This is a genomic window from Mycobacterium sp. 1164966.3, assembly GCF_001665395.1.
Lineage (GTDB): Bacteria > Actinomycetota > Actinomycetes > Mycobacteriales > Mycobacteriaceae > Mycobacterium.
Genome location: NZ_LZSG01000044.1, coordinates 113,608 through 227,447, shown reverse-complemented (window position 1 = coordinate 227,447; position 113,840 = coordinate 113,608). Strand labels below are relative to the sequence as shown.

General features: G+C 63.4%; 107 protein-coding genes, 1 tRNA gene and 3 pseudogenes (2 of these 111 only partly in view). 57 read left to right on the top strand and 54 right to left on the bottom strand.

Features of this window, described 5'->3' with window-relative positions; all coding sequences use genetic code 11:
• Nucleotides 1–398, bottom strand: the 5' portion of a protein-coding gene (locus A9W99_RS16845; protein WP_253869937.1) for a MaoC family dehydratase N-terminal domain-containing protein. Its footprint begins 880 nt before the window's first position; 398 of the gene's 1,278 nt are visible here — the first part of the coding sequence; its start codon is at nt 396–398; its stop codon lies beyond the left edge, outside the window.
• Nucleotides 399–606: 208 nt separating this feature from the next.
• Between A9W99_RS16845 and A9W99_RS16840 the strand changes: the two genes are divergently transcribed.
• From A9W99_RS16840 to A9W99_RS16795, 10 genes are all read left to right on the top strand, one after another.
• On the top strand, nt 607–1,605 hold the full coding sequence (locus A9W99_RS16840; RefSeq protein WP_067380270.1) for an acyl-CoA dehydrogenase family protein: 999 nt from the start codon (nt 607–609) through the stop codon (nt 1,603–1,605).
• The gene (locus A9W99_RS16835; protein WP_067380267.1) at nt 1,589–2,761 is read left to right on the top strand and encodes an acyl-CoA dehydrogenase family protein; all 1,173 of its coding nucleotides are present in this window, start codon (nt 1,589–1,591) and stop codon (nt 2,759–2,761) included. Before A9W99_RS16840 ends, A9W99_RS16835 begins: the two co-directional genes overlap by 17 nt.
• Nucleotides 2,762–2,811: 50 nt before the next feature.
• Nucleotides 2,812–3,666, top strand: a complete 855-nt coding sequence (locus A9W99_RS16830) for an enoyl-CoA hydratase/isomerase family protein (protein ID WP_156623140.1) — start codon at nt 2,812–2,814, stop codon at nt 3,664–3,666.
• Between the two features lie 65 nt (nt 3,667–3,731).
• On the top strand, nt 3,732–4,100 hold the full coding sequence (locus A9W99_RS16825) for a nuclear transport factor 2 family protein (RefSeq protein ID WP_156623139.1): 369 nt from the start codon (nt 3,732–3,734) through the stop codon (nt 4,098–4,100).
• A 102-nt stretch (nt 4,101–4,202) separates the two neighbouring features.
• The gene (locus tag A9W99_RS16820) at nt 4,203–5,780 is read left to right on the top strand and encodes an AMP-binding protein (protein ID WP_172828892.1); all 1,578 of its coding nucleotides are present in this window, start codon (nt 4,203–4,205) and stop codon (nt 5,778–5,780) included.
• Nucleotides 5,780–7,120, top strand: a complete 1,341-nt coding sequence (locus A9W99_RS16815) for a cytochrome P450 (protein ID WP_067380254.1) — start codon at nt 5,780–5,782, stop codon at nt 7,118–7,120. The genes A9W99_RS16820 and A9W99_RS16815 overlap by 1 nt, the downstream gene beginning before the upstream one ends.
• Nucleotides 7,117–8,967, top strand: a complete 1,851-nt coding sequence (locus A9W99_RS16810) for an NAD(P)/FAD-dependent oxidoreductase (protein WP_067380251.1) — start codon at nt 7,117–7,119, stop codon at nt 8,965–8,967. Before A9W99_RS16815 ends, A9W99_RS16810 begins: the two co-directional genes overlap by 4 nt.
• 111 nt (nt 8,968–9,078) lie before the next feature.
• Nucleotides 9,079–10,191 carry an ABC transporter substrate-binding protein gene (locus A9W99_RS16805; protein WP_067380249.1) on the top strand — a complete coding sequence of 371 codons (1,113 nt, stop codon included), beginning with the start codon at nt 9,079–9,081 and terminating at the stop codon, nt 10,189–10,191.
• Nucleotides 10,192–10,328: 137 nt separating this feature from the next.
• On the top strand, nt 10,329–11,777 hold the full coding sequence (locus A9W99_RS16800) for an aldehyde dehydrogenase family protein (RefSeq protein WP_067380878.1): 1,449 nt from the start codon (nt 10,329–10,331) through the stop codon (nt 11,775–11,777).
• A 46-nt stretch (nt 11,778–11,823) separates the two neighbouring features.
• Complete coding sequence (locus tag A9W99_RS16795; protein WP_067380246.1) at nt 11,824–13,086, top strand: cytochrome P450; 1,263 nt, start codon at nt 11,824–11,826, stop codon at nt 13,084–13,086.
• Nucleotides 13,087–13,193: 107 nt separating this feature from the next.
• Here the strand turns inward: A9W99_RS16795 and A9W99_RS16790 are convergent, their stop codons facing one another.
• The 5 genes from A9W99_RS16790 to A9W99_RS16770 form a co-directional block, all read right to left on the bottom strand.
• The gene (locus tag A9W99_RS16790) at nt 13,194–14,405 is read right to left on the bottom strand and encodes a cytochrome P450 (RefSeq protein ID WP_067380243.1); all 1,212 of its coding nucleotides are present in this window, start codon (nt 14,403–14,405) and stop codon (nt 13,194–13,196) included.
• A 36-nt stretch (nt 14,406–14,441) separates the two neighbouring features.
• Nucleotides 14,442–15,323 (bottom strand): SDR family oxidoreductase, encoded by an 882-nt coding sequence (locus A9W99_RS16785; protein WP_067380240.1) that lies wholly within the window; start codon nt 15,321–15,323, stop codon nt 14,442–14,444.
• Complete coding sequence (locus tag A9W99_RS16780; protein ID WP_067380237.1) at nt 15,316–16,452, bottom strand: spirocyclase AveC family protein; 1,137 nt, start codon at nt 16,450–16,452, stop codon at nt 15,316–15,318. Before A9W99_RS16780 ends, A9W99_RS16785 begins: the two co-directional genes overlap by 8 nt.
• A 125-nt stretch (nt 16,453–16,577) precedes the next feature.
• Nucleotides 16,578–17,384 (bottom strand): CbbQ/NirQ/NorQ/GpvN family protein, encoded by an 807-nt coding sequence (locus A9W99_RS16775; RefSeq protein WP_067380234.1) that lies wholly within the window; start codon nt 17,382–17,384, stop codon nt 16,578–16,580.
• On the bottom strand, nt 17,385–18,347 hold the full coding sequence (locus A9W99_RS16770) for an oxygenase MpaB family protein (RefSeq protein WP_067380231.1): 963 nt from the start codon (nt 18,345–18,347) through the stop codon (nt 17,385–17,387).
• Between the two features lie 112 nt (nt 18,348–18,459).
• On the opposite strand from A9W99_RS16770, the gene A9W99_RS16765 reads away from it, so the two are divergent.
• Both A9W99_RS16765 and A9W99_RS16760 read left to right on the top strand, forming a co-directional pair.
• On the top strand, nt 18,460–19,110 hold the full coding sequence (locus tag A9W99_RS16765) for a TetR/AcrR family transcriptional regulator (RefSeq protein ID WP_067380875.1): 651 nt from the start codon (nt 18,460–18,462) through the stop codon (nt 19,108–19,110).
• 61 nt (nt 19,111–19,171) lie between these two features.
• Nucleotides 19,172–19,591, top strand: a complete 420-nt coding sequence (locus A9W99_RS16760) for a limonene-1,2-epoxide hydrolase family protein (RefSeq protein ID WP_082930045.1) — start codon at nt 19,172–19,174, stop codon at nt 19,589–19,591.
• 228 nt (nt 19,592–19,819) lie between these two features.
• On the opposite strand, the gene A9W99_RS27820 is transcribed toward A9W99_RS16760, so the two are convergent.
• The 7 genes from A9W99_RS27820 to A9W99_RS16730 form a co-directional block, all read right to left on the bottom strand.
• Nucleotides 19,820–19,975, bottom strand: a complete 156-nt coding sequence (locus tag A9W99_RS27820) for a hypothetical protein (protein WP_156623137.1) — start codon at nt 19,973–19,975, stop codon at nt 19,820–19,822.
• A 635-nt stretch (nt 19,976–20,610) separates the two neighbouring features.
• On the bottom strand, nt 20,611–20,997 hold the full coding sequence (locus tag A9W99_RS16755) for a nitroreductase family deazaflavin-dependent oxidoreductase (RefSeq protein WP_067380227.1): 387 nt from the start codon (nt 20,995–20,997) through the stop codon (nt 20,611–20,613).
• Nucleotides 20,998–21,064: 67 nt separating this feature from the next.
• Nucleotides 21,065–22,147: an NAD(P)-dependent oxidoreductase gene (locus tag A9W99_RS16750; RefSeq protein ID WP_067380869.1), complete on the bottom strand. Its 1,083-nt coding sequence runs from the start codon at nt 22,145–22,147 to the stop codon at nt 21,065–21,067.
• Nucleotide 22,148: 1 nt separating this feature from the next.
• Nucleotides 22,149–23,264: an NDMA-dependent alcohol dehydrogenase gene (locus A9W99_RS16745; protein WP_067380225.1), complete on the bottom strand. Its 1,116-nt coding sequence runs from the start codon at nt 23,262–23,264 to the stop codon at nt 22,149–22,151.
• Nucleotides 23,261–23,461: a ferredoxin gene (locus A9W99_RS16740; RefSeq protein ID WP_067380222.1), complete on the bottom strand. Its 201-nt coding sequence runs from the start codon at nt 23,459–23,461 to the stop codon at nt 23,261–23,263. The genes A9W99_RS16745 and A9W99_RS16740 overlap by 4 nt, the downstream gene beginning before the upstream one ends.
• Before the next feature lie 3 nt (nt 23,462–23,464).
• Complete coding sequence (locus A9W99_RS16735) at nt 23,465–25,813, bottom strand: CaiB/BaiF CoA-transferase family protein (RefSeq protein WP_067380218.1); 2,349 nt, start codon at nt 25,811–25,813, stop codon at nt 23,465–23,467.
• Nucleotides 25,814–26,029: 216 nt separating this feature from the next.
• On the bottom strand, nt 26,030–26,719 hold the full coding sequence (locus A9W99_RS16730; RefSeq protein ID WP_067380215.1) for a TetR/AcrR family transcriptional regulator: 690 nt from the start codon (nt 26,717–26,719) through the stop codon (nt 26,030–26,032).
• 318 nt (nt 26,720–27,037) lie between these two features.
• Here A9W99_RS16730 and A9W99_RS16725 point away from each other — a divergent pair, with 318 nt between their 5' ends.
• From A9W99_RS16725 to A9W99_RS27810, 7 genes and pseudogenes are all read left to right on the top strand, one after another.
• Nucleotides 27,038–28,258 carry a cytochrome P450 gene (locus A9W99_RS16725; RefSeq protein WP_172828891.1) on the top strand — a complete coding sequence of 407 codons (1,221 nt, stop codon included), beginning with the start codon at nt 27,038–27,040 and terminating at the stop codon, nt 28,256–28,258.
• A 69-nt stretch (nt 28,259–28,327) separates the two neighbouring features.
• Nucleotides 28,328–29,533 (top strand): amidohydrolase family protein, encoded by a 1,206-nt coding sequence (locus A9W99_RS16720; protein ID WP_082930065.1) that lies wholly within the window; start codon nt 28,328–28,330, stop codon nt 29,531–29,533.
• A gap of 22 nt (nt 29,534–29,555) precedes the next feature.
• Nucleotides 29,556–31,079, top strand: a complete 1,524-nt coding sequence (locus tag A9W99_RS16715; protein ID WP_067380212.1) for an aldehyde dehydrogenase family protein — start codon at nt 29,556–29,558, stop codon at nt 31,077–31,079.
• Nucleotides 31,080–31,146: 67 nt separating this feature from the next.
• Nucleotides 31,147–32,319 (top strand): CaiB/BaiF CoA-transferase family protein, encoded by a 1,173-nt coding sequence (locus A9W99_RS16710; protein WP_067380210.1) that lies wholly within the window; start codon nt 31,147–31,149, stop codon nt 32,317–32,319.
• A 1,663-nt stretch (nt 32,320–33,982) separates the two neighbouring features.
• On the top strand, nt 33,983–34,483 hold the full coding sequence (locus A9W99_RS16700) for a universal stress protein (protein ID WP_067380205.1): 501 nt from the start codon (nt 33,983–33,985) through the stop codon (nt 34,481–34,483).
• Nucleotides 34,484–34,781: 298 nt separating this feature from the next.
• Nucleotides 34,782–35,177 (top strand): hypothetical protein, encoded by a 396-nt coding sequence (locus A9W99_RS27815; protein ID WP_067380202.1) that lies wholly within the window; start codon nt 34,782–34,784, stop codon nt 35,175–35,177.
• A 281-nt stretch (nt 35,178–35,458) separates the two neighbouring features.
• Nucleotides 35,459–36,313 (top strand): annotated as a pseudogene (locus tag A9W99_RS27810) (adenylate/guanylate cyclase domain-containing protein); the annotation flags it as partial.
• Nucleotides 36,314–36,534: 221 nt separating this feature from the next.
• On the opposite strand, the pseudogene A9W99_RS27305 reads toward A9W99_RS27810, so the two are convergent.
• Nucleotides 36,535–36,971: pseudogene (locus tag A9W99_RS27305) on the bottom strand (nitroreductase family deazaflavin-dependent oxidoreductase).
• Between the two features lie 498 nt (nt 36,972–37,469).
• Here A9W99_RS27305 and A9W99_RS16685 point away from each other — a divergent pair.
• Nucleotides 37,470–38,240 carry an RsiV family protein gene (locus A9W99_RS16685; RefSeq protein WP_067380199.1) on the top strand — a complete coding sequence of 257 codons (771 nt, stop codon included), beginning with the start codon at nt 37,470–37,472 and terminating at the stop codon, nt 38,238–38,240.
• Nucleotides 38,241–38,301: 61 nt separating this feature from the next.
• Here the strand turns inward: A9W99_RS16685 and A9W99_RS16680 are convergent, their stop codons facing one another.
• On the bottom strand, nt 38,302–40,626 hold the full coding sequence (locus A9W99_RS16680) for a bifunctional diguanylate cyclase/phosphodiesterase (RefSeq protein WP_156623136.1): 2,325 nt from the start codon (nt 40,624–40,626) through the stop codon (nt 38,302–38,304).
• A 414-nt stretch (nt 40,627–41,040) separates the two neighbouring features.
• Here A9W99_RS16680 and A9W99_RS16675 point away from each other — a divergent pair, with 414 nt between their 5' ends.
• The gene (locus A9W99_RS16675; protein WP_067380193.1) at nt 41,041–41,877 is read left to right on the top strand and encodes a DUF2993 domain-containing protein; all 837 of its coding nucleotides are present in this window, start codon (nt 41,041–41,043) and stop codon (nt 41,875–41,877) included.
• 35 nt (nt 41,878–41,912) lie between these two features.
• Here the strand turns inward: A9W99_RS16675 and A9W99_RS16670 are convergent, their stop codons facing one another.
• Together A9W99_RS16670 and A9W99_RS16665 are read right to left on the bottom strand one after the other, a co-directional pair.
• Nucleotides 41,913–43,067, bottom strand: coding sequence for an acyl-CoA dehydrogenase family protein (locus A9W99_RS16670; RefSeq protein ID WP_067380190.1), 1,155 nt, complete (start codon nt 43,065–43,067; stop codon nt 41,913–41,915).
• The gene (locus tag A9W99_RS16665) at nt 43,064–44,509 is read right to left on the bottom strand and encodes a carotenoid oxygenase family protein (protein WP_067380860.1); all 1,446 of its coding nucleotides are present in this window, start codon (nt 44,507–44,509) and stop codon (nt 43,064–43,066) included. Before A9W99_RS16665 ends, A9W99_RS16670 begins: the two co-directional genes overlap by 4 nt.
• A gap of 71 nt (nt 44,510–44,580) precedes the next feature.
• Between A9W99_RS16665 and A9W99_RS16660 the strand changes: the two genes are divergently transcribed.
• Entirely contained in the window at nt 44,581–45,318 is a 738-nt protein-coding gene (locus A9W99_RS16660; protein WP_067380187.1) for a FadR/GntR family transcriptional regulator, read from the top strand.
• Between the two features lie 4 nt (nt 45,319–45,322).
• Here A9W99_RS16660 and A9W99_RS16655 read toward each other — a convergent pair whose 3' ends face one another.
• Nucleotides 45,323–45,595, bottom strand: a complete 273-nt coding sequence (locus A9W99_RS16655) for a DUF4235 domain-containing protein (protein WP_067380183.1) — start codon at nt 45,593–45,595, stop codon at nt 45,323–45,325.
• A gap of 403 nt (nt 45,596–45,998) precedes the next feature.
• Between A9W99_RS16655 and A9W99_RS16650 the strand changes: the two genes are divergently transcribed.
• The gene (locus A9W99_RS16650; protein WP_067380180.1) at nt 45,999–46,250 is read left to right on the top strand and encodes a hypothetical protein; all 252 of its coding nucleotides are present in this window, start codon (nt 45,999–46,001) and stop codon (nt 46,248–46,250) included.
• Nucleotides 46,251–46,291: 41 nt separating this feature from the next.
• Here the strand turns inward: A9W99_RS16650 and A9W99_RS16645 are convergent, their stop codons facing one another.
• The gene (locus tag A9W99_RS16645; protein WP_067380177.1) at nt 46,292–48,100 is read right to left on the bottom strand and encodes a serine/threonine-protein kinase; all 1,809 of its coding nucleotides are present in this window, start codon (nt 48,098–48,100) and stop codon (nt 46,292–46,294) included.
• A 387-nt stretch (nt 48,101–48,487) separates the two neighbouring features.
• On the opposite strand from A9W99_RS16645, the pseudogene A9W99_RS16635 reads away from it, so the two are divergent.
• The 4 genes and pseudogenes from A9W99_RS16635 to A9W99_RS16620 all read left to right on the top strand — a co-directional run bounded on the left by A9W99_RS16635 (nt 48,488) and on the right by A9W99_RS16620 (nt 53,680).
• Nucleotides 48,488–49,428: pseudogene (locus A9W99_RS16635) on the top strand (DUF5996 family protein).
• 112 nt (nt 49,429–49,540) lie between these two features.
• The gene (locus A9W99_RS16630) at nt 49,541–51,040 is read left to right on the top strand and encodes an MFS transporter (protein WP_082930043.1); all 1,500 of its coding nucleotides are present in this window, start codon (nt 49,541–49,543) and stop codon (nt 51,038–51,040) included.
• 93 nt (nt 51,041–51,133) lie between these two features.
• Nucleotides 51,134–51,469 carry a hypothetical protein gene (locus A9W99_RS16625; protein WP_067380168.1) on the top strand — a complete coding sequence of 112 codons (336 nt, stop codon included), beginning with the start codon at nt 51,134–51,136 and terminating at the stop codon, nt 51,467–51,469.
• Nucleotides 51,470–51,628: 159 nt separating this feature from the next.
• Nucleotides 51,629–53,680 carry a M13 family metallopeptidase gene (locus tag A9W99_RS16620; protein WP_067380165.1) on the top strand — a complete coding sequence of 684 codons (2,052 nt, stop codon included), beginning with the start codon at nt 51,629–51,631 and terminating at the stop codon, nt 53,678–53,680.
• Here the strand turns inward: A9W99_RS16620 and A9W99_RS16615 are convergent.
• The gene (locus tag A9W99_RS16615) at nt 53,649–54,548 is read right to left on the bottom strand and encodes a phytanoyl-CoA dioxygenase family protein (RefSeq protein ID WP_067380161.1); all 900 of its coding nucleotides are present in this window, start codon (nt 54,546–54,548) and stop codon (nt 53,649–53,651) included. The two genes, A9W99_RS16620 and A9W99_RS16615, sit on opposite strands and share 32 nt — an antisense overlap.
• A 243-nt stretch (nt 54,549–54,791) precedes the next feature.
• Between A9W99_RS16615 and A9W99_RS16610 the strand changes: the two genes are divergently transcribed.
• The gene (locus tag A9W99_RS16610) at nt 54,792–56,324 is read left to right on the top strand and encodes a serine hydrolase (RefSeq protein WP_067380158.1); all 1,533 of its coding nucleotides are present in this window, start codon (nt 54,792–54,794) and stop codon (nt 56,322–56,324) included.
• 3 nt (nt 56,325–56,327) lie between these two features.
• Here the strand turns inward: A9W99_RS16610 and A9W99_RS16605 are convergent, their stop codons facing one another.
• The 5 genes from A9W99_RS16605 to A9W99_RS16585 form a co-directional block, all read right to left on the bottom strand.
• Nucleotides 56,328–57,077, bottom strand: coding sequence for a M15 family metallopeptidase (locus A9W99_RS16605; RefSeq protein WP_082930064.1), 750 nt, complete (start codon nt 57,075–57,077; stop codon nt 56,328–56,330).
• Between the two features lie 145 nt (nt 57,078–57,222).
• Complete coding sequence (locus A9W99_RS16600; protein WP_067380155.1) at nt 57,223–58,110, bottom strand: VOC family protein; 888 nt, start codon at nt 58,108–58,110, stop codon at nt 57,223–57,225.
• Nucleotides 58,111–58,114: 4 nt separating this feature from the next.
• The gene (locus tag A9W99_RS16595) at nt 58,115–58,876 is read right to left on the bottom strand and encodes an enoyl-CoA hydratase/isomerase family protein (RefSeq protein WP_067380152.1); all 762 of its coding nucleotides are present in this window, start codon (nt 58,874–58,876) and stop codon (nt 58,115–58,117) included.
• Nucleotides 58,873–59,637 carry an alpha/beta fold hydrolase gene (locus A9W99_RS16590; RefSeq protein ID WP_067380149.1) on the bottom strand — a complete coding sequence of 255 codons (765 nt, stop codon included), beginning with the start codon at nt 59,635–59,637 and terminating at the stop codon, nt 58,873–58,875. The genes A9W99_RS16595 and A9W99_RS16590 overlap by 4 nt, the downstream gene beginning before the upstream one ends.
• The gene (locus A9W99_RS16585; RefSeq protein WP_067380146.1) at nt 59,634–60,701 is read right to left on the bottom strand and encodes a DUF2855 family protein; all 1,068 of its coding nucleotides are present in this window, start codon (nt 60,699–60,701) and stop codon (nt 59,634–59,636) included. The genes A9W99_RS16590 and A9W99_RS16585 overlap by 4 nt, the downstream gene beginning before the upstream one ends.
• A 79-nt stretch (nt 60,702–60,780) precedes the next feature.
• Here A9W99_RS16585 and A9W99_RS16580 point away from each other — a divergent pair, with 79 nt between their 5' ends.
• The 5 genes from A9W99_RS16580 (at nt 60,781) to A9W99_RS16560 (ending at nt 66,531) form a co-directional block, all read left to right on the top strand.
• Nucleotides 60,781–61,227, top strand: a complete 447-nt coding sequence (locus A9W99_RS16580) for an SRPBCC family protein (RefSeq protein ID WP_067380143.1) — start codon at nt 60,781–60,783, stop codon at nt 61,225–61,227.
• The gene (locus A9W99_RS16575; RefSeq protein ID WP_067380140.1) at nt 61,211–61,753 is read left to right on the top strand and encodes a TetR/AcrR family transcriptional regulator; all 543 of its coding nucleotides are present in this window, start codon (nt 61,211–61,213) and stop codon (nt 61,751–61,753) included. Before A9W99_RS16580 ends, A9W99_RS16575 begins: the two co-directional genes overlap by 17 nt.
• Nucleotides 61,754–61,820: 67 nt before the next feature.
• Nucleotides 61,821–62,702: a TIGR03854 family LLM class F420-dependent oxidoreductase gene (locus tag A9W99_RS16570; protein ID WP_067380136.1), complete on the top strand. Its 882-nt coding sequence runs from the start codon at nt 61,821–61,823 to the stop codon at nt 62,700–62,702.
• Between the two features lie 88 nt (nt 62,703–62,790).
• Nucleotides 62,791–64,968, top strand: a complete 2,178-nt coding sequence (locus tag A9W99_RS16565; protein WP_067380133.1) for a hypothetical protein — start codon at nt 62,791–62,793, stop codon at nt 64,966–64,968.
• A 105-nt stretch (nt 64,969–65,073) separates the two neighbouring features.
• Nucleotides 65,074–66,531 carry a phospholipase D-like domain-containing protein gene (locus A9W99_RS16560; RefSeq protein WP_067380130.1) on the top strand — a complete coding sequence of 486 codons (1,458 nt, stop codon included), beginning with the start codon at nt 65,074–65,076 and terminating at the stop codon, nt 66,529–66,531.
• Nucleotides 66,532–66,559: 28 nt separating this feature from the next.
• Here the strand turns inward: A9W99_RS16560 and A9W99_RS16555 are convergent, their stop codons facing one another.
• Entirely contained in the window at nt 66,560–67,195 is a 636-nt protein-coding gene (locus A9W99_RS16555) for a TetR/AcrR family transcriptional regulator (protein WP_067380127.1), read from the bottom strand.
• Nucleotides 67,196–67,267: 72 nt separating this feature from the next.
• Between A9W99_RS16555 and A9W99_RS16550 the strand changes: the two genes are divergently transcribed.
• The 3 genes from A9W99_RS16550 to A9W99_RS16540 all read left to right on the top strand — a co-directional run bounded on the left by A9W99_RS16550 (nt 67,268) and on the right by A9W99_RS16540 (nt 69,392).
• On the top strand, nt 67,268–68,488 hold the full coding sequence (locus A9W99_RS16550) for an oxygenase MpaB family protein (protein WP_067380124.1): 1,221 nt from the start codon (nt 67,268–67,270) through the stop codon (nt 68,486–68,488).
• Nucleotides 68,485–68,793, top strand: a complete 309-nt coding sequence (locus tag A9W99_RS16545; protein ID WP_067380121.1) for a hypothetical protein — start codon at nt 68,485–68,487, stop codon at nt 68,791–68,793. The genes A9W99_RS16550 and A9W99_RS16545 overlap by 4 nt, the downstream gene beginning before the upstream one ends.
• Nucleotides 68,794–68,939: 146 nt before the next feature.
• On the top strand, nt 68,940–69,392 hold the full coding sequence (locus A9W99_RS16540) for a universal stress protein (RefSeq protein WP_067380118.1): 453 nt from the start codon (nt 68,940–68,942) through the stop codon (nt 69,390–69,392).
• A gap of 34 nt (nt 69,393–69,426) precedes the next feature.
• Here A9W99_RS16540 and A9W99_RS16535 read toward each other — a convergent pair whose 3' ends face one another.
• Nucleotides 69,427–69,882, bottom strand: coding sequence for a helix-turn-helix domain-containing protein (locus tag A9W99_RS16535; RefSeq protein WP_067380115.1), 456 nt, complete (start codon nt 69,880–69,882; stop codon nt 69,427–69,429).
• 78 nt (nt 69,883–69,960) lie between these two features.
• Between A9W99_RS16535 and A9W99_RS16530 the strand changes: the two genes are divergently transcribed.
• From A9W99_RS16530 to A9W99_RS16520, 3 genes are read left to right on the top strand one after another with little or no spacing between them, the layout of a single operon-like run.
• Entirely contained in the window at nt 69,961–71,091 is a 1,131-nt protein-coding gene (locus A9W99_RS16530) for an acyl-CoA dehydrogenase family protein (RefSeq protein WP_067380113.1), read from the top strand.
• Entirely contained in the window at nt 71,088–72,056 is a 969-nt protein-coding gene (locus A9W99_RS16525; protein ID WP_067380110.1) for an LLM class F420-dependent oxidoreductase, read from the top strand. Before A9W99_RS16530 ends, A9W99_RS16525 begins: the two co-directional genes overlap by 4 nt.
• Nucleotide 72,057: 1 nt before the next feature.
• Nucleotides 72,058–73,071 carry an NADP-dependent oxidoreductase gene (locus A9W99_RS16520; protein ID WP_067380108.1) on the top strand — a complete coding sequence of 338 codons (1,014 nt, stop codon included), beginning with the start codon at nt 72,058–72,060 and terminating at the stop codon, nt 73,069–73,071.
• 338 nt (nt 73,072–73,409) lie between these two features.
• On the opposite strand, the gene A9W99_RS16515 is transcribed toward A9W99_RS16520, so the two are convergent.
• Complete coding sequence (locus tag A9W99_RS16515; RefSeq protein ID WP_067380105.1) at nt 73,410–74,582, bottom strand: aromatic ring-hydroxylating dioxygenase subunit alpha; 1,173 nt, start codon at nt 74,580–74,582, stop codon at nt 73,410–73,412.
• An 81-nt stretch (nt 74,583–74,663) separates the two neighbouring features.
• On the opposite strand from A9W99_RS16515, the gene A9W99_RS16510 reads away from it, so the two are divergent.
• From A9W99_RS16510 to A9W99_RS16500, 3 genes are all read left to right on the top strand, one after another.
• Nucleotides 74,664–75,272, top strand: a complete 609-nt coding sequence (locus A9W99_RS16510) for a TetR/AcrR family transcriptional regulator (RefSeq protein WP_067380102.1) — start codon at nt 74,664–74,666, stop codon at nt 75,270–75,272.
• A gap of 66 nt (nt 75,273–75,338) precedes the next feature.
• The gene (locus tag A9W99_RS16505) at nt 75,339–76,028 is read left to right on the top strand and encodes a GAF and ANTAR domain-containing protein (RefSeq protein ID WP_067380099.1); all 690 of its coding nucleotides are present in this window, start codon (nt 75,339–75,341) and stop codon (nt 76,026–76,028) included.
• 27 nt (nt 76,029–76,055) lie between these two features.
• Nucleotides 76,056–77,045 (top strand): tocopherol cyclase family protein, encoded by a 990-nt coding sequence (locus tag A9W99_RS16500; protein WP_067380096.1) that lies wholly within the window; start codon nt 76,056–76,058, stop codon nt 77,043–77,045.
• Nucleotides 77,046–77,047: 2 nt separating this feature from the next.
• On the opposite strand, the gene A9W99_RS16495 is transcribed toward A9W99_RS16500, so the two are convergent.
• On the bottom strand, nt 77,048–77,494 hold the full coding sequence (locus tag A9W99_RS16495; RefSeq protein ID WP_082930062.1) for a GAF domain-containing protein: 447 nt from the start codon (nt 77,492–77,494) through the stop codon (nt 77,048–77,050).
• Nucleotides 77,495–77,668: 174 nt separating this feature from the next.
• On the opposite strand from A9W99_RS16495, the gene A9W99_RS16490 reads away from it, so the two are divergent.
• Together A9W99_RS16490 and A9W99_RS16485 are read left to right on the top strand one after the other, a co-directional pair.
• A complete protein-coding gene (locus A9W99_RS16490) occupies nt 77,669–78,523 on the top strand; it encodes a lytic transglycosylase domain-containing protein (protein ID WP_067380093.1) in 855 nt (284 codons plus the stop codon).
• Between the two features lie 47 nt (nt 78,524–78,570).
• Nucleotides 78,571–79,482, top strand: a complete 912-nt coding sequence (locus A9W99_RS16485) for a DUF808 domain-containing protein (RefSeq protein ID WP_067380090.1) — start codon at nt 78,571–78,573, stop codon at nt 79,480–79,482.
• A 6-nt stretch (nt 79,483–79,488) separates the two neighbouring features.
• Here the strand turns inward: A9W99_RS16485 and cmaA2 are convergent, their stop codons facing one another.
• From cmaA2 to A9W99_RS16450, 7 genes are all read right to left on the bottom strand, one after another.
• A complete protein-coding gene (gene cmaA2, locus A9W99_RS16480) occupies nt 79,489–80,394 on the bottom strand; it encodes a cyclopropane mycolic acid synthase CmaA2 (protein ID WP_067380086.1) in 906 nt (301 codons plus the stop codon).
• A gap of 459 nt (nt 80,395–80,853) precedes the next feature.
• Nucleotides 80,854–81,657, bottom strand: a complete 804-nt coding sequence (locus A9W99_RS16475) for an SDR family NAD(P)-dependent oxidoreductase (RefSeq protein WP_067380083.1) — start codon at nt 81,655–81,657, stop codon at nt 80,854–80,856.
• A 15-nt stretch (nt 81,658–81,672) separates the two neighbouring features.
• Complete coding sequence (locus A9W99_RS16470; RefSeq protein ID WP_067380080.1) at nt 81,673–82,323, bottom strand: TetR/AcrR family transcriptional regulator; 651 nt, start codon at nt 82,321–82,323, stop codon at nt 81,673–81,675.
• A complete protein-coding gene (locus A9W99_RS16465; RefSeq protein WP_067380077.1) occupies nt 82,320–83,465 on the bottom strand; it encodes a sulfotransferase in 1,146 nt (381 codons plus the stop codon). Before A9W99_RS16465 ends, A9W99_RS16470 begins: the two co-directional genes overlap by 4 nt.
• Entirely contained in the window at nt 83,462–84,667 is a 1,206-nt protein-coding gene (locus tag A9W99_RS16460) for a hypothetical protein (RefSeq protein ID WP_067380074.1), read from the bottom strand. The genes A9W99_RS16465 and A9W99_RS16460 overlap by 4 nt, the downstream gene beginning before the upstream one ends.
• Nucleotides 84,668–84,781: 114 nt before the next feature.
• Nucleotides 84,782–85,441: a DUF732 domain-containing protein gene (locus A9W99_RS16455; protein ID WP_172828890.1), complete on the bottom strand. Its 660-nt coding sequence runs from the start codon at nt 85,439–85,441 to the stop codon at nt 84,782–84,784.
• A 45-nt stretch (nt 85,442–85,486) separates the two neighbouring features.
• The gene (locus A9W99_RS16450) at nt 85,487–87,181 is read right to left on the bottom strand and encodes a patatin-like phospholipase family protein (protein WP_067380071.1); all 1,695 of its coding nucleotides are present in this window, start codon (nt 87,179–87,181) and stop codon (nt 85,487–85,489) included.
• Nucleotides 87,182–87,218: 37 nt separating this feature from the next.
• On the opposite strand from A9W99_RS16450, the gene A9W99_RS16445 reads away from it, so the two are divergent.
• Both A9W99_RS16445 and A9W99_RS16440 read left to right on the top strand, forming a co-directional pair.
• Entirely contained in the window at nt 87,219–87,485 is a 267-nt protein-coding gene (locus tag A9W99_RS16445; RefSeq protein ID WP_067380068.1) for a hypothetical protein, read from the top strand.
• A gap of 21 nt (nt 87,486–87,506) precedes the next feature.
• On the top strand, nt 87,507–87,908 hold the full coding sequence (locus tag A9W99_RS16440) for a DUF4267 domain-containing protein (protein ID WP_067380065.1): 402 nt from the start codon (nt 87,507–87,509) through the stop codon (nt 87,906–87,908).
• Here the strand turns inward: A9W99_RS16440 and A9W99_RS16435 are convergent.
• The gene (locus A9W99_RS16435; protein WP_067380063.1) at nt 87,881–89,362 is read right to left on the bottom strand and encodes an NAD(P)/FAD-dependent oxidoreductase; all 1,482 of its coding nucleotides are present in this window, start codon (nt 89,360–89,362) and stop codon (nt 87,881–87,883) included. The genes A9W99_RS16440 and A9W99_RS16435 overlap by 28 nt on opposite strands.
• A gap of 54 nt (nt 89,363–89,416) precedes the next feature.
• On the bottom strand, nt 89,417–89,992 hold the full coding sequence (locus tag A9W99_RS16430; RefSeq protein ID WP_067380061.1) for a TetR/AcrR family transcriptional regulator: 576 nt from the start codon (nt 89,990–89,992) through the stop codon (nt 89,417–89,419).
• A gap of 91 nt (nt 89,993–90,083) precedes the next feature.
• Between A9W99_RS16430 and A9W99_RS16425 the strand changes: the two genes are divergently transcribed.
• Both A9W99_RS16425 and A9W99_RS16420 read left to right on the top strand, forming a co-directional pair.
• Nucleotides 90,084–90,929, top strand: coding sequence for an oxidoreductase (locus A9W99_RS16425; protein ID WP_067380059.1), 846 nt, complete (start codon nt 90,084–90,086; stop codon nt 90,927–90,929).
• 78 nt (nt 90,930–91,007) lie between these two features.
• Complete coding sequence (locus tag A9W99_RS16420; RefSeq protein WP_067380056.1) at nt 91,008–91,838, top strand: LLM class F420-dependent oxidoreductase; 831 nt, start codon at nt 91,008–91,010, stop codon at nt 91,836–91,838.
• Between the two features lie 5 nt (nt 91,839–91,843).
• Here the strand turns inward: A9W99_RS16420 and A9W99_RS16415 are convergent, their stop codons facing one another.
• The 4 genes from A9W99_RS16415 to A9W99_RS16405 form a co-directional block, all read right to left on the bottom strand.
• Nucleotides 91,844–93,289, bottom strand: a complete 1,446-nt coding sequence (locus A9W99_RS16415) for a YdiU family protein (protein ID WP_371514968.1) — start codon at nt 93,287–93,289, stop codon at nt 91,844–91,846.
• Between the two features lie 49 nt (nt 93,290–93,338).
• Nucleotides 93,339–93,488 (bottom strand): hypothetical protein, encoded by a 150-nt coding sequence (locus A9W99_RS26630; RefSeq protein ID WP_156623135.1) that lies wholly within the window; start codon nt 93,486–93,488, stop codon nt 93,339–93,341.
• A gap of 8 nt (nt 93,489–93,496) precedes the next feature.
• Entirely contained in the window at nt 93,497–94,063 is a 567-nt protein-coding gene (locus tag A9W99_RS16410) for a hemerythrin domain-containing protein (RefSeq protein WP_067380050.1), read from the bottom strand.
• A gap of 223 nt (nt 94,064–94,286) precedes the next feature.
• Nucleotides 94,287–94,562: a WGxxGxxG family protein gene (locus A9W99_RS16405; RefSeq protein ID WP_067380047.1), complete on the bottom strand. Its 276-nt coding sequence runs from the start codon at nt 94,560–94,562 to the stop codon at nt 94,287–94,289.
• A gap of 245 nt (nt 94,563–94,807) precedes the next feature.
• Here A9W99_RS16405 and A9W99_RS16400 point away from each other — a divergent pair, with 245 nt between their 5' ends.
• Both A9W99_RS16400 and A9W99_RS16395 read left to right on the top strand, forming a co-directional pair.
• Nucleotides 94,808–95,725 carry a CoA ester lyase gene (locus tag A9W99_RS16400; protein ID WP_067380044.1) on the top strand — a complete coding sequence of 306 codons (918 nt, stop codon included), beginning with the start codon at nt 94,808–94,810 and terminating at the stop codon, nt 95,723–95,725.
• Between the two features lie 13 nt (nt 95,726–95,738).
• Nucleotides 95,739–96,461 (top strand): DsbA family protein, encoded by a 723-nt coding sequence (locus A9W99_RS16395; RefSeq protein ID WP_067380041.1) that lies wholly within the window; start codon nt 95,739–95,741, stop codon nt 96,459–96,461.
• A gap of 79 nt (nt 96,462–96,540) precedes the next feature.
• On the opposite strand, the gene A9W99_RS26625 is transcribed toward A9W99_RS16395, so the two are convergent.
• On the bottom strand, nt 96,541–96,960 hold the full coding sequence (locus tag A9W99_RS26625) for a hypothetical protein (protein ID WP_156623134.1): 420 nt from the start codon (nt 96,958–96,960) through the stop codon (nt 96,541–96,543).
• Between the two features lie 173 nt (nt 96,961–97,133).
• Here A9W99_RS26625 and A9W99_RS16390 point away from each other — a divergent pair, with 173 nt between their 5' ends.
• Nucleotides 97,134–97,490, top strand: a complete 357-nt coding sequence (locus A9W99_RS16390) for a DUF488 domain-containing protein (protein ID WP_067380851.1) — start codon at nt 97,134–97,136, stop codon at nt 97,488–97,490.
• 13 nt (nt 97,491–97,503) lie between these two features.
• On the opposite strand, the gene A9W99_RS16385 is transcribed toward A9W99_RS16390, so the two are convergent.
• The 3 genes from A9W99_RS16385 to crcB (A9W99_RS16375) are packed head-to-tail and all read right to left on the bottom strand — an operon-like array spanning nt 97,504 to nt 99,358.
• Nucleotides 97,504–98,601, bottom strand: a complete 1,098-nt coding sequence (locus A9W99_RS16385; RefSeq protein WP_082930061.1) for a DUF190 domain-containing protein — start codon at nt 98,599–98,601, stop codon at nt 97,504–97,506.
• The gene (crcB, locus tag A9W99_RS16380; protein WP_067380035.1) at nt 98,598–98,963 is read right to left on the bottom strand and encodes a fluoride efflux transporter CrcB; all 366 of its coding nucleotides are present in this window, start codon (nt 98,961–98,963) and stop codon (nt 98,598–98,600) included. Before crcB (A9W99_RS16380) ends, A9W99_RS16385 begins: the two co-directional genes overlap by 4 nt.
• The gene (gene crcB, locus A9W99_RS16375; protein WP_067380847.1) at nt 98,960–99,358 is read right to left on the bottom strand and encodes a fluoride efflux transporter CrcB; all 399 of its coding nucleotides are present in this window, start codon (nt 99,356–99,358) and stop codon (nt 98,960–98,962) included. Before crcB (A9W99_RS16375) ends, crcB (A9W99_RS16380) begins: the two co-directional genes overlap by 4 nt.
• Before the next feature lie 82 nt (nt 99,359–99,440).
• Here crcB (A9W99_RS16375) and pgm point away from each other — a divergent pair, with 82 nt between their 5' ends.
• Entirely contained in the window at nt 99,441–101,072 is a 1,632-nt protein-coding gene (gene pgm, locus A9W99_RS16370) for a phosphoglucomutase (alpha-D-glucose-1,6-bisphosphate-dependent) (protein WP_067380844.1), read from the top strand.
• Between the two features lie 156 nt (nt 101,073–101,228).
• Nucleotides 101,229–101,301, top strand: a tRNA-Ala gene (locus A9W99_RS16365).
• Nucleotides 101,302–101,339: 38 nt separating this feature from the next.
• On the opposite strand, the gene A9W99_RS16360 is transcribed toward A9W99_RS16365, so the two are convergent.
• From A9W99_RS16360 to A9W99_RS16340, 4 genes are all read right to left on the bottom strand, one after another.
• Complete coding sequence (locus A9W99_RS16360; protein WP_067380032.1) at nt 101,340–103,988, bottom strand: NB-ARC domain-containing protein; 2,649 nt, start codon at nt 103,986–103,988, stop codon at nt 101,340–101,342.
• Between the two features lie 74 nt (nt 103,989–104,062).
• Nucleotides 104,063–105,052, bottom strand: a complete 990-nt coding sequence (locus A9W99_RS16355) for a glycoside hydrolase family 6 protein (protein WP_067380029.1) — start codon at nt 105,050–105,052, stop codon at nt 104,063–104,065.
• 288 nt (nt 105,053–105,340) lie between these two features.
• A complete protein-coding gene (locus tag A9W99_RS16345; RefSeq protein WP_067380024.1) occupies nt 105,341–106,357 on the bottom strand; it encodes an ABC transporter substrate-binding protein in 1,017 nt (338 codons plus the stop codon).
• Nucleotides 106,358–106,381: 24 nt separating this feature from the next.
• Entirely contained in the window at nt 106,382–107,224 is an 843-nt protein-coding gene (locus tag A9W99_RS16340; protein ID WP_067380022.1) for a mycofactocin-coupled SDR family oxidoreductase, read from the bottom strand.
• Between the two features lie 231 nt (nt 107,225–107,455).
• Between A9W99_RS16340 and A9W99_RS16335 the strand changes: the two genes are divergently transcribed.
• A complete protein-coding gene (locus tag A9W99_RS16335) occupies nt 107,456–107,800 on the top strand; it encodes a hypothetical protein (protein ID WP_067380020.1) in 345 nt (114 codons plus the stop codon).
• 21 nt (nt 107,801–107,821) lie between these two features.
• Here the strand turns inward: A9W99_RS16335 and A9W99_RS16330 are convergent, their stop codons facing one another.
• From A9W99_RS16330 to A9W99_RS16320, 3 genes are read right to left on the bottom strand one after another with little or no spacing between them, the layout of a single operon-like run.
• Nucleotides 107,822–108,142: a DUF4235 domain-containing protein gene (locus A9W99_RS16330; RefSeq protein ID WP_067380018.1), complete on the bottom strand. Its 321-nt coding sequence runs from the start codon at nt 108,140–108,142 to the stop codon at nt 107,822–107,824.
• Nucleotides 108,139–108,444: a DUF3618 domain-containing protein gene (locus tag A9W99_RS16325; RefSeq protein WP_067380015.1), complete on the bottom strand. Its 306-nt coding sequence runs from the start codon at nt 108,442–108,444 to the stop codon at nt 108,139–108,141. The genes A9W99_RS16330 and A9W99_RS16325 overlap by 4 nt, the downstream gene beginning before the upstream one ends.
• Nucleotides 108,431–108,841 (bottom strand): phage holin family protein, encoded by a 411-nt coding sequence (locus A9W99_RS16320; protein ID WP_082930038.1) that lies wholly within the window; start codon nt 108,839–108,841, stop codon nt 108,431–108,433. The genes A9W99_RS16325 and A9W99_RS16320 overlap by 14 nt, the downstream gene beginning before the upstream one ends.
• 231 nt (nt 108,842–109,072) lie before the next feature.
• Between A9W99_RS16320 and A9W99_RS16315 the strand changes: the two genes are divergently transcribed.
• Both A9W99_RS16315 and A9W99_RS16310 read left to right on the top strand, forming a co-directional pair.
• Nucleotides 109,073–110,134 (top strand): YihY/virulence factor BrkB family protein, encoded by a 1,062-nt coding sequence (locus A9W99_RS16315; protein ID WP_067380010.1) that lies wholly within the window; start codon nt 109,073–109,075, stop codon nt 110,132–110,134.
• 87 nt (nt 110,135–110,221) lie between these two features.
• Nucleotides 110,222–112,042, top strand: a complete 1,821-nt coding sequence (locus A9W99_RS16310) for an NAD(P)/FAD-dependent oxidoreductase (RefSeq protein ID WP_067380841.1) — start codon at nt 110,222–110,224, stop codon at nt 112,040–112,042.
• A gap of 32 nt (nt 112,043–112,074) precedes the next feature.
• Here the strand turns inward: A9W99_RS16310 and A9W99_RS16305 are convergent, their stop codons facing one another.
• Nucleotides 112,075–113,433, bottom strand: a complete 1,359-nt coding sequence (locus A9W99_RS16305) for a wax ester/triacylglycerol synthase family O-acyltransferase (RefSeq protein ID WP_067380008.1) — start codon at nt 113,431–113,433, stop codon at nt 112,075–112,077.
• Between the two features lie 319 nt (nt 113,434–113,752).
• On the opposite strand from A9W99_RS16305, the gene A9W99_RS16300 reads away from it, so the two are divergent.
• Nucleotides 113,753–113,840 carry the start of a DUF2232 domain-containing protein gene (locus A9W99_RS16300; RefSeq protein WP_082930037.1) on the top strand. 2,708 nt of this gene lie beyond the right edge of the window, so the window shows 88 of its 2,796 coding nt (coding positions 1–88); it begins with the start codon at nt 113,753–113,755; its stop codon lies off the right edge, out of view.

Genomic DNA, 113,840 nt, shown 5'->3' with positions numbered 1-113,840 from the left:
AACCACCATTCCTCACCCCCAAAGATCAGGTGGCTGTTCGGAATGTGCCCCACGCACGCGGGTGCTGCGCCGTGCCCGTAGTCAAGGGCAACCGCGATGGACTGCGGCGCGATGATGCCCCCGAACTTGGACGCCCGCGCGAATTGCTCATCCCAATGGATCGGATTCGGATAGTCCATCGCCATCACCCAGCGACGAATGTCGGAGGAACTACAGGGATCCCACAGCTGGCCGCCGCCGACGGGTTTGCCGACCCGGTGGTCGACATCGGATAGATCGAGCTCGACTTTCGGCGAAGTGGGATCTGTTGTGGTCGACTTCTTGACCATTGTGTGCTCCTGCTCAGCGATGGACGTTGACGACGCCGCGGCCCCACGCTTGCCGTCCTCGTCGCGCATAGGTGCCGCGTGGTGGCCCGAAGCGACGCATGGGGCTGCTCGACGGCCTCTTGGGTGGTGATTCCCTTCTTCCCGGCGTCATCGCCAAGATCCGATAACTTCCGATGTTCTATCCTGCACATCTTGATTGTCAAGATCCGTCAACCTAGACTTGCGCGGTACGAGAATTAGATTCTCGCCAGACATTCTCGGACAAGATAGGACCCAGTTGCTTCTTGAGCTCGATGATGACCAGCGCCTTTGGCGCGAGACGGTCCGGGGGGCGCTGACCAAACGGTGCCCACCGTCGCTGGTCCGGGCGATCGCTGAGGCCGGCGCCGACGGCGGCGACCTATGGCAGTGGTACATCGACCAAGGCTGGACGGAGCTCACCAGCGCTGAAAGCTTGGTTGAGCTCACACTCCTGCTCGAAGAACTCGGGCGCGCGAGTGATCCAACGCCTTTCTTGGCCACAACGACCCAGTTCGCACCTTTGGTCGGCGACCGCGGCGCGCTGGATGGCGCTGGCGCCGCGGTGTACAGCGGTGTCACGGCATGCAGGGATCGCGCCGGCTGGGTTCTCGAAGGTACAGCTCGTTACGTCCTGGACGCAGACCGTGCCGACCAACTCGCCGTGGTTACTCCCGCCGGTGTGTTCGTTGTCGAGGCGAAAGCCGTGATATCTCGTCGCGTCTCAGCTATCGATCCCGTGCTGCACCTCGCGGACCTACGCTTTAAGGAAGTCCATGTCGGCGATGAGAACCGGATCGCATCAGACACCGAGCGGGCATGGCACATTGCGCTGACCGGAATGGCGATCACAATTGTTGGCGCGTGTCAACGCATAGTCGACATGGTTCTGGAACACCTTAAGCAGCGCTACCAGTTCGGGGTACCGATCGGGTCGTTTCAAGCGCTCCAACATAAGGCCGCGGACATGCATGTGGCGATCGAGCGGGCGCGAGCATTGTCATACCTCTCGGCACTCACCATCGCCGCTTCTGATCCGCGTCGCCGCCTGTTCGCCGCGATGGCGAAAGCTGCAGCGGGGGAAGCGCAATCGCTTGTCGTTCAGCACGGATTGCAGTGCTTTGGCGCCATGGGGTTCACATGGGAAAACGACCTGCAATTCGCCATCAAACGCGCGAAGGCGGGGGAACTGATGCTCGGCGACGCCACAGAGCATCGCGCGCTCATCGCCAGGGAGTATCGTGCGGCTGACTTTTGATCAAGATGTCGAATCGTTCCGGGCAGAGTTCGCCGCATTTCTCGACGACAACCTGCCCACCGAAGCCGAAACATTCGAACGGCCGCGGTCGGTCTCGCATATGCCAACCTGGGCCAGGAACTGGCAGCGCCTGCTGTTTGACAACGGCTGGCTACTCCCCGCACAGCCCCCCGAGTTCGGCGGTCGTAACGCGAGTGTGCTTCAGCAATTCGTCCACTTAGATGAACTGTGCCGACGACGCATCTATCACAGCTTCAACCCACAGGGCGTCAATATTGTTGCTGCATCGTTGATTACGTTCGGAACCCGCGAGCAGCAACAGCGCTGGGCGATTCCGGTCCTTCGCGCCGAAATGACCGCTTCGCTCGGAATGAGTGAGCCCAGCGCGGGTTCCGACCTCGCGTCCCTGCGAACGCGCGCCGTCCGAGACGGTGACGAATTCGTGGTCAACGGCCAGAAAGTATGGACGTCTGGCGCCCACGATGCCGATTTCCTGCTGACCTTCGTTCGCACAGATCCGGATGCCCCCAAGCACAAGGGCATTTCGGCGCTGATAATTCCGACGAGTACCGAAGGCGTGGTGTGTCGCCCCTTCGCAGATATCGCCAGTCAGGACAACCTCGACTTCAATGAGGTGTTTTTCACCGATGTTCGAGTTCCCGCGGAGAACCTCCTGGGAGGGTTGAACCAGGGATGGGCAGTGGCCAATGGGTCACTCGGACATGAGCGCACGATGATGTGGGTGATGCTTGCCGACCGGATCGACAACCTCATGGCCGACTGTCGTCCCCGCACAGAAGTTGAGCGTGATCGGTTCGCGTCCACAGTCATCGACTACCACGCGCTTCGGTCGATTGGATCGGCGGCATTGGCTCGTGCCGCCCGCGGAGAGATCGACACCGCCTCCGTATCAGTGCTTAAGCTTCTTGGCTCTGAAGCCGAAATGCGCGCTGCCGAACTGACACTGAGCACAGCCGGCATCGACGGGCTGCGCCATCCATTAACCGAGCGATACCAACCTATGAACCCCGACGAGTATTTCGCCAGCAGATTCGAGCGGTACACCCGCGGGATCGCGGCCACCATCGCCGGAGGTACATCAGAGATTCAGCGGAACATCATCGCGCAAAAAGTACTCGGCCTTCCACGTGGCTGACTTCGACAGGTCATCAATTGCATGGCCACAGACCGTTAGGAGAACACGTATTGCCTGAAGGGCATTGGGCCGCAATGACCTGCGTCAAGGTGGAACGGCGCGCGCGCATCGTGACGGTTCGGTTGAATCGGCCCGAGAAGATGAACGCGATCAATAGCACCATGGAGAACGAGTTCTACTCAGTTCTCGCGGACTGTGATCGCATGGCCGACGTCAGATGTGTCGTGCTCACTGCTGAGGGCGCAAACTTCTCATCCGGTCACGATGTTCAACAAGTGGCTGCCGAGACTATAGGCGATCAGGAGCCGGCGACGATCCAAGGCAAGTACTGGGTCCACACGGGAGACCTTCTTCCGCCCTGGCGCTTCTCCAAGGGGTTGGTCGTCGCAACGAAAGGTTATGTAGGACCCCACGCCAATACCTTTCTCCTGGCCGCTGACGTCGTGATCGCAGCCGATAACTCGCGGTTCAGTTGGGAGGAATCTCGAGTCGGGGTTGGGGCGCCCTACGGCCCTTACGCGTTGATGCCCTTTCATTTTCCCATCCGAGTAATGAAGCAGCTGTGGATGACCGGCGGCTGGATGGATGCGCAAACGGCCCGACAACTGTTCTACGTCAATCGGGTCGTCCCGTTGGGCCAGGAAGAACAGACAGCACTGTGCTTTGCCGAGCAGATCGCACGTATGGAAATGGGTGACCTGGTCGCGAATAAGCGCGGAACGCATCGCCTCTACGAAGCGGCGGGGCTTTCCGCGATGGTCGACGTAGGTCGAGACCCATACGTTCCCAGCGCTGAGGCCGCAGTGGCCAAGGAGCATCACCTACGGCTGATCCATGAAAAGGGGGTTAGGGCCGCCGTGCGCGAGCGCGATACCGGTTGGGACGACGAGGTCAGCAAAGTGTGAGCTCCGCTGCACCCGAACATGTTCCGATTTTGGGGTGCCAAAAGAAGGACCGAAACGAGGAAGAGATGCCAGATGCCGAAGCGATAAATGCGGCGATTAACGCGCACTGCCAGACTCTCAGCGATCACGACAAAGCTGGCTGGCTCGGCCTGTGGGATGACAACGCCATCCTGGAAGATCCTGTGGGAGTGGATACGTTTCGCGGCATTGAGGCCATAGGAACGACCTTCTGGAAGATGGTCGAGGATCTCAGTCCCATGAAGCTATGGCTTGAGCGCGAAGTGATTGTGTGCGGGAATGAGGCCATTGCCATTCTGCACGGCGTAGTGACTCGCAAAGGTGCGATGCAGCATGTCGGCCCCCTCGTGGATCACTTCACGTTCAACCAAGAAGGCAAGATCACGATGATGCGGGCCTTCTGGAAATACGCGTGAAACGATCGGGCAGGTACGCGACGGAATTCATTGCAGGAGTGCGCAATGCCTTGGGATTCTGACTCGCGTTCTCGAGAGACGCTGCCCGCCATCGTGAATCGCATGGCCGAAGCAGATCCCGATAAGGAGTTCCTGCATACGGTGGACGGCGCATCGGCAACCTGGGAGCAGCTCAAAGAGGCGATGATCCTCTGGGCGGCACGCTTCCTCGCGCTGGACGTGAAGACAGGTGACGTTGTCGTCACTCTCCTCGACGCGGGCGTCGAATCGTTGGTCGTATGGCTTGGCCTCTCGAGCGTCGGCGCTATAGATGCCGCAACGAATCCGGAGTTTCGGGGCCGCATGCTCGCATATGCGATCAATAACTGCCGGCCCGAATTCCTCGTAGTTGCTGCGCAGTACCTGCCGTTCGTCGACGCCGTTGCCGCTGAACTGACAACGGTCAAGCGATTGCTCGTAATCGACAATGGCGGATACCACCACGAGCCAGGAGCGAAACTGCCGGTCGTCACGCCGGAGGCGCTCAATTGCGAGGTCAACGCGGCTCGATCACAAATGAGAGAGCCCGAGCCGCACGACATTGCCTGCATCACCTACACGTCAGGTACGACGGGTCCCTCCAAGGCGGTCAAGTTGCCATGGGCGCAGTTGCACTCGATCAACCTGGGCACGTTCCCCTTCGAGGACCTCGACTCGTCAGACATCCTCTACTGCACCACATCCCATGCTCACTTCGGGTCGAAGTCGATCCCGTACCACGCGGCCATGGTCGGCGCGCGTGTTGTCATGAGGCCGCGATTTGCGCTCACCAAGTTCTGGCAGGACGTGTCCGAGTTCGGAATCACGACTGGCATGCTTGTCGGATCGATGGCGGACCTGTTATTGGGGGTTCCCGAAAGCCCAACGGACACTACGTCCCTCAAGAATCTCTTCATGGCTCCGCTCGGCGCTTGCTATAGGCAATTCAGCGAGAGATTCGATACCCGCATTTGCACCGTCTACAACAGTACGGAGGGCGGTGTCGCGATTTGTTCCGGGTGGAACCCGACGAACGAGCGCACCGTGGGTCGCCTGCGGGACGGGTATCCCGGGTTCGAGGTTCGCCTGGTGGATGAGCATGACTACGAGGTTCCAGACGGCACACCTGGGGAATGCATCGTGCGTGCCGGCGTGCCGTGGGTGATGAACGCGGGATACCTGAACAACGATGGCGCCACGGCGGTCGCGTGGCGCAACGGCTGGTTCCATACCGGAGATGTGCTCGTCCGCACCGCAGACGGTGATTACATGTTCGTCGACCGACTCAAGGACGTGATCCGGCGTCGGGGTGAGAATATCTCCTCTTTCGAGGTCGAAGCTGACGTGCTGCGCAATGCGGACATCGTCGAGTGTGCCGCCGTGTCAGTGCCGGCCGACACCGCCGAAGACGAGATCCTACTGTTCGCTGTGAAGCGCTCCGAATCGTCCATCGACCCCGAGGAGTTGTGCGGGGACCTTGAGTCCCGCATGGCGCGGTTCATGGTGCCGCGCTATATCGAGTTCGTCGACGACCTACCAAAGACCCAGGCGACTTTACGCATCATCAAGGCCGACTTGCGGAAGCGAGGAATAGGTCCCCGCACGTGGGACAGGCTGACCCAGGGATACCGCGGTCAAGCGACCGCGCTGTCCAACCAGTGATGTCGAAGGACAGGATTGTGACGACACGAGGCACCAATGCGACCGCCGGATGTCCGGCTGGCCAAGAGCGACTGGAATCCCTTGCGGGCGTGTCCTTTATTGACCCGGCTATCCAGGAAAAGCCTTTCCCCTATTACCGGGCCCTTCGTGACGGGGACCCGGTGCACTACGAAACTGACCTGGGGATGTATTTGGTCTCGCGACACGAGGACCTGATGGCGGTGCTTCGAGATCCGGTCGTCTTCTCTCAGGAGCTGGGCTATTACCGGCAGATGGCCCATGGCCACCTTGATGAGATGAAGGAGGTCCTCGCGCGCGAGGGCGGCGGCTTCTTCCCGGACGTTGCGAACATCGACCCACCGCGCCACACCCGCGTGCGCCGTCTGCTGTCGCAGGCGTTCGGCAGGCGACGCATGAAAGCTCTTGAACCGCAATTCGAGCGGCTCGTCGACGAGCTGATCGACGGTTTCATCGAGCGCGGTGGGGCGGACGGTTTGCACGACCTGGCCTTGCCGATGGCGATTGCCTTCAGCATGCAACAACTACAGGTTGACGATCTCGACATGGCCACGATCAAGCGCTGGGGCAGCGCCTATCTATCGCAATTCAGTCTCACCAACACGCGTGAGGACATGATCCGGGCCGCTCACGAGCTCTGTGAGATGCAGAACTATCTGATTGCGGTCGTCGGAAAACGAATGGCGGCACCCGAAGACGACATGCTCTCAGACATCATCAGAGCCGACACACCAGACGAAGATCCGCTGACCTTCGAAGAATTGGTGGCAACCGCGCGGATGCTGCTCATCAACACCCATGACTCGATGTCGACGGCATTCACCAACATCCTCTTCAAAGTCGCGACGGACAGCGCGATCGCTGAGCAGTTCTACAGTGCTGCCGACGACGATTCACAGATGGGACGTTTCATCGAGGAACTGCTGCGGCTCGAGACACCGGTACGCGCACTGTCGCGTGTGACAACCAAGCCGGTGACCCTGGGCGACACGCCTCTTCCAGAAGGAGCACATCTGCTCATCCTGTTCGCCTCGGCAAACGACGACGAAGCGGTCTTCGAGTGCCCGCGCCAGTTTGAGGCGAGTCGAGTCAACATCCGCAAGAGTTTGACGTTCGGGGCCGGCGCGCATTTGTGTTTGGGCATCTCACTGGCTCGCATGCAACTGCTGGTCGCGGCGAGGCAAACAGCGAGACGGATGAAGAACATCAGCCTGGCGATACCGATGGAAGACATCCGGTACCTACCGAACGCGGCTTTGCTTGCAATGGAACGTCTTCCGCTACTGTTCGCGCCGCACACCACCAAAGGGCTGAGCCGATGAATTGCGATCCCACCGACGTGCCTGCCGCACATGAGGTAGACATCCCGTCCTTGAAGACCAAGTACCGCGAGGAGCGCGATCGCCGACTCCGCCTCGACGGCCAGGAGCAGTACGCACCCGCATTCCAAGATGCTGCGGCACTTGACTACAGCGACCCGCACATGCCTGAGGTGTCGCGCCGGGCGGTCAGCGATGACGTGGATGTCGTCGTACTCGGTGGTGGTTGGGCCGGGGTACTTGCCGGTTATCACTTGCGCAAGGCCGGGATCACCGATTTCCGAATCATCGAGCAGGCAGGTGATTTCGGGGGAGTCTGGTATTGGAACAGATACCCTGGCCTGTCATGTGACAACGACGCATTCTGTTATCTTCCGCTGCTCGAGGAGATGCAGTTCTTCCCCTCCAAAAAGTTCGCCGACGGTCTGCAGATTCGCGAGTATTGCCAAGGCGTTGCAAGGAAGTTCGGACTGTACGAAGGTGCGTTGTTTCACACCTGCGTCAACGCGTTGCGATGGGACGAATCGATCAAACGCTGGCGTATCAGCACGGATCGCGGTGACGATCTACGAGCTCGTTTCGTCATCATGGCGATGGGCCCGATCAACACACCGAAGGTGCCCCATGTGCCGGGACTCGAGGACTTCCAGGGCAAGATCTTCCATACGGCCCGTTGGGATTACGAATACACCGGCGGGGACCAGCGCGAACCGGTCCTCGACAGGCTGAACGACAAACGTGTGGCAGTCGTCGGTACCGGCGTTTCCGCCATTCAAGTAATTCCTTACCTCGCCAGACACGCCAAGCAGTTATACGTGCTGCAACGCACACCCTCGACCGTCGATGAACGCCATAACACTCCGACGGACCAATCCTGGGTTGCGACACTAAAGCCGGGCTGGCAGCGCGAACGCCAGATCAACTTCCACCACGCCGCGATCGACGGGTTGACACCGGGTGAACAGGACCGCATCTGCGACATCTGGACAGAGATCAACAGGAACCTCACGGCTGAATTCAACGAAACGGGCTGGCCGCGTTCGCCCGAGGAATTCCTGGCAAAGCGCGAGGACATGGACTTTCGCGTCATGGAACGCTTGCGAGCACGCGTCGACGCTGTGGTCAAGGACAAAGAGACCGCGGCGATCCTCAAACCCTGGTATCGGCACATGTGCAAGCGGCCCGCGTCGAGCGACGAGTTCTATCCGACGTTCAACAGGCCGAACGTGCGACTCCTCGACGTTTCTCCCACCAGAGGCGTGGAGCGCATAACGGCCCGGGGGTTCATGCACGAATCCGCCGAACACGAGGTTGACTGTCTGATATTCGCAAGCGGGTTCGAAGTGACCAGCGACCTCCAACGACGTTGGGGGATAAATAAAATATCGGGCCGGGGTGGTCAATCCCTGTACGACCATTGGGCGCATGAGTTCCGGACGCTTCACGGTGTGATGACCCACGGATTCCCAAATCAGTTCTATGTGGGCTTCTTTCAAGGTGGATTCAACGCCTCAACCACTGAGACCTTCAACTACCAGGGCCGTCATATCGCATGGATCATCAGCCAAGCGATCAGCCGCGGCGCTCAGGCGGTGGAGCCCAGCCTGGCGGCTCAAGATGCGTACGTCAACCACGTCCGCGAAGTCGCTGTCGACACCTCCGCGTTCTTCCGGGAATGCACGCCGGGATATTTCAACAACGACGGTCAGGAAGTCGCGGACGAACAAGGAGAGCTGCGGCCACGGATCTATACCGGTGAGACCTACGGCCTCGGGTACTACGCATGGGAGAAGCTTTTAGCGGACTGGCGTTCGAACGACGATCTGTCGGGTCTGGTAGTCGAACCGTGATTCAACAAGTGATGCCGCCGAGGCCCGAAATTGTCAGCGAGGTGATGACCTCGCCCGAAGCTCTGTGAGTCACCGATCCCGCACTTATGTCATCACGTCTGTGGAGGCGAAATGTCCTACGAAAGTACAGCTGAACCCGTAAAGATTGGCTATATCATGGATTTCATCCTTCCGGATGTGTATCCGGAGGATATGCGAAAGGATCTCACCGACCCCTTCGACTTGGTGTTCAACGAGGCGCGCGAACAGGGTGTGATCGACCGCCCGCTCGAGATCATCTACCGCGAGGTCGAGGGGCTTCCCAAAGGCTCAGTGAAGGCTGTGATCGATGCCTACGGGGAGTTAGTCGACGAGGGATGCCTTGCCGTGTTCGGGCCGCACATCAGCGATAACTGTGTACCAACCAGGGAGGCTATCGAAGAGCGTTTCCGGGTTCCTGCACTAAGTGTCACCGGTAGCGACGACTGGTTGGGGGAATGGACTTTCGCGTTTCCGCAGGGCTCCCTCACCGATGAGCCCATCTTCTGGGCCGACCTTCTCGAAAAGGACGGGCATCGTGAGGTCGGAGTCTTTGTGGAGCAGTCGGTGTCTGGTCACGACTACTGCAAGAACTTCCAGGACGAATGCCGGCGGAGGGGTATACGCATTGTCGCCGAGGTGCCTTTGGCGATGACCGCGCAAGATGTCACCAGAGCCGTGGAAATTATGTGCGAGGCGAAACCCAGCGCGCTGGTGCACTGCGGATTCGGCTTCGGCATCGTCTTCATCAACGCCGCCCTCGAGACGCTGAAGTGGGATCCGCCGCGGTTCACCAGCACCGCCTTCCAGAATGCCTGGATGAATCCGGTCATGTGGAACGCGTTCATGAATTGGACGGGGATCGATCAATACGACGAACAGAACCGCGTTGGGCAACGGTTCCTGGATAAGTACGAAGCCGCCTACGGAAGGCGCCCGCAGTATTGCGTTCCTGTCGTAAACCACGACGTCGCATCGACTTTGGTACGCGCCATCGCTGCGGCCCGCCCCTTGAGTCCAAGAGGTCTTAAGGAGGCACTGGAGCGGGTGAAGATGATGCCCGCGGCGTCCGGTGCCCCTGGTACCAGGGTGTCTTTCGGGAAGTGGACTCGTCGGGGATGGATGGGAGCGGGCTATCTCGTTGCGCGGCAACTTGACTCAGACGGGATTAATTCGCATCTCGTCGCTCGGTTCGGTGAGGAGTAAGGATGAGGGCCTGGTCCGCCGGTGGGTCACCACGGCACGATGCGTCGGCGGACCGTTGATGCTGCGGCGTCCGCGGTTCGGCGACCTAACTACATATGAGAGCGAGAGAAATGCCTGACATCCGTTTCGAACAAAAGATGATGATCGACGGCAAGCTCGTCGACGGCGAGGCCGGCACATTCAGTAATATCAACCCTGCGACGGAAGAGGTAATCGGGAAGGTCGCCGACGCGTCGAAGGCAGACATGCATCGCGCAATCGACGCCGCGCGCCGCGCGTTCGATGAAACCGACTGGGCGACAAACAAAGACCTGCGCAAGCGGTGCCTGCTTCAGCTGCACGAAGCCCTAGAGGAAGAGAAGGAAGAGCTGCGGGAGGAGTTGATCCTCGAAGCGGGAAGTCCGCGCGCGATCACTTTCGGCCCGCAGCTCGACGCCCCGCTGGAAGACGCTCTGAAGTTCCCGATCAGGTTGATCGACGAATACTGTTGGGAGACAGATCTCGGTGACGCGCTCGTGTCGGTGACCGGACAGAACACCTCTCGCAAAGTCTGCCGCGAACCGGCGGGCGTGGTCGGCGCAATCGTGCCCTGGAACTTTCCCTTCGAGGTCACCATCCACAAGCTCGGCCAAGCGCTCGGTGCCGGCAACACGATGGTGTTGAAGCCGGCGCCGAATACGCCCTACAACGCGACCCGCATTGGTCGGCTGATCGCTGAACAGACGGACATACCGCCGGGCGTCGTCAATGTCGTCACTGCGTCAGATCACTTCGTCGGCGAAGAGCTCACGCTTTCGCCGAAAGTTGACCTGATCTCGTTCACCGGGTCAACCGTCGTCGGCAAGCGAATCATGGAGAAGGGTGCAGCCACCATGAAGCGGCTCTTCCTGGAGCTCAGCGGCAAGTCGGCGACCATCGTGCTCGAGGACGCCGACCTGGGGATGGCGTGTGCGATCGGCATCGCGCCGTGCATGCACGCCGGACAGGGGTGCGCGAACCCGACGCGGTTGTTGCTTCCGCGATCCAAGTACGACGAGGGCGTCGCGATCCTCAAGGCGATGTACGACGCGGTGATGCCGGGGGACCCACAAGACCCAGCAACCTTGTGCGGCCCTGTGATTTCGGATAAACAACGACAACGCGTGTTCGGCTACATCCAGAAAGGCATTGACGAGGGTGCCACCTGCCTCGTCGGTGGCCCCGATGCGCCGACCGGTTTCGACAAAGGATATTTCGTCAGGCCAACGCTTTTCACCGATGTCGACAACTCGATGACGATTGCCCAGGAGGAGATTTTTGGGCCTGTCCTCGCGGTGATCCCGTTCGAAGACGAAGAGGACGCAATCCGCATCGCCAATGACAGCGTGTACGGGCTGGCCGGCAACGTGATGTCCGGTTCGGTGGAGCACTCGATCGCCGTGGCGCGCAGAATCCGGGCGGGGTTCATGGGAATCAATGGCACTGCGGCTTATGGCGCGGACTCACCGTTCGGCGGATACAAGGCTTCCGGTGTGGGCCGCCAGAACGGTGTGTGCGGCTTCGATCAGTACACCGAGGTTAAGACGATGGGCTACCCCGCCGGGTAAGGAGTGCAAAGTGCAATCGTGCAATGAATTGCGTGAGGAGTGATTCGTGACCGACTTCGAAACTGTGGACTTTTTCACCGACGAATCCCTTGTGCCCGATCCATATCCATACTTTGACTACTTGCGGTCGAAGTGCCCCGTGGCGACCGCAACGCCATTCGGCGTCCTCGCTGTCACCGGCTACGAGGAGGCGCTCGAGGTCTACAAGAACCCGGCCTTCTCGTCCTGTGTCTCGTTGGCGGGGCCCCTTTCCGGTTTGCCCTTTGGCCCGGGCGCTGATGATGTCTCCGAGCTGATCGAGCAACACCGTGATCGGCTGCCCATGGCAGAACACATCGCTACCCAAGACCCGCCCGAGCATACGCGCACCCGCGGACTTCTCAGCAAGCTCCTCACGCCAAAGAGGTTGCGCGAGAATGAAGATTTCATGTGGCGGCTGGCGGATCAGCAGCTCGACACGTTCATCGACCGCGGCGAGTGTGAGTTCCTGGATGATTACGCCAAACCGTTTGCGCTGTTGGTGATCGCCGATCTCCTCGGCGTCCCCGCCGACGACCACGATGAGTTCCGGGCAACGTTCGACAGATCACTCGCCGGGGCCATGGGCGACGAGTCAGTCAAGTCCATTAATCCGCTGGAATTCCTCGCCCAAAAATTTCATGCGTACATCGAGGAACGTCGGCGCGCTCCCCGCGAGGATGTGCTCACCGAGCTGGCGCAGGCTAAGTATACCGACGGATCGACGCCGGAGATCGTCGACGTGATGAACCTGTCGACCTTTCTGTTCGCCGCGGGAACGGAGACGACCACAAAACTGGTTAGCACTGCGGTTCGCATCATCGCCGAGAATCCGGACTTGGAGAGCAAGCTGCGTGAGGACCGCGGCCTCATCCCAGGGTTTCTGGAAGAGACGCTGCGACTGGAAAGTCCTGTTAAGGCCCACTTTCGGATGGCCAAGACATCGATCCACATTGGGGATGTACCGGTCCCGGCCGGTACGATCGTGATGCTGCTTCCAGGGGCCTGCAACCGCGATGCTCGCAAGTTTGACGAGCCTGACGCTTTTCACCCCGACCGTCGCAATGTGCGCGAGCACCTGGCATTCATCCGGGGCATCCATTCGTGCCCGGGGGCGCCGCTGGCCCGCGCCGAGGCGCGGATCTCGTTGAACCGCATCTTGGACCGGATGACCGACCTGCGCATCTCCGAAGCGCACCACGGCCAGGCCAGCGCGCGGTCCTACGCGTATGAGCCAACGTTCATCCTGCGCGGACTGCGCGAGCTGCATATTCAATTCAAGCCTGCATGAAGCAAGCCGGGGGTCGGTGCTTTAACGAGGTTGGTTGGGTACGTCGGGGAACAGCTGCTGCGTTGATCGCCGGTCGCTGATCGAGTTTTCGGGACAAACTGGCCAACCTACTTGCTGGGAACGTCGAAGAGAACAGGCAGAGAAGTAGGCGATCGGAATACTTGCCCGCGGATATGGGGATCATCGGCATCAGGGTCGAGACGGAGGTTGTCGAGGCGATCGAGCAACAGGTTCACCGCGACCCGCATTTCCATGCGAGCCAAGTGCATTCCCAGGCAGACGTGTGCGCCGTAGCCCCATGAGATCGGCGTCCGCGGCTGGCGGAAGATGTCGAAACGATCGGGATTGTCATATCGGGTTTCGTCGCGGTTGGCGGCGCCGAGCATCGGCATCACTGAGCAGCCAGCCGGGATCTGCACGCCACCCAGTTCCGTGTCGCGTGTGGTGACCCGGGTGATTGATAGGAGTGGAGCTTCCCAGCGCACTGCCTCTTCGATTGCTTGTGGCAGAAGCGATCTATCAGCACGCACCGCGTCGAGTTGATCGGGGTTCGACAGCAAGCCAAATAGCAGATTGCCCAGGGACCGGTACGTGGTCTCGACTCCGGCCGGCATCAATAAATGTAAGAAGCAGTAGATCTCGTCGTCGGACAGTCTCTCGCCGTCGATCTCGGCTTCGGCGAGCCCACTGGTCAAATCGTCGCGAGGGTGTTCTCGGCGATCGGCGAGAATCGGCACGAGGTACTGGCCGAGTTCCTCGGTCGCCTCCGCGGCGCGCTGAGGATTGATACCGAAGGCCAGCTGCGATATCGACCATCGTTGAAACTGCGCATAGTCTTTTTCGGGCAGCCCCAACAGTCCGGCGATGATCTGGGCCGGGTAGGGAAACGTGAACTCGTTCACCAAATCTGCGCTGCCGTTGCTGGCGAAGTTGTCGATTAGAGTGGTACCCACCCGCGCCACCAGGTCTGACTCCCAGCGCCCCAGCGCCTTTGGTGCGAAGGCTTTCGAAACCAGAGCCCGGTACCTGCCGTGTTCGGGTTCGTCCATCCCGACCATTACGTGTTTGCCGATACCGAAGAAATCCTTGATGTGGGCCGATGAGTAGGTCTCGTTGTCGCGCAACATCTCGTGAATATCCTCGTGGCGATACACCATGAAGACCGGTTTGCCCTCCTCGCCGGGCATCACGGAGAAGTCCAACCGCTGCACCGGTTCGGATTTCCGGATGCGCGACAGCTCGGTGTATGGATCGCGCACATCCCCAGCGACCGCGTCGTCGAAGGATCCGAAATCGTCCAGGTCGTCGAACAACTGCATCGTGCAGACTCCTTAATCTTGCTGACAGTCAGCGGGCTAAGCGACTGAATCGTTTCGTAGAGAACCGAAACGTGGGATTCCCATCGCGACTCGTGTGACTTGCTGAACGAGCCGATTCGGGAGGAACCGATTGCTGATCAGCAGCATGTGTGCGTCGGGGCCGACAGCGTGACGGGTGAGGGGCGCGGTGTCGTCGAGGGCTTTGGCCAAGCCACGGGCGAACCGCTCTGGCGTTCCTGCGATTCGGATAGCAAGTCGGCCTCGTCGGTCGATGTTGGTATTGATTGGGCCATAAGGTCCGTCCAAGCCGCGGTAGTCCTGCACTCCCGCATCGGTGAGAATGTCGGTATCGAATGTCCCCGCCACGAGTATGGTTACGCCGAGACCGAATGGCGCGACCTCGCCGGCCATGGCTTCCGCCCACCGCTCAGATGCACCTTTGACGGCGGAATACGCGGCGATCGTTGGCATTCCGCGCACGCCGCCCTCGCTGGAAATCACCACGATCCGACCGCGACCGGCAGCGCGCATAGACGGCAGCAGGGCCTTGGTGAGTGCTACCGGCCCGAACAGGTTGGTGTTGAAGAGATCTTGCCAGACGTCAACGTCCGTCTCTTCGACACAGCCGGCTGCCATGATTCCCGCGTTGTGTACAACGGCGTGCGGCGCGCCCACCGCAGTTTCGATGCCCTTTGCGGCCGCATCGATCGATGCCCTATCGGTGAGGTCGAGTTGAACGCCGATCAGCCGAGGGTCGTGCGGCGGTGCACCAGTTGCCTCACGGAGCCTCTCAAGGCCGACGTCCGGGCTCCGCATTGCCCCAACCACGCGCCATCCGAGCTTGTATAGGTGAGCGGCGGACGCAAGCCCGAGTCCGCGTGAAGCCCCTGTGATAACGACCGTGCGGGGCTCACCCATTGTTGTGCTCCGCGCAGCGATCACTCTTGGACCCGAGCGTGACGGTCGGACGTCCGTCGGGCTGCAACATCATGTATGTCGACCAAATGCCAGAAGAATAGGGCCCCTTCTGGCCGTTCTCTTCGTAGAAGCCCTGTGGGTCATACACTTTCGCGTCCGGGAACGGCCAGGGGCACGCGACGGACGTCGTGGCGCGAGACCACTTCATCAGAGCGAACGCTCCTCCGTAGAACAAGTAGAAGACGTTCACAATGACCAGCATCACCATGAATGAACCGAGAACCGGCCGGTTGGGGAAGATGCGGGCGCGCTGGGCCAACTTCTCGGACACCGTGCGACCGGTGTCATCTCGGTAGACCAAGATCCCCGCGGGAATCATCACCAGGGTGACCAAGGAGGATTCCCACAGCAGCGGGAATTGATGCGGTGTACCGGTGAAGATCGAGCCGAACGGCATCACCTGCGAGTAGCTATACAGACCTGTGCGGATCGCTGCGACTTCGAGAAACATGTCGACGATAAACCCGACCACGAAGATCAAGATGCCAAGACTGATCAGCGGATGGCGCCAGACGAATGAGTCGACCGGCCGTCGAGCCTGAATCTTGCGGAGAACCCAGGCCGCCGGGAAGTACGGGCCGAATTGGAACAGTACGTAGCCGAAGACAATGAACGGCTCGACAGTGGGAGAGAGCGATACCAAAGGCCACGACTCCGGCCAGTGCCAAAGTCGCGGGTCGTAAACCGCGTACGGCGCCCAGTTCATAATCGGGTCCTGCCAGACGATGAACGTGGTCACAATGGCCATGAGTATGTATGGGTGTGGGCCATAACGACGCCAACCCCATACGCAGACCGCGACGACGATGAGCATCACGATGAGGGTGCCAACCTGTTCAACGGCGAGCCAGTGGTGAAAGCCGAGCAGGGGCCTGACGGGACGAGGTATACCCGTCACTTCCGGATTCCCGACCCGCGCGTCGGGATAGTCACGGGCATTCCATGCCACAGCCGCGACGGTGAGGACACCGAGGATCCAGAAGACCCAGCTCCAAATGTTGCGTTTTGTAGAGCCTGTCGGAACTGTCGTCGACCCCTTGGACGATGCGGTTGTCTGCTCGGTGGTCACTATCGATCCTCACAATCTCTTGTTTCACTTGCATGTGTGTGATCACGCATAGCCTGCTCTGTCGTCACCGACCGATCCTCACAAATATTTGTTCCGCGAAAACGATTGCAATTGCGTTGTGGGGTCTAGTCACTCAGATACACGTCGATCATCTCCTCCAAGTTGCTGGTGACCGTCGAGTCATCGCTGAGCGGGGCGGCGATAGCTGCACGCGCGGCGATGCGCGGATCAAGGCCCTCGGCAATCAGGCGGCCGGCCGCGATGAGCACACGCGTCGATGCCACTTCGCGTAGCCCTGCCGTCTCCAGTCGACGAATGGCCTGGGCGAGCCGGACCAGCTCGCCAGCCCGCTCCGGCCCGACCCCCGACTCGCACGCAACGATCTTCTCTTCGACATCAACTGGCGGAAAATCAAATTCGATGGCAACCATCCGCTGGCGAGTTGAATCTTTGAGATCTTTCAGCACACTCTGGTAGCCGGGGTTGTACGACACCACCAAGCAGAACCCAGGCGCTGCGTCGAGCGTGACGCCAAGCCGCTCGACCGGCAACTGGCGCCGGTAATCTCCCAGCGGATGCAGTATGACGGTTGTGTCCTGGCGTGCCTCGACGACCTCATCTAGGTAGCAGATCGCACCGTCACGCACCGCACGCGTGAGCGGTCCATCAACCCATTCAGTCTCGCCGCCGCGCAGCAGGAAGCGGCCAACAAGGTCCGCGGTAGTCAGATCGTCGTGGCACGCGACGGTGATAAGCGGTCGGTCGAGATCGTGGGCCATTGCCTCGACGAATCGGGTCTTTCCACACCCAGTCGGGCCCTTCAAAAGAATCGATAAACCTTGGCGATAAGCAGCTTTAAACACCTGTTCTTCGTCACGTACAGGGACGTAGTACGGACGGGTGTCGACTTTCACACCATCAGTCAGCGTCATTTACCCCGCCAAATGTCCGCATGTTTCGGTGGCGCCCGGCGCGAACGATGTCAGGCCGATTCCCTTGTAGTGATTGACAACTCGCGCGTAGGCGCAGTTGGGCCGCGCCAGCGGCGTGTTGGTAAGGCCGCGGGGCAACCAGCGGTAGGCGATCTGCAGGAGCCTGGTCAGGACCGCAAATTCCAGCTCGTGGCGGCGCGTCCATCGCATCGGAAGTATCGCCCGCGCAAGGGGATGCATGATGCCGAACCCCAGGACTGCGGCAACATGACTTCCGAGTGGTCCTAGCAGCCTCCACAGCGGTTCGGTGAGAACAGACATTTGCTGGGGTCGCCGCGGGCGCCGCAGGGCATTCACGACGATGTCGAGAGCCTGTGTGCGCTTGAGCTTCTCGGCCGCCATCTCCTCGTAATACGCGGATAGCTGGTCATAGCGATCTGCCAGTTGTCGTGCACGACCCGGCATCTGTAGATCTTCGGTTAGCGCCCGGTAGCGGTCCCAGATTGCCTGGTTGTCATCGGCGCTGAGCTTTTCCCCGGTCATCGCCATGAAGGCCCCGCGGTACATGAAGAAGATGCTGATCAGATTCCAATTCCACGGCTCGGGACCCATCGCGCTGTAGCGAAGTCCGTCAGGCCCGACGCCCTTGATGTCGCGGTGCAGGCGCACGAGACGTTGCATCTCTTCGCGACGATCGACATTGTTAGCGACAAACGTGAGTTGAAAGGATGCGGCTGTGCGACGCCCGCGCGCAAACGGGTCTTCTCGAATCCGCGCTGTATGTACTAGGGAAGCCGACACGGCGGGCAGCATCATTTCGTCGAAGAGGGCTGAGGCGAACAGCACAAGGAAGCGCGATCCCATCGCGCGCTCGAACCGATCAGCCACCGAGCCGACGTATTGGTCACCGGAGTCGCCGACCAGGAAAGGTTTGACCTCGTCGCCAATCGGACCGACCGACATCCGCACCTCCTCCGCCCTAGTTCTGGTGCATGTCGGCCCCAGAAGTTATTGTGGTGCCACACTGCACCAAAAACGTGGTTAGGTCAAGAGAAGATGAGGCACAATGCGGTCGATGGCTAGTGCGACTCGTAGCTACGGCGGCATCACGGCCGAGGAGCGCCGCGCTACTCGGCGCGGCGCCCTGGTCGAGGCTGCGCTCGATCTGTTTGCCGAAGGTGGCGTCCGAGCAGTCTCGAAACGTGCGGTGTGTGCACGCGCGCGCCTCAATGATCGCTATTTCTATGAGCATTTCACTGACTCAGATGCGTTGCTAGAAGCTATCGTGCGGGATCTCACCGCGTTGGGATTGGAGGCCGTGGGTGCCGCTACACGTGAGGCCCCAGCCGACATTCGGGGGCAAATTCGCGTCACTGCGGACGCGGCTCTCGAATTTCTGACGGCCGACCCCCGGCTCGCAACATTGCTGATCGGGTCCAACACCTCCGACGCCCTACAGCGCGCCCGCTTAGAAAGCACCCGCGCGATCGCCGCCGCGATGTCCGCAGGCACCAGGGAACTTCTCGGCCGCAACGCCGCCAGCCAGCTCAACACCGATCTTGCTGCTTTTGCAGTCGTGAGCGGTGCAATTGAGGTGACCACTGCATGGCTACGCGGTGAGTTCGACACAAGCCGCGAACACGTCGCTGACCTCGTCGCCGGCTTGCTGTTGGCCACGGCTGACATCTCCACAGCGCTCCCCGAATCCGTCAGCCAGCCCGGATAGCCGCGTGATGTGAAGAAAAAGATCGTATTGGTGTGTAGTCCGTTCGAGTTGGAGGTTCCCCGTGTCTAATCCCGTTGATGTGGTCCGCGAGTTCTGCGCCCTGATGGAACGTCGCGATCCCGACGCCCTGCGCCCGCTGCTGGCCGACAACGCCGTTTATCAAAACGTCGGCATGCCAGCCTTCGACGGAGTCGATGCCATCGTGGAAAATTTGGGCGCGCAGTTCTCGATGTTCCCGGACGCTTATGCCTTTGAAATCGTCAACATCGCCAATAACGGTTCAGTCGTTCTGACCGAACGCCTCGACTACATCCAGACCCCCGATGGAGCCAAGCCAGCCATTCCGGTGATGGGAACTTTCGTGGTCGGAGATGACGGCAAGATCGCCCGGTGGACCGACTACTTCGATCTCAACCTCACAATCAAACTCCTTCAAGGCGAAGACATCAGCGCGCTGGTTCCATCCGCGTCTGCGACATGACCGATGAGCGAAGGTGTTTCGCAAAGTCCGGACGCGCGCCCCGCACCAAGTTGTAGAAGTCACGATCCCGACAGGTTCTCGGCTGCTCAACTCAGGGGCAGCCAACCGTGATCCCCTGGCCTTCGACGAACCCAACACGTTCCGTGCCGATCGCGACTCGCGAACGCACGTCGCCTTCGGCTACGGCCCCTACTTACGTCTGGGCGCCCCCCTGGCTTGAATGGAAACTCACGCCGTGCTCCGCGAACTCGTCAACCGCGTCTCCAGCATTTCCACCACCGCATCCACCACATGGTCCACCAACAGCAGCCTGCGCGGCCAGACCCACGTACCTGTAACCCTGCACCAGGCGAACGTGTAATGGATCGTCCATCGCAGTCGCATGCCAAGCTCCTGGGACTAGCTTTCGGCGTGCTGGGTCCTGCACACCTACTTTGCCCGCGCGCGTTTGAAGGGATCACCCGTCTCGCCTTCGACGGCAAAATTCGTCGCCACACAATTATTAACGGAACCATCGAATCAGCCCTGGGCCTAGCCATCCTCAAACCGCGTACCCGTCAAGCCGCCTACGCGGCGACCGCTGTGTATGGGACCTACTTCATCGTCAACGTGCTGCACCGACAGCACGCTCGCACAACCTAGTGGTTTGAACCAGGCACGCCGACGATCGAGGTTGTACGGGAAATCGCCTGCGCTACAGCGGCTAGTTCAGCGCGCGAGATCGCCGAGTAGTCAACCCGCTGCCCGCTGCCAAGGCTTGCCTGGCTCGGCCACTCCTCAGCCTCGGGCCCTCGCTGGCGAAGGCCTTCTACGAACTGATTGAGAGCGTCGCGCTGGTAAAGTCGAGCGTCGTCGGAATCCACTGATCCCGAATGGGCCGCGTCGCGCCAGTGCACGTCGGCTTATGGGGCGGATGTGACAACGGGCGTAAGACAGTGGTGAGGTACGGGTGTCGCGCCGATGCGCACTCCGCGCACATCCATTTCGGTCATCGGTTATCCACCGAGTATGGACCGGAATCAGGCGGTTTTCGTCAACACCAATGCTGCTTCGTTGTAGGGAAACAGACGATAGAACAGTCGGGGTGCCGGCGTGACAAGGGGAGCGGCCTCAGCCTTACTGACGATGCGCGGGCTGCCCAACGCGAGGGCGTTGCCCCGCTTGTGCAGCACGGTCGGACCGCCGGCCAATACGTTCTTGAGCCAGTCCGTTTGCGGCCCATAGCCAATGAGAATGACGAAGCCGTCCTGGGTCTTGAATACCAAGAGGGGCGTTCGATAGTGCCTGCCTGACTTCCGGCCGACGTGCTCAAGCGTCCCTAGACACGGAAGCCACGGAGTAAGTGAGCGAGCCACAGGATTAGTGACACGGCGATTGAACTGTGCGACAGCACGAGGCACCCGCATGAAAATCCTTTCTCACCACATGCAGTTCTGATCCGTCCGGGTGACTGCAGTGGGCTTGGCACGAAACCTACGTCGTCGGAACCTCTTTGGGCCGATCCCATAACGGCTCGCCCAATTTGGCCCGTATTTTCCCCCACGGGTCGGCGTACTGTCCGGGTGCGTTCCGATACGGCGACCGCCGCGCCATGAGCACTCGCACGAGCGGGGCGATGAGCGGCCCCGGGTAGCGCAACAATCGGTACTTCTTCGACAATTCGGCCTTCAGGGCGGGCCACGAGTGGTTCTGGAACCGCAACGCCTCTTCGGCGCGGGTGGTGTCCATCCAGTCGGTGACGAACCAATCGTCGTCGCTGTTCGGGTCGCCGGGCCGACCCGGTGGCATGGCGCCTGGTAGACCCAGAGCCGCGACGAGGTCCGAGGTGACCTCTGCGTAGGTCAATCGGTGGGACTCGTCGCCACCGATCAGCAGGATCTCGCGAGCGACATCGGCCGTGGTCGCTGCCGCAAATGCCCAAGCGACGTCGCGAACATCAACCGTCTGCACCCGACCGTCGCTGGGCACTACGGATTGCAGGTAAGCCATGTCGGCGCTGACCGGTAGTGCCCCCAGGTCCGGGCCGACCACGGCCCCCAAACGCAAGACCACCCATTCCAGGGTCGATCCCCGCACAATCTCCTCGCCCTCGGCCTTGTGTCCGCTGTAGACGTCGTAGGGCCGCATCGGGTCCTCCGCCTTGAGAGGAGGGGTCGTGCGGTGCGGGTTACGGGGTCCCATCACGGTGATGCTCGACGCGTGGACGAATCGCGGTGGCTTGCTTTGCCCTTCGGCAACTCGAACCAGGTGTGCAGTGGCGTCCACGTTCACCCGTCGCGCGACTTTGGGTATCGGGTAGATCGCCGGCGCGATGACCGCCGCGAGATGGATGATCGCATCCGGGCCGATGTTGGAGACGAGACGCCGCACCTGCTCGGGATCGGTGAGGTCGGCCCACCGGAACTCGACGCCGCGCGGTAGTTTTTGAGCCGCCTTCCGGTTGGCCGGCGTATCGAGGTCCGTCGCCACCACGCGGCGGCCGAGTTCGGCCAGTCTCCGGACGGTTGCCGAACCCACCAGGCCGAAGGCGCCGGTGATGAGGACAGTTCCATTCAGCTCAGTGCTCATGGATTATTACTCCTCGAATGTTGCGGCCGGCGAGCATGTCGTCGTAGGCCTCATTGATGTCGTTGAGCTTGTACTCGGCGGTGACGGTTTCGTCGAGCAAAAGCTTGCCGCTTCGATAAAGGCTGATAAGTCGAGGGATGTCGGCCCGCGGGTTGGCTTCGCCGTACAGGCTGCCCAGGAGGCGTTTTTGGAACAGCGTGAACAACGTCAGCGGCAGCATTGGCGTCACGTCGGACATCGATGCCAGGGCGGTGACCACCACGGCACCGCCCTTCCGCACCGCATTGAGCGCGTCGTTGATCATCGGCCCTTCGAGCACGCCTGGCGTCAGGATCGCCGAGTCGGCCATGACTCCACGCGTAATCTCGCCAACTAACTGTGTTGCTTCCTCCATCGAGGTGGCAAAGTGAGTGGCTCCGAACTGAAACGCTTTGTCGCGCTTGCCCGGCTCAATATCGACCACGACGATTTGCTCTGCTCCCGCCAGTCGCGCGCCCTGAATGGCACCGCTGCCGATCCCTCCGCAGCCCAACACGATCACCACGTCGCCGGGACTGATGTTCGCGGTATTGACGGCCGAACCCCAGCCAGTGGTTACGCCGCAGCCGAGAAGACATGCGCGCGATAGCGGCACATCGTTGTCAATCTTGACGACTGAGGCTTCGGACAGGACCCCCCACTGCGCGAAACTCCCGACGCCGGAGAGGGCGCCGATACCCTGTCCTCTCGCTCGGCGCCGGAAGGTGCCGTCGGCTTGAACTCCCGCGAGGATGATCGCCCCGTAATCACAAAGGTTTTGACGGCCGGTGGCGCACCAGCGGCAACGACCGCACGCCGGCAGGAAAGATGTGACCACGTGGTCTCCCACCGCCACATCGCGCACTCCCGGACCAACCTCTTGAACGATCCCCGCCCCTTCGTGTCCACCTATCAAGGGAAAACTCACCCCGTACATGTCGCCGGTGCGGATGTGGTGGTCGGAGTGGCATAGACCGGTCGCTTCGAATTCGACGAGTAGCTCGCCTTCCTGCGGCGGATCGAGTTCGATTTCTTCGACCGACCACTTTTCGTTGAGCCCCCAAAGAACTGCTCCATTGGTCTTCACCGCGACTCCTTGACGATATGTATGGCACGCTCGGGACAATTCGCGATCGCGTTGTGTGCGCGGTCTTCCCATCCGGGAGGAATATTTTCCACGGTGACGACGGCGGTCCCTTCGTCGTCGATGTCGAACAGTTCGGGATAGGCTGCGTAACAACGGCTATGGCCTTGGCACATTTGTGAGTCGACACGAAGTTTCACCGCTCAGTCCAATCCGCCTGGTCTGGTCCCGATGACTCCTCTTTCTGTGAGCGCTGCAATCGATGCGGGGTCGAGACCGAGTAGGTCGCCGAGGATGCTTTCGTTGTGCTGCCCCAACGTCGGCGCTGCTGATCGATACCACGTGTCGACGCGGCGGTACCTAAACGGAATCGCCGGCACGTGGTGCCGTCCGACGACGGGATGGTCGAGGCTTTCGAAAAAGCCCCGTGCGGTCAGCTGACGGTGCATCGAACTGACCCTGGCGTCTCTCAAATCCGCGGCCGGAACACCATATTCAACGAGCAACTCTGCCGCGGCCGCGGAATCGTGTTCGCCAGCCCATTGCTCGAGATGCTTATCGATCAGATCATGTGCCCGCACACGCCCTTCGTGACTGTCCAACGTGGAGTCATTCGCCCAATCCGGTTCACCCAGAGCCGACTTCAATAGGCGCCACTGCTCGTCCGTGGCGACCGAAATCGCCAGCCACCGCTCGGTCCCCGCGCATTGATAGAGCCCTTGTGGGGCGGCTTCACGGCTGCGATTTCCCAGTCGCGATATCAGATTCCCATAGGCGGTGAACTCGATAACCTGCTCGGCGGCTGCGTTGAGCGCGGACTCAACCATCGATACTTCGATGAAGCACCCCTGGCCGGTCTCGTCGCGTCGCCGGAGGCCTGCGAGCATGGCGAAAGCGGAGTGCATTCCTGCCAGTGGGTCACACGGGCCGCGGGGGATTCGCGGCTGGTCGTACACGTGGCCGGTCACCCACGCCATTCCGGTCATCTGTTCCATCGTTTGCGCGAAACCCACATTGTTGCGCCATGGTCCGTCGAGCCCGAACGCAGGCATACGGACCATCACTAGTCGAGGGTTCCGCTCGCTGACGGCCTCCCATGTGATGGCGAAATTGTCGAAGACGCGGGGCGAGAAGTTCTCAACCAGAATGTCCGAGCATTCGACGAGTCCGAACAACAGCTCCCGTCCTTCGGGTGAGGACAGGTCGAGCGTGAGTCCTCGCTTGTTGGCGTTTGTCGCCAGGTACATCCCCGACCGCTCCCACCATTGAGGCTGATTGGCGAACGCTGCGGCCGCCATCCGTGCGCCGTCAGGATGTTGCATCGACTCTAGGTGAATGACCTCAGCGCCCAGTGCGGCGAGAATGTGGGTGGAGGAGGGGCCCGCCCACCACGCTGTCGCGTCGAGAATTCGTACGCCGTCCAGCGGAAGCTCAGGTGCACCGTCGGCTGCGGTCGTAATCCTGTTGTGGGCGGGTACTTTTGTCATTTCGCCAATTGGAGGAGCACCGGCGGTGGGGGCGGGTCGTCGGCCATTGATCCGGTAGGGCGCCAACGGGTAGGTAAAGCTGCCGTCGGCATACGTGCCCCACACGCCGCGCGCCGCGAACTGAGGGTGGTCCAGCACGGTCTGGCCATTGTTGACGGGTGAGACGGGGATTCGCAGATCAGAGGCCAACGCGACGATCTCGTCCGTGGAACGTTGCGTCGTCCATTGCCGCACAATCCGATTCCACTCCTCCCGGCGTTCCCAGCGCGTAGTGGCGAGTGCCCACGCCGGGTCATCGTCGAGCAGGTCCAATCGGCCGATCATCGCGAGGAAGGACTCGAATTGCTGGCGCGTATTGGTGTTGAAGCCTACCCATCCGTCCGCGGTCGGTTCGATGGAAGGGATTTCAACCTGCCGAGCCGGCACGGTCAACGGGGGACGACCGGCCAACTCGTGGTAGAGATCGGCGAATCCGCTAGCGCTGAGGTGACACGTCTCCAGCAACGAGCAGTCAATGATCTCGCCTGGTCCGCCTAGTTGAGCCCGGCGCAATGCGCCAAGCGCCCCGACGGCGGCATAACTGGCCATGACCCATTCGAAGACTCGACCACCGGCTTGAATGGGCGGTTGGTCCGGACGACCTCGCAGCGCGAGGCTTCCGCTCTCGGCCTGGGTCGTGAACTCCGTTGACGGCCGGTCCCGGTATGGTCCGGTCAGTCCGTACGGTGACAACGCCACGATCACCAAGTGTGGCGCACGCCGTAGGAGGGCTTCGCGGTCGAGTGCCCCGGGGCCGAGAGAATCGACGAACACATCGGCCGAGACGATCAATGGCTCCAGATCGGGCAGGGAAGTGCCCACGACTGAACGCTTGCCGGCGTTCAAAAATTTGAACAGCGCGTCGGCGCGGCTTGGATCGCCAAACGTTCTGCGGCGGAACGGATCCCCGTCTGGGGTTTCTATTTTGATGACCTCTGCTCCGAGGTCGGCGAACAACTTCGTGCAGTACGGACCGGTGATTTCAGTCGCCCACTCGACAACACGAACCCCACGCAGAGCGTTCATCGCTTCGCGACTTCCCGCGTCAATGCTTTCGAAAGTGAGTTACTCGCGCCGCTGAGTGCACACACGCCACCTTCTGTCCTCACGCTCGTGCCGATCGAGCAAGGGTGCTCTGCATCCCCATGGCTGCGCCCTGGCTGGCAACGACGCTAGCGACGAGAAAGCTACGGTGTCAAGTGTGACTCGATAACACCGGCCAAGGTGAGTTCGGCGGAGGTTTTAGTCGGCCGCGCGCACCCTGGGCGCCCGTTGGGCCCGCCCACCTCGCTTGGCGGGCGTCATTCTCGTCGATGCGCTTACGCCTCTGGCGAGGATCTGCGAACCGAGTTCGATCTGCGCGCGGATATCTGACTCGCCGGTACCAAACCAGCGTGGTCCGAGGCTCGTTGTGAAGATGATGAAGTTAGCCAGCAGCTCGGCGAAGAGGTCGGCGTCGACGTCGGCCCTGATCTGCCCGGCGGCTTGGTAGTGGCGAACGCCTTGCGCAATAACGGCCGTGCGGCGAGCGTGATTGGGTTGCAGCACCCGCATCGAGAAGTCCGGATCTGATAGCGCCTGACCGGAAATGTCCCAGCCGGGAACGCCGCTGTCGCGGTCATCGATTCGTAGTCTGGCGAAGAAAAGCTGCTCGATATAGCCCTCGAAGCGCGCAGGCAGGGCCGCCACGACTTGCTCTTCGGCCTCACTGACGAGGTCCGCGATCTGTCGAGAAACAACCTGCTCAAAGATGCCTTGCTTGTCCCCGAAGTAATGGAACAGCATTGCTTCCGAGCAGTCGGCGCGACGAGCGATCTCCTTTGTCGGCGCGGCCGCGTATCCCGCTTCGGCAAATACCTCAGCAGCCGCTTCAAGGAGGGCTCGTTGTTTGCCGTCCTTGTCGCGAACTCGCCGCCGCGCGCCTTCAGTCATCACACACACCTTAGCGAGCACCCGTCGACGTAGGGGAAGCTCGCACGCGTGCCGTTCCACGCCGGCGCGCGGATCGTGAGTGGGCTCAGGTAGTTATCGAGTGTGACTTGACTGCTACGTAGCCGACGATTTACTGTGCTGCCAAAGCAAATTTCGGCGCGTGCGAGAAATTCGAGGGCCCGTGCAGATGGCACATCGACGGTGGCGCGAGTGCGGTGTAACTGCAATGCGGACAACCCCTCGTTGGAGGCTGGCTGTCGAGGCTGAGCGCTTCCTTTCTCCCGGCATGCCCGCGTTCGGGTTCGGAAAGGACTACCTATGGTGAGCAAATCACCGGAGGAGCATGCCCGGAATTTCGATCTTCGTCACGAAGATTTCGACGACCAAGAATTCCTCTATGAGGTCTACGCGGTGATGCGAGAGAGCGGACCGTTCAGCCACCAGGATGTCCCTTTCCTGGGACAGACGCCGGGGGGCGCGTGGGTCGCCACCCGCTACGACGAGTGTTACGAGATCTTGCGTGATTGGCGCAGCTTCTCGAGCAAGCCCGTCGGGGGCAACCCGACGTCGTTCGGCGACATCGTGATCAACTTGGATCCACCACGACAGCAGCAGCTTCGCAAAGTTCTCAACCCGTATTTTTCCCCGGGCCGGATGAAGGACCTGGAGCCCCAGGTGCGCGCGATTACCGATGGGTTGATCGACAACTTCATCGAAGCGGGCCGCGGCGACCTCGCTGACGTCGCATGGCAGCAACCCGGGATCGTGTTCTTCCGGCATTTGCTCGGCATGCCTGTTGAGGACGTGCCGCTCTACATCGAGGCAGCTGATCTCGGAATCAATGGTGAGAGCGAAGAGATCCGAATCGGTGCGATGACGAATCTCTACCATCGCGTGCGCGACGAGATCGACAAACGTCGTAGTGAAGCGCCGCGTGACGACCTGATCGATGTTTTACTCGCCGCCGAGATCGACGGCGAGAAATTGAGCTTCGACGACGCGGTCGCGAATGCGCTTCTGCTGGTACAAGCGGGGCTCGAAACAACCTCTAGCGCAATGTCGTTCGCCTTCTTCTATCTGGGCACCCATGCTTCGGAGCGCGACCGACTCGTACGGGAAGCCGAGTTAATACCCACGGCGATAGAGGAATTTATCCGGTTCGCAGGTTCGGTCCACGGACTGCATCGCTCAGTCGCGGAAGAGGTTGAACTAAGCGGCCAGAAGTTCTGCCCAGGGGAGACGGTCGTCGTGAACTATGCGGCCGCCAACCGCGACGCGCGCGAGTTCGACGAGCCGGACAAGTGCATTCTCGACCGACTGACAAACCGGCACCTCGGGTTCGGAGCCGGCGTCCATCGCTGCCTAGGTTCTAATCTCGCCCGACTCGAGTTTCGGGTGGGGGTTGAACAGACCCTCAGACGGATACCCGACTACGCCATCCCGCCAGGGGCGAAAGTTGATTTTCACGGGAACTCGGTCACCCGCGGCTACCGCGCCCTGCCCGTCGTCTTCACGCCGGGTGCCCGCGTTGGCCAGTAAGGGGCGGTGAACAACCGCCCACATCATCTCGCGGCCAACGCAATAGGAATTTCATATAAGGAGGAACTTGTGGACAAGCAAGATCTTCAATGGATGATCTCCGTCGATGACCACATCATCGAGCCACCGAATCTATGGGTCGACCGCGCATCGGCCGCCGACAGCGATCGAGTGCCACACGTCGAGCGCATCGACGGTGTCGATACATGGGTCTACGAGCAAGCGCGCGCGTCGGTGCTGGGCATCTTGGTCGCGGCTCACCAAAGGCCGGCCGAGTATTCCCCGCTGCCAGTGAATTACGATGATATGCCCCGCGCATACTTCGACCCGGTAGCCCGCATCCCTGACATGGACGAGGATCATGTGATCGCGGGACTGAACTTTCCGTTCTTCCCCCGGTTCTGTGGTCAGATGTTCGCCCACCTCGGTGACCGCGATCTGGGTCTCAAGTGCGTTCGGGCGTACAACGACTTCGTCATCGATGAGTGGTGCGCGGCGGCGCCCGGTCGCTACATCCCGATGGTCATCGTCCCGTTGTGGGATACCCGTTTGGCCGTCGACGAGACGCTGCGGTGCGCGGGCAAGGGCGCCAAAGCCATTGCTTTCTCGGAGAACCTGCACCCGTTGGGATTTCCGTCCATCCACTCTGGAGCATGGGACGACTTCTTCGCGGTCGTGAACGAGACGAAGATGCCGCTGTGCACGCACATCGGCTCGTCGTCGGTTAGCCCGACCACATCACCCGACGCACCTTTCGGGGTTCAGGCGGTTAACATCAACCTCAATCTCGCGAACTCAACCACGGATTGGTTGTTCTCGGGCAAGCTGCAGAAGTACCCCAACCTGAAGATCGTGCTGGCCGAGGGCGGCATCGGCTGGATCCCCTACCTCATCGAGCGTGCCGAACATGTCGCTACCGACTACCAGTACCTGCGCGCCAACAACTGGGCGGTTGATCCGGGCACGATGCGCTTGACCCCGGTGCCCACCGACCCCGAGATTTTTCCGGAGTCACCACGCCAGCTCTTCCGCGACCACATGTACGGCTGCTTCATTGAGGATGACTTCGGGGCGGCTAACCTCGACTCCATCGGCGTCGACAATGTAATGATTGAAACGGATTATCCGCACACCGACAGCCTGTGGCCCAACTCCCTTCAGGCAGCTCACAAGGCACTCGACGGCCGGTCCGACCTCGACAAGTACAAAGTGCTGCAGGGTAATGCTCGCCGGGTCTTCGACTTTGAGCCCGCCGCGTATCCGACCCTGGCGTAGTCCGCGGCGACGGATTCGTTTGATGCGAGAGTACCAGAGCTTCATCGACGGTAAGTGGTTGAGCGACAACGCCATCGGCACCATCGATGTTATCGATCCGTCCAATGAAGAGTTGATCGGCCGAGTCGTCGACGGTGGACCAAAGCAGGCGGCAATGGCGATCGAGGCTGCCCGGCGAGCTTTCGACGAAGGTCCCTGGCCGTGGATGTCCGTCCGGGAACGGGCGAAGATCATCAAGCGATTCGCTGAGATCCTCGACGAGCGCAAAGCGGAGCTTCGGGAGCTAGTCGTCGCCGAGATCGGCTCGACCGGCTTCATCACCGACCTGATTCAGGTTGGCGGCGCGATCGAGGCGGCCCACTACTACGGGGAGTTCGTCGAACATGATGTGACGTGGGTGGAAACACCGGGCGGGCCTATAGTTTCGCCGACTGGCCTGGGCGGCGTGACGGTGGTTCGTGAACCGGTCGGGGTGGTCGGAGTCATCACCCCGTTCAACTTTCCTTTCTCGATCAATATCCAAAAGTGCCTGGCCGCCTTGGCCGTCGGCTGCACAGTGGTACTCAAGCCCCACCCGTGGACTCCCATGAACGCCCTGGAGTTGGCCAAGGTTGGCGAGGAAGCCGGCCTCCCGCCCGGTGTGTTCAATGTGGTTGTGGGCGGTGCCGAAGTGGGAGAGGAGCTGTGTACCCACAAAGGCGTCGACATGATCGGCTTCACCGGTTCGACGGCGACCGGGCGGCGGATTCGTGAACTATCGGCGGCAACGATGAAACGCGCACAGCTGGAGCTAGGCGGCAAGAGCGCGCACATCGTCCTCGACGATGTCACCGAAAGTGACGTTGCGGGAATAGGATTCGGGCAGGTACTGATGCATGCCGGACAGGCATGCACCGTCACGTCGCGACTTCTGTTGCCCGAGCACCTGCTCGACGCCTATGTCGAGGGCCTCAAAGCCATGGCTCCAATGATCACGGTCGGGGACCCGCGTGATCCCACGACTGTTGTTGGTCCGCTGATCAGGGATCAGCAGCGTCAAAGAGTTGAATCCTTCGTTCAGTCGGGCCTGCAAGACGGCGCGCGGCTGGTGGTCGGCGGCAAACGTCCCGAACACCTCAAACGCGGCTTCTACTACGAACCGACGGCATTTGTCGACTGCCGCAGCGACATGTGGTTATGCCAGGAGGAGGTGTTCGGGCCTGTGCTGGCGGTGATGACCTATCGCTCCGAAGACGAAGCCATCCGCGTCGCGAACGACTCCATCTACGGTTTGGCGGGTCTGGTAATGACTCGCAACGCCGCGAAGGGATTCAACGTCGCGAGGCAGGTCAGAACCGGCACCATCATGGTGCAGACTGTCGCAACCGGTGTCGATCTAGGAGTTAATCCGGGGGGCGGGCAGGGCCCCGGCTGGTCTCTGCCTGCGCGCGGCATGTTCAACGGCGGGGGGCCGTTCGGCGGCTTCAAGCAAAGCGGACTTGGCCGAGAGCAGGGGCGCTGGGGCTTTGAGGAATACACCGAGCTGAAATCAATCACGATGATGTAGCGGAGCACTGCGCCTTCGACGACGCGGCGTGGTCCGCGTAGGGACTCCGGGCTGGAAAGGTCGCGTGATGGAACTTCTCAGGGATGTACGAGTCCTCGAGGTGTCCCTCTACTCCGCGGATGCACTGGGCGGGCATCTGGCTGACCTCGGCGCAGAGGTGATCAAGGTGGAGCCGCCTGGCGGCGGTGGTTTCCGCGGTTCGGCGGTTTCCGGCGGCGAGCTGCAGGACTCTCACTGGAACCGGGGCAAGAAGAGTGCGGCGATAAACCTGAAAACGCCTGAAGGTCAAGAGGCGTTTCGCCGCCTGGCCGCGACATCGGCGGTGGTGATCGACGGCCTACGCTACGGAACTGCGCACCGGCTCGGCTTCAGCTACGACGACATCGTCGCAGTCAACCCGACAGTTGTGTATTGCGTGCTCAACGGCATGGGCAGCTTTGGGCCCTACACCCGATTAGCCACACACGGACTTTCCTTTGACTGTTTCGCCGGCTTAAGCCCGCCGATCATCGATGCGGATGGAACGCCACGCCTTTCGGGGGCGGCGACAGGGACGACAGGTGTTCTGGCGGGACCGTTGTACGCAGCGATGGGCGTACTCGCCGCGCTGCACGCCGCCGGACGCGACGGCAAGCCGCAGTACGTCGAAGTAGCGCAGGCCGATGCTGCGATCAACTGGAACTTTCAACACCTCACAGCGCTGGCGAACGGTCAACCCACCTACGGCGAGGGAATCCGCGCTTCGCTTCGTTACCAGTACTACGAAACGAACGACGGCAACTACGTGGTGTTCAACGCCCTGGAGGACAAGTTCTGGCTGAGATTCTGCGAGTCGCTCGACAGGATGGATCTCTACCAACCGGGGCGCCAGAAGCCGGGGAAGGATGTCGAGGCAGAGGCCCGGCTGCGCGAGGAGCTAACAGCAATATTCAAGTCCCGCACACGCAGGGAATGGACCGACTTCTTCATTGCGACCGATATCGCAGGAGCACCAGCATTTTTGGGAGCAGACCTGTTCGACGACGACCACGCGAAGGCGCGCCGACTCGTCTACGAGCAGGCTCAGCCGGAGGGGACGTCGCAGCGATTGATTGGAACGTGCATAAAGACCAAACCCGACGAAGGATTTACAGCGCCGGCAGCGCCGCACGTTGGGCAGCATACGGAAGAGTTGCTCGGCGCCCTAGCAGGCTACGACGCGGCCGGAATGGAGCGTCTTCGTTCGTCGGGTGCAATCTGAAAGTCGGCGCGTGCCGCACTCGCGAAGTCTGCTTCTCACGGCGTTGTCACACTCGGCGGCAACAACTGACGTTTCCTGACATCGTTAGACCAAGTCGGCCGGCTCAACCACATCAGTTGAAACCTCGTGAACACCCGCCCTACGGACTGTAAATCCGTCGGCTAACGCCGACGTGGGTTCGTCGAATTTCCTGCCTGCCGCCATCCCTGCTCAGGTCAGAGGTTATTTGGATCGTATCGGTGGACTTGGGCAACCAATGTGCGGTCAGTGTCGCGCTAGGTGGCGGCGTACGTGCCGACCCAGGTTATGCAGGATAAAACGTGAGTTCCGGCCGCCGGCGGGGTTTTCGTCGACTGAACGTTGTCGATTCAGAAGCCCGAACCTGCCGCCGACGATGAGGGTGCTAGTACGGCGAGAACGGCGTCGCGATTTTGCGGCCAGCGGAGACGCCGACGTAGTACTCCCCGCGACGCTTCGTGCGTAACTTCGCGCCGACGTGGACGCCCGCATATTCGCCCCCTGGGCCCACTCGGCCGACGCGGAGGGTCTTGCCGAGGCTGCCGCGAACGTAGCGGGGGCGGCGGCGGTCGACTTTTCGGGTGATCCGTTTGACTCGGCTACTACCATTCGACGCGAACCGGCCCCGCTTGTCGCGCTTGTAGGTGCGTCGCTTGGCCATCAGGTGCTCGCAACGCCGATCCAGGCCGGAAGGCAGTCAACCAAATTCTGTCCCTCGAAACAATTCCAACTCATCCCAGCACCTACCTCGATGATTTCGCTTCTACCCGATTCTATCGTCGAGATGCGCCAAAGATGTTGAACTACAGCCTATGTCGTTAATCAGTGTTGCCTGCCGACTGGGCACATTTTGGGCACACTTAGTGTCAAAAGAGGTGAATTCTGGTGAATTACACTGAATGTCATTTCGCAGCTCGGCGCCGGTTCGGCCCACAGACCAGCACCCCGAAACGGGTTCGATTCCCGGCAGCTCCACTGAATATCCGCTGGTAAAACGTCTAAGTTCACCCACACCCAGCGCCCGTCAAGACTCCCCCCGTCAAGATTTGGGTGTACGCCCCGATTCGTGGCTTCGATTCGCACCCGTCAGCGAACAGACGGGACGGCGTACACCAACCATGTCCGGCGCCCCCGATGACCGCCCCGGCCGGCAGCGTTGATGGTATGTCCGCGAGGGCGACGGCGTCGTGGTCTGAAAGCTGAACCGATACGCGGGTATTTCATCCGTGTAGGGACGGCCGTTGGGTCGTCGCCGACGTCGGCAAGTTTCGTTTGGTGTTTTTCACCGTGCCTACTAGGTAGCCACCACCAGGGCCGATTATTTAGGTTTGCCCTGCACGACAGATGGGGTATGCGGGGCCCCGTAGGCGTCTGGGTGTGGTCTGATCGGGAAGAACCCAAGGGCGCTTAGCGGTCGGGGAATTTCCAATTACACACTCCACAGATGTGGGAAGTCGTCTCATGGATGATGCGTCTCTAGGCCGGGATCTGTGCGGATTCGCCACCGAGATGCGCCAGCTCGCCTATACCGTGCCGGGCGGGCACGAAGACTTGCTCGTCCGCCGAAGTGAACGGATGATCCACTGCGCCCCAGGAAGCGGCCACGGAGCGGCAGCCGCGTAAACGGGCATGATTGGGAGCGAAAATGAGCGCGTATCAGACCCTACTGGTCGGCACTGATGGCTCGGATACGTCGTTTCGTGCAGTGGACCACGCAGCCGCGTTCGCTGCGAAAAATCACGCGAAGTTGATCATCGCGATGGCGCACTTGTCTTATCTGACCAAGGGAGACAAGGGAGGCTGGGGAAGGCAAGCCCGACCTGATCGTGTGATAGATGGCCGCGCCGAGGTCGCTCTCGGGAGCGAGGGGGACTACAAAGTGCACGGGATGGCCGCTGTCTATGCGGTCTTGCGGGAGGCCCAGGGCCGGGCCAAGGCGGCTGGAGCGAAGGATGTTGAGGCGCGCCCGGTTAAAGGTAATCCGGCACATGCGCTGCTTCGCCTCGCCAAGGAGGTTAACGCAGATCTGTTGGTGGTTGGCAACGTCGGACTAGGCACGCGCACCGACAAGTGGCTTGGCTCAGTGCCCGGAAACGTGTTGCGCGGGGCAAAGATCGACGTGCTGCTCGTCCACACCACCGACTGAGCCACCGCTAAGAGCCGTCTGAAGCCAGCTCGGTACGGCGCCTGTCTACGCCCGCGATCACCCTTGAGGCATCGGCGTGTCGTCGCCCTCATCACCGATCGCGGCACATTCGATGTTGTCCACCAATCGATAGCCGCTAGCCGCCAATGTGCACAGAGCTACTGGAGTGTTGCCGCTTGGTCAGCTCACGGCGCGCCATTCAGCACGCATCTCTCACGCCTATCGACGTACCAGCGCCCCACTCCCGCCGCCAAACGTAGCGGCACTCCCAGGCTGCTAATCGTTCTAGTCTCCCTGCATGGATCGCATTTGGCAGTGGGCGTGGGACCGGTACGGGGCGAGGTACTCGTGGGCTGTCTGCGCCGTGGCGTTTCCGCTGCATTTAATGACGTGGCTTGTTGTGTCGTTTGCCGTTGTGGCATTAGAGAAGTCCGATTACTACGTCGAGGCGGCCGCCGTCACCGTTGTCGCGGTGGTGGTACTGCTGGGTGTTCTTCTTTTCTCCGGCGGGGGGCAGATTCGCCTAGTTGAGCAGTGGGCAGCCCGCCATGACATCGATGGAGAAGGTGCGCTGGCCGCCACCTACGTCTGGGCTCGTCGGGTGGTTGCCCGTTGGTTGGTAATCATATCTGTTTGGGCCGCCCTGCTATGGTCGTTGTCGGGGCGATTGCTGGGGCGACCGGATCGCGGCTAGTCCAGTACGCGATTGTGGGCGCTAGCGTCGGAACTGCGGTCGTGTTGACCGGTGCGCACAGCTTCGTCGAAGTGGCGCTACGCCCGGTTAGGCTTGCGATTGCCGGTGACACGGGGATCGGTGACTCTTTGCCCCGTTCTCGCCCGACTTTTGCCGCGTGGTCGAACGCGTCCATGATTGCAGTCGCATTCCTGTTCGCCTTCGCGGGCGCAATGCTGGCGGCGGTATTCGACTGGACCCGTGAAGTCCCAGTGCTTAGCGTTGTGATCGCGTACGCGTTGACGATTGGCCTTGCGGTGCCGCAGAGCGTCGGCGCGATGTTCTCCCCGTCGTTGCGACCCATTCGCGACCTTGCCGAAGGAACGAAGCGTGTTGCGGCAGGTGACTACAGCCAGCGTCTGCCGGTGATTCAAGACGATGACCTGGGTGCGCTGGCGGCGTCGTTCAACCGCATGCAAGCCGGTTTGGCTGAGCGGCAACGCCTTCAAGCCGCGTTCGGAACCTACGTCGACCCAGCTTTGGCGGCACGCTTGCTAGAGCAGGGTGACGATGTGTTCACCGGTGAGCGCCGCGAAGTGACCGTGATGTTCGTAGATGTCCGTGACTTCACCCCGTTCGCCGAAGCCAACACCGCAGAGGATACCGTCGCCCGCCTCAACGCTCTGTTCGAGATTGTGGTGCCCGCTGTCGTGGATGCCAGTGGGCATGTCAACAAGTTCCTCGGCGACGGCGCCCTGGCGGTCTTCGGCGCTCCCAACGACCTCGCTGATCATGCCGACGTCGCAGTAAGTGCCGCTATAAAAATCCAGCGCCTGGTCGCCGAGCAGTTTGACAATGACCTTCGCATCGGCATTGGGATCAATACCGGTGTGGTGATCGCAGGAACCATCGGCGGCGGCGGCAAGCTGGAATTCACCCTGATCGGCGACACGGTCAATGTCGCTGCCCGCGTCGAGCAATTGACCAAGACCACCGGTGACGCAATTCTTCTCACCCAGCGGTGCGTCGACGTTTTGGCGTCTCGACCATCTGGACTCGTCGATCGGGGATTCCATGTCCTGAAAGGAAAGTCAGCCGCCGTGCAGGTCTTCGGCCTAGACGAAGAGTCGGACGTGCGGGCTGGCCTCACTAGTTAGGAAGGTGAATCAACCTCTGTCCTGACCACCCCTGCGACCACGCTACTTTCGCAGCGGCTTTCGAGAAACCCACAACAAACGAAGTGAGACTTGTAGGACTGGGATCGACGCTAAGCCGTGCCACCGCGTATCGTGCGCTCGCCGAGAGCAATTCGTGACATCGAGAATCGACTGCTCCGGGCGACCCCACTGGCTCAGCTTCTTCGTTCCACTGCCCAAAGTCACTGCGTGGAATTGACTTTGCTCAACACCAGCGCCGCTTCGTTGTACGGAAACAGGCGGTACAACACACGAGATGGCCCTGTAACGAGCGTTGCGGCCTCAGCCTTACCCAGGAGGCGGGGATTGGCTAGCGTGATGCTCTTGCCGCGCTTATCCAGCCCCGCCCGTCCACCGGCAAATACATTCTTCAACCAGTCCGATTTCAGCCCCGATGAGAACGACGAAGCCGTCGCGGGTGGGGAAAATCAACAGCGGCGTTCGATAACGCTTGCCGGATTTTGCGTCCGACATGTTCGAGTGTCCCTTGGCCTGGAAGCCAAGGCGTGATCGACCGAGCCGCTGGATTGGTGACTCGACTATTGAAGTATGCGACGGCCCTTGGCGCCCTCCTGGACCCCCCTCGTTCACAACCAAGCTCGAAATCACCAGTACCCACCTCAACACCACTATGGAACCACCCGTGTCGGAGTTGCCAACGGTGCGTAGATCTCAGAACGTCGATGATTGGTCCCACCTTCCGCCCTGACCTGTAGGAAGAAGCCTCAAAGGTCGGTGACCGCTCTTGACGCTGTCGAGACCCGAGACCGAAACCGCAGGTCACGAGCGGGACTGAATGGGACCGAGACGGAACGAACCGGCAGCTCAGGAGGCAAAAGCCCAGGTAGAGCATCGGGTTCGATTCCCGGCAGCTCCACCGTTTTGCCAGTTCAAAGCAAGCTTTGAAAGCCAATCCTGCGGGGCGGATGATCCGCAGGAACACGCCGGGCAGCGATGCCGCCGCAGGCGCGATCATGACTAATCCGCTGACGCGTGCTGGCCAGGACCACGCCGTCGGTCAGCGCCCGGTATCGCCGCCCGGCATGCTTCACAGGAACAATGGACGCTAATCTCGCGTGCGCGGCGCCGTGCCGCAATGCGCTGGGAGGGATTGGACATGCGAATCGTCAAAGTGGCCGCGCTCGTTGCGGCAGCTGCCATCGTCGGCTCAACTGGTGTCGCCGCGGCCGCACCGAAGGACTACTGCGCCGACCTCAAGGGTGGCAATACCGGAAAGACGTGCGAGATCCAGCTCTCCGACCCCGGGTACAGGGTCGATATCAGCATCTCGCTGGACTACCCAGACCAGAAGTCGGTCGCCGACTACATCTCCCAAACACGCGAGGGGTTCTTGAACGCCGCCAAGTCGGGCGCACCTCGCGAGACACCGTATGAGCTGACCATCAAGCCGACGGAATACAACTCGGCGATTCCCCCGCGCGGCACGCAGGCCGTGGTGTTCAAGGTTTTCCAAAACGTCGGCGGCGCGCATCCGCAGACGACATGGAAGGCGTTCAACTGGGACCAGACCTATCGCAAGGCGATCACCTATACAGCCGCGTCGGACGACAAAGAACATACCCCGTTGTGGCGGGTCGATGATCCCCTGAAGACCGTGGCGCCGATCGTGCAGGCTGAGCTGCAGAAGCAGCTGGCCCCCACGCCGCCGCCCGCACAACCGGGACAACCGGCTCCGGCCACGCCGACTCCCACGCCGTCATTGCCGATCGCACAAGCGGCCCTGTACAACCCTGCCAACTACCAGAATTTCGCGGTGGTCAACGACGGGGTGATCTTCTTTTTTGACCAAGGCGTGCTGCTGCCCGACTCATTCGGGGCGTTGCAGGTCCTGGTTCCCCGGTCGGCAATCGACCCGATGATCGCGTAGAAGTCTCGCACCCTGGATCTGGCACAATCGCTGCCTTATGACCTGTCGGCGTGCGGGCGGTCTACGTGAGCAGGTCGAGGATCGCAGGTGCGCTGATCGGTGGACTGTAAAAGAAGCCTTGGGCAACATCGCAGCCGTACTCACGCAGCGCGGCCGCGGTTTCTTGGCTTTCAATCCCCTCGGCGACGGTTGTCACGCACAGCTCGTGCGCCAGGTCGATGACGGCGCGGACGATCGCGGCCGCACGGGGATCGGTCAGGATAGGCGCGATGAAGTCCTTGTCGAGCTTGACCTCATCGATGGGCAGGTCACGCAGGTAGCGCAGGGTCGAATAGCCGCTGCCGAAGTCGTCGAGCGCGATGCCGACGCCGTGGCCGCGCAATGTGGTGAGCATGGCGTGGGCGCGTTGGATGTCCTCCACCAGGAGGTCTTCGGTGATCTCGATGATCAACGAACCCGCGGGCAGATCACGCTGGGCCAGCGCATCCAGGATGTGCCCGGCCACCGTCACGTCTGCGAGCGACGCAGCAAAAAGGTTGACGCACACCGGTATACGCGCTCGGCTGGAGCGCCATGCGACGGCGTTATCGAGAGCCTGCTGAAGTACTCGCTCGGTGACGGCGCGCATCAGTCCATGCTGGCGCACCAACGGCAGGAACTGCTCCGGGGCGAGCAAGCCACGCTCGGGATGAGGCCAACGCACCAGAGCTTCGACACCGACGATCTCCTCGCTGCGCAAGTCGATCTTCGGCTGATACACCGTGACCAAATCCAGTTGGTCAATCGCCTCCCGCAACTCACCCAGCAGTTGCACGGCGAGGGCGCCCTCACGGGCCGACTTCCGGTCAGAGTCATGGAGAAAATTGCGCCCGTCGGCCGCGACCAACTCCATCCCCGCGCTGAAGGTCTGCAGACCGCCGCTGCGCAACCGCTTGGCCGCGTACATGGCGGCGTCGGCCTGTCTGAACAACAGCTCGGCCGTGAGGTGCGGATCGTCAGGCGAGGCGACGGCGAGCCCGACGCTAGGCCGCGCGATCAGCTTCTGGCCAGACAGCTCACACGGTGATTTGAAGGCCTCGGCGATCCGACGAGCAACGATGTGCGCGTCCTCGTCCCCTCCCTCTATCACGACGGCGAACTCGTCACCGCCTATCCGGGCCACGGTGTCGCCCGTTCGGACACAGTCGACGAGTCGTTGCGACGCAGCTTTGAGCAGTGCGTCGCCCACCGAATGCCCCATGCTGTCGTTGATGAGTTTGAAATCGTCGAGATCCAGTGACACCACCGCGACGGGGCGTTGATCCCGGCGATTCAACTCAATGGCGTGTGCCAGACGATCGTCGAACAACGCCCGGTTCGCCAATCGGGTGAGCGGGTCGTGGAGCGCTTCATCGGCCACCAGGCCGAGCAGCCGGCGATTGTCGGCGACCACGATGAATTGGCGCGCCAAGATCACCATCACCACCAGCACCCCTACGCCCAGCACGGGATCTGTTTGCAGGCTCGAACGGTGGAAGACGCTGATAGTCAAGGCGGCGGCGAGAAACGGCACGTAGGGCAACCACAGCGATATCGGCGCTGGCAGCGGCATCACCGGCGCGGCCGGCGGCGGTGGCGTTCGCAGCGTAAGCAGTGCCGCCAGGCCCAGCGTCACCATCGCCAAGGCCCAACCGGCGGCCGGGAAGGCGCCACTGCTCTGGTGGGCGACTGTGGCTACCAAGGCGGTGTCCGCAACGGCCATCACCGCGAGCCCAGCGGTTAGCAGCGTGAGTGTCAGCCGTTGGCGCGTGCGCGCGCGAGCCAGGACCAAGACCGCCACCGTAAAGGTGACTGAGTCGGCGGCCGCATGCGACAGCGACAGCGTCAACACGAGGTGGTGGGTGCGGTTCTCCGCGTACACGCGGCTCATCGCAAAGACCCAGCCCACCAGGAAAAGCGATCCTTCGACAATCAGCCCGTCGAGCACCAGACGCACTTGCGACTGACCTTCATATCCGACCGGAAACGACAACAGCGCCACGCAACTCGCGATCGGCAAGAGCAATCCCAAAGCCCACGACGCGAGTGGGGCATCCGCCATGCCGCGACCCAGGTCGTAGTAGGTCCACCAGCACAAACCGACTAGCCAGCCGGTCAGTCCAATGGCAAGGAAGGCCCACGCTTGCCGTTGCCGGCCGCGGGCCCTGCGTGCGGCCAACCCGGCGCAGACTGTGGCGAACGATGCAAAACCCGCCAAGCCGAGATCATGGACAGCGTGGATCACCGGCGGTCCGCCCCACCCACCGCTACGCCACGTCGTGAAGGCGGCGAACGCGGCGACGGCTGCTCCGCAGACCAGCGTCGGCATTGACACTGCCGTCTTGGGAGTCGGCACCACTGCAACCACGTTCTCACTCCGCAAGCTATGAGCGACGGTACGGCGCTATGCCGAACCCCGATAAGGCTAGCAACGCGAACACTTAAAGGCGGGCGGTATCAAATCACCTCCGATCACGTTTGCCGGATCGGGCCTTCGAGGGGCTACGTCGGATTGGGCGCCGGCTGGAACTGGCTATGTGACTGCACTATTAGGCACGTGAGTTAAAGCCGACACCAGCCGCACGGTGAGGCAGTTCCAGGTTCAGGCGAAGTATTTGCCAGAAACGGGGACAGATCACGGCTAGCATTTCGCATTTGGTAATTGGAGCAAACGCGGTTTCGAGGGTTCTAGTGAGAAGACGCGAAGTGTTTCCACAACACAGAGAACCCGTCTGATCTTCGTCTCCGTCAGTTTCTTCGGCCGCGGTGGTAGGAATTAGCCATGACGAGTGCCTTCGGCGTCAGGCGTGATACGGACCAGGTTGGCGAGAGCCCGAAAAAGGACATGTCCGCTCCAGCCACCGAGCAGCACCGCGAGAGCCCGAAAGTGCGGCGCTTCCGCGTTGGCGATCCGTTGTCGATCGTCCTGATCGTCATCATCGTGGTGTCCTTGGCCACCGCCGGCCTCATCGGCGCGGAGCTGTACGCCCGGCACCGCGCCGTCGGCGTGGTCGCGGCGGCCACCGAGTGCGTCGTGCAAGATAAGGTCGACGTGTCGTTCGGGGCGAGTCCGTTTCTGCTGCAACACATGACCGGGCATTACGGCAACATCTCGATCACCACCGCGGGGAATCGGATCGGCAAGGCCAAGTTCATGAAGGCCCAGGTAAGCATTGACGACGTGCGGCTGCAGAACACCGCCAACTCAAAAGGCACGATCGGGGGTTTGGATGCCACGGTCACCTGGTCGTCGGACGGCATCAAGCAAACCGTGCAGAATTCCATCCCGTTGTTCGGCAGCTTCCTGAGCAACGTCACGACCAATCCGTCCGACGGCACGATCCAGCTGCATGGCCTCCTGGGCAGCATCACCGCCAAACCGCAGGTAGGGGGCAACGGCGTCGAGCTGAAGGTCGTCAGCCTGAACGGGCTCGGCTTCACGCTGCCCAAGGAGTCGGTGCAGCCCGCTTTGGACGCTTTCGCCAACGAGCTGACCGATAACTACCCACTGGGCATCCACGCCGAGAGCGTGCGGGTCACGGATAGCGGTGTGGTGGGCCACTATTCGACGCGCAACGCTTCCATCCCGCGGGACGACCACTGCTTCGCGAATCTGTAGGCGTGAATTCCGCTAACGCGCAGTAGCCACTGGCTTCAATACGATCTCGGCAGGCCGAGGCTGTGCTGGGCCACGTAGTTCAGCACCATCGCGCGAGTGATCGGCACAGTTTTGAACAGCCGCACGAACTCGTACATGTTGGCAAGCGCGACCTCTCGGGTGAAGCCGCTGCCGCCGTGCACCTCGATGGCTTGGTCGACGCACCGAGTTGCGGCGTCCGCCGCCAAGAACTTGGCCATGTTGCTCGCCTCGGCGGCATCCGCGCCCGAGTCGACCCCGGCCGCGGCGTGCCGTGTCATCAGCCTGGCCGCTTCGAGCGCGATCTTGGCCTCCGCCAACGGGTGTGCAACACCCTGGTGAGCGCCGATCGGCACGTTCCAAACCTGTCGTTCCCGCGCATATGCGACCGCCTTGTCCATGGCGTAGCGGCCGACGCCGTTGCAGATCGATGCGATGATCACACGCTCGGGGTTCATTCCGTCGAACGCCACGCGCAGACCGTTGCCCTCACCGCCGACAACCCGATCGGCATTCACCGCAACGTTATCGAAGAACACCGAAAATGACTTGTCGGTGATCTCGAACGTCATGGGAATGCGGTGCATCGCAAGGCCAGGCGCATCGCGATCGACCAAGAAGAGCGAAAGCTGCCCGCGCCCTGCGGAATCCGTACCGGTGCGGGCGACGACCAACACTGCGTCGGCCTGGTCGATGGCGGTGATGAACGTCTTCTGTCCGGTGATGTAGTAGTTGTCGCCCTCCCGGCGCGCGGTGGTGGTGATGTGATGGGAATTTGATCCCGCGTCCGGCTCGGTAATCGCGAAGGCGAACTTGGCGGTGCCGTCCGCCATTGACGGCAACCAGCGCTGTTTCTGTTCGGCAGTCGCATGCCGGCACAGCAGACTGCCGACGATGCCGGGCGAGATCATCAGCATGATCTCCGGGCACCCGGCCGCGGCTGCCTCCTCGGCGACGATGCTCAACGCGGTCAATCCCATTCCGCCGCCGCCATATTCCTCCGGCAGATTGACCCCCACGAAGCCCCCGGCCGCCAGCGCGTCCCACAGCTCGGTGGGGTGCTGCAACGTCTCGCTACAGCGGGTGAAGTAGTCGTTACCGAATTTCGCGACGATGCCGTGTACTGACGCGCGCAGTTCGGCCTCTTCGGTTGCGCTGAGGGTGGCGGTCATCGGAAATCCATCCAGTGGCCGTGGGGTGTGAAGCCCAGCAGGAACGGGATCTCGATGCGGCACACCGGGCCGCTCGTGACATCGGAAGTGTCGAAAATGACGTACTCGCCCAGGTTTTCGGTCCACCTCGACACCGGCACCATCAGGTAACCGTCGCCCTCCGAAGCGCCGGGTCCGCGCGGCACGAATGTCGGCTCCATCACCAGGGACGGCCGCTCGTGGCGCAATCGGTACTCCTGCTCGTTCCCGGTGTGGAGATCGCGCACGACGAGGCTGTGCATACGCATGCCGTTGCCCTTCGCGTCGCCGCCGATGAGATAGCCCCATCGGTGGCCACGTCCGTAATACCGTTCGTCGACCTTCGGAAGCTCGGCGGGTCGATCGCTGAGTATCTCGGATTTAACGGTGCCGGTATGCAAGTCGACGCTCCAGCGGCCCAGCGTGCTACGGGCCAGGTTGAAGAACAGCGCGACATCCTCACCCTCGAAGCGATCGATGTCGAGTGGGAACGGAGGCCGCGCGAAGATCGGCGCGTCCAATGTCAGCACGTCGCCTTTGACGTTCGCCGACAGCGTGTGCATGACATACTGGGGCTCGACTTCTGCGGTGATCCAACGAATATCGCCGTGCGCGATGTCAGAGCGTGGCACCAGACCCAAAACGATCGGTAGCTCCGGATCCCATGTTTGGACCGAAAGTCCGCGGTGAACCCGGTCGGGTTCGAACGCAAACCCCTGGAACGGCAACACCATCCACTCGGGCGTCAACCACATGTCGTGGACTTCCGAGCAGTATGGCGCATCCCAGAGCTCGCGTGAGGTCACGGTGCCGTCCGGCTGCACCACATGCACCGTCACATACGGGCGCCTGTCGCTGTACGACCAGCCGTACAAGGTGCCGGTGGCGTGGTCCCACTTCGGGTGCGCGGTGAATGCCGCATCGCCGAAGGCCGCCTGATCGAAGATGCCTCGCGAAAGCTGCGTAGACCAGCCGACAATCCCTTGCGTCTCAAGGGTTATCGGATCCAGCGCGACGGGTGGGCCACCCTGCTCGCCGGACGCGAGGACCTCGCCGGCGAACGGGAAGCAGTTGATGTTGTTGGTGCCCTGCGGGATTCCGCGGGTGCATTCGTCGTGGACCGCGGATCCGAAGCCGATGTTGCGCCAGTCAGTCCATTCGCCGTCGGCCCAGCAGAACATGCCGCGCCCGTGCCGCTCCTCGAGAAGGTACTTGGGTGTGCGCACCCAGCGGTTACGGAAGTCGGCCCGGCCGTTGTCGAACACGAGGCCTTGCACCATGCCGTCCATCGCGAGCAGCCCGTTGCCACCTTGCTTGGTCGGCCTCTTGAACGTCGGACCCACGCGATAGAACCCGCCGGAGAGTTCGCGGGGAATTTCGCCGAACGTCGTCACGCAGTCCTCGACGGTTGCCTCGAACCTCATCGGCCGAAACGCTCCGCTCAATACTGCCGTGTTCGGGATCGCCACCATGGCGACTTAGTATACTAAGTTGTATGACTGCTGCCAAACCCGCGCGTGCCCCCGATGTTGTCGCCGGTGCGTTGCGACGCCGGATCCTCAGCGGCGAGCTTTCCCCGGGAGACTCACTTCCCACCGAGAACGAACTGATCAACCAACTCGGCGTCAGCCGCGAAACAGTCCGGGTCGCGTTGCGGTTGCTCGACGCCGAAGGCCTCACCGAAACAACCCAGGGCCGTGGTGGTGTGCGAATCTGTCACCCCGAGCCGGAACGAGCCGCCCGCTCGTTGGTCCAATCGCTCACTCTGACGGGCGCGACGTGGGGTGATCTCCTGTCGTTCCGCAAGATGCTCGAACCCGCTGCGACGGCCCTGGTCGCCGAGCACGCCTCCGACGAAGAAAGAGCCGCGATCGCCGAGGTCGCCGCGCGCGGCATCACACCTGACGGCCGCGGCTACCACGAGTTTCATGAACTCCTGGTGCGCGCCAGCGGAAACGCCTTGCTTACAACTGTTTTGGCCGCCGTCGAGCAAGCCGTGCGCTGGGCCGCTGCCGAACAGGACATCACCCAGTACGACCGGGAGGAAGCCGCGCGATCGCATCGTGCGATCGCGGGCGCCATCAGCGCCGTAGACCCGCGGAAAGCCGAGCGCCGGATGCGTCAGCACCTGGATGCGGCGCTACAGCACGTCGAAGCCTCCGGATTGGCCGACGCCCCCATGATTCCGCCGTCACGCTGGCGCGGTGAGAACACCGACCTGCCATGGCGTTGATCGGCTATGTCGGCGACTCGTGGGTGACCGCCTGGTAGCTGCGCGCTCCAACCCTGTCGACGGCTGCCCGCACCACGCCGAAGACCAGACCCTGCAGGCCGGCGGCGGCCAGCGCCGCGCGGGTTGACCGGTTTAAATCCTTCGGTTCTGGCGGGGGTTGCTCGGTGTGGCTGAGCCGTTTCCAGACCTGATTGAACACCTCTCCGGCCAGCAAGCCCCCGGCCACGCTGGTGGCTATTGAGAGGGATGAGTACACCGCCTTAGATCCCTGGCTCATGGGCGACCTTCCGATTCCTCTGGTATTAGCTGCTGCTTGTACCCGCTCGGGCGGCGGTTCAACCGGGAAGGCAACTTGTCCACCAGGAATGAAAGACGATGCGCTACCGGGCTACCCGCGCTCGTGAACCCTGAGGGCGCCCAGCGCCACGGCTAGGGCAGCCCATTCAGCAGCCGCACCAGACCGGACGTGCCGGTCGCCCCGATTGCCAGTCGCCGTCTGGCATCCCAGTTAAGACCATTTCCCGGCATAGCTGGTTGATCGTCTGTTAGCGTGCCCGTCGACCGCGGGTCGGGACCGCGTTTACGGGAATGGTGCGATCAGCACAGGGGTAAGGGAAAAAGAGGTAAACAAAGTGAGAAAATCACCGACTGCTCTTTCCGCAGTAATGGGGATTCTTTCCATGGCGTTCGCCGGCGTGATTGCCGCGCCGCATGCGGCGGCCCAACCGAGCGGCTGCCCGAACCCGAACCAGACGACAGCGTATGTCGACTATTCGTGGACGTCGAACAACATTGGCGTGTGGGTGGCCTGTGTGCCGTACACAAACGTGACCCACGACTGCTATGCACCGGCAAATCTGGCCGCGCCGAAGCTCTACCGACGGGGAGAAGGCCCAGCCCCGGAATGCCGCAACATCTACAACTCGCGGTGACGACTGGCGCCGGCTGTGCCGCAGTCGTCCAGCACGTCTGCCTACGCCGCCCGCAGCGTTATCTCGGAGATCGCCGTCCGGCTCTGGCCGTTGGTCGTGCCCAGAGTCGAGATCCACACCAGCACATTGGACGTCTTGGTCCGGTTGTGCACCGCGATCTGATTGTGCCCCGGCTGCAGTGACGTGGTGGGAGTCAGCACGGTGGTATCGGCCAGTTTGGCCGGGGCCGCGCTGGGCGACGAGCGAATCTGGACCTGGGTGCCTGTGCTGGACAGGTCGACCGTCACCTCGCTCAGTGCGGTCGGTTCGGACAGGTGCAGCAACAGGCCCATTCCCTGGATGAATCTCGGGAAGGGGACGGCATCCTGATAGGTGACGGTGGACCACGCCGTCTTCGGGTTGCCGTCGATCGCCAAATTCGCGTCCTGCGGGTTGTCGGGAGTGTCGTCCGGTGAGAAGACCGTGGCACTCACCGGCTTGACGACCGGTCCGGGGCGAGTCATCTTGTCGAATCCGTGGGTGAAGTACACAACCGCAGCCGCGGTCAGCACGATCACGCCGAGGGCGGCGACGACGGCAACCAGTCTGGTATTTCTGGCCTTCGGCGCCATGTCCTGTGGTGATTTGGTGCGGACCGGAGACCGACGGCTCTTCGGGCGAGGTTCGAGCGAAAAGTTGATGATTTTGTCGGCGTCCAGCGTGTCGCCGTCCCAGGTGCCGCTGACCTCGACCTCATCTCCGTCCGCGAGCTGTCCTTCAACGAGATCAGTCTGGATTTCGACGGGAACATGAGTACGCCCGTTGTCCAGTGGTTCATAGGGGATCACCTGAAAGGACAAGATGCCGACGTCGTCGTGAGCACCGACAGCGCTTTGCCGTACGCCGCGTGCGATCCCGTTGACGACGAGGCGCTCGAGGCGCTGCGTGGCCGGACGCTCGGCCGAACCAGGGTTCTCGGCGGGGCCGGGCCCCGGCGTGAGCAACTCAGGCGGACGCGGTGTGACAGCTTCATGGCCGGGACCTTGCTGCGTGAGGGCCTGGGCGAAGGCGGCGCAACTCGGGTATCGCTCGGCCGGGTCTTTGGCCAGTGCCCGTGCCAGCACCGCGTCCAGGTGCGCGAGTTCGGGTCGTCGCTGCGATATCCGCGGCGGTGGCGCGTTGAGATGCTGGCTCAGCACGACGGCGCGATTCGGGTCGTGGAAAGGTGGGGCGCCGGTCAGTAGGAAAACGGTCGTGGCAGCCAGCGCATATTGGTCCGCTCGGCCGTCAAGCTGCTTGCCCAAGAGTTGCTCCGGGGCAACGTAACTGATGGTTCCGATGGCGACGTTGGCCTCAGTGAGGTTGCTGACGTCGTCGATTCGGCGGGCGATGCCGAAGTCGGTCAACAACACCCTGCGCCGCTGGCCATCGGCGGTCACGAGGATGTTCTCCGGCTTGACGTCACGGTGGAGCAGACGGCGATCATGACCGAAGTCGAGCGCATCAGCCACCGCTGTCACGATTTCCGCTACTTCTGGTTCTGACATGCCGTGCGGGTGGCGCTCGCGAACCAATCGGCCGGCGTCCGTGCCGTCCACGTATTCCATCGAGATCCAGAGCCGGCCGTTGAACTCGCCACGATCGAGAACGCTGACGATGTGTGGGTGCCACAGCGTGGCCGCCAATTCGGCTTCGCGATTGAATCTTGCGCGGAATTCCTCGTCGGATGTTGCGGACAGCGACAAGATCTTCAAGGCGTCGTGACGAGGCAGACGAGGATGCTGGGCGAGGTAAACCTCACCTGTACCACCAGTGCCAAGTAAGCGCTGAATAACGTAGCCAGCGAAGACCTCGCCGTTGTTGAACGGCATGTGCGAAAGCCTACAAACCGGCACGGCCGGGGAGCGAATTCGCCGACGAGCGAGTCAGAACGGCGGTCAGGCGGTGAACCCGCCGTCGACGTTCCAGCTGGATGAGATTGACGGTGATGCCGCGCGGCCCCAGCTCGCGGGCCAGCGTTCCTTCCTGCCGTGGCTGCACAGAGTGACTCAAATCGGCGGGCACGTCGCGTGCGACAGCGGTCGCGCTATAGCGATGATGGGCCGAACGGCTTCAACAAGTTGTGGTGCTCGCAGGAGATGCCGCGATACGCGGCAAAAGACCGCGTTAAAAGACCTACGCCTCGCCCGCAGGAGGGGTAAGGAGTTGACTGAAACAAGTGCTCACTCGAAATCGCCATCGGATAGGGGAGTGATTGCATGGCGCAACATAGCAATGCCTGGCCCAGCCTGCGGGTCGACGACTGGGCACCGACGCGGGACACACTGCACATGTGGACGCAGATCGTCGGCAAGGTTCGACTCGTTCATTCACCCATGGTGAATCACTGGTGGCAGGTCACTTTGTACGTGACTCCCCGTGGATTGACGACCTCGACGATCCCATATGCGACCGAGGCGTTCGACATCGAGTTCGACTTCATCGATCACCAGTTATTGATCCGGAGCAGTACCGGCGCGCCCCGCGCCGTGGCGCTGAAACCGAAATCGGTTGCCGAGTTCTACTCGCAGACTATGCAGGCACTGGATGAATTGGGATTTCCACCCGTATTCATCCATATCCCAACGAAGTTGACCATGCCCTGCCTTTCGCTGATGACGGCGAGCACGCGTCGTACGACCGTGACGCCGCAAACCTGTTCTGGTGCCAGTTGCTCCAGGCCAACCGCGTACTCGGCCAGTTTCGGTCCCGGTTCAGCGGCAAGGTAAGCCCAGTGCACTTCTACTGGGGTGCAATGGATCTCGCGTGTACCCGATTTTCGGGCCGCGATGCACCCCGCCATCCCGGCGGCGCACCGAATGTGGGGGACTGGGTGATGGTCGAGGGCTACTCACATGAATTGAGCAGTTCTGGGTTCTGGCCGGGAGGAGGTGATGAAGGTGCGTTCTACGCCTACGCCTACCCCGAGCCCGACGGGTTCCCCCACCATCCGGTCAGTCCCACGGAGGCTCACTACAGCAGAGATCTTGGAGAGTACGTCTTGCCATATGAGGTGGTGCGGCAGGCGGCTGACCCTGATCGGACGTTACTCGGCTTCCTGCAGGACAGCTATGAAGCGGCGGCGGTGAATGCCGGCTGGGACCGTGCCGCTCTAGAAGACGACCCGGATCGCTGGAGCGGCTACCGGACACGCGCATGACCTTCCCGTTTTGCGCAGAAGACGGAGACACAGCCACGAAGGTGAGGCGTCGCAAACCTGGTCTCGAACGAGGTTCAGCGCTGACACACATGCCACGTCGAAATTAACGAGCATGCATCAACCCGTATCCCCAGAACCTATGGATGGCCCGCGCAGGGTCCCGCTGGCTTCGCCCAATGCTCGGTGGCTGATCGCCGCCGCGGTTCTGGGCTCCGGGATCGCATTTCTTGATGGCACGGTGGTCAACGTCGCGCTTCCCGCCATAGGGCGGGACTTGAGGGCCGGCTTGACCGGTCAGCAGTGGGTACTGGACGGGTACCTCCTATCACTGAGCGCATTGCTACTTTCCGGCGGCGCGGCTGGAGACCGTTACGGTAGGCGCCGCGTATTTATCAGCGGCTTGGCCCTTTTCACCGCGGCTTCTGTCGCCTGCGGTTTTTCGCCGACCGTTGGTTGGTTGATCGGTGCCCGGGTGGTGCAGGGCGTGGGTGCCGCAGCGTTGGTGCCAGGCAGCCTCGCCTTGATAGATGTCGGGGTTCGAGAGGAAGATCGGACGCGCGCGGTGGGGATCTGGGCAGGCATGTCGGGGGTGGCCTCGGCGCTCGGGCCACTGATCGGCGGTTGGCTGGTCGACGCCGCATCCTGGCGGTGGGTGTTCTTCTTGAACATCTTGCTCGCCGCTGCAGCTGCCTGGATCACAGTGCGCCACGTTCCCGAATCGCGCGGTGCCACCGCACGGGGTCAGGCGGACATCCTCGGAGCCGTGGCGGTCATGCTCGGACTTGCCGGAGTGGTCTATGCGCTGATCGAAGCCCCTTCTCGCGGCTGGACACCGGTTACCGTGACAGCCGCCGCGATAGGCGCCACAGCGCTGGCGGCCTTCGCGCTGATTGAGACACGTGCGGCTGCACCGCTCCTACCCCTTCCGTTGTTCCGCTCGCGGCAGTTCACCGGCGCGAACCTCACCACCGTCGCCGTCTATGCGGCGCTCGGCGGCACACTCTTTCTGCTGGCGCTGCAGCTGCAGCAAAGCCTGCATTACTCGGCCCTCGCTGCCGGTCTCGCAACTCTGCCCTTTACCGTCATCATGCTTGTCGGTTCCCCATGGGCCGGCGCCCTCACGGAACGCACCGGCCCGCGGCTGCCCATGACGGTCGGCCCGCTGGTCGCTGCCGGGGGGTTGGCCTTGATGGCCCGCATCACCCCGGGGGCCTCATACCTCGAAGCGGTGTTGCCCGCTGTCGCCATCTTCGGATTCGGGCTGGCGATCACCGTCGCGCCGCTGACGGCGGCGGTCCTCGCCGCCGTGTCGGAAAATCATGCTGGAACCGCTTCGGGTGTCAACAACGCCATTGCGCGCCTCGCCGGACTGCTTGCCGTCGCGGTGCTGCCCATCGCAGCCGGTATCCACGCCGGCATCGGACAACCTCTCGGTCACAGCTTCGTCGTTGCGATGTTCATCGCAGCGGCCATTTCCGCAAGCGGTGGAGTCGTCGCCGCGCTCACCATTCGCACCAGCGTTGACGTCACTCACCATGTGCTGCCCGGGGTCAACCACGCGTGCCAAGACGCGTGCACTCGACGTGCCGCGCGAGCGCCGGAGGCCGCTTAGTCTCAAGCGCATGCGACTTGTCGGTCCTTGCGCGAACACCATCTTCTCAGTTAGAACCACTGTCGCAAGCAAGCACGCAGGTAGGGTTGATCCATGGGTCGCGAGTTTATCGAGATCCGGATAACCGATCCCCGGGAATTCATCCACACGACGCCCGAGGCCCTCCGCCCACGGCTGCTGGACTGGCAGGTTGATGCCAAGGGTAGACACGTCGCATGGCGTTACCGGATAGCACGTTACGAGCAAGACGGCCAACCGAGGTGGTGGTTGGACGGGACAGGCCAGCACCCGTGGACCAGCGATGACGTCGAGTATTTGAAGGACGTTGCTGAGCACCATGCCGGCCGACTGTTGCGCAGGCAGCGATGGCGGCCCAAGAGCATGCATCACGGCCAGGAACCGCCGCTGTGGCTAGGTGGTCGAGGGTAGTCCCGATCACCACCACCGTTGGTTTGCGGTCCCGTCCGGCATCGACGGCAACCGCATTGTTGGTGCGTCCCATGCAGTGCAGCCGCCGCAGTAAATTGCCTGTGACGCCGGGTACGACGGCGGGCAGTACGTTCTCGTTCCAGCTCATGGAGGTCTGCGGTGCGTGTATTCATTCGTTCGGTGGCAGCATCGCTCGCCGCCGGCCTGGTGCTCGTCGGGTGTGACCACCCGGTAGCCCAGCCTCCCACACCCAAAGTCGGTTCCTGGGGCGTCGACCTGGCCGACATGGACAGGTCCGTGCGGCCCGGCAACGACTTTTTCGACTACGTCGTCGGCACCTGGATCAAGAACGCGAAGATCCCCCCAGACCGGGTGTGCGCGGGCGTTAATCTCGATATTCAGAACCAGCTCGACGCCGACCTCAAGGCGATCGTCCAGCGCGCCAGCGCCAAACACGCGGCGGCCGGCGATATCTCGCAGCAGATCGGCGACCTCTACGCGTCGTACATGGACGAGGCGCTGCTGAACAAGAAAGGGGTCGAGCCGGTACGGCCCCTGCTCGCGTCGATCGACGCCATCAACGACAGGCCGGGACTCAACGCGGTGCTGGTGTCCTTCAACGGCAAGACCCGGGTCGACGACCCCTTCCCGGTCTCGGTGGATATTGACCCGAACAACCCGACCCGGTACATCCCCAGGATTTGGCAGGGCGGCCTCTCGCTCGGTGACCGCGGCTATTACGTGAACACCGATCCCGAATCGGTCGAGCTGCGAACGGCCTTCGTCGCACACGCGGCCAAGCTGCTCGGGCTGGCCGGTTACGCCGACGCGCAGCAGCAGGCCGAACAACTGCTTGCCCTGGAAACCAAGCTGGCAGAGGTGCAACTGCCGCGGGAACTCGCGCGCAACGTCGAGAAGACGGACAACATCATGGCGCGTGCCGAAGTCGAGCAGCTCGCGCAGGGCGCGCCCTTGCGGGAGATGTTCGACGCGCTGAAGCTGCCGACGACGACCGACTTCCAGGTGGGCATGCCTGACGTGTTGCGCAAGACCGCCGAGCTTTTCGCCACCGAGCCGCTGGACGCGTGGAAGGCGTACGAGCGCTACCACGTCCTGCATTCATATGGCAGCGAGCTGTCGACGCCGGTCGCCGACGAGCTGTTCGACTTCTACGGCCGCACCATGGCGGGCGCCCAGGAGCGGGCACCGCGTGACAAGCGCGGCGTTTCTCGAGTGAGCAGTGAACTCGGCGACCCAGTCGGAGAACTTTATGTCGGCGCACACTTCAGTCAGCCGACGCGCGACAGGGCGCGAGCGCTGGTCGAAAATCTCCGCAAGGCGTACAGCAAGCGCATCGACGGCGCCTCGTGGATGGCACCCGAGACCAAGAAAGAAGCCCAGGCCAAGCTCGCGGCACTGGTTGCCAAAGTCGGCTATCCCGACAAGTGGAAGTCATATGCGACGGTCAAGATCGGCGCCGCGGACCTCGTCGGCAACGAGAACAATCTGGCGATCTGGTCGTGGGACGACGACGTCAGCAAGTTGGGAAAACCGATCGACCGCGCCGAATGGAACATGACGCCGCAGACCAACAACGCCTACTACTCTCCGCGTCTCAACGACATCGTGTTTCCGGCGGCGATTCTGCAACCACCGAACTTTGATCCCGCGGCCGATCCCGCTGCCAACTACGGCGCGATCGGCGCCACTATCGGTCACGAAATGAGCCATGCGTTCGACGACCAGGGCCGCAAGAGCGACGGCACCGGTGTGCAGCGCGATTGGTGGACGCCGGCGGACGCCGAGCGCTATGTGCGCGAGTCGGACAAGCTTGTCGAGCAGTTCAACGGCTATGAGCCGCTACCGGGCAATCGCATCAACGGGAAGCTGACGATCGGCGAGAACATCGCCGATCTTGCGGGACTGCGCATCGCCTACGACGCCTACAAGCTGTCCCTCAACGGAAAAGAGGCGCCGGTCATCGACGGCCTCACCGGCGACCAGCGGTTCTTCATGGCCTTCGCGGCGAGCTGGAAAGAGATCTGTCGGCCCCAGACTGTGCGCACCCGTTTGCTGTCGGACGTCCACAGCCCCGCCAAGTTCCGGGTCAACGGAATCGTCCGCAACATGGACGAGTGGTATGCGGCGTTCAACGTGCAGCCGGGAGACTCGTTGTTTCTCAAGCCCGAGGACCGCGTCCGGGTCTGGTGACTGCCTGCGCGTCCTGCCCGTTCTCCAACAGCCTCAGCGGGTGCAGGCCGTCGACCGCGCCGACGAACGGCGGGTGGATGCTGTAGCCCAGCATGCGGCGAATGTCGTCGGAGACCGCTCGGGCCGTCTCGCGCGATATAGACAGCGTGAACGCCTCCATCGGTCGCAGCCACGGTTGGCAGTACTGGGCGGTGACGGCAAGGCGGTCGCGGGTGGTGGTGTCGGCGCCTCCGCCATGCCAAAGGGTGCCGACGAAGAAGACGCACGAACCGGCGGGCATGACGACAGGTACGGCCTGATCGCCTGGAGTCGGGCGACGTTTGCCCCAGCGGTGGCTGCCAGGTATGAGGACCGTGGCGCCGTTGTCGGCGGTGAAGTCGTCGATCGCCCAAATCGTCGCCGCCGTCAATGGATCGCGTGGGCGCGGAATCGGGTAGAAGCCGTCGTCGTGGTGAGGAAGCTGCGCGGTCTCCCCCGGCTGAATGTTGATGGCCTGCAACGCCGAAAGCAGGTAGTTGGGCATCAGCAGCCGATCGAGCACCGCGAGCACGCGGGGATGGTCGACGAGCCGGTCGCACACCCGCGTCCGGCTCAGCACGCTGTAGATGCGTTGGGTCCGCCGGCCCTCGAACGAGTTGCGTCCAGTGTGTACCAGCCAGGGGCGCACGACCTCACGGATTTGCCTGCACTCGTCGGCACTCAGCAGGTTCTGCCAGACGACGTAGCCGTCACGGTCGAGGGCCGCTAAGTCAGCATCGACGATCGCGCCGTCGACGGAGCTCCCGCCGGTAGGTGCCCACCTATACCGTTGCGCCAGATCGCCCCGGAGATCCTCTAGCGTTGTGACGGATTCGTCGTTCATTTCCATTGGTCCCGTCCTTCTCCTGCTGACCACACTAAGCTGAGTTCGACTCGGGACACAGCATCATGGCGGGACAACGACCTGTGGGAATTCCGTGAACGACGACTGTTCGCTTGGCGGCTTTGCCGATCTTGAGGCCGCGGGTCACACCAGTCACTCAATTCACTGGAGAGAAGCGGTTGTCTTTTTGCCCGACTCCGAGCGACAAATTGGCTTGCGCCACAACGGTTGTCGCTATGAGGCGGCCCCATGCGAATAGCCATTGCCATCGGAATTCTCCTTCTTGCGCTCACCGCTTGCTCGCGTGGTCAAGCAGCCCACACCGCGGCAAACGACGCCGGTCACGCGACATCCCCGCCGGCTGCGCCGGTGGTCCCGGCTCCGACAACAGAATTCACGACGCCGTCCCAGCCGCCCGATCCGGCTACCGCACTTGAGTTCGCGAAGGTCTCCAAGCTGATCACCGATGCGATTGCGGCCAATCGGCTGCCAGGTGCTGTGGTGATGATCGGGCACGGGGGCCAGATCGCCTTCCACCAGGCTTATGGCTCACGCAAGCTCGCGGGCGAACCGGGGCTGAACGGACTCCCCGCGCCTGCGGAGCCGATGACCGAGGACACGATCTTCGACTTGGCGTCGCTGTCGAAGATCCTCGCCACGGCGACCGCCGTCCTGCAGCTCTACGAACAAGGCATGGTTCAGTTCGACGATCCCGTCCAGCAGTATCTGCCCGACTTCAATCCGGCGAATGATCCGGTGCGTGCACAGGTGACGGTTCGCATGTTGCTTACGCACACTTCAGGCGAACCGGGGGATGTAGAACTCAAAGATCCGTGGGGACTGGACCGAACCGACAAAGCAGAGGGCACACATCGCGCTCTCAATACGCCGCTGCAGTCGGCGCCCGGCGAGGTTTTCCATTACTCCGATATCAACTTCATCCTGCTAGGCGCGCTGCTCGAGAAAATCACCGGCGAGGCAGAAGACGTCTACGTTCAAGAACACGTATTCGCGCCACTTGGCATGGCAGAAACCCGCTATCTTCCGGTGGCCAAAGCATGCGGTCCGCACACGGTAAGGGGGGCTGCGATCGGCTGGGCTTCCGCTTCCGCGAGTACCGCGCCTGCCGCTTGTCCGGCAGGCACCTGGAACGTCGGTCTGTTGTCGCGCATCGCTCCGACAGCACGCGACGAAGAAGGCAGAGCGGATCCGGGCAAGAATCCTGATCTCGATCAACTGCTCCGGGGCACCGTGCATGACACGACCGCGCGGCGCATGGGCGGGGTGGCCGGGCATGCCGGTGTGTTCTCCACGGCCCATGATGTCGGCATCTTTGCGCAAGCCCTGCTCGATAGACTTGCCGGACGTCCAAGCGAATTCCCGCTGAGCCAAGCAACTTTGGAGTTGATGACGACTCCGCAGCAGCCGGGCCATACGCCTCGACAACTCGAAGCGGCCAATGATGCCGCCCGACAAGCCATCGCAAAAAGACCGAATGCGACGGGTTCGCTGCTCGCTCCGCACTATCCGGCGATCGCGGGGCAAAACCTGCGCGGCTTCGGCTGGGACATCGACACGCCCCTCTCGATGCCGCGAGGCATGGTCTTCCCCGTCGGCAGCTTCGGCCATACCGGCTTCACCGGAACCTCGATGTGGCTGGACCCAGGCTCAGACACCTACGTGGTACTGCTCACGAATTCGATTCATACCCGGGGCAGTCCACCGATCTCAGACATCCGGGGTGAGGTGGCGACGGCGGCGGCGCAGGCCCTGGGTCTGTGAAGCTCAGGGCCGCTCGAAGTGTTGGTAGTCGGTGTCGGTCGCCCAGTAGCCACCCCACGCCCAGCCTCGATCTGCGAAGACGTGCACGACGGGGTCGTCGTTGTGTATGAGTCCCGGGTCGGTGCGGCTGCGGTCCAGGTAGGCCGCCGCGTTCCGCGGTTCGAAGTATCCGCCGGTGTAGAGACACGGGTTGATGAGCGGATTGAGATCGATAGCACGACCGTAAGCGTGTGGAGACCACTGGTTGGAGCCCGGGATGAGTCGGCAGTTGAACGCCGACGTGTTGTTGTCCTCCATGGACAGCTCATCGTCAGCCTCTGAGTAGTGGTCGACCGTACGAATCTTGTCGACGGGATAACTCATTCGGTGGAGCTGTTCGAAGATCGCGATGACGTCCGGCACCAGCTCTTCGTGCACGATCAGCTCGCCGTGGTGGGTCTGGCCGTCGAAACCGATGTAGGCGACGTCAACCCGTCGCAGCTGCTCGGGCTCCACGGGGCAACCCGGATGCCAGGTCGTGCCCAGATCGGCGGCAGTGACCGGCTGAACTGACGTAGCGACGGGTGCCGGCGGCGCGCTGGGCGACGGCGATGCGGCAGCCGACGGCGACGTGGCGGCCGAGGGTGACGATGACGCCGAGGCAGACGGGGACGGTGTGGCCGCCTGCGGTGGCGGTGTGGCGCTGCACTGCGCCAGCACGACGACTGCTGAGAGCATCTCCACCAACACGGCACCCGGGCGCTTGAAGGGCATCATCGGGATGAATCCTCACCGCTTGCTGCTGTCTCTACAAGTGCCGCTCTTTCAGCGAATCCCGTCCGCTACCTCAACCAGCAGGTCGTCGAGGCGCCGCGCGAGGTTCCACCCAAGATAGACGGCGAAGTGGACGACGAGTTCCTCAAGCTCGGGCCTCGCCTTGCTTCCCGGACTCAGCCGGCTCGATCAACAGCGTCGGTACGCCGCACGTGCCGTCCTTAACACTGAGCACGCGAGTGCCGGCCTTGCGGCCTGGGCGGACCTCGGACACATCGAGCCCGGCCTCGGCGAGCCGTGCCCGTGCGGCATCGGCGTTGGGAACGCGCCAGGAGAGGCCCCAAACCCGATCGGTTTCGGTTCTGGGCTGCGCCTCGCGGAGTGGCTGTGCGAGCTCCACGGTGACTCCGCCAACGCGGAGGAACACCAGCCGCATGCCCCAGTCCGGAAAGCTGCGGTCGAGCGCGAGGCGCAGGCCGAGCCCATCACGGTAGAGCGTGATCGCAGCGTCCGCGTCGGATGTACTCACCACTGCGTGGTCGATCCCCGTGACGATTGCACCCTCGGATCCGACCGGCGCTGCCTCGGGAAGGAGATCCGGCGACTCGTGCTCGATCGCGATCATCAGCACACCGCGCGTTCGTGTTTCCGGAAGCAGCACGCTGCGCCAGCGCCGGGTCAGCCCTGTGTGGGTGTCGCGGCCGAGACCGGCTGACACGGGCGACGGCTCGAGGCCGTTCGCGGTGAGTTGCGTGTGCACGCCGTCAATATCGGAAGTGGCGAACGCCAGCCCGATCGGGCCCTCGCCCCGGTGGTCGAGCTGCGCCGCGACGGTGCGCCCAAAGGCGCCATCACCGTGCGGCGTGATCAGCTCAAGGTAGGTGTTGTCCAGCCGAAACAGGGCATTGGCCGTGCCCCATCCTGGATGATCTCCGCGCCACGACGGGCTCCGGGACAGCAGTGTCGCGTAGCGGCGCGTGGCGTCGTCGAGGTCGCGCACCGCGACGATCACATGGTCGAGCGCATCGAACACGAACTCAGCGACCCGTGAACATCGGAGCGCGCCGCTGGGCTGCTGCCGTCACGCCCTCACGGAAGTCGGCGGTTGCCTGAAGCCGGGTCTGTTCTTCGAGCTCGCGAGCGGTGGCGGCGGCGACCTCCTCCGCGAGTCCGGCGCGCATGGTGGAGCGAATGCTGGTGAGCGCCAGGGGAGCTGACGCGGCGATACGCTCGGCGAACCGAAGCGCCGCCGGCCGCACTTCGCCATCGTCGGCCAGTTCATCGACCAACCCTGCGGCATAAGCGATTTCACCGCCGAAACGCTCACCGGTGAGCGTCCACTCGAGTGCACGTTGCTGACCGACGACACGTGGCAAGGTGGCGGTGATGCCGAAGCCGGGATGGAACCCGAGCCGGCTGAAGTTGGCCGCGAATTTCGACGAGGGTGCAGCCACCCGGAAGTCTGCGCTGAGGGCAAGTCCAAGTCCGCCGCCGATCGCGGCGCCCTGCACCGCGGCGACGACGGGCTTGCTGGTGCGGAACAGCCGGATGGCCTGGGCGTAAAGGTCGCCGGGCGACAAGCGATCCTCGGTGGGTCGAGAGAAGTCGGCACCGGCGCAGAAGTGCTTTCCCTTCGCACACAACACGATTGCCCGGCATTCGGCTTCGTCGTCGAGTCGCTCGTAGGCATCGGCGATGCCCTCGATCAACGCGGTGTCGAAGTAGTTGTTCGGGGGGCGATGGATCTCGACCACGGCCACGTGGCCGACGGCTTCGACGGTGACGTCCGGCGTGCTCAAAGCTGTTCCAGTAGTTCGCGTACGGCCGTGTTGAACGCCTCGGGCTGGTCCATGTTCGCAGCATGCCCCGCGTTCTCGATGACGACCTTGCGAGAATTGGGGATCTTTCGGTCCATGTATTCGGCCCCAGCCAGGAAGTCGGTGTCGTCGGCGTCGACGACCACCAATGTGGGCACCGTGATGCTGTCGAGCGAGCTGATCACGCGAGCGTCCTTCTGCGCCATGACACGGCGGGCGGCGCGCGGCAATCCCTCGGGATGCTCGTGCACCGCTTGGGCGAGTTCCGCGGACATGTCGGCCGGCGTCTCGCCGCGCTCGAGGTTCTGGGCGCGCCGTTCCACCCACGCGTTCCACTTCTCGCGGGCTTCGTCGTTGCGGAAGCCCGGTCCCGTGTCAACCAGCACCAGCGCGGCCACCCGCTGCGGATGAGCGAGGTGGAAGGCCAGAGATAGGTAGCCGCCCAACGACATTCCGCCGACGACTGCCCGATCGGCACCTGCGGCATCGAGAATCGCCGCCATGTCGGCGACGCTGATCTGCTCGCTGTAGCGGTCCAGGTCATCGGGCGCATCACTGCTGCCGTGCCCGCGCTGGTCCCAGACAATCACCGGCCGGTCGGCGCTGAGCGCATCGATATTGGGGCCCCACATGCCCGCGGTGGCACCGAAGCCGTGCGTGAGCAAAAGCGGCACGCCCGACCCCTGCGGGTTGTGCACCTGGTAGGCGAGGGCGACGCCGTCGTCGCGCTGGAGTCGGTTCACAGATCCACAATCGTGCCGGCCCTGGGGTCGACTTTGCCGTCGAGCAGCTCGAGGTAGGCCCGCTGGATGTCATCGGTGCTCGAGATCCGTTCGACCCGAAGCCAATTCGACGCCCACTCGGCAAAGGGCGTCCATGCCTCGGCGACATTGAGGTCGAGTTTCGCTGTGCCCCAGTCGGAGCCGCGCTTCTTGATGCGGTCCGGTGCGAAGAAGAAGACGGGGCTGGGGCCCTCGAGATGTCCGCTACCTTGCGCCATCTCGGTCCAGTGCGTCATGCCGACGGCAGCGCTGTGGGCGAGGCGGTCGCCGTAGTGGGCGTGGATGGCGGTGCGGATATTTCCGTCGCCGGAGATGTCGATGTAGACGGCACGGTCGCCCGGCAACTGAGAGATGTCGTCGTATCCGTAGACCGAATCGTAGACGTCCAGTCCCGTGACGAACTCGCTGTTGCCCGCCGACGTCAGGCCCACGATTCGGACGCCGTCACGCTTGGCCAGAAGGTAGGCCGCGATGATCGCCGTTTTCGACGAGGCGCTGGAGATCACGATCGTGTCGGCGCCGAAGAAGCCTTCGTCGGCGACGAAGTCGTCAATGAGGAACGACGTGAAGAACAGGGGGAAGAACAGGATGTGTGCTGCCTCGCGATCGGCCGAGTACACCGGATCGGTCTGGACGTCGCGGTAGCCCTGGTAGGCGGAGGGCAGCGCCGCGCGATGCGGGGCCGCGTCGATGAATCCCTTCTCGTTGATGCGGTCCGGGATGACCAGCAGGTGACTCGCACACGGCAGGTAGCCGTAGACGCGGGTGCCCTGCGCCAGGTCGGGATGTCGCGATTCCTCCACGTGGGCGTAACCCCAGACGTTGAGCTTTCCCCAGTCCGGATCCGACGCCGGGAAGAAATCCCAGTACTTCATCGCCTCGCCGAAGACGGCATAGGTGATGTTGTTCGACGTCAGGCCGAACGACTCGACGCGCAGCAGCGCGGCCCCATCCTTCGGCGACGGTGCATCGCCGAAGAGGAGCCGGGTCTGGTGCAGATCTTTGCGATGCAACTCGAAGTCCATCAGGCGAGCCTATGAGCGTGCGCTCGGGTGGGAAAGACCGACTAGCCGACACCTGGACGATTCATGTACCATTTGGTACATGATTACTGAGAGCGGCGTGGATATTCATGCACCGGCGTCCCTGGTTTGGGAGGTGTTCAGCGATGTTGAGCGGTGGCCGGAATGGACCGCCTCGGTCACCAGCCTGGTCGCCCTCGACGGACCCGGACTCGCTGTTGGTAAGCGGTTCCAGATCAAACAACCGAAGCTGCCGACGCTCGTGTGGGAAGTCACCGAGGTGTCACCGGGGGTGTCGTGGACCTGGGCGCAACGTTCGCCTGGCGGCAGGACCGTGGCCACTCACACGGTGACGTCGGTCGCCGATGGCCGGACACGAGTAGACCAGAAGCTCGACCAACAGGGCCCGATAGGGGCGATCGTGGCCCGACTCATGCTCCGCACGACGCGGCGCTACCTCGAGATGGAAGCCCACGGCCTCAAGGGCCGCAGCGAGCAACTGCGGCAATCCCTTGGCCCGCACTCCTGACCTCAGTCGACGCCAGCAGCTGCTCGATGCGCTGGTGGAAGAACTCGCCGCGGCCGGCATAGGGGACCGTTCGCTGCGCGAAGTCGCCGCTGCCGTCGGCACCAGCCATCGCATGTTGCTGCACCACTTCGCCTCCCGCGACGAACTGCTGCTGGCAATCGTGGAGGAGGTCGAACAACGGCAAATGACTGTGCTGTCCGATCTGCCCGTCGAGCCGGCCGGCAGCTTCGCCGCAATGTGGGAAATGCTGTGCCGGCCTGAGCTACGGCCGCTCGAGCGGCTCTTCTTCGAGTGCTATTCCCGCGGCGTGCAGGGCGAGGAGCCCTTTGCACGCATGGTGCCCGGCGCTGTCGACACCTGGCTGGCCGAGGTGGACAAGGCGGCCGGCGGCACCAGCGACCCGGCGTTGGTGCGCCTGGGCCTGGGTGTCACCCGCGGACTGCTGCTCGACCTGGTGGCCACCGACGACGACGCCGGCGTGACCGCGGCAGCGCAGGCGTTTGTGGAGCTGCTCCGGCTCAGCTGACTGGTGGGACACAAATCGAGGGCCCGTTGCGTTGGTCTCTTTTGCAGCTAAACGGAGGGAGACCCGGGTGAAGATTCGCTTCGGCGTCGGGCTGGGTGCGGACACCGCGCCCGATCAACTCGGCGAAATCGTCGACCACTTGGAATCTGCCGGGGTGGACTCGCTGTGGTTCTCCGAGCTGGTCTATTCCCCGGCGGTGGATCCGATGGTCGGGATGGCGTACGCATTGGCGCGGTCCAATCGATTGAAGGTGGGCACTTCGGTGGCGGTGTTGCCGGGTCGTCATCCGGTGCTGGTTGCCAAACAGCTGGCCTCGCTCGCGGCACTCGCACCCAAGCGAGTTCTTCCTGTCTTCGGTCTGCGTTCCGCGATTCCGGCCGAGCGCGAGGTGTTCGCAGTACCTGAAGGCGAACGGGCAGCGGTGTTCGACGAATCGCTGCTGGTACTGCGCTCGGCCCTGGTCGATGACTCGGTCACCTATCGCGGCAGGTTTTTCACGGTCAATGCCGCAGCGGTCGCACCGCGCCCCGCGCCTCCGCTGGACATTTGGCTGGGCGGCTCGTCGCCTCCGGCGTTCCGTCGGATCGGGTCGCTGGCCGACGGCTGGTTGGGGAGTTTTCTCACGCCCAACGAGGCCCGCAAGGGACGGGAGGCGATCGGACGGGCTTCGGCGGAGGCAGGGCGGCAAATCGAGGCCGATCACTTCGGCATTTCTCTGGCCGTCGCCGACGGCGACTTGCCGGCGGAGGTGATGGCAGCGATCCGCCGGCGTCGTCCCGATCTCGATCCCGGCGAGTTGGTCGCTGCCGGGTGGAACCAGTTGCACCGTCAACTCGATGCCTATCTGGACTCTGGCTTGTCGAAGTTCGTCATCAGGCCGCTCGGTAGGGCGCCGGTAAACGGCTTCATCGATCGTTTTGTCGCCGAGCTGGTTGGTCGCCAGAACTAAGCAGCGGAATCCTGGTGACTCAAAACGCCGCCTGGCGGGTACAGAGTTCGCAAGCCGATCGCGCGCCGCCCAGCCATTGGAGTTCGCCATGCAACGACCCGACACGATCATCGAAATTCATCGTGAACGAGTCCAGGATCAGACGGCCGACATGTTCAGCGGCGACAGCTACACGGAATCCGTCGACGGCACCGGGTACTCGGCGACGGCCACACTCGATCTCACCGTGGACCGGGTCTGGTTCATCCTCGATTCGCATCAGCGGCTGTGGCAAGAGGAATCCGATGGCGAAACCCGTGATCCGTTACGGCATTTCGCGATCGATCTGGTGATCTTCAACTCGAAAATCGTCATCGACTCGGTTACCTGTATCCCGTTGGTCGAGCTGCCACCGGCGACGATCACCATTCCGGACGGTCCGCGCGCCGGGGAAGCACGCGACATCCCGTACAACGAGATTCCGCTTTTCGGCCGGCTGACGATTCACGATCAGCTCGAGCCACACCACACAGAGCCGGGTAAGCAGACGATCGCCCTGAACTTCGGCGTGCAAGATGCTCCTATCCTGCTGGCCACCTCACTGCGCGACGACTACGCCCCGCGCCTGTTCGGTCCGCACATCGAGCGACGTTCCGCTGGCGAGACCGCCTTCACCGGACAAGACCCGCGAATCACCTGGGAACTCGACTATGCCGAGGCGTATTGGATAACCCACAGCATCGCGGGGGAGCTGATGGTGAACCTGGAAAAGCTGCAGCATCCCGGTCTGTCGGATGACGAGGCCAGAGACAAGGTGCTCGACTCGCTGGCCGCCCAGATCGCCGATGCGGTGCGCCCCAAGCTCGCGGACATGGGCGAGGACGGTATCACCAATCTCCTGCCCGCACCGCTGGACATCGACCCCGACGCGCAGGACGACAGCACGTTCAAGGCTCTTGACGCCGTCGTGCAGCGCTTCTATGTCGGCGCGTCGTCCGAGAACGCCATCAACGAATCCATGGTGGTCCAGCTGCAGACGCTGCGCGAACTTCCGGCAGGCGAGGACCTGCCGGCATCGATCTTGGCCGAAAACCCCAGGGAGAAAGCCGGATTGGCCGTCACCGGGTGGAGCATCCTGCGGCAGGTCCGGGGCACCGTGATGAACAGCTTCGGTCTGGACGAAAGCGACTTCGACGCCGAAGCGGCGTGCCTGCTGATGGGTCCGAAAACTATCAGCATCGGCGGACAAGACCGCAGCCTGGACGCTCTGGACGCCGATATCGTGCCCCGGACCGAGGACGGCCGGTTGGTCATCGACGGCACGGTGAGCGCCGAAACCAAGCTCTACGACTTCAAAGCGAACTTCAAGGTCACCTACGAGATGGGCCTCGACGACATACCGCGTGACCCGAAGGGGGAGGAGACCCAGCGATCCAACGGAACCATGGAGAGTCTCGAGCAGGAAATGCGCGAGGCTTCCGAGAAGAAGCGCGCCGGTGAGCTCAGCCACCAGGACTACGAGGCAGAGGTCAAGCGGGTCAGCGAGCGATTCGACGAGCTGCCCCGGACCGTCGGGGTGCGACCGGCGCAGAATCCCGAAGAGCCGGAAGTGAATGCGGACTTCAACCTTTCGCTGGCAGGCAAGGCCGCCACCGCCGCCGGAGCCGCCGCAGTGATCGGCCTGCTCGCGCTGCCGGTCACCTGGGCGGTGGGGGCAGCGGGCGTGGGCGCGGCCGGCGCGGGTGGACTGCTGACGCTGGCGATCGCGCAATACCTCACCACCGTGCTCACGATCGACTGGTTCGGCACCGGCATCGGATCCCGTCAAGTCAAGAAATCGCTCAACGACCGTCCCGAGGGCACCTTGCTCCCCCCGATCGGAATACCGGTTGACGTGAACCTCAACCGGCAGCGCCTGGCGGTGTACTTCCGCCCGGTGCCCGGCAAACTGTGGGTCAGTTGCGCCACGGTTCAGGAGGACGACGACGATCAGGAAGACAAGGCCCGCAACGACATTCGGCTCGTCGGTGGCCGGTGGCCGACCGATGGTCAGCCCTGGAAGCTGTCCAGCGATGACGCCGTCCTGTACGTGGATTCCGGAGAATTGCAGCTTTTCCTCGATTCCGACGGCGCCGGCGGGGAACAGTCGCCCATCGGTGTCGCCACCACCGAGGACGGTCGACGCCAGCTTCGGGTGGACGGTGGGGGCCCCGATGAATTGCATCGGCTTCCGCAGTGCTCGGTCAGGCCAGGATCGGAGCTCGAAGCCGCAGACGAAAAGCAGTGAGACCTCACCCGTGGGGCCGGCTTTGCGCGATCGATTTGGCGATGAGCCGGAATCTGTTGGAAACTGGGCTGTGTCCGCGTCCAACAGTCAGTTGAGAGATCCCGAGTGCCCGACGATCGATTGCTGACTCCCGGTCAGACATGCTGGCGCATAGAGCGTGCCGACCAGTTCGCCTGCATCATCGATGCCGCCGACTACTTCAAGCACGTCAAGGCGGCGATGCTGCGCGCTCGGCACCGAATCATGCTGATCGGTTGGGATTTGGATGCCAGGACGACATTCGAACGAGGCGCCAAGACGCTGCCCGGACCCAACCAGTTGGGTGCCTTCCTCTATTGGATGGTGTGGAAACGGCCGGATCTCAAGATCTACCTGCTCAAGTCCAATCTGCGCCTGCTGCCCGCCTTCGACGGCATCTGGTATGGGCTCACGCCGGTTTCGCTGGTCAATCAAATCACCAGCAAGCGAATGCATTTCGCTGTCGACGGCAAGCGTCCGACCGGTGCCGTTCATCACCAGAAAATCGTGGTCGTCGACGATGCGGTGGCGTTCTGCGGTGGCATCGACATCACCATCGGCCGGTGGGACACCCCTGCGCATGAGCAGCGCAGCCGGCATCGCCGGGCGTTAGGGCGTAGCTACGGCCCTCGCCATGACGTCGCGGTGGCCGTCGACGGTGCCGCCGCGCGGGCGCTGGGTGACCAAGCCCGAGCCCGCTGGCGGTCCGCGACCGACGGATCGCTGCGGGCGGTTGAGGCCAAGCACGTCGCGTGGCCCAGCGGACTGCAGCCGACACTGCATGCCGTCGATGTCGGAATCGCGCGAACTTTGCCAAAACTGCCTGGGCGCAAGGAGGTTCGGGAGGTCGAGGCGCTGAACCTGGCGGCCATAGCGGCGGCCCGGCACACCATCTACCTGGAGAACCAGTATTTGGCAGCCCGGCGCATCGTCGATGCGCTCGCGGCGCGACTCAGTGAAGACCAGGGGCCGGAGATCGTCATCGTCGTTCCTCGCAAAGGCAACAATGCCCTCGAGCGGGGAACGATGGACGGTGCACGCCACCGGCTCATTCAAGTGCTATGGGACGCAGACGATCACAGTCGACTGGGCGTCTACTGGCCCGCGACCGACGGCGGTACGCCGATCTATATTCATTCGAAGGTGCTGGTGGTCGACGACCGCCTGTTGCGCGTGGGGTCGTCGAACCTGAACAACCGATCGATGGGATTCGACAGCGAGTGCGATCTCGCCATCGAGGCGAATCCGGATGTGTCACAACACGATGACGTCCGCCGGCAGGTCACATCGACGCGTAATCGATTGGTGTCGGAACACCTCGGAGTGTCCGTCGGCGAGTTCGAGAGGACGATGGCCGAATGCGGGTCATTCCTGAAGACCGTCGAGTCGTTACGCGGCCAGGGCAGGACGTTGCGGCCGGTTACCGAACGCACGGTGTCCGACGAGGCGAGCCCGCTCGCGGAGAACGACCTGATGGATCCAGACCACGTTCCGCCGTCGCTGACCCGAAGCATGCAGCGGCTCATCGCCGGACTGCGGCGATGACTGCGACTGCCTCGAAGCGGCGCGCTGGCTAGCTCGAACGCCTGACCCCGCGCACCACGGCGACGCACAGGTCAGCGCATATGGCGGCCAGCTCATGAGTGGTTTCCTGAGGATCCTCGAGCCAGGCCTCGATGATCTGGTTCACCCCACCGACCATGAACACCGCCCCGCGCCGCAAGTCGGCCGGACTCGCTGTGAAATCTGGCAGGACATCAGGGCTGTACTGGATGACCAGGTCGGTGATCATGTCCAGGATGTGCGTGCGGTGCTGCGCCAGACCCGCAACGCTGCTCACGTCGCCGGTGGCGATGCGATGGACGTGGGGGTCGGCGGCGATGATGTCCAGGAACGCTGTCAGCGCCGAACGGAGTTTGTCCCGGAGGCTGCCGGAGTCACGCATCGCGGCGCCCACCATTGTGTCGAGCAGTTCATCGCGAACGTCGTCGGAGACGGCGAACAGCAGCGCGTCCCGGTTCGGAAACTGCTCGTAGAAGTACCGAGGGATCAGTCCGGCCGCGTTGCACACGCCGCGGACGGTCACCTCGGTGATTCCGGATTCCCCCCAGATCTGCCGCCCGGCGGCGAGCAGCTTGCGGCGGCGTTCGGCTCGCCGGTCGGCCGCGCTGATGCCGCCGTAGTCCCGCACCACTTCCGCGCGTTTCATTGACAGCAACCCTACCCGGCACCTACCTTTGGAACACGAGCGTTATCCAAACGTGAGGCTCAAGGAGCGGTGATGAACCTGCCAGTTCCGGCTCGCCATCCCGCGAAGCCTTTGGCGGTTCCGGCTGCCATCTGGTTGTTCGCGCGGCTGTTAGGGCTGCGTGAGCCCACGCCGGAGCAGTGGCGCAGGCTGGGCGAGCGGCTCACCGTCGGCGATGAGCCGATGGACCGACTCGTCGGGTGGATGGCGTCTGCCGGGATGGAGCAGATGCGGCCGCTGTTCGACCGGGCGCTTGCCCAGGGCATCGCGAATGTGCCAGATGCGCCGGACCCGTTGCGCGACTTTTTTGTTGGGGTGGAGTCGCTTCCGGATTGGGTGGACGCGCGCAAGCTACGCAGAGGAGAACGGGCGCTGCGCAGAGGTGGCGCCGACGGCATGTACGTCGCGCGTGACGTGTCACTGCTCGGCGGCTACCAATTTTCCGGATTCAACAAGACGCTGTTGCGGACCGGTGCGCTGGAGAAGGGCTCCAACAAGCGGTTCGCGGAGACCATGCAGTGGGCGATGGACGTCATCTCCGACGGCGGCCTGCAACCGTTGGCCATCGGTTACCGCTCGACCCTGCGGGTCCGGCTGATCCATGCGCTGGTGCGCCGGCATGTAGCGGCGATGCCCGACTGGCGCGCCGACGAATGGGGCCTGCCGGTCAATCAAACCGACATGGCGGCAACGCTGGTGGGCGCACTCATCGCACCACCCGTCGGCGCGATCGGGATGGGAATCGTCCCCACGCCGGGCGATTTGGACGCGATTGCGCACCTGACCCGCTACGTCGGCTGGCTGATCGGCGTGCAGGACGAATGGCTGCCGCGCACCTTCCGCGACGGGATGCGCGTGCTCTATCACACCTCCACCGCACTCGCCCGTCCCGACGAGTCCACCAAGCAGCTGGCCGTGCCCATGGCCGACGACCCTTTGGTCTGGCATTACCGCAGCATGCCCGGCCTGCGCCGGCGCCTGGCACGGGCCCAGCATCTGTCGGTGACCAGCGGTTTCCTCGGGCCGCGGGCGATGCGCGCGCTGGGCCTGCCGGCGTACGTGCCGCCTTGGTATCCGCTGTTGCGGATCCCGGTCAACGTGACCCGCAGTTTCGCGGCCCTGGCCATGCCCGGCGGTATGGACCGCGCGGCGGCCCGCGGACAACGCGAGCAGAAAGCGCTGCTGCACACCATCATTGGCGACGGCAACGCGACGATCGGCGACTCGGCGGCGCACATGGACAGGGTCGCGTGACGCTTTTCTCTTGGACGGTGAAAACATTTGCCGGAGTTGCCGTTTCGAGCACGGCCGTGGTGCTTGCGCCAATCGTTCATGCCGATCACACCGTTACCGCGACCCAGGCCTGCGGGGAGGCTCTCCCGGGATCGATACCGGTACAACTGACCTTCGAGTTGTCGTGCCAAGACCCCGAGGTATGGAAAAGGCAGGGAACGCTGCCGGGGACCGAAGCGATGCCTGCCCTGATGGCCCGGGTCTTTCCCGGTGCGTACCGGGTCAACCCCGCTAACCGTTGGTCGGACTGGGTGATTCCGGACTGACCGTCTTGTCGCGGTGGACCATGTAATGCCATGTGCGACAACCCTTAATGCGATGAGGGTTAGACCTCCGATCAGGTGATAGGAGCGGGCTGGTTTGGTTTGGCCTGCTTGCGGCTAGTCAATCGTCGAAATTTCGGGAGGATTCAATGAGCAAATACAAGGTTGTGGTGGTCGGTACCGACGGATCGGAGACGTCGTTTCGCGCGGTTGACCGCGCTGCGGCGATCGCTGGGGACTCGGGGGCAAAGCTCATTGTCGCCTCAGCGTTTCTCGATACCGATCACGATCCTGCCGGACCTGATCCTGATCAGCCCGGCAAAGAGGAATATCGGACCGAAGGCAACGCGCCCGTCTACGAAATGCTTCGCGAAGCCGCATGCAGGGCGCGTGACGCCGGTGCCACCGACGTCGAGGAGCGTGCCGTAGAAGGCGCTCCGGTGGACGCGCTGGTGCAGTTGGTCGAGGACGCTAAGGCTGATTTGCTTGTGGTCGGAAATGTCGGCGCCAACTCGATCGCCGGACGGATCCTGGGTTCGGTTTCGAGGGCTGTTTCTCGTCGCGCCAAAGCCGAGGTGCTGGTCGTCGAAACCGAAGATTGAGCAGCGAACCGCATAGCCCCGCGGCTGAACCGCGTCAGTAGCCCGGTCCGGCTTCCGGTGTCACATTGCGCGCGGTGATCTCCTCGCCGCAGTGCGCGCAGATCAGGCGCGGATCGGCGACTTCACCGCAGCTCTGATGGCGCAGCACGATCGGCGGCCCGTCGGGGAGCGGCAGGTGCTCGTCTCCCCACCGCATGAGGACGACGATCGCCGCGAAAAGGTCGTGGCCGGCCTCGGTGAGCCGGTACTCGTGACGCTCTGGATCCCGCGAATAAGGCACCCGGTCAAGCAAACCGACGTCCACGAGCATGCGCAGCCGCGACGAGAGGGTGGGACGGGGGATGTTGAGGTTGCGGGCGAGTTGCCCGAAGCGTTGCACGCCGAAGAACGCCTCGCGCAGGATGAGCAGGGTCCAGCGTTCCCCGACCAACTCGAGGGCCCGGCCGACCGACTCGCCTTCGAAGCGGTGGGACAGATCAGCAGCCGTCATAGGTCAACAACTGTACCCGGTTCAATAACTGAACCATAGATGGTAACGTAATTGAACCGCCGAGATCAGGAGCACGCGATGAGTCACAGCGCCACCGATATTGAGAGCGTCGCCGAGAAGATCGCGCTGTCGGCCCATGAGATGTCGGCGGAGATCGACCGCGAACGCCGACTTCCGGACGAGCTGGTGGCCCGCTTGAACGAGGCCGGGTTACTGCGCGCCACCATGCCGCGCGAGGTAGCGGCGCCGGAGCTGGTGCCCGGAGTGACACTGAGGTGCGCCGAAACGCTGGCGCGAGGCGACGCGTCGGCGGGTTGGTGTGTGTCGATTGCGATCACCAGCGCGTTGCTGGTCGCGTACCTGCCGGCATCCAGCCGCGACGAGATGTTCGGCGGCGGCCAGGGTGTCGCGGCGGGCGTATGGTCGCCGCGCGGTACGGCGAGATCGGTCGACGGCGGCGTTGTGGTGTCCGGGCGTTGGCCATTCTGCAGCGGCATCAACCACGCCGACATGTTGTTCGCCGGCTGCTTCGTCGACGATCGGCGGGTGCCGTCCGTCGTCGCGATGCCCAAAGGCGACCTGCGCGTCCTCGACACGTGGCACACCTTGGGTCTGCGCGGTACCGGCAGCCACGACAGCGTCGCCGACGAAGTCTTCGTGCCCGCCGATCGGGTGTTCTCGGTGTTCGACGGACCGATCCTGGACCGGCCGCTGTACCGGTTTCCGGTGTTCGGGTTCTTCGCGCTGTCGATCGGCGCGGCGGCGTTGGGCAACGCACGCGCCGCGATCGACGACCTCGTGGAGTTGGCCGGCGGGAAGAAGGGCCTGGGGTCGAGCCGCACGTTGGCCGAGCGCCCGGCGACCCAAGCGGCGGTTGCTGCTGCCGAGGCATCGCTAAGTGCCGCTCGCGCACTGTATTACGAGTCCATCGACGCGGCCTGGCGGGCCAGCCAGGCCACCGACGAAATGCCGGTGGCGTTGCGCAACCGGCTACGGCTGGCCGCCACACACGCGGTACGGACCTCGGCTGACGTGGTGCGCGACATGTATGACCTGGCTGGCGGCAGCGCCATCTACGACGGCGCACCTTTGCAGCGCCGGTTCCGCGACGCGTTCACCGCCACCGCGCACTTCCAGGTCAACGAGGCGTCTCGTGAACTGCCCGGCCGCGTCCTGCTTGACCAGGCCGCCGACGTGTCAATGCTGTGACGAATATCGAAGTGGCCCTGCCGTTTTGGCTCGACCGACCCGACGACGAGGCAATGGACGTTGCGCTGGCAGCATCGGAAACCGGGTGCGCCGCGGTGTGGGTCGGCGAGATGGCCACTTTTGACGCTTTCGCGCTGGCGACCGCGATCGGCCTGCGCGCGCCCGGGATGCCGCTGAAGATCGGGCCGCTGGCCGTCGGCGTTCGCGGCCCGGTGACGCTGGCGCTCGGAGTGAGTTCCGTCGCCTCCCTCACCGGCAGCCCGGTCGACATCGCCCTGGGCGCCTCGAGTCCCGCGATCGTGGCCGGCTGGCATGACCGTCCGTGGGCGCACCACGTGCCCGTCATGCGCGAAACCATCGAAAGCCTGCGCTCGATATTGACCGGTGACCGCGTCGACTACGCCGGCCGCTACGTGAGCAGCCGTGGTTTCCGGTTGCGTCATGCGTGCGCTGGCACCCGAATTGCTTTGGGCGCCTTCGGGCCGGGGATGATTCGGCTGGCAGCGCAGCACGCCGACGAAGTGGTCCTCAACCTTGCCTCGCCGGCCCGCGTCGCTGAGGTGCGTGCCGCGGTTGACGCTGCGGCGACCCGCGGGGCAGCACCTCGCCTGACGGTGTGGGTGCCGGTCGCGCTGGAGCCCGGTGCTGCCGCGCACGCCCAGCTGGCGGCTCAGCTGGCCGTGTATCTGGGTCCGCCCGGGTACGGCGAAATGTTCAGCGCGCTCGGTTTCGACGGCCTCGTCTCACAAGCGCGCTCCGGCGCGACCCGCCGCGAACTGGCCGCGGCCATCCCGGTCGAACTGCTCGACGAAGTGAGCGCACTGGGCTCTGTCGATCGAATTGCGGCCCGGCTGAATGCGTACTACCAAGCCGGCGCCGATTGCGTCGCGGTGGTGCCGTCCACCGCTGAGGACCCGGGAGCACGGGAAACGCTGACCGCGCTCAGCTCTGCGATGGAGGTGTGAATTGCCCGTCAATACTGTGTGCCGGCTGGCTGCCCGTCCGGTCGGCCTGCCCAAGCCGTCGGATTGGGAGATTTCCGACGAGCCGGCCGGGAGTCCGGCCGACGGCGAATTTCTGGTGCGGGTCGAGTACCTGTCGGTCGATCCGGCAATGCGGACATGGATGAACGCGGGCCGGTCCTACGTGCCGCCGGTGGAAATCGGCGAGGTGATGCGCGCGGGTGGCATCGGGCGCGTCATCGACTCGCGCCACCCGGAGTTCGCGGTGGGCGACCAGGTGTACGGCTTCTTCGGGGTGCAGCGTTACGCGATTTCCATCGGTGACGGCGTGACGCCGGTGGACACCACCCTGGCGCCGGCTCCGGTGCAGCTCGGCGCGCTCGGGATCAGCGGGCTGACAGCCTATTTCGGCTTGCTCGATGTCGGTCGTCCGCAGCCTGGCCAGACCGTCGTCGTCTCCGGCGCGGCCGGGTCGGTGGGCAGCATCGCCGGACAGATTGCGCGGATCAACGGGTGCCGGGCGGTCGGCATCGCCGGCGGTGAGGACAAGTGCCGATGGCTGGTGGAAGAGCTGGGTTTCGACGCGGCAATCGACTACAAAGCAGGTGGTCTGCGTCGGCAGCTGAAGACGCAGGCGCCCAACGGCATTGACGTGTTCTTCGACAATGTCGGGGGAGAGGTGCTGGAGGCGGGGCTGTCGCGGCTGGCTCGGGGCGCGCGCGTGGTGTTGTGCGGAGCCATCTCGCAGTACAACGCCACCGGCGAGCTGCGCGGCCTGAGCAACTATATGCAGCTGCTGGTGGCGCGGGCATCGATGACGGGCTTCGTGGTGTTCGACTACGCCGCTCGGTATGCCGAGGCCGTTGTGCAGCTTGCGGATTGGCTGAGCAGTGGTGAATTGCGTACACGAGAGCAAGTCATCCACGGCGATGTCGGCGACTTTCCCGAGGCGTTGTTGGCGCTGTTTCGCGGTGATAACACCGGCAAACTTGTTCTCGCGCTCGAGGGTGATTCCTAGCTGCTGCTTGTCTCTCGGCTGTTGCGCGCTAGGCGGTTTGTAGCTCTGAGCGTGAATCGTTGGCTTCGAGTGTGAATCGTTGGCATCGGGAGTGAAGCTTGGGCGGACATTCGCCGCCGATTCCACCGTACGCTCACAACGAAAGCCGTATGTTCACAACGAAAGCCGTGAGTTCACACCGAAAGTCACCGGCGACGCGCCGACTGGGACGCACAGCCCGCGACTGACAGGTTAAAGCCTCAATTTCGCAATGGCCCAACTAATTTGTCGCTCGGAGGTAGACAAAAAGACACATGCATTCTTTCCAGTGATTGGAGTGACAGAAGTGGCCCCAAACCCTACTGCAGCGCGATGCCGAGCTCCTCGGCGAACACCCTGATCATGTGCTGCACGCCAATCTCGTTGCGGCCGATGATCATGTGATCGTGCTGTCCGTGCCGCACCCCCTGCCCGCACTGCGGCAGCATCGCGAAGTCCTCGTCTCGCACGGCGGCGTGTACACCTTCGTAAATGGCGTCGTAGGCTTCCCGCATCTCGTCGGTCGTCGCGGGGACTCGGCCCATCCAGCTGTGCCGCACCGCGCACCGGGTTGGATCCCCGGCCGGCAGGATGTCAATGACCTCGACTCCCACCGGACTGTTGGCCAAGATCAGATTCGGGAAGACCCAGAAGATCACCCCCATGTTGGACTGTGGATCGCGGGCGGCGCCAGAGTCCTTCTCGAGGTTGAGAATCCAGTTGAACGGAAAGCCGAGCCGGTGATGCTTGCCGAACTCGTCATAGATAGACGTGTTGGCCAGCGTGTTCTGTCCGATCAGGCTCTCGCCGTGCACGAACGGGAAGTGGTATCCCTCGGCGAAGGCCTCCAGCGCGCTCTTCCACGACACGTCGGAGACGAACTCGCGTTCGGCGTGGTAGCCGAACGAGGCGTAGCCCATCGATTCCAGCTCCGGTCCGAGCAGGCCGAGATGCGCTGCGACGTCGATGCTTTCGCTCGCGTTAAGAACCGCCCAGATGAACCCGTGGCTTTCCTGCGACGGCAGCTCGACCAATCCGTAGTCGGCGGTGCGCATCGAGTCGAATCCGCTTCTGCCGGGCACCATGAACAGCTCACCGGTGTTCTTGTATGTCCAAGCGTGATACGGGCAGACGAACCGCGATGCGTTACCCGAACCGCAGGCCGGCATGGCGCCGCGATGCCGGCAGTAGTTCAGGAAGACGTGACTCGCCCCGGTGCGGTCGCGGGTCACCAATAGCGAATCCCCGAGGACCGAACGGACCACGAAGTCATTCTTCTGCGGCAACTGTGCCGACGGGACAATCGCCAGCGGCACCCGGCGCAGGATCTGAGACTCTTCGATCTCGGTGAGTTTGGGATCGCGGTAATAGTGCAGCGGGACTCGAAGTTCCCGCTCGGCCATGTCAGTGGTCCCGTTCAACGCGTGCTGCAACGCACGGCGGGTCAGCTCTTCGTCGTGACTGCCGGCCGGCGATTCGAGGGCGGAGTCCATCGCGCCTCCTTGACTGGGCTGGCCCTGACCATACATTGACCTATCTTTGTATTGTCAACCATCTGGTGCGACGATCGACGAATGCGCAGGCACGGCTGGTCGGGCGATATCCCGATTGATGACGAAGAAGCCAGACGGCGCATCATCGCAGCTGCGCGGGCGGCGATCGACGAATCTGGCGGCGTGAGCGTCTCGGCGGTCTCCCAATCACTCGGAGTCACCCGCCAGACGGTGTACCGGTACTTCCCGACACAGGAGGCCCTGCTGGCCGGGACCGCGATGTCAGCGGTCAGCGGTTTCCTCGACCGCCTGGCTGCCGAGCTTGGCTGGATCAACAACCCGACCGACGCCGTGGTCGAGGGCATCGCCTACACCTTCGAGCGACTGCCGCACGACCGATACCTCAGCCTGGTCATGCAACCGGGCAAGGCCAGCGCCTTCACCGCGGGTGTGACCTCCGATGTCGCCATCGGCTTCGGCCGGTCAATCCTGCAGCGTTTCGATATCGATTGGGCGACAGCTGGTTTCGCTGAACGCAAGCTCGATGAGCTGGTCGAGTTCATGCTCAGGATCCTGCAGTCGCTGATCGTCGATCCCGGCCGTCCGCAGCGTAGCGGCGACGAGCTGAGGCGTTATCTGCGCGAATGGGTCGCTCCCGCGGTTCGGGCACATTCGACGCACTCGGCATGACGGCGCGGCACCCGCCGTGCTTGACTGCACGGTTTAGCCGCCGTCAGACGGGGCAAACTCAAGCGCATGTCTCAGCAATCCAGCCACGAGTTGGCGGTTCGCATGGCCGAGCTGGCCCGTTCGATGGCCGTCCCGCGCGGGGCTGAAGACATCTTCCAAGAGGTCACCACCGCCGCGGTGGAGCTGATCCCGGGCGTCGACACGGCGGGAATCCTGCTGATCAAGAAGGGCGGAGACTTCGAGTCGCATGCCGGTACAGACGGACTGCCGCACGAACTCGACGAATTGCAGCACACCTTGCAGGAGGGTCCCTGCGTGGACGCCGCACTCCACGACGTCATCGTCCGCACCGACGACTTCCGTGAGGAAACCCGCTGGCCGGCGTACTCGGCTGCCGTCCTGAAGCTCGGTGTGCTCAGCGGACTGTCCTTCCGGCTCTATACCCACGAACGCACCGCGGGTGCGCTGAATCTGTTCGGCTTCCAGCCGGCGGAGTGGGATACCGAGCGCCAGACGATCGGAACGGTGCTTGCCGCCCATGCCGCCGCCGCCATCATGTCTCACCGCCACGGCCGGCAGCTTCAATCCGCCCTGTCGAGCAGGGATCGCATCGGTCAGGCCAAGGGCATCATCATGGAGCGCTTCAACGTCGATGACATGCGTGCGTTCGATATGCTGCGGCAACTTTCCCAGGAGGGCAACACCCCACTGACCGAAATTGCGCAACGTGTGATCGACACGCGCGGGGATTCATAGGCGGGACGGCGGGGTACCAACAAGGCCGTGGACATCGTTGGTTCTCTCGCGCACACCGGTCAGCGGCTTGTCTCAATCTATCGGCGGACCGGTGCCGATGTGCCGTTCGGGGATCCGCTGCCCTCGCACGGCACTGAGATGGAGGGATGGTTCTGGCGGCTTTCCGACCCGGTCGACGGGCGAGTGGTGGTGGCCCTATGCAGCGCGAACCGTCACCCCGACGGCGACTGGTCGACGGCCGCGATTGCTCTGCACCCGGGGGGAGTGGTGCGTTCGGCTGCGATCGACGGCGTCAGCGCTGACCGCACCCGCTTCTCGGTGAGGGCCCATGCGGGGTCCGACATCGTCGACGCCGACCGCGACCAGCTCAGGATGGTCATCGGCGACAGCGAGGTCAATCTGAAGCTCACGCAGGAACGCCGGTGGCCCAAAGCATTTGGCGGGGGCGGGGTGTTCTCGTCGGTACCGTTCCTGAACCAGTATTGGCATCCCTACCGGCTGGGCGGCAAGGCTTCGGGGACGGCGACCGTCGGCGACGAGACCTGGACGTTCAGCGACGCCACCCTGTACTGCGAACGCAACTGGGGGGCGGGTTTCCCACTGCGCTGGTGGTGGGGCCAGGCCCACGACTTCGGCGGGGACGACGTGTGCGTGGCTTTCTCGGGCGGCCTGCTGGAGCTGGGCCCACTGAAACGAGATGTCACCGGAGTCGTTGTGCGACTGGAAGATCGGGTGCTGCGGATCACCCCGCCCGCGCTGGTGTCGTCCAGTTGCGACGGGCAGCGGTGGCACATCGACGCGCGTACCGGGCGCTATCGGGTCGAGCTGGACGGCCGTGGTGTCGGCGCCGGACCGCACGTGCTTCCGGTACCGCTGCCGGCCGAGCGCCGCAACATTGACACCGACTACGAATACTTGGCCGGTACCCTGCGGTGCAGGGTCCGGGAATGGGGCCGCACCATCTTCGACGGCACCTCGGAGCTCGCGGGCTTGGAGATCGGCAGCCGACCCGCGTGAACTCACTGTCGCGCTGAAGCGTCCCAGATCCGTTGTGTCTCTTGGCCTACCGACGAGTGGTGAGTCTGCTGGAAGTTCCGCCCACCGCGGCCGAAGGTGGCCACCACGGCGTCGGGCACTTGCGGCTCCAGTAGCGGCTCGGACAGCCAGTCACACGGCCGCACATGCACCAGATCGACGGCCGCGGCGGCCGGGTCGTTGTCATAGCGGTACTCGCCGCAGATCCGGCCGAGCCAGAACAGCCCGTCGGTGTCGCGGGTCCACACGAACGAACCGTCCGCCACCGCAGCGAACCGCGCGACCCGACCGTCCAGCCGGGTCTGCTCTTCCGGCCCGCTCACCAAGCGACCGAATCCGCAAAGACCGAGCCGGCGCGCGCGCTCGATGGTCGCGCGGCTGTCGACGGCGTCGCTGCGGGATCGCATCGGCGCTCGGTAAACGGCGGCCATGGTGGACATCATGCGCCCACCGTTGTCCGGGTGCGCGCACAGTCACCCGTATAGTCGAGCTATTCAGCGTCCGGCCTGAGCCGGCCTCGTTCGCAAGGAGCAAAGATGCGCACGGCTCCCGCACATAGATTCGGTGTAAAGCGGTGCAGTACAGCACTTCTCGTTGTCACGATCATGTTGGGGGTGGGCGCGTGCTCACCGGTGCGCACCACGTCCACTGCCACGCCGTCTCCGATAGCGACCACGCTGCCGGCGGAGCCGGCGCTGGCTTCGGACCCCGCGGTGCTCGGCGCCGATCTGGCCGCCGACGAACAGACGCTGCGTGACCCTTCGGCGTCGGAGGGTGCGCTGGTGTCGGCGGCGCTGCGTCAGCAGGCGGCCTACCGCGCCATCGGGCGGCACCCCGAGTGGGAGGCGACCGCGCGTGGGAAAATCCCCGCTTCGCTCGTCGGAGCCTACGACCGCAACGTCTCGGCCCGTCACCACCTCACCGCGCTCAACAGGGGAGAAGCCAAAAACACCCTGCCCGCCTGGCGCATCGAATCCCCGGCGCCCGCCGACGTATTGCTTGGCCTCTATCACGAAGCGGAAGCGGCTAGCGGCGTCGGTTGGAACTACCTGGCGGCGATTAACCTGGTGGAAACCGGCTTCGGCCGCATCATCGGCCCCAGTACCGCCGGCGCGCAGGGTCCCATGCAATTCCTGCCCTCGACGTTCGCCAGCTACGGCAACGGCGGCGACATCGCATCGCCGCACGACAGCATCCTGGCGGCCGGTCGCTTCCTGGCCGCAAACGGCTTCGCCAACGACCGCGACCGCGCCATCTTCGCCTACAACCACTCCGGCGAGTACGTCGGCGCGATTGACGACTACGCCGCGGTGCTGGGCAGTGATCCGGCCGCATTCGCGGGCTACTACCGGTGGGATATCTACTACTTCACCACATCGGGTGATGTGCTCCTGCCCGTCGGTTATGCGCAGAGCCAGCGGATACCCGTCGCCGACTACTTGGCGAGTCATCCGCAGTAGAAGGCGTACCCGCAGCGGGTAGCCTGCAACGCGATGGTGGGGACGCGATGAGTGCAGGGCTGTTCGGACTGCTGGACGATGTTGCGCTTCTCGTGCGGCTGGCCGCCGCCAGCGGTCGCGCTACAGCCAAGACCGCGGGAGTCGTCATCGACGACACGGCGGTGACGCCGCAATACATCCACGGCATCGCGGCCGAACGCGAATTGCCCATCATCAAGCGCATCGCGAAGGGGTCCCTGCGCAACAAGCTCGTAGTGATCCTGCCTGTCGCCATGCTGCTCAGTCAGTTGGCGCCAATGCTGCTGAGTCCGATCCTGATGCTCGGCGCCACGTATCTGTGTTATGAGGCCGCGGAAAAAGTGTGGGGCAGCATCCGCGGACATAACGGCGAGACGGCGCCGGCCGACGAAGACGGCATGGTGGCCGGGGCGATCCGGACGGACTTGATCCTGTCCGCCGAGATCATGGTCATCGCTCTGAACGAGGTGGCGGATCAGCCGTTCGTGCCGCGGCTCGTCATCCTTGTCGTGGTCGCCCTGGTCCTCACCGCGGCGGTGTACGGCGTCGTCGCCGTCGTCGTCAAGATGGACGACGTCGGCCTGAGCCTGACGCAGACCACCTCGCGCATCGGACAGAAGGTCGGTGCGGCCCTAGTGGCAGCGATGCCCAGGGTTCTCGCAACGCTTTCGGTGGTCGGAACGCTGGCAATGCTGTGGGTCGGCGGCCACATACTGCTGACGGGCGCCAACCGCCTGGGCTGGCACACCCCGTACGACCTGCTGCATCACCTTGAGAAACATGTTCAGCATGCGGTCGCAGTGGTCGGTGGTGTGCTGTCCTGGCTGGTCGAGACGGGGGTGTCCGGGGTCGTCGGGCTGGTCGTCGGAGCCGTGGCGTTCGTCGTCGTACGCCTGCTGTCGTTGCTGCGGCGGCGAGTTCGCTCCAGCTCGTCGCCGTAGCAGTGGCTATTTGACCAGGGTGAACTGGCAAACGTCGGTGTAGTGGTCGCGGAACAGGTCCGAGCATCCCCTCAGGTAGTGCAGGTAGATGTCGTAGACCTCCTGGCCCTGCAACGCGATGGCTTCCTCTTTGTGTGCTTCCAGCGCCGCCGCCCAGGCGTTCAACGTGGAAACGTAGTTCGACCCGATCCGGTGGTGACGCTCCACCCTGAAACCGGCCTGCGATGAGTAGTGGTCAACCTGCGGGATCTGGGGCAGCCGACCGCCGGGGAAAATCTCGGTCAGAATGAACTTGATGAAGCGCAGCAGGCTCATCGGCGCCGTCAGCCCCAACTCCTTGGCCTCGTTGGCATCGGGCACGATGATCGTGTGCAGCAGCATCCGTCCGTCGTCCGGCATGACGTTGTAGCACATCTTGAAAAAGCTTGCGTAGCGCTCGATTCCGGCATCGCCCGCGCCGTCGGCGAAGTGCTCGAATGCCCCGATCGACACGATGCGGTCCACCGGCTCGTCGAACTGTTCCCAACCCTGTAGCCGCACTTCCTTGCGCCGCGGGCTGTCCATCTCGGCGAACTTCTGCTTGTTATGGGCCACCTGGTTTTCGCTGAGGGTCAGGCCGATGACGTTGACGTCGTACTTCTCGATCGCGTGGCGCATGGTCGAGCCCCAGCCGCAGCCGATGTCGAGCAGCGTCATACCCGGCTTGAGGCCCAGCTTGCCCAGCGCCAGGTCGCGTTTGGCGCGTTGAGCTTCTTCCAGCGTCATGTCCGGACGCTCGAAGTAGGCGCAGCTGTAGGTCATCGACGGGTCGAGCCAGAGCTTGAAGAATTCGTTCGATCGGTCGTAGTGCGACTGCACCGCTTCGATCGGCGGTGATAGCTGAGGGCCTGCTTCTGCCCCGTGTGACGTCATGGCGCCGACGGTACTTTTCCGTCCGGAGCGACGCAACGACCCAAGCCAGCCACACTTTCCGTTTGCCGGCTAGGCCGGATAGGAGGCCGGCCGCATCTACTGAGGTGGCCCGCACAAAGTGCCCGGAGTTCCCGGCGGCGGTGGTTCGAGGTCAGCCTGTGCCACCGCGGGCGTTTTGCTGTGAATCCTTGACTTTGGGTGTGAATCGTCGGCTTTGCCTGTGCAGCCAGGGCGCAAATCCGCGCAGATTTCGCGCCCTTCGCTCACACCGAACGCCGTCAGTGCACACCCAAAGCCGTCAGTACACACCCGCAGCTGATCCGTCGGGGTATGAGCATCCGCACCGATTTTGCCGGCGCTCGAAGGCGCGCTGGTCGCACTGATACCGCCGGCGATATCGCATCACAGACCGCAACATGGCTCGCTTTCCCGGTACGCAAGTGGCGCCTGTGACGGACCTCAGATGAAGTCCGAGCCGCCGTCGACGTTCACCGAGGCACCGGTGACATAGCCGTTGCGTCGGGACACCAAGTAGGCGGTGATCGACGCGATCTCTTCGGGAAGCCCGGCGCGGCCGAGGTCGCATGGCTGATCGAAGTACTTGTCGATCCAGGTCATGACGTCGGTCGGATCGGTGGCATCGAGGCCGTCGGCGGCGAGGACGTCTTTGAGCTGTTCAGTGAAGCTGGCCGTGACGATGGTGCCGGGACACACGCAATTTACCAAGATGCCTTCCCCGGCAAGGCTTTTCGACAAGTTCTTGGTGATGCTGGAGAGCGCCGCTTTCGATGCCGTGTAGGCGACGATCCGCGGGTTCTGGCGCTGAATCGAGTGCGCCGACAGCGTCACGATGCGAGCCCAGTCAGCGGCACGCAGCAAGGGCAACGCCGCGCGAATCGAGCGCACCCCCGACATGGTGCCAAGGGTGAACGCGGCGTCCCACCCCTCGTCGTCCAACTGCTCGAAATACCCGTCGCCTGGTCCAATGGTGTGCACCAGGCTGTTGAGTTGACCCCAGCGCTCGGCCACAGCGGCGAAGCCGGCGGTGATCGAGGCGGCATCGGCCATGTCGACGCTGATTCCCACCGCGTCGGGAGCGCCGGCGCCCTGAAGCCTTTCCACTGCGGCGTCGAGTCCTTCCCGGTTTCGGGCCATCACCGCCACGCTGGCTCCCTCGGCCGCCAAGGTTTCCGCGATGGCCAGCCCCATGCCCTTGCTGCCGCCGGTGACAACGGCTCGTGATCCCGCAAATCCCAGATCCATCGCAACTCCTCGTGATCAGTGCGGTGCGGACAAAAGTGCGATTGTTTCGGGCGCTGTGCCCAGTCCGCGCAGGCAGAAAGTGAGCAGATGCCGGCGGACATCGGTGCGCTCGCAATCGCCTGTGGCCCAATGCCGCTCAGTGCTCGCCCACACCACACCCTGAATGGACTGCGCCGCGCTGACGGGGTCGATCTCGTGAAACACGCCCAGCTCGAGTCCGCGCTGTAACTGTTCCATCAGCGGCTCGAGCATCGAGGCGTAAGCGGGCTGGATCAGCTCGGGAGCGGCGAACATCTGCGACTGCGCCTCCAGCGACAGGCGACGCAGATCGGATTTGACGCTCTCGTCGAACGCCAGGTCGAGTCGTCCGTCGATCCAAGCCGCCACCGCCTCCACGGGAGTCGACGCGCCCGCCATTTTCCTTCTCAGCCTGAGCATCTCAACGCGTGCCATCTCCAGAAAGATCGCCGCGACCAACTCGTCCTTCGATTCGAAATGGCGGTAGAAGGCGCGGGTGCTCAGCTGCGCACGTTCCAGAATCGTCGAGATGCTCAGGCCTCGAACCCCTTGCTCGCGAACGGCTTTCGCCGCGGCGTTCAGAATGGCGTTTCGCACGTCGGGGTCGGGAGGAAGCTTGTTCCGCCGCCGCGTCGCCGGCCGTGTCATGCGCTCGCGTCGTAGGTGCGCAGGTACTGTGCAAACCGTTCCCGAACACCGTCCGGAGTCAGGCCGTAGTCGGCCAGGTCGTAGTCGTGGGATCCACGGGAGCCGGGCCGGTGCTCGCGAGCCCACTGCTCGACCGAATGAACCGTCGCGTCGGTGAAGTCCAGGCCCAGGGATTCGTACGCCGCCGCCAGGGTTTTCACTGGGTCGCTCTGCAGGTCTGCGAAGGCCACGTCGGCGAACCGGTCGTCGCCGGCGCGCTCGCGGAAGTCCATCGCTCTCCGCACGCCCTCGGCCCAGCTGTCCAGTTGCTCGGCGCCGAGTTCTTCCGGGTCGTCCCGGTCGCTACTCCAGCTACGGACGTGCCGGATGAGACTGCATACCGAGCCCAGGACTTTGGCCGGATCGCGGTGGCTCCACATGAATTTCGCGTTCGGGTACGCCTCGACGAGGGCATCGAGGGCGAACATGTGCACCGGCGTCTTGAGATGCCAAAGAACCGGTCGACAGTGCCATTGCAGGAGTTTGAGCACCCGACGGTGGAACGTGTAGGTCTCGCGCATATCGCAATTCATCAGCCACGCAACATATCCCGGAACGCGTACGACTCCGTCGAAATGGAAGGTACGAAAACTCATACCCATCAAGTCCTGACATTCGGTCGGGGCCGTTGCCTCGGAGTTGTAGAGCGTCTTCATCAACGGGAACATCTTGTGTAGCATCTTCAGGCCTGCCTCGGCCTGCGCGATGCGGGGATCGGTGTGCTGGGTGGCAGCCTCGGGTGGCGGAGTCGGAGCTTGCGATTCCCACATCCGCAATGAGCGGAACTGGGGGTCGGCCGCCACCAGTTGACTCAAAGCCGTTGTGCCGGTGCGGGGTAACCCGATCACGAAGACCGGGCCACCGACAACCTCGTCGTCGATCTCGGGATGCCGCGCGTAGGTGTCCTCGATTTTGAGGCGCTGAATCAGGGCGTTGCTGATGGTGGCGTGCTGGATGACCTTGCCCATCTCTGACAGGCCGGCTTCGGTGTTCAAGGCTTCGACGGTGCGCTCCAAGCCTTCCCGGTAATAGGGCGAGCCGAAGTCGTCGAGGCCGGTCGCGGCGCGGGCCCCGTCCTCCAGCCGGTCGGCCGAGAACGTCATCGTGCGAACCTTTCGGCTACCGCGCGGCGGCGCTGCGCCAGCACGGACGCCCGCTCGTCGGGGGTGATCTTCCTGGTCTGCGCGGGCAACGCCGACGCGATGTCATCGAACGACACCAGCCGGGTGCTCGGTGTCGGCGCCGTTGCGGTGCGCACGCACCGCAGGATCACCGGTCCGTTGCTGAAGCCGGCGGTGTCAAGCCAGTTCGCGACCCCGGGATCGCGTCCGCACAGCACCACTCGGACCAGTCCGTCGGAGTCCACCACGGCTTGATGCCCGTTCAGGCTGGACTGGTGGCGACCGTAGTTAATGGTTTCCCACCACGGGTTACCGAGCGAGTAACTCCAGTACACGCCCTCGGGTGGTTCGACTTCGAGGATCAGCGCCTCATCAGGTCCAAGCTCCCAGCGGCCGATCACGGGCCTGTTCTCCGCGGCCGCGCCGATTGCGGTGCGGTCGATCGGCGGCAGGAACCCGTTGACCGGTGCCGCGGCGCCGAATTGCAGAAAGAACTGCAGGTTGTCGTGCACGAAGTCGCCGAGCGCGACCAGTTGCCGGGACAGCGCAACGTCCGGATCGACCGACGGACTCGCGGCTTCGACTGAGCGGCCGAGTCTTTCGATGTGCAGCGACGACGGCACCTCGGTGTCCCAGTCGTAGAAGAAGTGGCGCACGGTCAGGGTGGGATGAGCTCCCTCGATGCGCATCCAGTTTCCGTCCCGCTCCTCGGCGGACAGCACGACCTCGAAGTCACCGTTGGCGTCCACCACGAGTTCGTCGACCAATTCGTTTGCGGTCGAGACGATTCCGTTCATGGTCTGCAGCCCAACATAGCGAGCGGAGCCGCGGTTGCCGAAGAGCCGATAGCTTTCACCGTCGCGCAGGGTGGCGCGGGTGTAGATGCAGTCCGGACACTCCATACCCCAGGTGATGATGTCGTCGGTGCTGGTGCGCCGGACGGCCAGGATCGGATCCGGGTCGAAACGCACTGCCTCGTCGATGCCGGCGGCAAGCAGCACCAGCAGATGCCGCATACCCGAGGCGAAGTCGAACCGGCTCCGATTCACCGGATCGGATTCGACGACCTGTGCCGCTTCTTCGAGCCGCCGCGTCAGGTGCGACCAGGCCTGCGCCAGAAATAGGTCACCCTCCGGCCCGGCGGACAACGACGCCTCCGCGATCGAGAACGGTAACCACGCCATCGGCCTATCCGCCACGCTCACCGCTCCTCGGGGTACGCGTTATCTGAAAACAGCGTTTTCACTTAATGCTGAATCACTATTGCTGCCAACCGGCGAAGTTGTCAACAACTGGTTTCAGCGGCGCTGCGGGCAGTACGCCTGAATCGAGACGTCGATGTAGTCGTCGGCCTTGCTGGCGAGGTCGGGATTGCCCTGCCGGAACGCGTCGGTTTCGGCCTGCCTGGTCACGCCGCGGCTGAGGTCGTTGCAGACCATCTTGCCGTTGGCGATAGCGGTCTCGGGATTGCTGAAAGTGATGCCCTTGTTGTTGAGGGACTGGATGTATCTCTTGTCCTGATCCGGGGTTGACGTGATTGACGTCGGGGTCGGCCCGGCCGTCGCCGAGTTCGCCGGTTCGGCGGACGTAAGTGTGGTCGGAGCCGGCGAGGGCGCGGCTTTGGTAGGAGAGCTCCCCGGGGTTAACAGCCAACGCCCCAACACAATTGCCCCGGCCAACACCAGCCCGGCGGCGACCAGCAGACCCGCGATACGCAGAGTCGCGGACCACGACTGGCCGGTGGCCGCTTCCCGGGGCTCTTCCTCGTGGAAGTCGTCACCCAAGTCGTCCTTGCCGAAGTCATCGCCGCTCGACCACGCCAGCTCAACCTTGTCGGTGGGGCGTGTATTCGGCATTGCGGTGGTTTGACCGCCGCCGAGTGGTGCGGCAACGGTCTGGCCGCCGTCTAGTGGGGCGGCGACGGTGGGGTCGGACGGCCGCCGGGGGCGCTTGGCCATGAGGGCCATGGTAGCCACCCAAACCCCGAACCCGCCGTATCTGCGTCAAGTCAGGTAACGGTTGCGCCATCGGGCGAAGCGACCCGTCGGCAGGTGAATCGCAGCCATCACCGAGCTCATCGACGACGCCACCGACTTCGCGTGTGCCTTGGGCTCACCGGGAACCGGCGGCGCGTCCCCTTCCCACCACGTCGGCTCCAGCAGTGCCGATGTCACCGGAATCGCCTTCTCGACGCTGTCGCGCCCCCAGGTGCACGCTCGGTCGATGGCCGCGACCGAGGGTGCCAGGTTGATCGGCGACAACGTCGGCGCGAACCGCACCAGATGGTCGGCGTAGGGCGCGTTGCGCAGCATCTGCAACTGGATCGCCTGCAGGATCGGCGCCAGCCACAAGTGCCGCGAGTCCCACTGCGGCTGGAAGCAGTCGAAGGCCAGATAGCACGCGTTGCGGGTGCCGAGCTTGCCGTCGCGCACTCGTTTCCACGCCAGCTCGACCGGCACGTTGCTCGCCGCCCCGCCGTCCACGAGAGCCGCGACCTCTTTTTCCTCGCACAGCTCGTCCAGGATCGGGATCATGTCGGGGTCGCTGGTCTCGTGGTGCAGCACGCCGGGGATGGCCGACGAAAACGACGCCGCGTCAATGACATTCAGGTCGCGGGCCGGGTCGTCGCCGCTGATGACTATCGGCTTGACCACTCGCACGTCGATGAAGGCCGAGACCTGCCACATGCGGGCACCCACCCGCGGCCCGATACCGATCGGAATGAAGGGAAGCGAACGTCCCTGCAGCGCCGCCAACTCGGGACGCCGAAACTTCGACGGCAGCGCCCGATAGGGCTGCTTGCGCACACCGGCGACGACGACGTCGAAGGGGATCGCCAGCTCCGACATTCGCATCAGCTCGCCGTCCTCACGGCTGAGCAGGGCGCGCGCGAACTGGTCGAAGCGCAGCGCGAACAGGCCGGCCAGACCGTGGCGGCGGCGCATCCGCTCGGGCCCGAGGATCGCGCGGTAGGACACCGACTTCGCCCAGTCGACGTACTCCTCGATCGGCACCGGCAGCGTCCGCGCCACCAGGCTGCCCATGATCGAGCCGAACGACGAGCCGATCATGTAATCGGGCACCCGGCAGGCCTCCAGCAGCCGCTGCATGCCGCCGATGTAGACAAAACCAGCACCGCCGCCGCCGCCGAGGACCGTGACGAGCTTTTTGTAGCCGACCTCGGCGTCCAGCTCGGCGGGGGAGAAGTCGTTTCCGTGGCGTTCGATGAGTACCTGCCGCTGGTCGTCCTGGTCGGCGGCTAAGGAGGCGAGCGCGTCTCGTGCTGTTGTCAGCGCCGTGACGGGGTCCCGCTCCTCGCGCAGCGGTCCGTACAGCGCGTCGCTGACCCGGGACCGCCAGGGCGCCACCTCAGCACCGACGGCGATGTCCCCGCGACCACGGCTACCGCCGGGACCGGCAGCCCCAGGCTCGAAGTCGTCGAGTCTGACGAAGTTGAGGATGTAGCGCAGCTTGCGCAGCTGCTCGCTGCTCAACACGTCCGGCGTGGACAGGTGCAGCCGGACGAGCCGGTTTTCCATTCGCTGCAGCAACAGAGCCGGCTCGGCATCCGGCAGGTCGACCGTCTCCAGGGCAGCATTGGTGCCGGACGCCTCGTCCTCGGCTTCCTCGATGAGCTCGAGCTCGGGGCCGCGTTCCCGCAGGCGGCTTCGCAGCGCGTCGACGAACGGGATCTGCATGAGGACCAACCCTCTCATGGTGACGTAGCGTCAACACATGGTCCAAGGCACGAGGGCCCGGCTTCAGCGTGTGGTGAACTACCAGATCAGCATTGGAGCCCTGCTCGAACTGGCGGTGTGGCTGGCGATTCCGTACCTGTGTCTGGGCGCGGCCTGGACGGTTGTGCATCCGGTGCAGACTCAGCAGATGCAACGCCGGCTGGAACAGATATCGCCGGTAGGAGCCGATCTGGGGGCGTTCCTGTTGACGACGGCACTCTGGCCGGCTTCGCTGCAGATCGCGGATGGCTGCCGGGACAGGTGACGCGAGCGATACGCTGCGGCCATGTCGATAGACCGTGCCGCAGTGATAGCGGGCAGCATCCGTCTCGCCTCGGGCGTCCAGTTCCTCGTCGACCCCCTGCGCGCCAACCGGCTCTGGGGCGACCCGGACCAGCCGTCGCCGACGGCGCGACTGCTGCTGCGGTCGATGGGCTACCGCGACGCCTTGATCGGTGGGCTGCTGCTGGCGGCGGGCCTGCGCGGCAAGAACACCCGCGGCTGGTTTCTGGCGTCCGCGGGCGCCGATGCGTCCGATCTGCTTGGCGGGATGAGTGTGCGCGACGAGCTGAAACGTTCTCACCTCATCGGGCTTGGCGGCGCGGTGCTCGGTATCGGCGTCGGGCTCTGGGGAGCAGCGCGACCAACCACGCAGGCCGATCAGGTGGTCGCCAGCCGCGACCAGTAGCGGCGTTCCTGCTCCGTCAGCTCGTTCGATGTGATCGCACCGAACGCGGCGGCGTCGCGCGCGAACCGTTCCGGCGCATCGGGCAGCGCATCCGGGCCCTCCAGCCGAAAACAACTCGGCGCTAAGGGGCCGAACAGTAGAGCGCGGTGCAAATGCGGCCAGTTGTCCAGTTGTGGTTCGACGCCAGCGGCCCGAGCGAACATCACGGCGACCAGGTTCATCCGGGTTTTCTGCGGCGTTCCCCGCTGCGAGCGATACGTCTCTATCGACAACCGCTGGTCGGTTTCGCTGGGCGCCGGGACGGTGCCGCTCCACGTGTATGCGATCCATCTGGCTTGAAGTTCCAGTGGCACAAAATATCCGCCCGATTGGTCCCACATGCCCATGATGGCCAGACCGGGCAGGTCGGGATGGAAGGTGTAGCGGTCGGCGTCCAGGTGGACCGCATCGACATCGAGCATGACCTGGAGTTCGTCGTCCAGGTAGGGCACATGCAGATCGAACCCGGTGCCGAGCACGATTCCGTCGAACTCATCCGTTTGTCCGTCGGCAAAAGTCACTTCTGAGTTTGCAATGCGAGTCATCCACGAGCGCACCGTGATTCGGCGCTCTGCCACCAGGGGAAGGTACCCCTGGTTGAGGGTGACGCCGGCGGTGAAGAACGACGGGTGCGGCGTCGGCGCGCCGTAGTCGTCGGGGCTTCCTCCGGCTTCGACCACCAACTCCTTCAGCTGACGGTCGACCTCTTGCCTCGGCAGCGATTCCTCAGCCAGGACACCGTATCGGGTGAAGATCCGATGATCGGAGGGAACGCTGCCCGCGAATTTGGGTAAGACGTATCGCTGTCGCCGTTGGGTCACCACAACGCGTGCCGCGCCGAGCCGGGCGATTTCTCCGGCGATCTCGAGGGCGCTCACCGCGCAGCCGGCCACCAGAACACGCTTCCCGAGGTACGGCTCGGGCCCTCGGTACTGGTAGGTGGAGGTAACACCCAGTGAGCCGGCGAAGGTATCGAGTCCTGGAACGTTCGGGATGACCGGGGCATGAAACCTACCGGTAGCCAACACAACTCGTCCGAAGCTCTCGTCGGTGCCGGAATGCTCGAGCAGCCATCCGTGCTGGCTTCTCCGGAGGAGCTCCACCCGGGTGCCGAGCCGAATGCGCGGTATAAGGCCGAACGTCGCGGCGTAGCGATGCAAATAGTGGAGGACCTGGCGGTTGGAGGGGTAAGCCAGGTCGCCGTGGTGCTCGAGGTCGCTGAACGCCGTCAGGATGCGGCTGCTGTTGGTGTGCATGGCCGGCCAGACGCCGCTGTGGCCACCCAGCCCGGTCCACTGCCCACCCAGCATCGGGGCCTGCTCGAAGATCGTCGGCTCAAAGCCCTGCGCCAGCAGCCAACGCGCCGCGACCAGCCCGCCGGGCCCGGCTCCGATGACAGCGACGCTTTCCGCCACACAGGAACTGTCCCACGCGAAGCCGACTCCGGTCTTGCCTATCGCCGCTCAGCGCTAGGCAAGCGCTGCGTCGATCAGCGTCTCGGCCGCCGTGCGAGCCTGGTCCCACGCCGACGCATCGTTCAACGACGTGGCTAACGAAGCGGCGCCCTCGTAGAGCACGGCAAGCTGGTTGGCCAATAGTCGCGGGTCGGGGGCGCCCGCCTGCGTGGCCAGCTCGGTGACCGCGTCGATGAATTTGTACTTGTTGGCACGGACGATCTCTTGGACACCCGGCATGGATCCCGCGGTCTCGACCGCCGCGTTGTGGAAGGGGCAGCCACGCAGCAGTTCCTCTCGTCCGGCAGGAGCCTGGAAGAGGGCCACGAGTCGCTCACGTGGCGTTCGGTCGGCGGCCGGCGGCGCGAGCGGATTCGCGACGCGCGGCTCGATGTTGCGCAGGTACGCCTCGACCACGGCCGCCTTGCTCGGAAAGTGTTGGTAGAGCGTGCGTTTGGATACCGATGATTCGGATGCAAGACGTTCCACGCCGGTGGCGTTGATGCCCTCTCGATAGAACAACTCGGCAGCGGCGGCCAGGATGCGCTGGCGCGCGCCACGGCCGCTCCTGCTCTTCGTGCGCTGCGCCATGGCCGAAGTATACCGAACGGTTTACAGCGAGAGTCAAGTCGTGTAGCGTCCTAGGCACAGAGGTACACCGTTCGGTTTACTAGGAGTGGAAATGAATCACCGATCGCCCGTGGTATTGGTTACCGGCGTCTCATCGGGAATCGGCCTAGCCGTGGCGAAGGCGTTCGCGGCGAAGGGTTTTGAGGTCTTCGGCACCAGCCGCAATCCGGGCAGCACCCAACCCGTCCCCGGGGTGGAGTTGGTCCGGCTCGATGTCACCGACGCCGCGTCGGTCACCGCGGCCGTATCGACGGTGGTCCAGCGCGCGGGCCGCATCGACATTCTGGTCAACAACGCCGGTATCGGGGTGATCGGCGCCGCGGAGGAGAGTTCGGTCGCGCAGGCGCAACAGCTCTTCGACACAAACTTCTTCGGGCTGGTGCGGCTGACCCGTGAGGTGCTTCCTTACCTGCGCGCCCAGCGCAGCGGGCGCATCATCAACATCGGTTCGGTGCTGGGAATCTTGCCGGCGCCATACGGCGCGCTGTACGCGGCCACGAAGCACGCGGTCGAGGGGTACTCCGAATCCCTCGACCACGAAACCCGCGAATTCGGCATACGGGTCTCAGTCGTCGAGCCCGCGTACACCAACACGTCTTTCGAGGCCAACGCGACCGAGGCCGATTCGCCGATAGACAGCTACGCGACGACGCGCGAACAGGTTCGGCGGGTCCTCACCGAGGCGGTGCGCGCCGGTGACGATCCCGCGGTGGTCGCACAGGTCGTGCTGAAGGCTGCGACCAGCCGCACGCCGAAGTTGCGGTATCCGGCGGGACCTATGGCCCGCCGGCTGACACTGCTGCGCAGGTTCGCCCCGGCCGCGTTGCTGGACAAGGGAATTCGCAAGGCCAACAAGTTGGCGGTGACGCCGAAACCGAACCTGGTCGCCGCCCGCTGAGCCAACGGCCGGAAATCGTCGCGCCGGCATCGGTACGCTCAGTCTGTGCCGTCGGGCCATCAGCAGGGAGGTGCAAGCATGCGTTTCGGTGTTCTGACGTTTGTCACCGACGAGGGCATCGGTCCGGCCGAGCTGGGCGTGGCGCTGCAGGAGCGCGGATTCGAGTCGCTGTTCGTCGCCGAACACACGCACATCCCGGTCGACAGGAAGACGCCATACCCGAGCGGTGGCCCGATCCCACGCAAGTACTTCCGGCCCTTGGACCCTTTCGTGGCGCTGACGGCGGCCGCGGTGGCCGCCGAGAAGCTGGTGGTGGGCACCGGTATCGCGCTGGTCCCGCAGCGCGATCCGATCGTGACCGCCAAAGAGGTCGCATCGCTGGATCTGGTGTCACAAGGGCGATTTCGCTTCGGTGTCGGGGTGGGCTGGTTGCGGGAAGAGATCGCCAACCACGGTGTCGATCCCGCGGTACGCGGGCGACTGACCGATGAGCGGCTGGACGCGATGGTCGCGATCTGGAGGCAGGAGGAAGCCGAATTCCACGGCGAATTCGTCGATTTCGACCCGATCTACTGCTGGCCGAAACCGGTGACGAAACCGTTCCCGCCACTGTACGTGGGTGGCGGGCCGACCAGCTTCAAGCGCATCGCCCGGCTGGGTGCGGGGTGGATCGCGATAACTCCGTTGCCAGAACTCCTGACGGTCGCGCTCGACGAGTTGCGTGCCGTCGCGGGCGACGACGTACCTGTCACGGTCTGCCAGTGGGGTGAGGACCAGACAGCGAAAACCGTTGCGGGATATCAAGATCTAGGCGTGGAGCGCGTCCTGTTGGACTTGCCGACCGAGCCTCGAGACCAGACGCTGCGGCGTCTGGATGAACTTGCCGCCGACCTCGCTCAGCTGAGGTAGACCCGTCAAGTGCCGCAGAAGGTCCGGTACGCGCCGAAGTCCTCCGGCGCAGAACTGGCGTAGCGCTCGAGGCCTCTTCGCTTCTCGAACGGAGAGGTGATCGCGTCGAGCAGTCGCTGGAGCGGATCGAGATCGCCGGCCGTCGCCGCCGTCAGCGCCTCCTCGACCAGATGGTTGCGCGGAATGTAGATCGGGTTGGTGCGATCCATCAGTTCGGCATCAGGATGCAGCACCCGCCAGCGTGACATCCAGTTGTCGAAGCCGGCGAGATTGATGAACATTCCACGCGCGGCTTCGTCGTCGCCTCGCGCCGCTTGGCCGAGGTGCCGGAAGAACGAGGTGTAGTCGATGTGGCTCTCTCTCAGCAAGCCGAGCAACTCGTCCACCAACGGCGACACCACGCCCGCCGAAACGCCACCGGACAACCCGAGTTTGGCCCGCATACCGGACGACCACGTGGCGTCGTATTGGACGTGGAAAACCCCAAACGCGCTCTCTGCCAAAGCGATAGCCTCGTCGGTGTCTTCGGAGAACAACGGAAGAAGCGTTTCAGCGAACCGGGCGAGGTTCCACTGGGCAATGACCGGTTGGTTCCCGTATGCGTAGCGGCCCCAGTGATCGATTGAACTGAAGACCGTTTCCGGGTCGTAGGCCTCCATGAAGGCGCATGGCCCGTAGTCGATCGTTTCGCCGGAGATCGTCATGTTGTCGGTGTTCATCACGCCATGAACGAACCCGACGAGCATCCACTGGGCCACCAGCGACGCCTGGACGGCAACCACTGCCTGGAATAGCGCAAGGTAAGGGTTCTCGGCCTGGGCCGCGTTGGGATAGTGACGGGCGATCGCATGGTCGGCCAGGCGCCGCAACAGCTCGACGTCGCCGGTCGACGCGGCGTATTGGAAGCTGCCAACCCGCAGATGACTGCTGGCGACGCGGACGAGCACGGCGCCGGGCAGCTCTGTCTCACGCTGTACCGGGCGGCCGGTCGCCACGACGGCCAACGATCGAGTGGTCGCAACACCCAAGGCGTGCATCGCCTCGCTGACGATGTATTCGCGCAGCATCGGTCCCACGGCGGCAAGGCCATCCCCGCCGCGGGCGAACGGCGTGGGTCCGGACCCTTTGAGGTGGATGTCCACCAGCCGCCCGTCGGCGCCGGCGAGCTCGCCCAGCAGCAATGCGCGTCCGTCGCCCAGCCGCGGGACCCAGCCGCCGAATTGATGCCCGGCATAGGCCTGCGCTACCGGAACGGCACCGTTGGGGACCAGGTTGCCCACCAGGAAGCGCAGTCCGTCGGCGCTCCGCAGCCAGGCCGCGTTCAGGCCGAGCTGCGTGGTCAACGCCTCGTTGAGCGCGAGCAGCCGCGGTTCGGGGGTTGTCTCGGCCTGCCAGCGGACGGCTAATGCAGGCAGTTCACGGGCAAAGCGGTCGTGCAGGGTGACTGCGATATCCGAAGTGACGCTCACGTGAACCAGACTACGGGTCGAGCCGCTGGACTCAGCCGTCCTCAGCGGTGTGCAACCCCTCCGGGGGAGGGGTTGAGTACGCGGGGTATGCGGGCGGCGCTACCACGCTGTCGTCGTCGTTCTCGGTTGCCGCCTGGCCGGTCTCTGCTTCGCCGTCGCGCGGCTGTTCCGCATTGGTCATGGGTCCTCCTAGCCGATGGCCTGTTTGATCAGGTCACGGGCGCGGTCGAGCATTGACGCGAACGGTCCGACGGCGAAATTCAACTTCGCCGATTCCACACCGGGATGCGGGCGGGTCGGCGAGATGGCCTCGGCCGCTCGCACGGCCGTTCCCATCCGTTTGAGCTCATCGCTGTCGAGTGTTCGCTCTAGATAAGGGAATTCGTCGCGTTCCTCATGCTCGGCGTGCTCGAGCACCGCCTCGCGCAGCTTGCGGAGCTCGTCGATGAATTCCTGTGACGTGATGTCGATCTTCTCGATTTTCGACAGCTGCTCCTTCGCTTCGTGCTCCTCTTCGAGTCGAGCGTCCACAATCCCGTCGCCGTTATCCACCTCGCGGCGCACCCGCGGATGCACAACCATTTCCTCGGCCGTCTCGTGCACAGCCAGCAATTGGCGCAACTCGATGAAAGGCTTCTCCCGTGCTTCGGGATCGGATGCATGCAACACCTCGTCGAACATGTCCTCGATGAGATTGTGCTGCGCTTTGAGAAACGCGACCACTTCGTCGGGCGATTCGATGATCATCTCGGCCACGGCGGTACCTCCGGTGATTTGGGATGCGGGCTGGGCTGTGCGCCGCTTGCGCCATAAATACCCGGCAAACCAACAGCTAAACGCGCAGAGACGTGATCCCGCGTCGCAGCATCTGGAACCGACGCTGCCCGTTGCTGTTTGAGTTGCACGACGCACGGCACGCCGAAGTCCCCGTCAGAGCGAGGACGCCCTGACGGGGACCGCCTGGAGCAGGCGTGTGCGGCTAGACGCCGCGCCCGGGATTTGCGGCTGGGGTAACGCCGGTGTGGAGATCAGTGTCCTTGCGACGTTTCAGACCGGCGAGTCCGCCCAAGCCCAGGAGCCCAAGCAGGCCCCACAGGCCGGTCTTATCGCTGTGTTGATCGTTGTTGTTGTTGTCCGCCAACGTCGTTGTGGTTGACGAGGGCGCGGGCGCACTCTCGACGGTGGCGTTGGCAACGCCTGCCGCACCGAAAACCAGCGCCCCGGTGGTGGAAATGGCCGCAATGAACTTACGCATGGTTACTCCTTCAAAAATTTGATCAAATGAGTCGTTGATCCAGATTGGGGACCAGGGTCCTCGAGTCCCTATCGGACGCGAAAGGCTCCCGCGTCACAAGCGATGGGCTACCCGCCACGCGAAGAATGAAACGGTACGGCTCAGATCCATCCGGCCCTTACCTCGTCACGCAGTAGCGATGCGGCTACGGTTTATCGAACACGAACCCGACATCGACGGAACAAAGAAGGACAGCGGCTCAGTCAATGTATGAACACGTCAACAGCCAAGCGGTGGATCCCACGAGCGTTGGTTCACGAATCGATCCGGTACTGGCCCGGAGTTGGTTGCTCGTCAACGGCGCGCACGCCGACCGGTTCGAGCCGGCGACGCAATCTACTGCCGACATCGTCGTCCTGGATATCGAGGATGCGGTGGCACCCAAAGACAAGGTCGCGGCGCGCAGGAATGTAGTGCAGTGGCTCGGCGCCGGGAAGACAGACTGGGTTCGCATCAACGGCTTCGGCACCTCATGGTGGGCGGACGATCTCGCCGCACTGGCCGGCAGCTCGGTCGGCGGGGTGATGCTCGCGATGGTCGAGTCGGTGGACCATGTCACCGAGACCGCCTTGCGGTTGCCCAACGTGCCGATCGTGGCGCTGGTGGAAACGGCCAGAGGTCTGGAGCGCATCACCGAAATCGCGGCGGCCAAAGGCACCTTTCGCCTGGCTTTCGGCATCGGCGATTTCCGCCGTGACACCGGGTTCGGAGAAGAGCCGGCCACGCTGGCTTACGCGCGATCCCGGTTCACCATCGCCGCCAAAGCGGCCAACCTGCCCAGTGCGATCGATGGACCGACCATCGGTTCCAACGCATTGAAGCTCATCGAAGCCACGGCTGTCTCCACGGAATTCGGGATGACCGGCAAGATTTGCCTCACCCCCGACCAGTGCTCGGTGGTAAACGAGGGATTGTCGCCTTCGCAAGACGAAATCTCTTGGGCGAAAGAGTTTTTCGCCGAGTTCGAACGGGACGGACGAGAGATTCGCAACGGCTCTGACCTACCGCGCATCGCTCGTGCCACCAAGATTCTCAACCTGGCCCGCGCCTACGGCATCGAAGTGTCGGAGTTCGACGACGAAAGGGTTCACAGCCCCGCCCCGACGGACACTTACCACTACTGAGTCAGGAGGCTTGATGAACACTTCGACGGATTCTGACTTGGCAGTCGACTTCCACTTCGACCCGATGTGTCCGTTCGCTTATCAGACGTCGTTGTGGATCCGCGATGTCCGCGAGCAACTAGGCATCACCGTCAACTGGCGGTTCTTCAGCCTCGAGGAGATCAACCGCGTCGATGGCAAGAAGCATCCTTGGGAGAGAGCGTGGTCGTACGGCTGGTCCTTGATGCGCATCGGGGCGCTGCTGCGCCGGACCGACATGTCGCTGCTGGACAAGTGGTATGCCGCAATCGGACATGAACTGCACACGCTGGGCGGCAAACCGCACGACCCCATGGTGGCGCGGCGGTTGCTGAGCGACCTCGGCATCGACGAGGCGATCGTCGATGCGGCGCTTGGCGATCCCACCACCCACGACGAGATTCGCGCGGAGCACCAGCGCGTCGTCGACGCGGGTGGCTACGGTGTCCCGACGCTGTTCATGTCGGGACAATGCCTGTTCGGTCCGGTGCTGGTCGACCCGCCAACCGGTCCGGCCGCCCTGACCCTGTGGAACGTCGTCACCGGCATGGCCGAGCTGCCGCACGTCTACGAACTTCAGCGACCGAAATCGCAGGCCGATGCTGAGCTGATCGGGAAGCATTTGCGTCCTTACCTCGACGGGCGCGACTGGGTCAGCATCAACCGCGGTGAGATCGTCGACGTCGAAAACCTCACCAGCGGCTGGAGTTCTGGCTAAAGCGTGTCGGTCGATTGCGGTGCCGATTCGGACTTCGAAATCGCTGACCGCGATCGCGTGTCCTGGACCCGTGCGTGCCTCAGGGCGTGGCAGCGATTTTTAGCAGGCTGATCGTCTGGTCAGCTTCCACCGACGGGAGCCCACATGCGGGTCCGACGCTAACACCGTGGATCGTCCCATTCAGCGTGATCGCGTCCAAAGAATACGACTCGTTCGCTGGCAGCGCCGTTCCGTCCCCGCACTTTATGCCTCTCGGATTCCTGCTGTTCCAGACCCACTTGCCATTCTGCAAATGTGCATCCTGATTGATGAACCCGGTTGATGAGACGATATGGACGCACCCCGAACCGCATGGAGTCACCGACCATGTTGAGACGGTGTGGTCAGATGAGGCGACGTCGTATTTGCCCTCGAAAAAATTTGCCTGCGCCGGGGCTGCGAGAACGATCGAAATGCCGACAAACATTACCGTGTTTACGCTGAGCGGTCTGATCCTCATTTCGCCACCTTCCTGAGGCCTTTAGAGGTTAGCGTCCAGCGCCCCGGCTGTGGGTATTTTTGCGATGGTTCGCCGCGGGGCGCCGAGCCTAAACGCCCGCGAAGCGTCAGGCTCGACCGCATGCGAAGCCGAACATGTGTTCAGGCATCCCGCTGAGTGACTATCGTTATCCTGTGACAGCCAAGCGTCGGATCCGAATAGCCCGGATCTACCAGGATGTCGATCCCGACGACGGTCAGCGCGTACTCGTCGACCGCATTTGGCCGCGTGGCATACGCAAAGACGATCCGAGGGTGGGTATCTGGCTCAAAGACGTCGCGCCGTCGAAAGAGCTTCGCGAGTGGTACGACCATCGACCCGAACGGTTCGACGAGTTCGCCTCACGCTACGAAGCCGAGCTGACCGACAATCCCGCTTTGGACGAACTGCGAAAGCTGACCAAGCGCGGCGTCGTCACCTTGGTCACCGCCGTCCGCGCCCTGGACGGCAGCCACGCGGCCGTCCTGGCAAAGGTCCTGAAAGGCCGCTGATGGACTCGCCCTACTAGTAGTCGTACTGGGCCAGCGCGGTATCGCCGGAGTGCCGTGTTCCGTCGAGTGAAACCGCGGCCGGAACCATCTCGCTGGTCACCAGGCCGTGACGGGTCGTGAGCCTGTCGACGACGTCGAAACTGCGCGCGATGTTCTCCGGAGTGTCGACGACGATCGTCGTCACCGGCACTGTGCGTGCCAGTTGAAAAAGCGTGTCTCCGTGGGGTTTATGATCTCCGTGAAATCCCCACATGCCGCGCAGCACCGTCGCACCCCGGGCCGTCCCGGATCGCAGCAGTTGCTGGACGATCGCGCGATGGATCGGCAGACCGTCGTGCCGGGTGGCTTCGGTGGTGTATACCATCAGCTTCTGCCACAGCGTGCGTCCCTGGTCATCTGTCGGCGGCAATTCCTGTGGGCGGGCGAAGAGTTCGCCGTCTCGCTTGCACATCCGCACCCGTTCGACCATCAGCAGCGGGTTGGGTGTCAGTGCGGTGAGTTCGGTTGCAGCGGAAGCGACTTGAGTAGTTGACCCGACGCCGATGATCATCAGCGGAACATTGACGTTGCGGCCGAAGAAGCGGGCCCGGCAACGCTCGCCGTGCGCGGTGCCGTCGACGCCGAGAAGCGCTATGGCCCCGGCGAATCCGTGGCGATGCAGCAGGGCGGATGTTGCGTGGTACGCCGGTTTACCGTCGATCCGCTCCTGGCGGCCCACATACACGGTGAGTTTGGCCCCGTCACCGCCCTGGCCGTCGTTGTAGCCGTCGAAACCATGCGCATCCAACCGAGTGACCAGCCGCGCGCGTTCCACCGTCACCAGGCCATTGCCGGTCAGGGCGGTCACGTCGCCGACCAAAGAGCGGATTTTCGACTCGACGTCGACGGCCGCGACGACCACCGCCGGATCTTCGGACAGGCTCAGTGACACATCGGTGCGCAGTTCGTGCTTCGCGCCGAAACTCGCTATGCCACGCAGCATTACGCTGGTCGCGACCTCGCTGGCGCCGAATAGGTCCAACATCGCGTCGGCCAGGAACACGCGCCCTTTGCCAGCCGCTCGTTGCCGCTCGCCGAAGTATGTCGTCAACTTCAAACACGGCTGGTTCACAGCTGCTCCGCCACCCATTGTCCGAGTAGCGCCGCGCCCAGCCCGAGGACGATGCTGACGACGATATTGGCGAGCGCCGGCCGCACCTGGCGTTCCTCGGCAAGCCGCTGGGTTTCCAGCATCCAGGTGGAAAAGGTGGTGTATGCGCCGACGAATGCGGTGCCTGCCAGCAGGGCGGCATCTTTACCGAGTGCCAGGCTGCCCAGGAATCCCAGCAGCGCAGCGCCGCTGATGTTCACGGTGAGCGTGCCGAATGGAAAGGTCCGGGCCGTTCGGCGCGCGACGGCGCGGTCCACCAGGAAACGTGCTACCGACCCGAAGCCGCCGATGGCCATCACACCGGTCCAGACCAAGGCCGTCATGAGCGGATCCGCACCCGGCGGGTCAACGCCGTGGCCAGATGCACGGCAAGGAATCCCACCACGATGCTGACGATCGTGTAGCTCGCGGCCAGGATCCAGTGGTGGTGTTCGATCATCCTCAGCGTCTCGACCTGCATGGTGGAAAAGGTGGTCAGTCCACCGCAGAGTCCGGTGCCGAGCAGCGGACGTCGATAGCTCGACAACGGCAACCGCTCCAGCAGTCGGGTTGTGAAATAGCCGACCAGGACGGCGCCGACGATGTTGACGGTGAACGTCGGCCAGGGCCAGTGCGCCGGGTCTGGGACCGCCAGTGTGGCGAGTGCCGCCCGGGCCAGCGCACCTAACGCTCCGCCGGCGAATATCGCGGACAGCTCCCGATAGTCGTGGCTTGCCACAGATCGAATCCCTTCGATGTGCCGGTGGTGCGCTTCGCAGCGTAGCGGCACGCACGATTGGCGCACGGGCAGAATGGGTGTCATGGTGGCCAACCCGCGTGCCGGTCAGCCGGCTCAGCCCGAGGACCTCGTCGATCTGCCCCATCTGGTGACTGCGTACTACGCGATCGAGCCCGATCCCGATAACGCCGCCCAGCAGGTTGCTTTTGGCACGTCGGGCCATCGGGGCTCGGCGCTGAACGGCGCGTTCAACGAGGCGCACATCCTGGCCATCACCCAGGCCATCGTCGAGCATCGTGCTGCGCACGGCATTACCGGGCCGCTGTTCATTGGCCGTGACACACACGGTCTTTCGGAACCGGCATGGGTGTCGGCGCTCGAGGTGCTCGTCGCCAACGACGTCGCGGTCATGATCGACTCGAGAGACCGCTACACCCCTACGCCGGCGATCAGCCATGCCATCCTCACCCACAACCGCGGCCGCACCGAAGCGCTGGCCGACGGGATCGTCGTGACGCCGTCGCACAATCCTCCTGGGGACGGAGGTTTCAAGTACAACCCACCCAACGGCGGTCCCGCCGACACCGACGTGACGGATGCAATCGCCAAGCGCGCCAACGACATTCTTCGTACCGGCTCGGCGGTGAAGCGCGTGCCGATTGCTCGCGCGCGGCAGGCCGCTCGTCGTCACGACTACCTCGCAAACTATGTCGACGACTTGCCCAGCGTGGTGGATGTCGACGCGATCCGGAAAGCCAGCGTTCGCATCGGCGCGGATCCGCTGGGCGGAGCCAGCGTCGACTACTGGGGCGAGATCGCGCAGCGGCACGATCTGGATCTGACCGTTGTCAATCCATTGGTGGATGCGACGTGGCGGTTCATGACGCTCGACACCGACGGCAAGATCCGGATGGACTGCAGCTCGCCCGACGCGATGGCCTCTCTGATTGCTAACCGAGAGCACTATCAAATCGCCACCGGCAACGACGCCGACGCCGACCGCCACGGCATCGTCACGCCCGACGGCGGCCTATTGAATCCGAACCACTATCTAGCGGTGGCGATCGACTATCTGTATACGCATCGGCCGTCCTGGCCGGCGGGCATTGCGGTGGGCAAGACAGTGGTCAGTTCGTCGATCATCGACCGGGTGGTGGGCGGCCTCGATCGCCAGCTGATCGAGGTACCGGTCGGGTTCAAGTGGTTCGTCGACGGCCTGATTGGCGGCACCATCGGCTTCGGGGGCGAAGAGTCGGCGGGGGCGTCGTTTCTGCGGCGCGACGGCTCGGTGTGGACCACCGACAAGGACGGCATCATCATGGCGCTGTTGGCCGCCGAAATCCTGGCAGTGACCGGCGAGACGCCGTCGCAGCGGTACCAGGCGTTGGCCGGGGCGTACGGCACGCCGTCATACGCGCGGGTCAATGCGCCCGCGGACCGAGAGCAAAAGGCGCGGCTGGCCGCATTGTCGGCCGATCAGGTGAGCGCCACCGAGCTGGCGGGCGAGCCGATTTTGGCGAAGTTGACCTCCGCGCCCGGCAACGGTGCGCCGCTGGGCGGGCTCAAAGTGACCACGGCCAATGCGTGGTTTGCCGCCCGGCCGTCGGGGACCGAGGACGTCTACAAGATCTACGCCGAGTCGTTCAACGGGCCGGAGCATCTCGCCGACGTGCAGAAGTCTGCTCAGCAAGTGGTCGACCAGGTCATCGGGTAGGGCCTGGCTGGTTCGTCACACCAGTCACATCAGTCCCTGCGGCGGCGGGCTTATCCGGTCTCGGAATCTGCTATCGCACGTGATAGCAGGGTGTCGTTCACCAGCGACTTTGAACGCTTCCTGACAGTAGTGTAGCTTCGATGGGCACAACTTCTCGGGGCTATGGCGCAGCTGGTAGCGCACCACACTGGCAGTGTGGGGGTCAGGGGTTCGAGTCCCCTTAGCTCCACCCTTTAGCTCAATGACCCGACAGCTTGGTGTCTTTACTCATTTCGAGACCGCTTCCAGCTGCGCGTGTGCTTGGTCGATTTGATCGTAGGCGTAGGCGACGATGGCGGCGGTAATCATTGCTTTGCCATTACGGGCGAACGATTCGTAGGCCTGGTCGCCGAGCATCTCGCGAAGATGCGTGATGGTTAGGGCCAATTCGGGGACCGACGCCAGCGATACGGGGTCGCATGCAAAGCCGGCTATCGTCGCGGCGGCCTCGAACCGCCCAAGGCGATCCAGTAACGCACCGAGCGTCGCCAGTGGGCCGACCAAATTCCCGAAATTCCCAGAGTCGTGCCAACTTTGAATAACTAGCCTCAGATGGTCGAGCGCCGCTACGGTAACAACCGGCTGAGAATCGAGTCGAGCTAAAGCTGTCGCGAGAATCGCTTCGATATACCGATTGCCGCTGTCTTGAGCGAGCGCCAACCCCTGCCGGCAGAGCGCGAGGTCACGTTCGGACCCTGCTGAACTCAGACAGTATGCATAGGCGGCGATCGCGAACGTATGCATATACGGGTTATTGCTGGCAACAGTCGCTTCGATCAACCCGTCGGCGGCTGCTCTCGCCTCCGCGAGTAAGCCGGCGAAAGCCAGCGCAAAGACGCGGCAGGTACGAATGCCAACGTGGTTGTCGCCTCGGCGCTCGAGCTGCGTGCGGCACAGCTCCGCCCACCGCTCAGGTTGTCCGATGGCCATATATGCTCCGCCAAGCCCGCCTTCCAAGCCGTACGGCGGCGCATGCGGGCTGTTTGCCAAGACGGTCTGACCGCTGTCGATGTACCCGAGCGCTTGATCGACCCGACCGGTTAACCAGCACAGCGATGCGTCTACATACAGGCTCCCCAGGCGAGGGTGCCCAATCGCGAGCGCAGGTTCGATCAGCTCTTCTGCCCACGAAACCGGCTCAAGGTTCTGGACGCCGAAGAAACCGAGAAGCCAGGCGTACGTCGTGATGGACGCGGCAACGTCGAGGTCACCGCGGTCGGCGGCCCAACGGAACGCGGTGCGTAGATTGGCGAGTTCGGTGGCGAACCAGTCATATGCCTCCCGCTGGCGCGGGCTGTCCCACAGTGCGAGGATGTCGGTCTCGCGGTCCGCGAAATACCGTGCGTGAGCCGAACTCGCCTCGGCCGCGTCTCCACGTTCGACGAGCTTCTCCTCAGCGAACTGGCGGATGGTCTCCAGCATCGAAAACCGGGTCTTACCCGTCGACCGATCCGCGACGAGCAGGGACTTGCGCACCAGCGAGTCGAGCAGATCGAGGATCGTGAACTCGTCGGCATCCTCGAATCCTGATACAGCACAAGCGCTTGGAACGTCGAAGCCACCGGCGAACACCGAACACCGTTCCAGCAGCACCTTTTCCGGTTCTGCCAGGAGGTCATACGACCAGGACACCGCCTGTCGTAGCGTCTGGTGACGTTCGAGCCCGCGTCTCGAGCGGACGAGCAGCTGGAATCGGTGGTCGAGACGGTCGCGCATCTCGGTCGCGGTCATCGACTCCATTCGCGAGGCGGCCAGCTCGATCGCCAGTGGGATGCCATCGAGTCGGCGGCAAATCTCCTCCACCGCTGTGGATTCGGCAGCGGACAATGCCCGCACCGCCCGATCCGCGAACAGCTCGATGGCCGAAACGACTTCCAGTGAGGGAACTCGCCACAACCGCTCGTCGGCGAGACCCAGTCCCTCACGGCTGGTGGACAAGATCTTCACCGTGGCCGACCCCGCCAGGACGAGGTCGATCAGGTCCGCCGCGGCGTCAACAACGTGCTCGCAGTTGTCGAACACCAGTAGGCGGACCCTGCCCTCCAATGCGGCCGCGATCGACTCACTCATCGTCATGCCCGGCTGCTGCGTGATGCCCAGTACCGCGGCCACGGCATCGGGAACCGCGGCGGGATCGGCCACCGAAGCCAGTTCGAAAACCCAGACACCGTCGGGAAATTCGTCAGCCAGGACGGTCGCAACCTCGAGCGCCAATCGCGTCTTACCGACGCCGCCTACTCCCGCCAACGTGACCAGCCGGTGCGATCGCAGCGCCGATGCGACGTCTCCGACTTCGTCGTCGCGACCGATGAGCCTGGTGACCGACGGTCGCAGATTCCCGTGACTGGAATCGATCGTCCGTAACGGCGGGAATTCCGTCCGCAAGCCCGGCCCGGTGAGTTGAAAGATTGCGATCGGGTTCGTTAGGTCCCGCAGCCGGCGCGGTCCGAGATTGACGAGCTCGACGCCGCTGAGCAAACCTGCCGTCGAGTCCGCCACCAGGATCTGACCACCGTGGCCGGCGGCCATCACCCGCGCCGCACGGTTGAGCACCGTGCCGAAATAGTCGCCGTCGCGCAGTTCCGCTTCACCGGTGGCGAGGCCCATCCGCACCGGCAACCCCAGCCCGCGCTGCGCAGCCACCGCCGCATCCACCGCCGACCTGGGCGAGGCGAACGCCGCGCACACCCCGTCACCGGTGTGCTTGAACAAAAAGCCCTGGTGCGCCTCAATCGCTTGACGCAAAACCTGATCGTGGGCGGCCAGCGCGGCTCGCATGGCATCGGCGTCGGCTTCCCACCGACGGGTTGAGCCCTCCACGTCGGTGAACAGAAAGGTCACCACCCCGGTCGGGGCAACCCCGGCGGCCACCCGCAAAGGATGTCACACAAAGTCCTGCTCAGGGCTGCACTTTTGGCGTTGACTCTGCGTCTACGGCTAAGAGTGCGCCTCTACTGGCCCGCCTTGTGCGCGAGCTCGATGGCGAACTGATCTACGAAGGTCCCCGCCGGCGGATCACCTTTGCCGCAGGACCCGTCGGATTCACCTGGACGTTTGACCCACAGGTAGGCGTCGGCGTGCGCGCCCCCGGTAGCCGCGGTAGGCGCAGTGCCCAGTGCCCGACCGCCGGGGTTGCACCAGTTGAGCGCGGAGTCAGGTGCTGGCCCGGCGCCATTGCGCGATGTGTCGATCACGTAGTGCGAGCCGCCCGTGAGCCCCGAAATGGCCTCGCCGTAACCGATTTCATCCTCGGTGGTGAAGAAGTTCGCCGTATTCAGGCTGAAACCCCTCGCATGATCGACGCCGGCGCTCTTGAGCCTGCCGGCCATGTCCTCCGCGCTGTGCCAGCGCAAGTGACCCGCGTCGATGTACACCGCCGCAGCCGGATTGCGCGTCAGCGTGTTGACTGCATAGCGAACCAAGTCAAAGCGTTCTTGGCGCTGATCGGCAGATAGGCAGTCGGCCATGGCCAGCGCATCGGGCTCGACGATGATCGCCACCTTGGAAGCGCCCACCCCGGCTGCGATGCCGTCGATCCACGCCCGGTAGTCGTCGCCCGTCGGCAACCCACCAGCGGCGAAGCTGCCGCAGTCGCGGTGGGGGATTCCATACAGTGCCAGAACCGGGATGGCGCCGGCCGCTTGCGCGTCACCGGTGTATTTCCCGACTGTGCCCGCCGAAGAGCCCGGGACGATCCAGTACGCCTGCGGCGTGTTGGCGATGGCGGTCAACTCGGGACTCGGGGGATTGGCATGCTGCGCGGCGCGCATCGCCGCCGAGGCGGGATTGATGTAGAAGGGCATCCCGGCCAGCGGGTTGGCCTCGTCGACCAAGCGGATCGTCGGGGCGGAACCGACTAGAAAACTCGCGGCGGCAACGGCCGCAACTGTAAGGAGGGGAGCGATCCACCGCGCGATTACACCAGCAGCTGAGAACATCACCCAAGGGAAATTAGTGCTCCAGAACCGTGAGCGCCAATCGCCGGGGTTCCAGTCCCATCGGCGTCACTTTTGTGATGAGCCTGGTCATGGTTTACAGATGAGTCGGGTCATCGATCAGGTATCCGCGGCAATCGGCCGGTTGCGGTTGGTTGCGCGAGTAGCTGCCGTGGGCGTCGATGTTCCATTCTGAGCAGAGCTGACGCTCCAGGCGAGATCGACCAAACTGTCGCAATGATGTTGTTGGAGCCTCGCAGCGGAAGTCCATCGCGACAGAGGTGAATCCGACGGTCACGTCCGACGAAGCGGCCGATCCATCACGACCCGTTGCCCGCCTCGCCACTGAACGACGCGAATCTGATGGCCGGTTTGCGCGCCGGTGACCGGGTCGACACGAAACCGACCGAACAAGGTGGTGGTGTCGAGTTGTCGTGACGCGGCCGCCACCGGTAACGATTCGATAGTTCCGGCCTCCTTCGCACAGCGCTGCCAAAGGACACCCGCGGCGAAGGCCGCAGCAGCCGGATAGGGCGGCTCAGCACCATTCGCGTCCCAGTAACACTGGCGGAACCACTCACTGCTGGGCCCGTCCGCAGGATCATCTGTCCCATCGTCGAACCACTGGCACGGCCCGTAAAGCCCCTCAACGCGATCGCCGATGGCCTGCCGGAGCTCGTCGACTCCAGCCGCGACCAATCCAACTGCACACCAACGATATTCACCGCTCCATTGCGCAATGGCGACGTCGTCTTCGAAGGAACCGGCCGATAACAGCACATCGGCCGCCGGGATCTGCGTCAGCACGTCTCTGGCCCCGCCCGGCCGAAAACTGACCGACCGCCGGACAAGACCGAGTCGCCGGGCCGCCACCGACGCCCCTGCGGCCACCTCTCGGCCGAACCCCGTGTCGACATGCACTATTACCACCTCGGACCCCTCCCTAAGACCGTCGGCGGCAAGGGTCTCGAGCACCACGGCGAGATAGCCGTAAGCGGGAGACGCCACATTGATGACACGCGGATACGCGGGCCGCGCCAGTCGGGAGGTGGCGCCACCATGGTTCCAGACAACCCCGTTGCTGGCGGCCACAGCCGCGACCGCCAACCCCGAACCGTAGGGCCCGAACACCACGTCCGGTCGGCTAGCCTCAGCGGCCCGCATCGCGGCCGCGGCGGACGGGTAAGCGTCGATGACCCGCAGACTGACTGCGGAATGCTCGGCCCAGAGAGCAAGGGCGCTCGCCCCTGCGTTGCCGAATCTGGCAAATGGCCCCGACAACGGGGTAACCAGGACGGCTCGAGCTGCCATACCCACGACTTAAGCAGTAGCTCGCTATTTGAGGCAGCAGCCCGCATCGATCGGCAGGGTGACACCGGTGATGAAGCGGGATTCGTCGGATGCGAGGAACAGCACTGCATTGCTGATGTCTTCAGGCTCCACCCAGGGAATCGGCAGCGTGTGGAACGTCTGGAAAAACGGCGCCGCGTCGTCGGGGCCGGGATTCTCCAGGTCGGGCCGGATCATTCTGAAGGCTCCCTCGTTCATCACCATCGGGGTGTTCACGTGTGTGGGGTGCACCGAGTTGACCCGAATCATGTGCTGACCCAGTTCGACCGCGAAAGTCCGCATGAGACCCACGACACCGTGTTTGGCGGCCACGTAATGACCGAGATGCGGAAAGATATTGGCTTTCAACCCGCTGATCGAGCTCGTCAGCACGATCGAGCCGCCGCGGCCGCCCGCCAATATATGGGGCACACCGGCTTTCACGGTCTTCCACACGCCCGACAGGTTCACATCGATCATGTCCTGCCAGTCTCGTTCGCTGGTTTTGTCCAGCGTGTCGCCGGCGTGGCTGATGCCTGCATTGGCCACGATGACGTCCAGCCGGCCCAGTCGCAACACCGCGCCGTCCACTGCGGCTTTGAGGGCCTGGTAGTCGCGCACGTCGATTTCGGCGGTGACAATGCGGCGGTTGTGGCCTTTGACCATATCCGCGGTGTGGGCCAGATCCTCCGGCGTAGACGGCGGCGTCAAGAAACCTGCGATCGGCTTGCAGATGTCGACGGCAATGATGTCGGCGCCCTCTTGCGCCAGCCGCACCGCGTGACTGCGGCCCTGACCGCGCGCCGCGCCGGTGATGAACGCGACTTTGCCTTCTACTCGCCCGGTCATAATCACCTCAATTCTCTGTTCATGAATTTATCGCTGACATCACCGTCTATGTTCTCGGCAATGACGGCACCCTGTGGTGGACGCGGGACCCCTTTGGGCAGGTGGACTCCAAACGGCAGATCACCAAGCCGAATCGCCTCTGGGTCGACATCAACGTCGGCGGTTGCTCCGCGGTTAATTCCGATGAGATCTGCGTGCTCGATAGGGACGGGAACCCCTAGGGTTCATTTCATGGGTCGCGAGTTTGTCGACATCCGGATAACCGACCCCCGGGAATTTATCGAGCCGACGCCGGAGGCCCTCCGCCCACGGCTGCTGGACTGGCAGGTTGACGCAAAAGGCCGGCACATCGCCTGGCGTTACCGAATAACCCGTTATGAGCAAGACGGTCAACCGAGGTGGTGGTTGGACGGGACCGGCCAGCACCCGTGGACCAGCGATGACGTGGAGTATCTGAAAGATGTGGCCGAGCACCACGCCGGTCGACTGTTGCGTAGACAGCGATGGCAGCCCAAGAGCATGTACAACGGCCAAGATCCGCCGCTGTGGTTAGGTGGCCCGGGGTGGCCCTTATAGGTGACCGCTCCGGCACCATCGTCACTCACCCGGCCATTCACCCGTCCATTTCTCGAATAGCCGCGCCCCTTGACGGTCGATCGCCGTCTTTACCACGGAATAAATGGCCCCTTCCAGCGCTGCCGCAAACAGGATTTGCTTCAGCGGGTACTCCGTCTGCAAAGCCCTCGGCGGTTCTGACGGCTCACCGGATGCCGCGCGACGCCAGACCTGTTTGAAGATAATGCCCGCGAGCAGGCCGCCCAGCGCGGAAATCGTTAGACCGATGGGGCGGTAGAGCATCTTTGCGGTTTTGTTCGGTCGCTGGTGAGCAATCGCGGCCTCCTTGCTCGTCCTGGTCATCGGTGGCGGATCCAGATGACGACTCCGACTGCCAGGGCCGCGACAATCACTCCGACCGGCACGGCTGGTCGGAGGGATCCCTGGTTGTTTCGTGCCGCCCCGGCCACTTTCGAGGCGGTGCCTGCGAGGCGGTCCTTGGTGTGAGCGGCCGCTTGTTTCGCGCGGGACTTCACGTCCAACTTGGCAGAGAGTGCCGTCACGGTCTCGCCGAGTTGCTCGCGAGTCTTCTCGATATCGGCCTGGAGGTCGTCGGCGCTCGCCTCGGGTCCGGGTTCTGGGCGGGATGGGTCAACTCCGGTCATGGCGCGCGTCCTTCACTTCCCGAATGTCTTCTTGCACGTTTGCGACGGCTGTCTGAAGAACCGGGGACGCTTGCCGCGCCTGCTTTCGGCCGACCAGCCCCGCCGCCGCGGCCACCGACAACAGCACTACTGCCACGATGAGGGCCGCCGCCCACACCGGTAGCACCAGCGCCAAAGCTGCTACGGCGGCAGCGATCAGGGTCCCCAGACCGAACACGGCAATCAACCCCGCGGCGCTGAATAAGCCCGCTCCGATACCGGCATGTTTGGCTGACTCCTGAAACTCTTTCTGCGCAAGCCTCATTTCATCGTGGATCAGTCGCGAGGTCTGCGCCGCCAGCTGCGTCATCAATTCACCGACCGATGCTTCTGCGGCCGGTCCAGATCCAACGCTCATCACCTATCACCTCCCGCGTGACCGCTGCCCGTGCGCTCCGCTCGGCGCGGTGCCACTGCTGGGTCCTTCCTAGGCCGCCGAAGAAGCGCTCTGGCTTGATCGGGTGCCCGGTGTGCCACCAGCCAAACGGGATGCCCGCAGCTTTGATCGAAAGGGCATGAATTCCGTTGTGGAGCACCATAATGTTGGTGCTGCCGTTTTCTGCTCAACGCGGGTGGGTATTTGCTTGACATGTCTGCGGGTGGCCGGTCCGATTCCCATCGGGGCCTTTCGGCCACCGAGCCGGACGACCCTGCCAAGCCGGCCTCACCCAGCGATCTCACCAAGCCCTCGATCATGTATGTGGCCAGGCGCACCGTACGGCAGTTCGCCGCCGATCAATGCACGGACATGGCTGCGGCATTGACTTACTACGCCGTGTTGTCGCTGTTCCCAGCCCTAATGGTGATGGTGTCGTTTCTAGGAGTGTTCGGCCAGGGCAAGCGCACCACCGACGCGGTGCTGCAGATCGTCGGCAAACTCGGACCAGCATCTGCGGTGGACGCACTGCGGGGACCGGTGCAGCAGCTGGTCAACTCACCTTCGGCCGGTTTCGCACTGGTTGCCGGAATCATGGTCGGGTTGTGGTCGGCCGCCGGATACATCGGCGGGTTCGGCCGGGCGATGAACCGCATCTACGGGATCCCAGAGGGACGCCCGATTTGGAAGTTGCGGCCGCTGCAGCTCGTGCTGACCGTCGCTGGCGTCATGATCGCGGCCGCGGGAGCATTGCTGCTGGCGGTCAGCGGACCACTGGCCAAGGCTGTCGGCGATGCCGTCGGCATCGGCAAGATCGGCCTGACCGTGTGGAACGTCGCGCGGTGGCCGGGGCTGCTGATTCTGGTAACTCTGGCGGTAGCAATCCTTTACTACGCGACCCCCAACGTGCGACAGCCGAGGTTTCGCTGGATCAGCGTGGGCGCTGCAGTAGCAATCGTCACATGGATCACGGCTTCAATACTGTTTGGCGTCTACGTCGCGAACTTCGGCAGTTACAACAAGACGTACGGCACATTGGCCGGCGTCATCGTGTTCCTGCTGTGGCTATGGATCACCAACCTGGCCCTCCTCTTTGGCGCCGAGCTTGACGCCGAGCTTGAGCGTGGCCGCGAGCTGCAGGCCGGGATGCCCGCAGAAAAAGATCTGCAGCTGCCGCCCCGCGACACCAGGGCCTCCGAGAAAAGCGAGAGGAAACGAAAGCTAGACGTCCTCAGCGCGGCCAGGCTACGGCGTACACACGGCCGCGAAGACTAACCGCCGGTCCAACCCGATTCCATTCATCCCGCCAGGCAAACGAACTTGAAGGAATCACCTACGCGAGCGGCGAGTAGCGTGCTGCAGATGACCCGGCAGTTGGATGCGGCGGCGATCGCGCAATCACCGGAGGCCCGCGTTCAGGCCTGGCTGGACGAATTCGAATCGGCCCTGGCGGCGCGCGACATCGACCGCGTCGTGGGGAAGTTCGTCCCGGACAGCATCTGGCGTGATCTGGTGACATTCACCTGGAACATCAAGACGGTCGAGGGTCGCGACGGCATCGCCGACATGTTGCGTGCGCGTCTCGACGAGACCGACCCGACGGGTTTCCGCATCACGGAGACGCCAACCGACGACGGCGATGGTGTGACATCGGCGTTCATCGAATTCGAGACCGCGGTCGGGGGAGGTGTCGGCCACCTGCGGCTCAAGGGCGATCACGGGTGGACGCTGCTGACCGCGCTCGACGAGCTCAAGGGCCACGAGGAGCCCGTGGGGTCGCGCCGGTTGCTCGGTGCCGTGCACGGGCCCGATCCGGACGGCCGGTCGTGGGCGGAGATGCGTGCGGAACAGGAAGCGTCGCTGGGCTATTCGCAGCAGCCTTACGTGGTGATTGTCGGTGGGGGCCAAGGCGGCATCGCGTTGGGTGCGCGGCTGCGCCAGCTTGGGGTCCCCGCCCTCGTCGTCGACAAGCACGCCCGCCCGGGCGACCATTGGCGGAAACGGTACAAGACACTGTGCCTTCATGATCCGGTGTGGTACGACCACTTTCCGTATCTGCCGTTCCCGCCGAACTGGCCGGTCTTTTCGCCGAAGGACAAAATCGCTGACTGGCTCGAGTTCTACACCCGGGTGATGGAGATCCCGTACTGGACCTCGACAACGTGCCTGTCGGCGTCTTTCGGCGACCAGGCAAAGCAGTGGACGGTCGAGCTTGACCGCGACGGCGAACGGAACACGCTGCGGCCCACCCACTTGGTGCTGGCGACAGGAATGGCCGGTAAGCCAAACGTGCCAAAGCTTCCCGGCCAGAACGTCTTCCGAGGAGACCAGCATCATTCGAGCCAGCACCCGGGCCCGGACCGATATGCGGGCAAGCGCGCGGTGGTGATCGGCTCCGGCACCTCAGCGCACGACATCTGTAAAGCCCTGTACGAGAACGGTGCTGACGTCGCCATGGTGCAGCGCGCGTCCACCCTGGTCGTCACGTCCGAGACAGTCCTCGAAATCGGGCTCGGCGGCCTTTACTCGGAACAAGCGGCGGCCGCCGGTATCACGACCGAGAAGGCCGACCTGACCGTCGCATCATTGCCGTACCGAATCATCGCGGACTTCCAGAGACCGATATCGGACGCAATGCGGTTGCGGGACAAGGATTTATACGATCGCCTGGAGCAGGCCGGCTTCCGCCTGGACTTCGGCGACGACGATTCCGGCCAATTCATGAAGTACCTTCGCCGCGGCGGCGGCTTCTACATCGATGTCGGTGCCTGCGACCTGATTTGCGACGGCAGCATCAAGCTATGCCACGGCGGGGTCGAACGGTTGAGCGAGGAGTCGGTGATTCTGGACGACGGCACGGAACTGCCTGCCGATCTGGTTGTCTACGCCACCGGCTTCAGATCGATGAACAGCTTTGTGGCGGACCTGATCGGGCAGGACGTGGCGGACAGAGTCGGCAAGGTGTGGGGCCTCGGCTCGGGCACGTCGCAAGACCCGGGCCCATGGGAAGGCGAGTTGCGCAATATGTGGAAGCCGACCCAGCAGGAGAACTTGTGGTTGCACGGTGGCAACCTGCACCAGTCACGGCACTACTCGCGCTTTCTCGCCCTGCAACTCAAGGCCCGCTACGAAGGCATCCCCACGCCGGTATACGGGTTGCAGGACGTACACCACCTGAGCTAGACCCAGTCAGAGTCCCTGCGCAGCAACGCCTTTCATACGCCGAGGGCACGTTCCAGATCTTTGAGGGACGACTCCAGGTGCTCCAGCAGCCGCGACAGGTGCGGCACACTGCGGCGGCACGCCAGCAAACCGAAATCGAGGTGGCCGGCCCTGTTGATGAAGGTGATGTTGAGGGCCTGCCCGTTTGTAAGGTGAGACAGCGGATAGCTGCCGTCGAGTCGGGCACCGCCGGAATACATTTGCTCGACAGGTCCCGGCACGTTCGAGATGACGAGGTTGAAGGGCGGCGGTGTCGTGGACACGAAGCCCGGCACATCCCCGAGGCCCAGTGGAACGATGCTCATCGCCGACAAGGCTACAACCTGCGCGCGGGGCAGTTCGGCGAGTACCTTCTTGTTACCCCGCATGGCCGCGGCGATGATCTCAATCCGTTGCGCGGGGTCGTCGATGTCGGTAGCCAGATTGCACAGGATGGCGCCGACCTTGTTGCCGCTGCTGCCGTCGTCTGCCGACGGGCGCAGGCTCACCGGGACCAAGGCGATCAGTGGTGTGTCCGGCAGCGCCTCCTGCTCGAGCAGGTAGTACCGCAACGCGCCGGCACACATAGCCAGCACTGCGTCGTTGAAGCTCACCCCTGCGGCTTTCTTGATCCGCAGCACACGCTCCAGCGACCAAGACTGAGCTGCGAACCGGCGGGCGTCCCCGATCTTGACGTTGAACATGGTGCGCGGTGCCGTGAAGGGCAGGGTCAACTGTTGCTCGACGAGGGCCCCGCGAGCCAGCTTCAACGTTGATGACGGTAGTCCCGCAACAGATCCCGCCAACTTGGTAAGCGAGCCCACTACGGACGAGCGATCTGTCGGTGGGCTCTCGAGTTGCGGGACGGTCCACATCGCTCGCACCTCGGTCTCGGATGGGTCGACCGAGTAGGCGCGCTCCAAGAGCTTCGCTCCCGCGGCGCCGTCGATCAGAGAGTGGTGCACCCTGATGAACACGCCGAAGCGACCATCGTTGAGCCCCTCAATCACATACGCATCCCACAGCGGTCGCCGCCGATCGAGCAGGGTGGAATGCAGCTTGGCGGTCAGCTCGAGCAGGTCACGTACCCGACCCGGCGACGGCAGCGCCACGCGCTGCACGTGGTAGTTGGGGTCGATCTCGTCGTCGTATGTCCATGCCAAAATGTCGAGTCCAGGAACTATCCTGGCGGGACGCTTACGGAAGGTGGGCTGGATTGGTTCGTCGGCAATCAGGGCGCCAGTGAAATTCCGGGCGAACTCCGGACCTGCACCTTCCGGTGGCTTGAACAACGACAAGCCGCCCACGTGCAGGGGGTGCTCACGTGATTCGGCGATCAGATACAGCGAGTCGGTGGGCACCATCAATTCCATCCACCCATTAGACCCCGCCAGCAAATTGGCTGCCCGGGTTTTGGCTCAGCCTGGCCTCGCGGGCTCCGAAGTTGCTCAGAGCCCGTCGCGCCGGATTTTTCTCAGCGACGTCTCAGCGACCCGCTTATACACTGGCGCTCCCATGCCTGAGAGGGGTTCTTCGTCGAGCAGGCGCAAACGTTGGGGGGTCGATCAAGCGATGCGGCAAACGATTTCGGCGCGCTGTCGGGATGGTGTCGAGGACTGTCGCGCGTCACCGACGGACGGACTTCGCCGGGCTCGCTCGCTATCACCCAACGAACTGGCTCAGGCATCGGTGATGGGCGCCCTGTGCGCCGCCATCGCGATCGTCACCGTCGTCCTCCCGCACGCAGGCGGACTGGGACTGCTGGGCACCGTCCCGATGG

Bases quoted from the DNA above. Each gene is read 5' to 3' on its own strand.
- A9W99_RS16555 (WP_067380127.1), bottom strand. From the start codon at position 67,195: ATGAAACGCGCGGAAGTGGTGCGGGACTACGGCGGCATCAGCGCGGCC.
- A9W99_RS16475 (WP_067380083.1), bottom strand. From the start codon at position 81,657: ATGGATCTGGGATTTGCGGGATCACGAGCCGTTGTCACCGGCGGCAGC.
- A9W99_RS16670 (WP_067380190.1), bottom strand. From the start codon at position 43,067: ATGACCGCCACCCTCAGCGCAACCGAAGAGGCCGAACTGCGCGCGTCA.
- A9W99_RS16395 (WP_067380041.1), top strand. From the start codon at position 95,739: ATGAACACTTCGACGGATTCTGACTTGGCAGTCGACTTCCACTTCGAC.
- A9W99_RS16535 (WP_067380115.1), bottom strand. From the start codon at position 69,882: ATGACGGCTGCTGATCTGTCCCACCGCTTCGAAGGCGAGTCGGTCGGC.
- A9W99_RS16735 (WP_067380218.1), bottom strand. From the start codon at position 25,813: ATGAACGCTCTGCGTGGGGTTCGTGTTGTCGAGTGGGCGACTGAAATC.
- A9W99_RS16335 (WP_067380020.1), top strand. From the start codon at position 107,456: ATGGGTCGCGAGTTTGTCGACATCCGGATAACCGACCCCCGGGAATTT.
- A9W99_RS16550 (WP_067380124.1), top strand. From the start codon at position 67,268: ATGAACCTGCCAGTTCCGGCTCGCCATCCCGCGAAGCCTTTGGCGGTT.
- A9W99_RS16565 (WP_067380133.1), top strand. From the start codon at position 62,791: ATGCAACGACCCGACACGATCATCGAAATTCATCGTGAACGAGTCCAG.
- A9W99_RS16440 (WP_067380065.1), top strand. From the start codon at position 87,507: ATGTCGATAGACCGTGCCGCAGTGATAGCGGGCAGCATCCGTCTCGCC.
- A9W99_RS16455 (WP_172828890.1), bottom strand. From the start codon at position 85,441: ATGGCCAAGCGCCCCCGGCGGCCGTCCGACCCCACCGTCGCCGCCCCA.
- A9W99_RS16450 (WP_067380071.1), bottom strand. From the start codon at position 87,181: ATGCAGATCCCGTTCGTCGACGCGCTGCGAAGCCGCCTGCGGGAACGC.
- A9W99_RS16770 (WP_067380231.1), bottom strand. From the start codon at position 18,347: ATGTCGGTCGGTCCGATTGGCGACGAGGTCAAACCTTTCCTGGTCGGC.
- A9W99_RS16320 (WP_082930038.1), bottom strand. From the start codon at position 108,841: ATGAGCGTTGGATCTGGACCGGCCGCAGAAGCATCGGTCGGTGAATTG.
- A9W99_RS16425 (WP_067380059.1), top strand. From the start codon at position 90,084: ATGAATCACCGATCGCCCGTGGTATTGGTTACCGGCGTCTCATCGGGA.
- A9W99_RS16725 (WP_172828891.1), top strand. From the start codon at position 27,038: ATGGTGAGCAAATCACCGGAGGAGCATGCCCGGAATTTCGATCTTCGT.
- A9W99_RS16810 (WP_067380251.1), top strand. From the start codon at position 7,117: ATGAATTGCGATCCCACCGACGTGCCTGCCGCACATGAGGTAGACATC.
- A9W99_RS26625 (WP_156623134.1), bottom strand. From the start codon at position 96,960: ATGAGGATCAGACCGCTCAGCGTAAACACGGTAATGTTTGTCGGCATT.
- A9W99_RS16325 (WP_067380015.1), bottom strand. From the start codon at position 108,444: ATGACCGGAGTTGACCCATCCCGCCCAGAACCCGGACCCGAGGCGAGC.
- A9W99_RS16460 (WP_067380074.1), bottom strand. From the start codon at position 84,667: ATGGCGTGGTTACCGTTCTCGATCGCGGAGGCGTCGTTGTCCGCCGGG.
- A9W99_RS16665 (WP_067380860.1), bottom strand. From the start codon at position 44,509: ATGAGGTTCGAGGCAACCGTCGAGGACTGCGTGACGACGTTCGGCGAA.
- cmaA2 (WP_067380086.1), bottom strand. From the start codon at position 80,394: ATGACGTCACACGGGGCAGAAGCAGGCCCTCAGCTATCACCGCCGATC.
- A9W99_RS16405 (WP_067380047.1), bottom strand. From the start codon at position 94,562: ATGCGTAAGTTCATTGCGGCCATTTCCACCACCGGGGCGCTGGTTTTC.
- A9W99_RS16650 (WP_067380180.1), top strand. From the start codon at position 45,999: ATGGCGTTCGCCGGCGTGATTGCCGCGCCGCATGCGGCGGCCCAACCG.
- A9W99_RS16785 (WP_067380240.1), bottom strand. From the start codon at position 15,323: ATGGGTGAGCCCCGCACGGTCGTTATCACAGGGGCTTCACGCGGACTC.
- crcB (WP_067380035.1), bottom strand. From the start codon at position 98,963: ATGACGGCCTTGGTCTGGACCGGTGTGATGGCCATCGGCGGCTTCGGG.
- A9W99_RS16610 (WP_067380158.1), top strand. From the start codon at position 54,792: ATGCGAATAGCCATTGCCATCGGAATTCTCCTTCTTGCGCTCACCGCT.
- A9W99_RS16470 (WP_067380080.1), bottom strand. From the start codon at position 82,323: ATGACACGGCCGGCGACGCGGCGGCGGAACAAGCTTCCTCCCGACCCC.
- A9W99_RS16645 (WP_067380177.1), bottom strand. From the start codon at position 48,100: ATGCCGTTCAACAACGGCGAGGTCTTCGCTGGCTACGTTATTCAGCGC.
- A9W99_RS16630 (WP_082930043.1), top strand. From the start codon at position 49,541: ATGCATCAACCCGTATCCCCAGAACCTATGGATGGCCCGCGCAGGGTC.
- A9W99_RS16715 (WP_067380212.1), top strand. From the start codon at position 29,556: ATGCGAGAGTACCAGAGCTTCATCGACGGTAAGTGGTTGAGCGACAAC.
- A9W99_RS16345 (WP_067380024.1), bottom strand. From the start codon at position 106,357: ATGGCAGCTCGAGCCGTCCTGGTTACCCCGTTGTCGGGGCCATTTGCC.
- A9W99_RS16700 (WP_067380205.1), top strand. From the start codon at position 33,983: ATGAGCGCGTATCAGACCCTACTGGTCGGCACTGATGGCTCGGATACG.
- A9W99_RS16755 (WP_067380227.1), bottom strand. From the start codon at position 20,997: ATGCGGGTGCCTCGTGCTGTCGCACAGTTCAATCGCCGTGTCACTAAT.
- A9W99_RS16775 (WP_067380234.1), bottom strand. From the start codon at position 17,384: ATGACGCTGACTGATGGTGTGAAAGTCGACACCCGTCCGTACTACGTC.
- A9W99_RS16530 (WP_067380113.1), top strand. From the start codon at position 69,961: ATGAGTCACAGCGCCACCGATATTGAGAGCGTCGCCGAGAAGATCGCG.
- A9W99_RS16710 (WP_067380210.1), top strand. From the start codon at position 31,147: ATGGAACTTCTCAGGGATGTACGAGTCCTCGAGGTGTCCCTCTACTCC.
- A9W99_RS16580 (WP_067380143.1), top strand. From the start codon at position 60,781: ATGATTACTGAGAGCGGCGTGGATATTCATGCACCGGCGTCCCTGGTT.
- A9W99_RS16765 (WP_067380875.1), top strand. From the start codon at position 18,460: ATGGCTAGTGCGACTCGTAGCTACGGCGGCATCACGGCCGAGGAGCGC.
- A9W99_RS16585 (WP_067380146.1), bottom strand. From the start codon at position 60,701: ATGGACTTCGAGTTGCATCGCAAAGATCTGCACCAGACCCGGCTCCTC.
- A9W99_RS16825 (WP_156623139.1), top strand. From the start codon at position 3,732: ATGCCAGATGCCGAAGCGATAAATGCGGCGATTAACGCGCACTGCCAG.
- A9W99_RS16625 (WP_067380168.1), top strand. From the start codon at position 51,134: ATGGGTCGCGAGTTTATCGAGATCCGGATAACCGATCCCCGGGAATTC.
- A9W99_RS16540 (WP_067380118.1), top strand. From the start codon at position 68,940: ATGAGCAAATACAAGGTTGTGGTGGTCGGTACCGACGGATCGGAGACG.
- A9W99_RS16400 (WP_067380044.1), top strand. From the start codon at position 94,808: ATGTATGAACACGTCAACAGCCAAGCGGTGGATCCCACGAGCGTTGGT.
- A9W99_RS16675 (WP_067380193.1), top strand. From the start codon at position 41,041: ATGACGAGTGCCTTCGGCGTCAGGCGTGATACGGACCAGGTTGGCGAG.
- A9W99_RS16730 (WP_067380215.1), bottom strand. From the start codon at position 26,719: ATGACTGAAGGCGCGCGGCGGCGAGTTCGCGACAAGGACGGCAAACAA.
- A9W99_RS16660 (WP_067380187.1), top strand. From the start codon at position 44,581: ATGACTGCTGCCAAACCCGCGCGTGCCCCCGATGTTGTCGCCGGTGCG.
- A9W99_RS16495 (WP_082930062.1), bottom strand. From the start codon at position 77,494: ATGGCCGCCGTTTACCGAGCGCCGATGCGATCCCGCAGCGACGCCGTC.
- A9W99_RS16615 (WP_067380161.1), bottom strand. From the start codon at position 54,548: ATGGAAATGAACGACGAATCCGTCACAACGCTAGAGGATCTCCGGGGC.
- A9W99_RS27815 (WP_067380202.1), top strand. From the start codon at position 34,782: ATGGATCGCATTTGGCAGTGGGCGTGGGACCGGTACGGGGCGAGGTAC.
- A9W99_RS16330 (WP_067380018.1), bottom strand. From the start codon at position 108,142: ATGACCAGGACGAGCAAGGAGGCCGCGATTGCTCACCAGCGACCGAAC.
- A9W99_RS16490 (WP_067380093.1), top strand. From the start codon at position 77,669: ATGTTGGGGGTGGGCGCGTGCTCACCGGTGCGCACCACGTCCACTGCC.
- A9W99_RS16505 (WP_067380099.1), top strand. From the start codon at position 75,339: ATGTCTCAGCAATCCAGCCACGAGTTGGCGGTTCGCATGGCCGAGCTG.
- A9W99_RS16800 (WP_067380878.1), top strand. From the start codon at position 10,329: ATGATGATCGACGGCAAGCTCGTCGACGGCGAGGCCGGCACATTCAGT.
- A9W99_RS16805 (WP_067380249.1), top strand. From the start codon at position 9,079: ATGTCCTACGAAAGTACAGCTGAACCCGTAAAGATTGGCTATATCATG.
- A9W99_RS16310 (WP_067380841.1), top strand. From the start codon at position 110,222: ATGACCCGGCAGTTGGATGCGGCGGCGATCGCGCAATCACCGGAGGCC.
- A9W99_RS16605 (WP_082930064.1), bottom strand. From the start codon at position 57,077: ATGCCCTTCAAGCGCCCGGGTGCCGTGTTGGTGGAGATGCTCTCAGCA.
- A9W99_RS16510 (WP_067380102.1), top strand. From the start codon at position 74,664: ATGCGCAGGCACGGCTGGTCGGGCGATATCCCGATTGATGACGAAGAA.
- A9W99_RS16655 (WP_067380183.1), bottom strand. From the start codon at position 45,595: ATGAGCCAGGGATCTAAGGCGGTGTACTCATCCCTCTCAATAGCCACC.
- A9W99_RS16430 (WP_067380061.1), bottom strand. From the start codon at position 89,992: ATGGCGCAGCGCACGAAGAGCAGGAGCGGCCGTGGCGCGCGCCAGCGC.
- A9W99_RS16685 (WP_067380199.1), top strand. From the start codon at position 37,470: ATGCGAATCGTCAAAGTGGCCGCGCTCGTTGCGGCAGCTGCCATCGTC.
- A9W99_RS16340 (WP_067380022.1), bottom strand. From the start codon at position 107,224: ATGACCGGGCGAGTAGAAGGCAAAGTCGCGTTCATCACCGGCGCGGCG.
- A9W99_RS16420 (WP_067380056.1), top strand. From the start codon at position 91,008: ATGCGTTTCGGTGTTCTGACGTTTGTCACCGACGAGGGCATCGGTCCG.
- A9W99_RS16445 (WP_067380068.1), top strand. From the start codon at position 87,219: ATGGTCCAAGGCACGAGGGCCCGGCTTCAGCGTGTGGTGAACTACCAG.
- A9W99_RS16465 (WP_067380077.1), bottom strand. From the start codon at position 83,465: ATGACGTTCTCGGCCGACCGGCTGGAGGACGGGGCCCGCGCCGCGACC.
- A9W99_RS26630 (WP_156623135.1), bottom strand. From the start codon at position 93,488: ATGACCAATGCGGAACAGCCGCGCGACGGCGAAGCAGAGACCGGCCAG.
- A9W99_RS16820 (WP_172828892.1), top strand. From the start codon at position 4,203: ATGGCCGAAGCAGATCCCGATAAGGAGTTCCTGCATACGGTGGACGGC.
- A9W99_RS16315 (WP_067380010.1), top strand. From the start codon at position 109,073: ATGTCTGCGGGTGGCCGGTCCGATTCCCATCGGGGCCTTTCGGCCACC.
- A9W99_RS16485 (WP_067380090.1), top strand. From the start codon at position 78,571: ATGAGTGCAGGGCTGTTCGGACTGCTGGACGATGTTGCGCTTCTCGTG.
- A9W99_RS16790 (WP_067380243.1), bottom strand. From the start codon at position 14,405: ATGCAGTTGTTCGACGACCTGGACGATTTCGGATCCTTCGACGACGCG.
- A9W99_RS16305 (WP_067380008.1), bottom strand. From the start codon at position 113,433: ATGGAATTGATGGTGCCCACCGACTCGCTGTATCTGATCGCCGAATCA.
- A9W99_RS16515 (WP_067380105.1), bottom strand. From the start codon at position 74,582: ATGGACTCCGCCCTCGAATCGCCGGCCGGCAGTCACGACGAAGAGCTG.
- A9W99_RS16815 (WP_067380254.1), top strand. From the start codon at position 5,780: ATGTCGAAGGACAGGATTGTGACGACACGAGGCACCAATGCGACCGCC.
- pgm (WP_067380844.1), top strand. From the start codon at position 99,441: ATGGTGGCCAACCCGCGTGCCGGTCAGCCGGCTCAGCCCGAGGACCTC.
- A9W99_RS27820 (WP_156623137.1), bottom strand. From the start codon at position 19,975: ATGCGACTGCGATGGACGATCCATTACACGTTCGCCTGGTGCAGGGTT.